This window comes from Rhizobium sp. RU36D, assembly GCF_900176345.1.
Lineage (GTDB): Bacteria > Pseudomonadota > Alphaproteobacteria > Rhizobiales > Rhizobiaceae > Allorhizobium.
Window position 1 is genome coordinate 170144 of sequence record NZ_FWXU01000002.1, and the last position, 112845, is coordinate 282988.

The window sequence follows — 112845 nt, forward strand, 5'->3', positions numbered from 1 at the left end:
TCGGCTGGTGCTGAACGCCCTGGTGAAGCTCCTGGCGCCGATCCCGAAGATTGCGCTTTATCCGGTGCTGATCCTGATCCTCGGCTTCGGGCATGGCTCGAAGATCGCACTGGTCGCGGCCGAAGCGGCATTTCCGATCTACCTCGCGGCCTATCAGGGCATGCAGAATGTCGATCGCAAGCTGATCTGGGCGGCGCGCGCCGCGGGCGCTTCCAATGCCCACGCCCTGTTCTTCGTCACCATGCCAGCCGCGCTGCCCTCGATCCTGACGGGCTGCCGCGTGGCGATGATCATCTCCTGCATCGTCGTGTTTCTTTCCGAGATGATCTCCTCGACCGAGGGGCTCGGCTATGTGTTGATCAATGCGGCCCGCAATTTCAAGGTGATCGACATGTTCGTGCCGATCATCCTCATCTCCGCCCTCGGCCTGACGCTGGGCGCCATTTTCAATGTCATCAAGAAAAAGCTGCTCGTCGGCTTTCCCGATTGAAATAAAAGGACAAATTCCATGAAGATTGCAGTTCTCGGCGGCGGAAACGGCTCGCTTGCGGCAGCGGCGGATTTCACCCTTGGCGGCCATGATGTGACGCTCTGGCGGCGGGACAAGGCTGTTGTCGAGCAGCACCGGTCGCTCGGAAACCGCATTGCCGTGCGCGACGCCAAGGGCAGGCATGAGGCGGTGCTGTCGCGCGTCACCACCGACATCGCCGAAGCGGTGGCAGATGCGCAATACATCATCGCGCCGCTGCCGGCGACGACGCATGAAGACCTGGCAAAGACGCTGGCACCGCATCTGCGGCCCGGCCACGTGGTTCACCTGCCGCCGGGCACGCTGGGCACGCTGATCTTCGCCCGTGCAGCAAAGGCTGCGGGAACGGTGGACGGTGTGGCCTTCGCCGAATCCGGCACGCTGCCCTGGCTCGTGCGCAAGCACGGCTTTGCCGAGATCGTCATCAGCGGCCGCACGACCCGCCTGCCGACGGGCGTCTTCCCGCTGACGCTGGCCGACCACGCTTTCGAGGTCATCCGCCAGGCTTTCCCCGGCGCCATAGAGCCATGCGGCGACGCCCTGTCGGGTGCGTTGATGAATGCCGGCCCAGTCATTCATCCGCCGTTGATCGTCATGAATGCGGGACCGCTCGAGCATTTCGAAGCCTGGGACATCCACAATGAGGGCACCCAGCCCTCGATCCGCAAGGTCACCGATGCGCTTGATGGAGAGCGCATGCGCATACGTGAGGCGCTCGGCTATGGCGCTCCGCATTTCCCGCTGGCGGATCACTATGCCAAGGAAGGCGACGAATGGATGTATGGCCGCGGCTCCCATGACAAGTTGACGGATTCCGGTGACTGGCGCGAGAAGATCATCCTCACCGAACATCGCTACATGCTGGAGGATGTCGGCCTCGGTCTGTCGCTGATGACCTCGGCGGCCGCCCTTGCCGGGGTTGAGGCGCCGCTGGCCGCCGGCTTCCTGGCGGTCGGCTCCGTGATCGTCGGCACGGACTTCGCTCGGGAGGGACGCCCGCTTGCCAAGGTCGGGCTTGAAGGCATGTCGCGGGCTGACGTGCAGGACTTCCTCATCGAAGGCTACACGAAATGAGCGGCGGCGAGACGGGTAAGACCCCGCTGGAGCGGATCGCCGTGCTCGGCGCCGGCCGCATGGGCCGCGGCATCGCCACGGTTTTCGCCTATGCCGGGCATGAGGTCGATGTCATCGATTTCAAGGAGCGGCCTCAGGCCGATTTCGACACCCTGGCGGGCAAGGCGACGCAGGAAGTTCGGGAAACCCTGTTGCTGCTAGGCGAACTCGGCCTGTTTGCCGGTGCCGAGATCGCCGATCGCCTGGCGTCACGGGTTCGCGTGCTGTCGCGTGCCGATGCGGCGGAGGCGCTGGCCAAGGCCGATGTGATCTTCGAAGGGTTTCCCGAGGTCCTCGACGTCAAGCGCCAGGCGCTTGCGGAGGCCTCCGAACTCGCGTCCAAGGATGCGATCATCGCCTCTACGACATCCACCATCCTGGTGGACGATCTCTCGCCGGCTGTTGTTGGCCCCGAGCGGTTTCTCAACGCGCATTGGCTCAATCCGGCCTTCATCGTGCCGCTGGTGGAGCTTTCTCCGGGAAAGGCGACGTCTGCCGCGACCATCGAGCGGCTGAAGGGTCTTCTGGAAAGCATCGGCAAGATCCCGATCGTCTGCTCGGCCCGGCCCGGCTTCATCGTGCCGCGCATCCAGGCGATTGCCATGAATGAAGCGGCAAGGCTGGTGGAAGAAGGCGTGGCCTCGGTCGAGGATATCGAAAAGGCGGTGAAATACGGCTTCGGTTTCCGTTTCTCGGTGCTGGGCGTCCTGGAATTCATCGATTGGGGCGGCGGCGACATTCTCTATCACGCCAGCAACTATCTGGCCGAGGCTCTGGAAGACGAGCGCTATCGGGCACCCGATATCATTACTGAGAATATGAAGACCGGCCGGATCGGCATCACCACGGGCCAGGGCTTCCTGGATTATGCCGGTATGGACGTACCGGCCTATCGCCGGGCCCGGCTGGCCGTTTTCGTCGAGCGGTTGAAAGACCTCGATCTCGGCCGCCCGCCGGTGGTCTGATCTGATGCCCTATGCCGGTCGGCCGCGGATATGCTGTGGCCGGCCGGCTCGGCACGGCAGATTCAACCGATATTGCGTGGGAAGCATTTACCCAAATCGTCGAGATCGGCATGATCTTCGTCGTCAAGGCCAATCACACTCTTGCTTCTTGCGGCATCTTGCCCCATTTTAGACATTACTTCGCAGTGCAGGGGATTACATGCTTGCGGAGATAGAACCAAGTGCCGGGCCCCTCTGGCGAGAGTATCAGCGGCGCTCTCGTGATGTCGGCACTACCCGCAAATAAGCCGGCGGACATTTTAACATGACTATCGATATCTTGCGCCTGTCGCATGCAGCCTGCATGCGGCCTTTCTCCATTGATCGCGTGACCTCCAGGACTGCGGAGGTGCGCCCATGAGCCAGCCCCAAAGCCACACCTCGACCCTTGGCTATTTCAAGTGGTCGTTCATCGTCACGGCAGTCGGTCTCCTGCTCGGGCTTCTGCTCGGCTGGCAGACGACGGGCACCATCGGCGGCATGGCCAGCGTCTTCTTCATCTGCCTTGTCCTGGCGGTGCTGGAAATCTCGTTGTCCTTCGACAATGCCATCGTCAACGCCAACAAGCTGAAGGAAATGACCCCCGTCTGGCAGCAACGCTTCCTGACCTGGGGCATCCTGATCGCCGTCTTCGGCATGCGTATCGTCTTCCCGCTCCTGATCGTCGTCATCGCCGCCCAGATCGGCCCGATCGACGCCATCGTGCTGGCAGCGGCACGCCCGGAGGAATATGCCCGCATCATGCATGAGGCGCATCTGCCGATTGCTTCGTTCGGCGGCGCCTTCCTGATGATGGTCGGCCTGAAATTCTTCTTCGACCAGGAGAAGGATATTCACTGGGTCCATGCCCTGGAAAGCCGAATCGCAAGCGTTGCCTCGATCAAGGGCGTGGAAATCGCCTTCGTTCTGCTGGTGATCCTGCTGTTCGAACAGTTGCTTCCGCCGGAAGACGCAGTCACCTTCGTCTACTGCGCGATCTATGGCCTCCTGACCTTCCTGGTCGTGGAAGTCATCGGCGGTCTCCTGGATGCCTCGCAGCAGACCATGAGTGCGGCGGCAAAGGGCGGCCTGGGCGCGTTTCTCTACCTCGAAGTGCTTGATGCCTCCTTCTCCTTCGATGGCGTCATCGGTGCCTTCGCGCTGACGCAGAACCTGTTCATCATCGCCATCGGCCTTGGCATCGGTGCCATGTATGTGCGTTCGATGACGATCATGCTGGTGGAAAAGGGTACGCTGGCGGAATACCGCTACCTGGAACACGGAGCGTTTTACGCCATCCTGATCCTGTCCGTGGTCATGTTCTGCCAGACGATGGTGCATGTCCCCGAGGTCATCACCGGCCTTGGCGGCGCGACGCTGATCGGTATTTCGCTGTGGTCCTCCATCCGGCATAACCGGAAGGAACTGGCCCATGCCGCTGAGAAGGATCACGACGAGGTCGTTCCCGTTTCCGGCTAAGCGATATCTCCGGTAAGACATGGAAGCCGCGCGCCCGGCGGGGGTGCGCGGCTTCTTTATTGCTCAAGCCGCTGCAGCTTAGCGGCCCAGCGCCACCGCGTGCTTGATCTCCTTGAGATCAGGACCGCGCACAATCCGGTAACGGGCTTCCACCAGATTGTAGATGCCGAAGGCCGCGAGCCCGGCAGCAATCACGATATAGATCACGGAGCCGAACGGCAGCTGTCGCAGCCATTGCAGCGCATCCGACATGCTGCCGGCCTGGTCCGGATCGACCGTCAAGCCGGCATAGGCGAAGAGAATGCCCGTGACCGCAAAGACGACGCCGCGCGCCACGAGGCCGTAGATGCAGATCCAGGTAAGAGCCTTCTTGTCCTGAGGGATGCGCAGATATTTCTCAAACTTGCGCATCACTCCCTTGGCGGCGGTGACCACGCCCCCGACGATGAAGCCGAGGCCAGCTGCGATGGCGAGATAGGCGCCAAAGGGCTGCGACATGATCCACTGCGCCAAGCCTTTTTCGCCGGATTCTTCGCCGCCCGAGCCAGACCCGAGGCCGAAGGCATGGCCCAAAGCATAGAGCGCAAGACCGATATAGGTGACGGCACTGCCCAGCAGAGCGGCCCGGATGACCTTTGCCTTGGTATCCGAACCATGGCCATCGCTATCGGCGATGGACTGCGCCAGCCTCCAGGCCACGAAGCCGAGAAGGCCGATGCCGATCAGGCCGACCCAGATGCGGCCGAATGGCTGCTGCAACAGCGTTGTGAGGGCGGATTTGCTATCGGCCTCGCCGCCGGCCACGCTGGAAAACAGTGCAAGGCCTGCGATGAGGAGGAAAACCACCCCGCGCGCGACATAGCCAGACTTGGCGAGCATTTCAAAGCGGAGTTGATGTGACATGACTGCTCCAGAAGGAATTCGATGCCACAGGAACGCACAAGTCGGGCGATGGTTGTCATCACCGGTTGCCTTTTACGATTATTGCCTTCCCGGCGCTTAGGCTTTGTCAGGGGCGAACATGCGCATCATCACGTCGGAACGGCGGATGAGATGCTGGAACAGCGCCCCGCCGATATGGGCAGCGATGAGGCCGAGCAGGCCCGCCTGCAGATATTCATGCGCCACGGCAGCGAGCCGGATGCCGAAGAACCAGGCCATGATACCGGAGGCGGGAAGCGCCAGGAGCATCACATAGATCAGCCCATGCACGGCCTCGGAGATGAGTTTCATGATACGGGGTTCATCCGCCGGTGGTTCCGGCGCGCCGCGGGTGACGCGCAGATAAATCCGGGTCAGCGCCATCAGCAGGACCAGCACGCCGCCGACGATATGCATGGTGACCAGGATCGGGTTCGCTGACCCCTCCGCCGTCTGCGCGTTGCCGGCATTCCAGGCCGCCTCGATGGCGTTGTGCGCGAGAAACTGGAACGCGACGAGAACCACGACTGCCCAGTGCAGGCCGACCTGAACCCGGGAATAGCCCTTCACCTTATCCTGCATCCTTACCCCCGCCATCGTAAAAGCAATCCAAACCCTTAAAAACGCGTCACACGGCAAAAGGTTCCGAAAATAAATTATTTGTTTTTCGCTGGTGAAGGCATGTAAATCGGTATTCCTACCATCAAAATCCAGCCCTAATTGATATCTTCGGGCGCGACAATAACGTCTAAATCAGGGGGCGGTCATATTATATTGGAATAAGTTCTGCGATATGGCCCGCCTCACCTTTCAGTCACGGCTGAGAGCGTTCTTTGTTGCTGTCTGTCTTTGTCCCGTTCTCGCATCCTGCTCCGGCATACAATCCGCGCTGGACCCAGCCGGCGAAGAGGCGGAAAGCGTGGCGACCCTGTTCTGGGTGATGACAGCAGGCGGCTTTGTCATCTGGGCCTTCGTCGTGGCGATCTCACAATATGCTGCCCGGTGGAAGCGCGGGACCATTTCCGAAAAGGCCGCGGGCCAGGTGATCCTGTGGGGCGGCGCCGTGTTTCCGGTCGTCGTGCTGACCGCGCTGCTCGCCTATGCACTGTGGCTGATGCCGTTCCTGAGACCTTTCGCCGATACCGGACAGGCCAGTACGCGGGTCGAGGTGGTTGGCCATCAATTCTGGTGGCAGGTGATCTATCACCGCGCCGATGGCAGCAGGATCGTGTCCGCCAACGAGATCCGCATGCCGGTCGGCGAGCGGGTCGAGTTTTCATTGGCCAGCGCCGACATGATCCATTCCTTCTGGATCCCGGCCCTTGGCGGCAAGATGGACCTCATTCCCGGGCGCACCAATCGTCTGTCGCTCTTGGCCAATAAGCCGGGCACCTACAGGGGCCAATGCGCCGAGTTCTGCGGCACCTCCCATGCGCTGATGGCCTTTCCTGCCGTCGCCATGGAGCCGGCGGAATTCGAGGACTGGCTCGACCGGCGGCGCGCGCCGGCACCGTCGGATGTGGCAAGCGCGGGGCAGGCGATCTTCATGCGCGAGAAATGCGGCGACTGTCACAGCATATCGGGCACTGAAGCCCAAGGCGCCAAGGGGCCGGACCTGACCCATGTCGGATCCCGCCTGACCCTCGGCGCTGGCCGGCTGGAAAACAACGAAACCAACATGGCACGCTTCATCGCCAATCCCGTGTCGATCAAACCAGGCAGCCATATGCCGGGCTATCCCGGGCTGTCGGAGGAGGATCTGTCCGCGGTGGCCAAGTGGCTGAAAGGATTGCAATGAGCGTTGAAGAGTTGCACGTCGAGGACAAGACGGCGGAGGAAAAGCAGCTTCGGACGGTTTGGGAAAACCCATCGGGCTGGCGCTACTGGACCTCCGTGAACAACACCGAAGTCGGCCTCTGGTATGGCTCGACCGCCTTTGCCTTCATGCTGTTTGCCGGCCTGCTGGGCTTGCTGGTGCGGGCGCAACTCGCCGTGCCGGAAAACGACCTGCTGTCGGCCGAATTCTACAACCAGGTCTATACGCTGCACGGCACGGTCATGATGTTCCTGTTTGCCGTGCCGATCTTCGAGGCGGTGGCGATCTTCCTCCTGCCGTCGATGCTCGGCGCGCGCGAACTGCCGTTTCCGCGGCTCGGCGCCTTCGGCTTCTGGAGCTTCCTGATCGGCGGCGTGTTCGTCTGCGGCTCGATCTTCTTCAATGCCGCGCCCAATGCCGGCTGGTTCATGTATCCGCCGCTCGCCACCAGCGAACAGGCGGGCATCGGCGCCGATATCTGGCTGCTGGGCCTCTCCTTCATCGAGGTCGCCTCGCTGGCGGCCGCCGTCGAACTGATCGTCGGCATCATGAAGTGCCGGGCGCCGGGTATGCGCGTCAACATCATGCCGCTATTTGCCTGGTACCTGCTGATCGTTGCCGGCATGATCCTGTTTGCCTTTCCGCCGCTGATCGCCGGCGACCTGCTGTTTGAAATGCAGCGCATGTTCGACTGGCCGTTCTTCGATCCGGCAAGGGGTGGCGACCCGCTTTTGTGGCAGCACCTGTTCTGGATCTTCGGCCATCCCGAGGTCTACATCATCTTCCTGCCGGCGATTGCGCTGCTCGCGATGATCATCCCGACCTTCGCCCGCCGCCCGATCGTCGGCTATTCCTGGATTGTGCTCGCCGCCGTCGGCACCGGCTTCCTGTCCTTCGGGCTGTGGGTGCACCACATGTTCGCAACAGGCCTGCCGCAGATTTCGCTCGCCTTCTTTTCGGCAGCCTCCGAGGCGGTCGCAATCCCCACCGGCGTGCAGATCTTCGTCTTCGTCGCCACTATGCTGGCGGGCCGGGTGATCTTTTCCATCCCCATGCTGTTTGCCATGGGCGGCATCGCCATCTTCGTCATGGGTGGGCTGACCGGGGTCATGGTGGCGCTGGTGCCGTTCGACTGGCAGGCGCATGACACCTATTTCATCGTCGCGCATCTGCATTACGTACTGATCGGCGGCATGCTGTTTCCGGTCTTTGCCGGCCTCTACTATTATTACCCGCTGATCGACGGCAAACACATGTCGGAGAAGGTCGGCCGCTTCGCCTTCTGGATGATGTTCGTCGGCTTCAACGTCACCTTTTTCCCCATGCATCTGGCCGGCCTGCGCGGCATGCCGCAGCGGGTCTATACCTATCCCGGCGATCTCGGCTGGGACTGGCTGAACCTCATGTCGACCATGGGCGCCGTGATCCTCGGCATCGGCATGTTTGCCGTGGTCGTCGACGTCACCCTGCATCGCCGCCGCCAACCGCGGGGCGAGGTGAACCCGTGGAAGGCCGGCACGCTGGAATGGATCAGCGAGCCCGAGGAGAAATGGGGCATTCGCTCCATTCCCCGCATCACCAGCCGCTATCCGCTCTGGGACCAGAAGGGATTGGCCGAGGAGGTGAAGCGCGGCGACTGGTACCTGGCCAGTGCCAGGGAGGGACGACGGGAAACCTTGGTGACCTCGGTACTCGATGCTGAGCCCGAACAGGTGCTGCGCGTTGGCGGTACGTCCTACATCACAATCATCAGCGCCATAACGCTTGGCACGGTGTTCGTGGCGCTGACCTTCAAGTGGTGGATCGTCTCGCTCGTCTCCGGTGTCGCCTTCGTCTGCGCCATTCTCTACTGGCTGTGGACCGGCACGGGGCATATTCCGGAAAAGGAAGAGAAGGATGTCGGCCGGGGTCTGAGCCTGCCGCTCTACGCATCCGGCGTCAAATCCGTGGGTTGGTGGGCCATGTTCATCACCATGGTGGGCGATGGCACGGCCTTCGGCAGCCTGGTCTTCGGCTATTTCTTCTTCTGGACCATCCATCAGGACTTCACCGGTGGCCTCAGCGGACCCGGCGTGTTCTGGCCGATGGTGGCGCTCGGACTGTTTGTCGTGGCCTGGGCGGCGACGGTCGGTGCGCGGGAGGTCAACCGGCGCGGCAGAGTGGGACTGGCACGGGCGCTGATCGTGGTCGGCGCGCTTGTAGCCTCGGCCGGATGTGGTGCCGCGCTTGCAGGACCCTGGACGACGGGCATGGACCCGACGGAACATGTGTACCCCGCCATCGTCTGGGTGCTGGTCATATGGACGGCGGTGCATGGGGTGGTCGGCGTGATCATGCAGCTCTACTGTCTGGCGCGCAGCATGGCCGGCCGCATGACGCCGCGCCATGACATGGAGATCTGCAATGTCGCGCTCTACTGGCATTTCATGCTGGTGACCGCGCTCACCACATTCGGCGTGGTCGGCCTTTTCCCGGAGGCGCTCTGATGTGGCATCTTCTCCCGCGCGAGGTCGAATCCCTCTGGACCCTGTTTACAGCGCCTGTCATCTGGGCGCTGCATTTCCTGTTCTGCTATGTCGGTGCCGCGATCTATTGCGAGAAACCCGGACTGCTCGGCTTCGATTTCGACAACCTGCGGATCGCCATCGGAGTGCTGACAGTCCCCGCGCTGGTCATGATCGTGGTCTCGGCCACGCTCGCCTGGCGGCAATGGAATTTCGGGAGCGACGGTCCGCCGCATGACGATCCCAGCCGACGGGACCGGCTGCTGTTTCAGGGCTATGCCACACTTTTGCTGTCGGGCCTTAGCTTCGTGGCGGTGATTTTCACGGCGCTGCCGGCGCTGTTCATCACGGAGTGCATCCGGTGAGCCGCCTGGCGCTGCCGGCAGGCATCCTTTTGCTGGCGGTGGTCTGGCTTGGTCCGCTCCTTGACAGCTGGCGGGCGTCCTTTTCGGCCCATATGGTGGCGCATATGGGGGTGGTCGGCATCGCATCGCCGTTGATCGCCATTGGCCTGTCTGCCCTCTGGACCCCGAAAACGCCCATTCCCATGGCATTGCCGGTGCTCGCCTCGGTGCTGGAACTGATCACGGTCTGGGGCTGGCATGCGCCGGCCATGCGGCGTATCGCTGAGGCTTCGACACTCGCCACCGTGCTGGAACAGGCGACATTCCTGGTGGCGGGCGTGCTATTGTGGTGGTCAAGCCTCGCTCAGCCTTACAACAAGGTTCATGCGGCCATCGGCGCCGGGTCGCTGCTGCTTACCTCGATCCACATGACGCTGCTCGGTGCGCTGCTGTCGCTCAGCCAGAGGCCCCTCTATGGCGAGGGCGAGGTCACCTGTTTCGGCGTTGTGCTCGGCGCGCAGCAGGACCAGCAGCTCGGCGGCATCATCATGCTGCTGGTCGGCGCCATCGTCTATCTCGCCGGGGGAGTCTGGCTCGCAAGGCGACTGGTTGACGACCCTGCAGCGCCGGGCGATGCGCCGGTTACGACGGCTCGATCCTGACGGGGATCGCCTTGGAGGCGGGGGTCTTCGACAGTTCATCGTGGTGGTCGACGGCATTCAGCACATTGGCCTCGGGATAATAGGCGCCGATCGTGCCACGCGGCAGATGATGCGCCCGAACCTTCAGGCCAGGGAGTTCGCGGCGTATGCCGTCCTCGAAATCGCTGACAAGCGTGACCGTCTGGCCCTCGACAAGACCGGCCGCGTGGATGTCCGCCTCACTCATCAGGACCACGTCACGCGTGCCTTCGATGCCGCGAAACCGGTCCGAATAGCCGTAGATCGTCGTGTTGAACTGATCGTTGGACCGCATCGTCACCAGACGATAGCGACCTTCGGCATCGGCAAAGGACAGGGCGTTCAACTGCGATGGCGTGGTGAAGACGGCCTTCTTTTCCGGGGTGTTCCAGACGCGGTCCCGCGCGTCATTGCCGCGATAGAAACCGCCCGGCTGAAACATGCGGGCGTTATAATCCTTGAAGTCGTCGGGATAAGTCTGCTCGATCAGATCGCGGACGAGGCTATAATCCCCGGTCCAATCATCCCAGCGCAGTTTCGGGTTCGGCGCAAGTACCGCCTTGGCGATGCCGGCGACAATCGCCAGTTCGCTCTTCAAATGCGGCGATGCCGGGCTGCGTTTGCCGAGGGAGCCGGAGATATGGGAAAAGCTATCTTCCGTGGTGACAGCCTGAACGCCTGACGCCTGGACATCCTCTTCCAGGCGGGACAGGCAGGGCAGGATATAGGCGTTTCTCCCGGGAAACAGATGGCTTCGGTTGAGCTTGGTCGAGATCATGACCGTCAGGTCCTGGCGCGCCCAGCCGCGCTCCATCTCTCCCTGCTCGGGAACGGCCCGCAACAGATTGCCGCCGAGCGAGATCGTCGCCTTGACGCGATCCTGCATCAGCCCCTTCACGACCTCGACGATCGTCATGCCGTCTTCGCCCGGCGGGTCGAAATCGAAGAGCTGCTTGAGCTTGTCCAGCGGAACAAGCTCGGCCTTTTCCGCTATACCCACGGTGCGTTGACCCTGGACATTGGAATGGCCCCGGACGGGACAGCAGCCTGCACCCTCGCGGCCAATATTACCGCGCAACAGCAGCAGGTTCACCAGCATGCCGATGTTCAGCGCCCCCTGCGCATGCTGGGTCAGCCCCATGCCATAGACGCCGATCACGCGCTCCGACGTGACATAGATATCGCCGGCGCGGCGGATGGCAGGCTCGGACAGACCGCTTTCCCGTTCGATCTCGCTCCATGGCGTTGACCGGACGAGATCGATGAACCGCTCGAAGCCTGTCGTGTGGTGGGCGATGAAGTCGATATCGAGCACGCGTTTGTCACCGCGAGCGATTGCCGCATCGTCGGCCTCGATGACGACCTTGCAGAGACCCAGAATGGCGGCGATATCGCCACCGGCTTGCACCTGGAGATATTCATCCGAAATCGTCGTCTCATGGCCGGTCAGCATGTCCACGGGGTTCTGCGGGTTGACGAAGGCGACGAGACCCTGCTCAATAACGGGATTGAAGGTGACGATGCGAGCGCCACGCTTCTTGGCCTCCTGCAGGGGATGGAGAAAACGCGGACTGTTGGAGCCCGGGTTCTGGCCGAAGAAGAAAAAGGCGTCGGCCTTTTCGAGATCGTCCCAGATGATGGTGCCGACCGGGGAGCCGATGACCTTGTTGAGGCCGACGGAGGTCGTCTCGTGGCACATGTTGGAGCTTTGCGGCAGGTTGTTGTTGCCATAAGCCCGCGCCATGAGGGCATAGAGATAGGAGGCCTCCAGCCCGGCATGGCCTGATGCATAGAAGACCACGCTTTCCTTCGGCAGTGGTTTCAGCACCTGCCCGATCTGCGCAAAGGCCTCGTCCCAGGTGACCTCGACATAGCGGTCGGTGCCGGCGTCATAACGCAGCGGATGGGTGAGGCGTCCTGTCTGCTCCAGGTCGTAATCCTTCCACGAGCGCAGCTCGCTCACCGTATGGTCCCGCCAGAAATCCGGCGTGCAGCGGGCGCTGGTGAGGTCGGACAGGGTTGCCTTGGCGCCATTCTCGCAGAATTCGAACGGGTGATAATTGGCCGGCTTTGGCCACGCGCAGGAAACGCACATCACGCCGCCGGGCTTGTTCTGCCGCGACAGGGTCTGCAAAACGGAGGCGGGCGGAAGCGTGTCGCCATAGATGCGCGCGATCGATTTGAGCGACCCCCACCCGCCAGCCGGTCCTTCGGATTCGGGGTTTCGAATCGTGTCTGCCATGGGTCACGCTCTCTCTGGCGGGCGGAGGGAGAGACCAGCGCTGGCGCCGGCATTTCCGTCGGCTTCCGCTATGTTGCAGGGATGCCGATCCAAGCAGGGACAGGCAATGCACGGAAAAAGAGAAAATACCGGGCGCCCGCCATGGTTCCATGGCAGGCGTGGAATGCGATGGTTCAGACTGATGGCTGCGACGCATTCTTTCCGGAAACGGCGGGCGAGGCTTCGTACCAGCCCTTGGAGCGGTTGACGATCCAGACGACCGACAGCATGACCGGCACCTCGATCAGCACGCCGACCACGGTGGCCAGAGCAGCGCCAGACTGGAAGCCGAACAGGCTGATGGCGGCGGCAACCGCCAATTCGAAGAAATTGCTGGCCCCGATCAGCGCCGATGGGCCGGCGACGCAGTGGCGCTCTCCGGCCATCCGGTTGAGGAGATAGGCGAGGCCGGAATTGAAATAGACCTGGATCAGGATCGGCACCGCCAGGAGGCCGATGATCGTCGGCTGGGCGATGATCTGTTCGCCCTGGAAGCCGAACAGCAGGACCAGCGTCGCCAGCAGGGCCACCAGGGAAAGCGGCTGCAGCTTTTCGAGGAGGTGGTCGAGCCGCCCAGTCGTTCCATCCGCAGTCAGGCTGTTGCGCAGAAGCTGGGCAATGATGACCGGCACGACGATATAAAGCCCGACCGAAATCGCCAGCGTATCCCACGGCACCGTGATGGCGGAGAGGCCCAGCAGCAGGCCGACGATCGGCGCGAAGGCGACGATCATGATCGCGTCGTTCAACGCCACCTGCGACAATGTGAACAGCGGCTCGCCCCGCGTCAGGTTCGACCAGACGAAGACCATGGCGGTGCAGGGTGCCGCCGCGAGGATGATGAGGCCGGCGATATAGGAATCGATCTGGTCGGCCGGCAGGTATGGCCGGAACAGCCAGCCGATGAACAGCCAGCCGAGCAGCGCCATCGAGAACGGCTTGACCGCCCAGTTGATGAACAGGGTCACCCCGATGCCGCGCCAATAGCTGCTGACCTGGGCCAGCGAGCGGAAGTCGATCTTCACCAGCATGGGAATGATCATCAGCCAGATCAGCACCGCAACCGGAATATTCACCTTGGCGATTTCAGCCGAACCGATCACCTGGAACAGCCCCGGCATGAGATGGCCAAGCGTGATTCCGACGAGAATGCACAGCACGACCCAGATGGTCAGATAGCGTTCGAAGGTGGACATCAGGCTGACTTTCCCTGGAGGTTGGTGGTGCCTTCCATGGTGCCGATCTGCCGCAGCCGGGTTTCGAGCGCGATGCGGTCGATCGATTCGAGCGGCAGGCTCAGAAAGGCCGTGATGCGGTTTTTGAGATAGCGCGCGGCCTGGGCAAAGGCGCGCTGGATCTCAGCCTCGGTGCCCGTCGCGGCTGCCGGATCCTCGACACCCCAATGGGCCGTCATCGGATGGCCGATCCAGACTGGGCAGGCCTCTCCGGCGGCGCTGTCGCAGACGGTGAAGATGAAGTCCATCTGCGGAGCGCCGGGCTCGGCGAAGACATCCCAGCTCTTGGAGGAAAAGCCGGTCGAGGGATAACCCAGCGCCTGCAATTCCTTCAGCGCATAGGGGTTCACCTCGCCTTTGGGCTGGCTGCCGGCGGAATAGGCGTTGAAGCGGCCGTGACCTTCCTTGGCCAGGATCGATTCGGCGAGGATGGAACGTGCGGAATTGCCCGTGCACAGAAAGAGCACGTTGTAGGTCTTGTCGGTCATCGGTTTGGTCCGTGCTTAGAGGGTGCTCTGTTTCAGCGTCATGCGCAGCTTGTTTCGGGGGTACAGCAAGGGGTGAGTTCGGCAATGAGAGGCGCGCACAGTTCCGGCGAGCCGCCGCAGCAATCCTTCAGCAGAAACAGCGTCATGTCGCGCAGCTGCTCGATCTCGGCGCGATACATGATCCTCCGGCTCTGGCGTTGCGAAGAGACCAGACCCGCTCGCGACAGGATGTTCAGATGCGCCGACAGCGTGTTCTGCGGCACGACAAGCGCCCGCGCGATATCGCCGGCCGGCAATCCCTCCGGCGCATGCCGCACAAGCAGGCGAAACGTTTCAAGACGGGTCGGCTGGGCCAGGGCAGCCAATGCGAGAATTGCTTTTTCTTGTTCCATATATCCAGATTATTGGAAATATCGAATAAGTCAAGACGATCAAGGCGAGGCGATCTGCTTAAACCTTAAAGGCTGCAATAAATGCCCTGAGCGCTGGCGGCGATTGGCGCCGCCCGGGATGATACAGATAAAAGCCCGGAAAGGGCGGGCACCAATCGTCAAGCACCTGCACCAGCCGCCCCGCACGAATGTCCTCAACCGCGTCTTGGTCCATCAGGTAGCCGAGACCCACGCCTGCCCGAACGGCGGCGGCGGCAAGCTCGCCGTCATTGACCACGAACGGCCCGCGCGGCCGCACCGTGACTTCCCGTCCGTCTTTTTCAAACTCCCATGGAAGCAGGCCTCCCGAGGTGGTCAGCCGATAGGCGATACAGGCATGGGCATGGAGATCCCAAGGCGTTTCAGGTTTCGGATAGCGCTCGAAATAGGAAGGTGTGCCCACGATCACGGACTTCAGATCCGGCCCGAGCCGCACAGCCGTCATATCTTTCTCGACCGTTTCTCCAAGACGGATTCCGGCGTCGTATCCCGCCGCGACGATATCGGTCAGGCTGTCATCGATGTTCACCTCGACGTGGATCTGAGGATGAGACAGCAGAAATGCCGGAAGTTTGGGAAGAAGCACCCGGTGGGCCGCATAGGCTGACGTGGTGATGCGCAGCCTGCCGGAGGGATCCGCGCGCCATTCTGCCAGGGCGTCCAGACCCTGTCTTATCTCCGCGAGCGCGGGGTCGAGGGATTTGAGAAGCCGCTGCCCCGCCTCGGTCGGGGCCACACTGCGGGTGGTGCGGGCAAGGAGCCTGATGCCGAGACGCGCTTCGAGCGCCTTCATCGCATGGCTGAGCGCAGACGGAGAAATGCCGATGATCGCGGCGGCCCGCGTAAAGCTCCGCTCCCGTGCCACAGTGGCGAAGGCAACGAGATCATTGAGTTCCGTGCGATCCATTGTTGCACTGTGCTCACAAGCTCATGCTGCGTGCAAGGCCTAATCCCACGTGAACCGCTCCGCTACATGCATTCGGGATATCAACAACAGGAGCGGATTCCATCATGGACCTCACCAGCTACAGAACCCTTGGAAACTCGGGATTGATTGTCAGCCCCCTTGCCCTGGGCACCATGACCTTCGGCGCGGGACGCTGGGGCACGAGCCGGGAAGTCTCCCGCGGCCTGTTCGACGCCTATGTCTCGGCAGGGGGCAATTTCATCGATACGGCCGACATCTATTCCGGCGGCGCCAGCGAGGAGATGCTTGGCGAATTCGTGTCGGAAAGCGGAAGCCGGGATCGTCTGGTTATCGCCACGAAAAGCGGCTTCTCCCGTGGGGGATCGACCCCGCTATGGGCCGGTAACGGGGCAAAGAACATTCGCCTTGGCATCGAGGGGTCGCTGAAGCGCATGCGCACCGACTACATCGATATGTACTGGATCCATGTGTGGGATAGGACCACCCCCTGCGAGGAGGTTCTCCAGACGCTGGCCGAGGCCGTGCGGTCGGGCAAGATCCTCCATTATGGCTTTTCAAACACCCCCGCCTGGTATGTCTCAAGGATCGCGACCCTGGCGGAGGCTCACGGCCTGCCGCGCCCCATCGGCCTGCAATATGCCTATTCGCTGATCGAGCGCGGCGTGGAACTTGACCTGCTGCCGGCTGGACGAGAACTGGGGCTGGGCCTGGTACCCTGGAGCCCGCTGGCGGCCGGCCTTCTGACAGGGAAATACGGTCGCGAAAAGATCGCCGACGCGAACCGGGCAGCCGCGATGCCGGACGCAGCCAGCGAGACACGCGACAACGGCAGCGACGGCCGCCTGAACGGCGACAACCCCTTTGGCGGCATGCTGTTTACCGAGCGCAACTTCGATATTGTCGATGTGCTGAAGTCGGTGGCTTCGGATATTGGGCGAACGCCGGCGGAGGTCGCGCTCGCCTGGGTCGCCAACCGGCCGGGCGTGTCCTCCGTGCTGATCGGCGCCAGCCGGGTCGAGCAGTTGCAACACAATATCGGCTCCCTAGACATCACCTTGGATGACGATCAGCGTCGCAAGTTGGAGGAGGCCACGGCCCTGCCTGCTATCAACCCCTATTTCATCTTCCAGCTGCCGATGGAAATTCTCTTCGGGACCGATGTGCGGCGCTGGAGCCGAGGCTGAGCAGCGCTGCTACACGGCTGGAAGCGAGAATTCCGCCAGCAGCGGAAGGTGATCCGAGGCGACACGGGCAAGCGGGGTCATGACCGGTGCAAGCTCCAGGAGCTCAATTCCCTCGGTGTGAAAGACATGGTCGAGACGCAGCAGCGGGAAACCAGACGGAAACGTCGCCCGCATGCGACGCACATCGCCGGTGCGAAGCCGTGAGGCAAGCTTTCGGAACGCCTGGGAGCGTGGCACTGCGTTGAAATCGCCTGTCACGATGGTCGGCACCCCTTTGCAAGCGTCACTGTCCAGCCAATCCGGTCCGAGCAATTCGTCGGCCTGCAGCAGCCTTTCGCGGCGACGCAGGCCGAAATGGGTGTTAAAGATATTTACCTCCCGTCCTGCCACCGTAACCCTGACCCAGATTGCGCCGCGCGTTTCTCCGATAGAGGGCAGCGCCTGCGACCTGACCGTCACGGAGGGCAGAGCCGTCAGGATGGCGTCACCATATTGTTCGTCTTCCACATGCAGGGCCGGATGGAAATGCGAGGTCATCCGGACTTCGGCAGCAATGGCCTCCGCCTGATCCACAAGACCGGTGCGCAATCGCCCGACATCAAGTTCCTGCAGGGCGATGATGTCGGCATTGCAGCTCGCAATCACCTTTGCAATCCGGGCGACATCAAGCCGCCGGTCGCGACCGATGCAGCTATGGACATTATAGGTGAGCAGCCGCAATCGATGCGGGGCTGGGGCGATGGAAGGCTGGTCTGTCATGGGGTGGGGAACCCTTCGCCCGCAGTTTCGTTCCATGGTCTCAACAGAGCTGCGAGACCAGATGTACAAGCGCCTATTCCTGAAACTCATCGCCATCCTGGCAGTCGGTGTAGCAGCATACCTGCTTTACAACACGCTGAAGGAATATACCTGGGACGAAATCTACACCGCGTTGCGATCGATCCCCTTTTCCCATTTGGCGCTCGGTCTTGGTTTCGCGGCCGGGTCGTATCTCTGCCTATCCTGCTTCGACGCCTTGGCGGTGCGCTATGTCGGCAAGCCGCTGCGCTTCCACCAGACCCTGCTGGCCTCCTTCGTCAGCCTGTCGATCGGCCACAATGTCGGCGTTGCGGCGCTGAGCAGCGGCGCGGTGCGCTATCGCTATTATTCGCGCTGGGGCTTGTCTGCTGCGGATGTCGCTCTCGTTATCGTCTTTTGCGGGGTGACCGTCGCGCTTGGCCTGATGACGGTCGGCGCCGGCGCGCTGATGCTGCGTCCGCAGGATGCGGCAGAGCTGACGGGATTGAGCCGCGAGGCGATCTTCGGCTTTGCAGCCATAGCCGCGATCTTGCCGCTCGTCTACCTGCTCTGCGCTGCCTTCATCCGGCAGCCTTTGAAGGCATTCAACCGTGAGTTCCGGCTGCCGAAACTGCCGATCGCCGCAGCGCAGCTTGTTGTCGGCACGCTGAATTTCGCCTGCGTGGCAGCAAGCCTGCACCAGATGCTTTCGGCCTTTGCGGAAGCGAGTTACCTGAAGGTCGCGGCCGTCTCGATCATCGCCAATATCGCGGCCATCATCAGCCATGTGCCTGGCGGCATCGGCGTGCTGGAGGCGACCGTCGTGCATATCCTGCCCGGCGCGGAGTCAGTGGCCGCCGTGATTGCCTTCCGGGTGATCTATTATTTTATCCCGCTCGCCATCGGGCTGGTGATGTTGGCGATCAGCGAGATCGCCATCAAGCCCGGTGACGAGACCGCTACTTTAGGCGAACAGCCCCAGCACACGTGAGGCCGCGCGGCGCATGCCGACCCCCAGCACGGACAGGGGTCGAATAGGCTTGCGGGGATCGACAATGGCGGTCCCCGGAATGGCATCGACGGGACCGCGCGCCACGTCGATGTCGAAATGCCGAAGACCGCGCGCACCCTTGTTGAGCTCATTCAGCGTGCCCTGCAGCGAGCCTGTCCTGAGATAGCTTTCGCGAACTTCCTCTGGGCTGCAGGCCATATGCTCCGCCAAAAGCCGGTGCCGCAATTGCGCGATGGCGTCGCTGTCAGCGGGATTGGCCGCTTCAAGCGCAATATCGGCTTCCGAATCCAGGCCTTCGGAACGGTTGTTGAGGTTGGACGAGCCGAGCCGCACGAAACGATCATCGATCATCAGCAGTTTCGAGTGAACCAGGATTTCCTGTTCCTGACCGTCCTCATCGGGAACCACCGCATACATGACCCAGAGCTTGTCGCCGATATCGGCCTGCTTGAGGCGGCGGATCAGCCGGTCCCGGTTATGCCCCATCATCACCTTTTCCACGAAGCCGTGGGAGATGCGGGTCACGACGATGACGATCTCCGGGCAATCCGGTCGCGCCAGCCGCGCCGCGAGTGTATCGGCGATGCGGAAGGACGCGAGATACTGCGCCTCGATATAGATATGCCGGCTGGCATTGCGGATCGCGTCATGGGCGAGATGAATGGATTGCCGCCGCCGTGTGGGCGTCGATGCCTGGGGATCGGTGAGCGAAAGGGCCACGTCGCAGTCCGACACGTCCACCGCCAGACCTGCGGGCCAGAGGGATGCCTCGGCCATAGCAGGGGGAACATCCTGGCGGGTCGCCCGCTTCCAGCGGCGCCGGGCGATGTCGCCGATGGCAGCCGCTGCCGGGCCACTCACGGCGGCCTGAATGTCGTGGACGGGTTCATAAGGCTTGCCGTCGGGGCTCACGCGCAGCGGATTGTCGGGTGCGTGGCGGCTGTCGTCCCAGCGGCGCGCGGTCAGGTCAATGCCGCCGATGAACGCAAGCGCATTGTCGATGCAGACGATCTTCTGGTGGTGGGAGGCGGAGAAGGGATGGCGGCCGTCGAATTCCACCTGAACACGCGGATGGGCCATCCACCCTTTGCGCCGAAACAGCTTTAGCGACTTGCCGGAATAGACCGGTCCCATGGCCCAGACGAGGACTCGGATCACCAGATCCGGATTGGCGTCAAGGCATTCGCTCAGCACGTCCTGCAAGCGGTGGGGGTTGTCGCGGTCCGGTGTGAGCGCGATCTCCGGATCGAAATCCCAGCCGATGATCCAGATTTCCTTGCGGGCAAGCCGGAACGCATCGACCAGCCGTGCGTAGTAGCTGGCGCCGTCGATGAGGAAGGACAGGTTTTCGGCCCTGCTGACGCATCGTGCGTTCCAGCCAGACCTGATGATGGATTCCGCCATATGGATAGCCCCGATTGCTATGGGTACAGTGAGAGTTAGCTCTCAATTCCCATGCCCGGAAAAGGTTCCATGGCGGGCATCGCATATGTCTTGGCAGTGTAATCCAGCCGCCGTGATCTGGTCTTGGCGGCTGGATGAGATGGTGGCTGAAGGTCAAGCGGCGAGCTTGGCGCCGTTTGCCGGCAACTCGACCTCGATCTCCAGGATCGAGACGTTGTCGGTGTGATCGATGGTGACCTGGATCTTGTCACCGTCGATTTCGACATGCCGGGCAATGACCGCAAGAATTTCTTCGCGGAGCACGGTCACGAGATCTGCGCCAAGATAGGCGCGCTCATGCGCCAAGAGTACCTGTAGCCTTTCCCGGGCCATCGGCGCCGATTGCTGCCGGCGGAACATGGAAAACAGGCTCATGCAGCCCTCCGCGCGAAGATCTTGTCGAGAAGGCCGCGCTTTTCGCCGGGCACGATGATCGGCAGGGTCTCACCTTCGAGACGGCGCGCCGCCTCGAAATAGGCCATGGCTGGCGCACTGCGGGCATCGGCCAGCGTGACCGGAGCACCGATATTGGAGGCGCGAAGCACATCCATGCTTTCGGGAATGATGCCGATCAGCGGGATGGACAGGATTTCCAGCACGTCCTCGACCTTCAGCATGTCGCCGCGCTGGGCGCGGGCCGCGTCGTAGCGGGTCAGAAGCAGGTGTTTTTCCATGCGCTCGCCGCGTTCGGCCTTCAGCGTCTTGGAATCGAGCAGGCCGATGATGCGGTCGGAATCGCGGACGGAGGAGACTTCCGGATTGGTGATCACGACGGCCGTGTCGGCATGGCGCATGGCGAGTGTCGCGCCGCGTTCGATGCCTGCGGGGCTGTCGCAGATGATCCAGTCGAAATAGCGCTTCAGCTCGGTGATGACCTGTTCGACGCCTTCGGCGGTCAGGTTGTCCTTGTCGCGGGTCTGGGAGGCCGGCAGCAGGAACAGGCTTTCCAGCCGCTTGTCGCGGATCAGCGCCTGCGGCAGCTTGGCATCGCCCTGGATGACGTTGACGATGTCATAGACCACGCGGCGTTCGGCGCCCATGACCAGGTCGAGATTGCGCAGGCCAACATCGAAATCCACGACGACGACCTTCTTGCCCTTGCTGGCAAGCGCTGCACCCAAGGCGGCGGTCGAGGTGGTCTTGCCAACTCCGCCCTTGCCTGACGTTACGACTATAACCTTGCCCATCTTCTATCTCTCCTTCGGCCCCGCCCGCTATGGGCATTCACATCATTTTCTCTGCGACGATCGCATCGTTTTCCAACCGGACCTGCACGGGCTTGCCACGCAGGGACTGGTCGAGATCTTCCGTGACGGCGTAGACGCCGTCGATTGCAATGAGCTCCGCCTCGAATTTGCGGCAGAATATCCGTGCCTCGGCATTGCCGACGCAGCCCGCAAGTGCGCGTCCGCGCAAGGCGCCGTAGATATGGACCGAGCCGCCGGCGACCACTTCCGCGCCCGACGACACCGAGCCGATGACGGTGACATCGCCCTGCGTGTAGACGATCGACTGGCCTGAGCGGACTGTTTCGCGCACGATCAGCGAAGGGGCTGCGGCGCGCTGTTCGGTGACGACGACAGGCGTCATCGTCTCGGCCGCCGGAGAGGCCTCTTCATCCGTCTGCGGCACGTCGTAATCGGCGGCCGGGCGGCCACCCTTCAGATGCGGCGGCATGCCCGGTTCGACCAGCGAAGGGCGTCCGCCCTCTATGCCCATGACACTGACGTTTCGCGCAGAAAGCTCTGCGATCAAGGATTTCAGCTGCGGACGGTCGATCTCGATCTCGGAAACGTCCAGAACAACGGGACGACCGAGGAAGAAACCGGCAGAGCGCGACGCAAGGCTATCCAGGCGCTGCAGCCAACTGTCGATTGGCATGTCAGGCGACAGCACGACCGCCATGAATGAGCGGCCCTTCAGACGAATGGAGCGGGAATCGGTTAGCACTTTGGTCATCTGCGTAAACAAATCGTTGATCCATGGGTACTGCTGATTTGGTTAACAAAAGGTTAACGCCGCCAGCACGCGGTTAACGCCGAGCCGCGGATTTTGAGGTCTTTCACCAAGTCCTTGAGGTGCCGGAACCATAAGGACGGGCCGGAGTTTTGGCTCAAGGCTGACATGTGGAGGCGGATTTGGCGGGGCATACATTCTGGAGAGGGCATCTCAAGCTATCGCTGGTCACGGCGGCGGTGACGCTGTCGCCGGCGCGCACCCAGTCGAATAAGGTGAGCTTCAATATCCTGAACAAAAACACGGGAAACCGGGTGGAAAGCCGCTACATAGACAGCGTGACCCATCGGCCCGTTTCCGACAAGAACCAGGTGCGCGGCTTTCCCACGGGGGATGATGAGCATGTCCTGCTGGAAGACGAGGAGCTTGAATCCGTCGCGCTGGAAAGCACCCGCACGATCGATATCGAGCAGTTCGTGCCGCGCAATTCGATCAGCTGGATCTGGTATGACAACCCGCATTTCCTCCTGCCCTCCGACAAGGTCGGCGTGGAGGCCTATTGCGTGATCCGCGAGGCGATGAAGCAGAAAGACATGGTGGGCATTGCCCGTCTGGTCCTGTACCGCCGCGAGCATGCCGTTCTGCTGGAGCCGACGGAAAAAGGCATCGTGCTCTGGACGTTGCGCTACGGCGACGAGGTGCGCGAGCCGGAAGAGACGCTGGATTACAAAGCCAAGGCCGACAAGAAGGCCCAGGCGGCGCTCAACAAGGCCATCGAAAAGCAGATGATCGCCTGGAAGCCGGCGCTGGTGGAGGATGCGGTTCAGAAGAAGGTGAAATCGCTGATCAAAACCAAGCAGAAGAGCGAGGCGAAGCCGGCGAAAAAGAAACCGGCCGCGAAGAAATCAGGCGCCAAGATTATCAATATCATGGACGCCTTGAAGAAAAGCATTGCCGACGAGCAGCGCAAAAGCTGACCGAGGCTAAACCCCTATCTCTTGGGCAGCGGTGCCTGTTTGGCAAAGAAGTCCTTCCACGGATCTTCACGCGGCGTGGACAGCCGCGCCTGGATGTTGTTGATGGTGAAATGATCAGGCCCGATGTCCTCTGACAGTTCGGACCAGGTCAGCGGCACCGAGATCGCCGCACCGGGCCGGGCGCGCGGGGAATAGGCGACGACGGCGGTGTTGCCCCGACCATTGCGCAGATAGTCGATGAAGATGCGACCCTTGCGCTTCGCCTTGGTCGCCACGGCGAGATAGAGATCGGGCTCGTCGCGCGACATCGTGTCGGCCAGCTTTTTCGCATAGGCCTTCACCTCAGGCCATTTCGCCTTCGGTTTCAGCGGGATGACCACATGCAAGCCCTTGCCGCCTGAGGTTTTCACGAAAGCCGAGAGACCATCGGCCTCGATGCGTCGTTTAAGTTCGAGGGCCCCCTCGATGACGGCGCTCCAGGGGACATCGTCGCCTGGATCGAGGTCCATGGTGATCATGTCCGGCATCTCCCAGGCCTTGGTAGTCGTGCCCCAGGGGTGAATTTCCAGCGCCGCCGACTGCACCAGCGCCATCAAGCCATCGAAATCCAGGATGCGAAGCAGCGGATCTCCGCCCTTGTCCTTGGGGTCTTTGATCTGATCGATATGCTTGCTCATGCCGCGCCAGGCGTGTTTCTGGAAGAAGCGCTGCTGGCGCGTTATGCCATCGGGGCAGCGCAGCAGGGCGAGCGGCCGATCCACGACAAAGGGCGCCATGAGATGCCAGACCTGCGCGTAATAATCGGCAAGCCCTGTTTTGGTGACACCCTCCTCCGGCCAGTAGACGCGATCCGGATGGGTGAATTTGACGCTGCTCTTCGGAACCGGTGCGGCCGTCTTGTCGCTTTCCTGCACCACTTCGGTCGACGCCTTGTCTTCGCGCAGGCCGCGAAAGGCAGCGTGCCGCAGATTGCCGTCGCCGGACCAGGCGCGGAACTCCACTTCCGCCACCAGTTCGGGCTTCACATAGACGACATCGCGCCGTGCATTGGCAGTCAGCTTGCCGTCGAAGGGGCTCTCGTCATTGGCCAAGGCTGCCAGCTTTTCATACAGCATCTCGGCGGTTGCCTGCGAGAAGCCGGTGCCGACGCGGCCGACATGGCGCAGCTTGCCCTTTTCATAAACGCCGAGCGCCAGCGATCCGATGGCCTGGTCCGTGACCGAGGAGGGCACATAGCCGCCGATGACAAATTCCTGCCGTTCGGAGCACTTGGACTTCACCCAGTTTCCCTTGCGGCCCGAGACATAGCGGCTGTCGCGATCCTTGGAGATGACACCCTCCAGGCTCAGCCGGCAGGCATGGGTGAGCACGAGGCCGCCGCTTTCATCGAAGTGGTGGCTGTAGCGCAGCACCGGATCATCTCTCGGGATAAGGCCTTCCAGCAGGGTCTTGCGCTCGATGAGCGGCACGTTGCGCAGGTCGTGGTCGTCAAGATGCAGGAGATCGAAGGCATAAAAGACGAAGCGGTCGCTTCTGCCTTCGCTCAAGTCCTGCTGCAGGGCGGAGAAATCCGAGGCGCCGTTTTCCTTCTCCACCACGATCTCGCCGTCGATCAAGGCGGCCTTCAGGTTCATGCAGGCTAGGGCCTCGGTCACCGCGCTGCCAAACCTGTCGGTCCAATCCAGCCCGCTGCGCGTCAACAGCTTGACCGATTTGCTTTCGATACGCGCCTGCAGGCGGTAGCCGTCGAACTTGATCTCGTGCAGCCATTTGCCACCCGAGGGCGGCTTGGCCTTCAAGGTGGCGAGCGCCGGCTCGACGAATTCAGGCAGGGCTGCCTTGCGGGCGCCTTTCGGCAAGTCGTCCGTCGCGGTGGCTTTGGTCTCAGCCTTCTTGCGGGAAACGCGCACCGGGCCATGCTTGGCTGAATCCTGCTTCGAGCCGCGAGAGTGCCAGATCAGGTCGGGATTGGCCTTCACTTCTTTCAGCGTGCGACCCGTTTTCACCGAGAGCGGCATGTCTTTCAGAATATCGCCGTCGCTGCGGGCTTCCTCGTCATCACCCTTGATCAGCAGCCAGTTCTCGCGCTTTTCCTCCGGCTTGCCGCGCATGCGCACCAGATGCCAGCGTCCCCTCAGTTTCTCGCCTTCCAGCTCGAATTCGAGATGGCCCTTCTTGTAGGCCTTCTTGATATCGTGGAGAGGCTTCCATGTTCCCCGATCCCACAGGATGACCGTGCCGCCGCCGTACTCACCCTTGGGTATGATGCCTTCGAAATCGCCATAGGAGATCGGATGGTCCTCGACATGCACGGCAAGACGCTTTTCGTTCGGGTCGAGGCTCGGCCCACGGGTCACGGCCCAGCTCTTGAGCACGCCATCCATTTCAAGGCGAAAGTCGTAATGCAGGCGCGTCGCGTCATGCTCCTGGATCACGAAGAGGTTCTGGCCGGTGGCCTCTGCCTTGGCTGCGGCCTCGCCCTTGGGCTCGGGCGTGCGGTCGAAGCGACGTTTGGTGTTGTAGACCTGAAGCCCCATGGCTCAACTCGCCTTCTTCTTGCGCGGAAACGACTTGGCCTTGCGCTTGGCACTCTTCTGTTTGGCGCTGAGCCGCAGGGCCTCCTTGAGATCGATGACATTGTCGGTCTTTTCGGGCACTCGTCTCTTGATTTCGCGGCCCTCCATCTTGGCCTTCACCAGCTCGGCCAGCGCATCCTCGTAGCGGTCGCTATAGTCAGTGGGATCGAACTTGCCGGATCGCATCTCGATGATGTGGCCGGCCAGTTCCAGCATTTCCTCGTCGAACTTGATATCGGGAATGCCCTTGAACGCGGCTTTCTCCGAGCGAACCTCGTAGTCGAAATGCAGCGTGGTTGCGGTCAGGATGCCGTTATCGGCGCGAATGAGCAGGATCCGGTTCTTGCGGAAGAGGATGGCATTGGCGAGCGCTGCCACCTTGTTGCGCTCCAGGCTGCGGGCGAAGAGGGTCAGCGTTTCTTCATCCACGGCATCCGCCGGCGAGAGGTGATAGACCCGGTCGAGATAGAGATGGTCTATATCCTTGCAGGGCAGGAAGCCCTTGATGTGAAAGATCTTGTCGCTCTCCGGCATCAGCGCCGCCAGCTCCTCCGGCCCCACCATCACGTAATCACCGTCGCTCAAGCGATAGCCTTTGACCTGCTCGTCGCGATCGACGGGTTCTTCGGTTTCGCTGTCGATGAACTGGCGCTGGACCCGGTTGCCGGTCTTGCGGTTGATGATGTGAAAGGAAATGCCCTCTGTCGTGTTGAGGGCGGAATAGAGCGCGATGCCGCAGCTCAACCCGTCGAATTTCAGATGGCCTTTCCAACTCGCCCTACGCGCCATGATCGTCTACTCGCTGGTTTACGCATCCGTCCGGTTTTCATCATCTGCCAGGAAGGCTTCGATCGAGGCGATATCGCTGTCGGTGACCACCGGAACGGGATCGGCGGCCATTGCCTCCAGCACCTCCATGGAGACGGACCCGTTGCGGATCGCTGCCTCCAGCGCCTCGCGCGTCTGCCGCTCCGCCTTCAGTTCGGCATAAAGCGCCAGGATCAGGCGGTCGCGATCGTCAGGCGCCTTGCGTTTGCGGATCGTGGAGAGCGATGTTGTCATGACTCCCATAATTCGGCTGCCGCAGGGAAGTTCCGCTCGGAGCTGGGGCGCCGATCACGTCTGCCAATCAGGACTGAGACTAGACCGCAGGCTTGATCCGCAGGGCGCGCAGGGCATTGAGGATGACAGCCACGTCGATCAATTCCTGCAGCAGTGCGCCCTGGACCGGCGTCAGGTAGCCGAAGGCAGCGACGATCATCCCGAGTATCGACAGGCCGATGCCGACCACGACGCTTTGCAGCGCGATGCCGCGGGCGCGCTGGGCCACTTCCATGCCCGGAAGAAGCCGATTGAGGTGATCGACCAGGATAACCACGTCGGCGGCCTCCGCCGATGCCGCGGCACCACGCGCACCCATGGCGACCCCGATATCGGCCGCGGCAAGCGCCGGTGCGTCATTGACGCCGTCGCCCACCATCATGACAGGCCCATGCTTGCGCTCCGTCAGAACCAGCAGAACCTTCTGGTCCGGCGTCAGATCCGCGCGGACCGCGTCCAGACCCAGGCCGTCAGTCACCTTCTCCGCCACCGCGCGCCGGTCTCCCGTGGCCATCACGATCCGCGAGATGCCCAGCCGTCTGAGGTTGGCGATCATTTGCGGGGTGCCTTCGCGCAAGGCGTCCGCCATCACGATATCGCCGGCCAAGACACCATCGACCGCAACAGACACCAGGACCGAGCCCAGGGCATGGGTGGAGACATCTTTCGCGGGCGCGCCGACCATGCGCCTGACGAAGTCCTTGCCGCCGACCACCACATGGCGTCCGTCCACCGTGCCGGACAGGCCGTCTCCCGCCGTTTCGATCACGTCACCGGGAACCGGTAGGGAGGTTCCGCGGGTATGGGCGGCCGCCACGATCGCCTGGGCCATGGGATGTTTCGATGCCTGCTCGAGGGCTGCGGCGAAATACAGGATTTCCTCTTCCGAAAGAACACCTACGCGCTCAATCTCCACGATCTGCGGTCGTCCGTCCGTCAGCGTGCCGGTCTTGTCGAGCACCAGCGTGTGGATCTGTGCCAGCGCCTCCAGCGGTTTCGCGCCCTTGATCAGCACCCCGAAATGGGCAGCACGGGATATGCCAGCCACGAGCGCCACAGGCACGGCAAGGATCAGGGGGCAGGGGGTGGCGACGACGAGGACTGCGACCGCGCGGATGGGATCGCCCGTGAACCACCAGGCGGCAACGGCCAGCGCCACTGTCACCACCAGGAACAGCAGCGAGTAGCGATCCGCAAGCCTGGTCATCGGCGCCTTGGAGGCCTGGGCCGCCTCCACCAGCCTGACGATGCCGGCATAGGTGCTGTCTGCGGCGCGGCGGTGGACATGCAGGTCGAAGGCGTCGCCGGAATTGGACGATCCGCTCAGCACATCCTCGCCACGGGCAAGACGAACCGGCATGGATTCGCCCGTCAGCGCCGACTTGTCGAGAAGCGCGTGATCGCTTGCCAACACGCCATCGACAGGTGCGACATCCCCCTGCCGGATGAGCAGCAGGTCTCCCGGCAGGATATCGTCAAGGGCGACCTCTTCCAGCGTGCCATCCCGATGGCGCGTCGCCGTGCGCGGCACGCGGGCCAGGAGCGCGCTCATTTCGCGGCGCGCCCGCCCCTCGGCAAAGTTTTCCAGAAAAGTGCCGCCGGAATACATCAGCGCCACGACTGCCGCGGCCAGCGTCTCGCCGAAAACCAGGGCCGCCGACATGGACAAGGCGGCGACGATATCAAGGCCGAATTCGCCGCGCCACAGACTGCGCAGGATCTCCCAGAGCAATGCCAGCAGTACCGGTATGACACCGGCGATCCAGACGATCTCGGCCCAGCCGGACGGACCAGCGAAGCGCAAGGCGAGGCCAAGGCCAAGTCCGGCAGCGGCAATGGCGAGCATTGCCGACTTCCATCGGTCCGCCAGTATCAGGTCCATGATGCGTCTTTCCCCTCACGCGGCATCCCTTTCGATGCCGCGCAGACGCTAGAACCAACGATCGCCCGTTGCAAGCACGCCTAAAGGTGTGGGCTCAGCCTTGCCTGCGCTCCCAATACCAGGCGACATACATCCGCCGCCGGTCATGGCCGCGCTCCTTCAGGACGCCGCGCAGCAACCGCACGTCGTCCTTCTCGCAGGCCACCCAGACGAAGGTTTCCGCATCGATGGAGGCAATTGCCGCCTTTGCCGCATCGGATAACATGCCTGTGGCACTCGCAGGATAGGATTTGCGATGCAGCCAGGACACATCGAGCGTGCCGGCCGATGGCAGCGGCTGTTCCTCGGCCTCGTCCTCCACCTCGATAATGGCCCGCATCCGTGTACCCTCAGGCACTTCGGCAGCAATGCGGGCGATGGCGGGCAGGGCGCTTTCGTCACCCACCAGCAGCATATCCTGCGCCACTGGCAGATCGCCGCCGCCGGGACCCAGCAGCGCCAGCCTATCGCCCGGCATGGCATCGCGGGCAAAGTCGGCACCGGGCGTCAGAACACCAGGGGCAGGGTGCTGGAAGAAATCCACCCACAATTCGCGGCGCTCCACATCGACCTTGCGGATGGTGTAGACGCGCACGAGAAGCGCGTCCTCGCCCTCCGGCCAATCGACGCGCCCGTCATCGCGCAGGCCGGGCCAGATGGGTGTGCGCCCCTTCGGCGGCACCAGCAGGCGCACATGCATGTCGCCGCCGATGAAGGGCGAGACATCGGCGCAGGAGAATTTCACCCGGCGCATATGCGGTGTTACGTCTTCGGCCGAGACGACCTCCACGTGGTGGATGTTGGAGAGCGGCGTGCGCGGCGGCGGCTCGGACCAGGAGAGTTCGAACGGGTCTTCGCCGGCGAAGTAGAACAGATGCTCCGCGATCATGTTGCGGCTCATCTGCAGCGCGTCTTCGCTGGGGCAGGCGAGATCGATCAGCAGGCGGCCGTCGCGAAGTCGAATATCGGCGGTCACCGTCTCGCTTTTCAGCATCACAGCATCGTCGCTGCGCAGCACCTCGGAGTGCTCGATGAAATGCTCGCCGATCTCATGGAGCATGCCCACAGCATCGGTGGGCAGGGCGATGCCGGAAAGCCTGTAGGTCTGGATTGCGTTCATGGCTGGTCTCCATCGATGCCGCTTGCCGGGGTGTCTGTTGATGTCATTCGATGCCGGCCGATCGGCAGCATGATCGGGCGGCCGGAGGTCGGGTCGGTGATAACGCGGCTTTCGAGGCCGAACACCTGCCGGACATTGTCTTCCGTCAGCACCTCTTCCGGCGTGCCGCGCGCATGCAGCCGCCCTGCCGCCATGGCGATCAGGCTATCCGCATAGCGTGCCGCGAGGTTGAGGTCGTGCAGCACCATCACGATGGTGGTCCCGCGCTGGCGATTGAGGTCGGTCAGCAGGTCGAGCACCTCGACCTGATGGCTAATGTCGAGGAAGGTGGTGGGCTCGTCCAGCAGCAGGATGTCGGTCTGCTGCGCCAGCGCCATGGCGATCCAGGCGCGCTGCCGCTGGCCGCCGGAGAGTTCGTCCATCGGCCGTTCCGCGAGCTCCACCGTCCGTGTCGCGATAAGGGCCGCGGCCACGGCTTCGTCGTCCCGCGCGGTCCAGCGGGAAAACATGCCCTGATGCGGATGGCGCCCACGGCTGACGAGATCGGCCACGGTGATGCCGTCAGGCGCGATCGGCGATTGCGGCAGCAGCCCCAGCGTGCGCGCCAGTTCCCGCGGCGGCGTCTTGTGGATCGACTTTCCGTCAAGCAGTACCCGGCCATGGCGCGGAAAGAGTAGCCGGGACAGGGTGCGCAACAGAGTGGACTTGCCGCAGGCATTGGCACCGACGATAACGGTGATCTTGCCCGGATCGATGGCGAGGTCGAGGCCTTCCAGGATCACGCTGTCGCTATATCCAGCCGAAAGATCCTGGGCGGTGAGCGTATGAGCCGTCATAGCGAGCCTCCGTTCCGGTTGACGCGCACGATGAGATAGATGAGGTAGGGAGCACCGAGCGCGCCGGTCACCACACCGACCGGATAGCGGCCGGGCAACAGGAATTGCCCGGCATAGTCCCCGACCAGCACCAGCACGGCCCCCACCAGCGCCGCGGGGATCAGCAGCGAACCACTATTGCCGATGATGCGCGCGGCGATCGGACCCGAGAGAAAGGCGACGAAGGCGATCGGGCCTGCCACCGCCGTGGCACAGGCGATCATGCCGACGGCCGCGACAATGACGGTGACGCGCGTTGCGGCGACCCGCACACCGAGTGCGGCCGCGGTGTCATCGCCCAGTCTCAAGGCGTCGAGGTCACGCATGCGCGACAGCAGCAGCCCGCCAAACACGATCAGCGCCAGGAGAAGCGGCAGGGCCTGGTCGAGGCGGGCTCCATTGACGCTGCCGGTCAGCCAGCGCATGGCCTCCTGCAGGCTCCAGGCCGGCGCGGTGGAAAGGATATAGGCGATCACGCTTTCCAGCATGGCCGAGACGCCGATGCCGACGAGAATGAGCCGGGTGCCCGCCACGCCGTTGCGAAACGACAGGCCATAGACCAGGAGTGCGACGCCAAGACCGGCGACCACGGCGAAGACCGAAACGACAGGACCGTTCATCGACAGCACGACGATGGCAAAGACGGCGGCGGCGCTGGCGCCGGAGCTGATGCCGATGATGTCGGGGCTCGCCAGTGGATTGCGCAGCATGATCTGGAAGGCGACACCGCCGAGCCCGAAGCTGGCGCCCGCCAGGATGGACAGCACCGCGCGCGGCAGCCGCAATTGCCCGACCGTGAAGCCGGCGCCGGGGACGTTTTCCCCGAGCAGCACCCTGACCACATCCGCCGGCGGCGTGAAGGATTGGCCAAGCGAAAGCGTCAGCGCAAAAACCGCCAGCAGGACAGCAAGCAGGATCGCGATGACCAGCCCATGCCGGCGCGTGCGACGCTGGCGATTGCGGGTGATGGACTGGATGACGGGCGCAAGCATGGTTACAACTCCCGCACCCGCTGGCGGCGGACGATCCAAATGAAGAAGGGAGCGCCGACAAGTGCCGTGACGATGCCGACATCCAGCTCGTTAGGTCGTGCGATGATACGGCCGAGAATATCGCCGGCCAGCAGAAGGCAGGCGCCGCCAAGTGCGGAAAACGGCAGCAGCCAGCGGTGGTCCACACCAACAAGCAGACGGCAGAGATGCGGCACCACGAGCCCCAGGAAGCCGATCGGGCCACAGATGGCCGTGGTCGCGCCGCAGAGCAGGATCGCCCCGAAAGACGCGACCGCGCGGGCGATCGCCACGCGTTCACCGAGGCCGGCCGCCAGATCATCCCCCAGCGCCAGCGAATTCAGCTTCCGCCCGGACAAAAGGCTGATCGCGAAGCCCAAAGCCAGAAACGGCAGAACGTCTGAGATCCGGTCGAAGGTTGCGCCGCCGACGCCGCCGATCTGCCAGGAGCGGATGCCGCCGGCAATATCGGCGCGCGGCAGGACCACGGCAATGACCAGGGAGGAAAAGGCAACCGATGTCGCAGCTCCCGCCAGCGCCAGTTTCAGCGGCGTTGCGCCACCCCGCCCGAGCGAGCCGATGCCATAGACGAACACGGCTGCCAGGCCCGCCCCGAAAATCGCGCAGAGGATATAGGCCTGGGAGGATGCCAGCCCGAACCAGGCGATGCCGATGACGACAGCGAGCGACGCGCCCATGTTGACGCCCAGAATGCCGGGATCGGCGAGGGGATTGCGGGTCACGCCCTGCATGATGGCGCCCGACAGGCCCAGGGCGGCCCCGGCCAGCATGGCCAGGACGGTCCGGGGTATGCGCACCGAAACCGCGGCCGCACCGATGCTGTCCGCTTGGCCCTGCAGCGCTGCCGCAATCTCCGACCAGGCCACATCGCGGGTGCCCACGGCGATCGACAGAAAGCACAACAGCAACAGCAGTGCCGCAACTGCCGCCAGCCACAGGAAGCGCACGCCGTTCGAGCGACTCACAGGGATCGCCGGGCTGCGTTCCTCGGTGCCTTCTAGCGTCATTTGGACTTTCCGGCTGCCGCGGCCAGCAAGTCGACATAGTCCTTGAGGATCCAGGAGATCGACAGCGGCGTGGGATTGGCCGCGGTGCCCAGCGGGTTACGGCCGAGCATGATGATGGCATTGTTGGTGACGGCGGGCATGCGCGACAGCAGCGGATCGGCCTTGACCGCATCGAGCAGCGGCTGGCTGCCATAGGTCACGACGATGTCGACATCATCGAAGGCATCGACACGCTCGGCGCTGACACCTGCTGCAAACTGCCCCGGCTTGCTCGCTTCCACCACGCTCTTGGGCGACTTCAGCCCGAGATCGGCAAAGAAGCGGACCCGTGTATCATTGGCGGTGTAGAAATTGACGACGCTCAGGTTGGTCGTGTCGAGATGGGTGACGAACATAGCCGACTTGCCGTGAAGCTCGGGATGCGCGGCGACCACGCCCGCTATCTCGCCCTCGATCCGCTTGATCAGCGCATCGCCCTCGGCAGCCATGCCGAGACCGGCGCTGTTGAGCCTGATGGTGTCGCGCCAATCGGTGGACCAGGGGCCATCGGGATAGGCGACGACCGGCGCGATCTGGCTCAGCGTGTCGTAATCCGCCTGGCTCAGGCCCGAATAAGACGCCAGGATCACATCAGGCTCGGTCGCGGCAACGGCTTCGAAGTCTATGCCGTCGCCCTCGTCGAACAAAACGGGCGGTTCGGCGCCCAATTCCTTGAGTTTCGCGGCCACCCAGGGCAGCAGGCCGTCGCCATCGTCATCGCCGAAATTGGCGCGGGCGAAGCCGACCGGCACGATGCCAAGCGCCAGCGGCACCTCGTGATTGGCCCAGGCCACGGTGACGACCCGCTCCGGCTTGCGCTCGATGGTGGTCGTGCCCAGCGCATGCTTGATGACCACGGGATAGACGGTGGTTTCATCGGCCCTGACATCGCCAAAGGCGAGGGCGGCGAGGCAAAAAGCTGACATCTGCACCAGATGGCGGAAGAACCGGCTCATTGCGCACTCTCTTATTCCGTTAAACTTGTCTCTCCAGTTCCAGTTTCAAAAAGCGGCGTCAAGCCTGATGCCGGATACCACTGTGTCGGCCCGGTAACTTTCCGGGGTTTCCTACAAAAAAGGGGAAAATTACAATACCGGACACTTTCGCTCAAGTTACTACACGGCTAGGGGTGACATGGGCCATCGACACGGCAAAACGGGACGTCCGGCTTGATCAGGCGGGATAACGGACCGGGTTTGCAGTCGACGATCATCTCCCCGCGAGCTTTTCAATGTGCGGCGATGTCCAGCCGTCCGCCAGTCCTGGCGATAACAACCTGTGGAACCAGAGCATGAATAATCGAGCAAAACGCGGTCAAGAAGGTCATAGCCGGAACCTCAGCCTCAAGGCGGTGCTGTTGGGATGCACGGCCCTTGCCGCGCTGACGCCGACGTCCTTGCTGGCGCAGCAGGCTGATGCCAACACGACGACGCTGGAAACCATCACCGTCGAGGGCACAGGTTCGGCCGATGACGACTCCCGGTCGATCGTGGCCCGCAAGACCTCGGGCGGCGGCAAGATCGCGACCGACCTCATCAACACCCCGGCCTCCGTTTCCGTCATCACGGCAAAGGAGATGCAACAGCGCGGCGTTGAAACGGTCGAGCAGGCCCTGCAATACACCGCCGGTGCAAGTGCCGACTTCTACGGTTCGGACGACCGCTTCGATTTTTACAAGCTGCGCGGTTTCGATGCCTATGCCTATCGTGACGGCCTGGCCATTGGCCGGCCTTTCGGCGGCGTTCGCGAGGAATCTTATGCCTTCGAGCGCATCGAGGTGCTCAAGGGCGGCAACTCCACGGCCTATGGCGTGTCCGATCCGGGTGGCGCGGTGAACTATTTGACCAAGCGGCCGAAGAGCGAGAAATTCGGCGAGGTCTATGCAACGGGTGGCTCCTTCAGCCGCGCCGAAACCGGCTTCGACTTCGGCGACAACATCACCGAGGACGATACGCTGTCCTACCGCCTCACCGGCAAGGTCAAGGATGCCAAGGCCGAGTATGATTTCTCCCGCGACGACGAGAAATTCATCATGGGCGGCCTGACCTGGCGGCCGAGCGATGCGACCACGCTGACCGTGGTTTACGACCATCTCAATCGTCGCGGTGTTCCCGGCGGCGGCGGCCATCCGGTTGGCAGCAATTTCGATCGCAACCGCTTCTTCGGCGAGCCCGACTATAATTACCGCGACACGGATCGCGATACCGTCAGCGTGATGTTCGACCACGACTTCGGCACCGGCCTGAAGGTCAGCTCGAATGCGCGCTACTCGAACACCAAGAGCGATTTTGGCTATGCCTATATTGCTCGCACACCCACGAACGGCTCCACCATCGCCGGCCGTGACTATTTCGGCAACGATTCGAGCGGCGAGCATTTCGTCATCGATTCCCGCGCGCAATATGATGCGAGCTTCGGCAATGTCGACAGCTCCACCCTCGTCGGCGTGCTCTACAGCAGCCAGGATTCCTCGACCGATTCCTTCTATGGTGCGGCGCCGGGCATCAACTGGGTAAACCCTGTTTATACCGGCCGGCCGAACTCGGTTCCGCTCTATGCCAGCTCGCGGCAGGAGCAGTTCACCAAGGCGCTTTATGCGCAGCAGGATTTCACCTTCTCGGACAGGCTGATCGCGACCATCGGCTTGCGCAATGACTGGATCGACACCACGCTGCGCAACAACCTGACGAACCGGACGACCTCCAGCGACATCAGCGCTTTCACCACCCGCTATGGCCTCACCTACAAGATCACTGAGGAACTGGCTGCCTATGCCAGCTATTCCGAATCGGTGGTGCCGGCCTCGTCGCTTACGGTCGAGCCGGAAGAGGGCGAACAGTATGAAATCGGCGTGAAGTACCAGCCGCTGGACTTCCCCGCCCTGTTCAGCGCCGCCATCTATGATCTCACGAAGAAGAACATCACCCGCACCAATCCCACCACGCTTCGTCCGGAGACCATCGGCGAGGTCCGCGTGCGCGGTCTTGATCTCGAAGCCAAGGCTGAGTTGACGAACAATGTCAGCCTGACGGCGGCCTATTCCTATCTCGACGCCGAAATCGTCCGCAATGGCACTGCTGGCAACGAGGGCAAGCGTCCGAGTCTGGTTCCTGAGCATGTGGCCTCGCTCTGGGTCAACTACATGCTGGCAGGCGAGGGTGCCCGCGGTGACATGAACTTCGGGCTCGGCGGTCGCTATACCGGTTCGTACTACTTCGACGACGCCAATACCAAGGCGACGGAAAGCGCCGTGGTGTTCGACGCCGCCTTCAGCTATGCGATCCAGGAAAACACGACCTTCTCGGTCAATGTCAGTAATATCTTCGATGAGAAGCACGTCGCCTATGGCGGCTTTGGCGCTGACTTCTACAATCCCGGCCGCGCCATCTCGGCAACCCTGCGCCGCACCTGGTAACATCAGGCTGCCCGCCTCTGCCTGGGGACGGGCACCTTGCGCAAATCTCTAGGATACCGCGCTCGTCGCGGCATCCCAGCCTAAATCAAAGCACCTGCTGCATGCGGCGCCAGGCGGCGGGGGTGTGGCCGGAGACCTGGCGGAAAGCCTTGGTGAGATGGGCCTGGTCGGAAAAGCCGAGCTTGGCTGCGATATCGGCGACGCTCAAATCGCCTTCCAGCAGCAGCTTTTGCGCCCGCTCTATGCGGCTCGCCAATTGCCATTGCAACGGCGTCTTGCCGGTTGTCTGCTTGAAGACGTTGGCGAACCAGCTTTCCGACAAGCCGACGGTCGCGGCCATGTCCGCCACCGTCAGGCGGCAATCGCCGCGGGAGTTCATCAGCGCCACGAGCTTGTTCATCTGGCCCTGCGTCAGGCGCCCGCTGTTCTGCTCGCTGCCCGGTTCGGGGATGTCGAGCAGGCCAGTGACGATGCTGCCGACCAGGCTCTCCGCATAAATGGCATGTTTCGATGGGGCCGAGACCTCTCCGGCCAGCAGCCCCGCCAGCATGCCGATCGCGTCCACATCCTGAAGCTCGACCGGGCGGCGCAGGGCCGATTGCGCCGCTGACGACCCTACCGAAGGTGAGAGGAAGCGCAGCACACGATCCTTGTGCAGATGCAGGTCTAGATGGGAAAACTTGTGGGGAGCGCTGAAATTCGTCCACATCGGCATGCCGGCCGGCACATAGACGGCACGGGTCATGGGACGGGAGTGAAGCTCGAAGCCGCTTTCCCGGTTGGACATGCGGATATGGGAAGACACGTCGTTGAAGAAGATCACGATGCGGGGATCGGGAGACAGGTAGTAGCCCCGGGCTCCGGATTGCCCCTCCGCATCCCAATAGACGCTCACCATGCCATCCAAGCCGCGCCACCGCATCGGTGCGGTGGTCCGGATTCCCTCGGTGTAGCAGGTCATTGAGTGACGATAGGTCATTGCCTCGAAGTCATCCGCTCCTGAGTGAATGGCCGGCCATGATATGGGCCAGCGGCCAAACGATTCTCGCAGCCCTTGTTTCTGTGTTACGCCAGCGGGTCAGTGCGATAAACATGATTAAATCTATCATGTTTTCTAAAACCGACAAGCGCCTTGCATTTGCCGCACTTGGTTTTTGACTGGCAAGACAAATCAGGCGGGGCAAGGGTCGCTTCCGTGCCGCATGTGGCCAAACTGCCACTGAAACCGGAGGCAAGCGAAATTTGCCGGCCCGGTGTACAGCGGCAAACGGGCCATGTAGACGCAGATGCGATGTTGGCGCAGGCCGCTGGCAGATTGGGAGGATGCCTTAATGATGGAAAAGGATGCCGCTAACCCGCCACAGGAGCCTCTACGGGTGTCGGCGGAGCCGTTGGAGACCTTCTGCCTCGCGGCGCTCGACGCCACCGGCGCCGATGAGGCGACCTGTCGGGCCGCCACCGACGCGATGATGCACGGCTCGCGCCACGGCGTCGACAGTCATGGCGTGCGGCTGCTCGATCATTATGTCAGGGCGCTGGAGGGCGGCCGGCTGAACAAGCGGCCGGTGATCCGGGTGGCGCAGGCCTTCGGCGCCATCAAGACGCTCGATGCCGACCATGCCCATGGCGCGCTGGCCGCCTATGAGGGCATGCGGCAGGCGATAGAGCTTGCTGCTCAGTTCGGGATCGCGGCGGTCGCGATCCGCAACTCCTCCCATTTCGGCCCGGCCGGAGCCTTTGCCATGGAGGCCGCGAAAGCAGGATACATTGGTCTCGCCTTCTGCAATTCCGACAGTTTCGTCCGGCTGCATGGCGGCGCATCGCGATTCCATGGCACCAATCCGATCGCCTGCGCCGTGCCGGTGGCGGGCAGCCGGCCTTGGCTACTCGACATGGCCACCAGCGCCATTCCCTATAACCGGGTGCAACTCTACAAGAGCCTCGGACGGCCGCTGCCGGAAGGCACGGCCTCGGATGTCCAAGGCAATGACGTCACCGATCCCGGCATTGCCGACATGCTGGCGCCGCTGGGGGCTGCCTTCGGCTTCAAGGGGGCAGCACTTGCCGGCATGGCCGAGATCTTCAGCGCGGTCCTCTCCGGTGCCAAGCTCTCGCCCGAACTGGCGCCGATGGGCGGGCCGGACTTTGCGACACCCCGCAATGTCGGCGCCTTCGTCATGGCCATTAAGCCGGATGCATTCCTGAGCGAGGAAGAGTTCCACGATGGCATGACCCGCTATCTCCAAGCGCTGAGAGGATCACCGGCGCGCGCAGGCGAACGGGTTATGGCGCCGGGAGACCGGGAATGGGCGGAGGCGGAAGCCCGCGAACGGTATGGAATTCCCATCGATCCGACCACAGAAGCCGCCTTCCGCACGATTGCGGAGCGGTTTGGCATCGCGCTGCCTTTCGCCTGACGGGCCATAGCACCTCTTGAAAAGCGGCAAACGGCAGCCCCTTGCAAGGACGGGCCATGCCGCTATCCTTGGCACTGGAGAAGAGGAGAGCACCCGCTGCAACCTGTGCGTCGCAGTATCATGATGCTGGTCGTGGCCGTGGTCGTTTCGTCGGCCGCGGTGGTGTTCTATGGCACGTCGCTTCTCAGCAGCAGCTTCATGGCGGAAGCCTCGCTGCAGGCAAGCAGCACGCTGCGCCTGGCCGTCGCGGCGCTCGATGGTCATCTCAAGCGCTACGAGCCACTGCCCAGCCTGATCGCGGATCACGAGAACATCGAGGAACTGCTGGCCAAACCCGATGATCCGGCGCTTCGCCAGGCCGCCAATCAATATCTCAAGGCGATCAACAGCCTGCTGGATTCCTCCGACATCTACGTCATCGACATGGCGGGCGACACGATTGCCGCGAGCAATTTCGACGGCCCGGCGAGCTTCATCGGGCAGAATTTCAGCTATCGGCCCTACTTTCAGGAGGCGGCGCAGGGCCGTCCGGCGCGCTTCTATGCGCTCGGCACCACCTCGGCAAAGCGCGGCTACTACTTTTCCGCGCCCGTGGAGGTCGGCGGCTCGATCCTCGGGGTGATCGTCTTCAAGGTCGATATCGATGTCATCGAAGCCACGTGGCGGGGCGGCGAATACAAGATCTTCGTGTCCGATCCGGAAGGCATCATCTTCATGAGCGGCAATCCGGACTGGCTCTACAAGAGCCTTCTGCCGCTGACGGAGGAGCGCCTGGCCCGGACCACGGCCTCCCGCCGCTATTCGGATGCGCGGCTGGAAGAGCTCTCCGTCAAGCGCCGCGCCGTCGATGGTTATCAGTTGATGGACGTGGCCGCGGCCAAGGGCGGGCGCGAATACCTGGTGCTTTCGGAATATGTCGAAGCAGCGGACTGGACCGTCAACGTGCTGATGGACACCACGTCGGTTCATGCCCAGGCGCGCACCACCGTTGTCGCCATCGTGCTGTCGCTCTGCCTTGCCGGCCTAGTGCTTGCCGTGCTGCTGCAACGCAAGGCCCGGCGCGATCAGTGGCTGGCGATGGAAATCGAAACCAAGGCCGAGCTGGAACGGCGTGTCGAGGAACGGACGGCGGATCTCGCACGCGTCAACTCGCAGCTGCGCCAGACCCAGGCGGACCTCATCCAGGCCGGCAAGCTCGCCGGGCTCGGCCAGATGTCGGCAGCCCTCTCCCATGAATTCAACCAGCCGCTGGCCGCAGTGAAGAACTATGCCGATAGCGCCACGCTTCTGATCGAGCGCGGACGCGCGCCCGAGGCCAGGGACAATCTGACCCGCATTTCCAACCTCATCGACCGCATGGCCTCGCTCAGCCGCCATCTCCGCAACTTCGCGCGCAAGCCGAATGAAAAGCTGGGGCCGGTGGTGGTGGCCGACGTCATCAACGACACGCTGGAAATCGTGGCTGCGCGCCTTGCCGCGGCGGACGCGGTCCTCAACATTGATCTCGGCGACGTGCCGCCGATCGTGAATGCCGGATCGGTGCGATTGCAGCAGGTGCTGGTCAACATCATCACCAATGCCGCCGATGCGGTGGAGGGATTGAGCAACCGCGACATCTCGCTTTCGGTTCGCACCGCAGGGTCGCGGGCCATCATCGAGGTCAGGGATGCTGGGCCGGGCGTTCCACCCGCCATTGCCGAGCGCATCTTCGATCCGTTCTTCACCACCAAGGGCGTGGGCAAGGGGCTGGGCCTGGGGCTCTCGATTTCCTACAACATCGTCAAGGATTTCGGGGGCGACCTCACCGTCACCAACCACCCCGAGGGGGGCGCGGTGTTCCGCATCGAGCTTGCCCTTGCCGAGGCGCTATCGGAGGCGGCGGAGTGAGCGCGCCTGTTGTGCTGCTGATCGACGACGAGGCGGAACTGCGGCGTTCTACGGCGCAGGCGCTGGAACTCGTCGATCTCCCGGTGGAGTCCTTCGCTTCGGCAGAGGATGCCCTGACCCGCGTCGGTTTCGGCTTTCACGGCGTCGTCGTCACCGATATCCGCATGCGCGGCATGGATGGCATGACCCTGATGCAGCGGGTGCGCGATATCGATCACGAGATCCCCGTCATTCTCGTAACCGGACATGGCGACGTGCAGCTGGCCGTGAAGGCTATGCGCGAAGGCGCCTATGATTTCCTCGAAAAGCCGTTTGCCCTGCAGACGCTGGCAGGCGTGATCCGGCGCGCACTCGACCGGCGCGGCCTGGTGCTGGAGAACCGCAGGCTGAGGGCCGTTGCGGGAAAACGGGATGACGTGGAGGCGCGGCTGCCGGGCCGCACGCCTGTGATGGTCGACCTGCGCTACCGGCTGCGCACCATCGGCGCCTCGGATGCCGATACGCTGATCATCGGCGCGACGGGGGCGGGCAAGGAAGTGGTGGCGCGCGCGCTGCACGACATCAGCAGCCGCGCCGAGCGGCCCTATCTCGCCATCAATTGCGCCGCGCTGCCGGAGCAGCTGTTCGAAAGCGAGTTGTTCGGCCATGAGGCGGGCGCCTTTCCCGGGGCCATTCGGCCCCGCCATGGCAAGCTTGAGCATGGTCGCGGCGGCACCATCCTGCTCGATGAAATCGGCTCCATGCCGCTGGACCTGCAGGCGAAGTTCCTGCGGGTGCTGCAGGAGCGGACGATCACCCGCCTCGGCTCAAACGAAACCGTGACGCTCGATGTCCGCTTCATCGCCACCAGCAAGGTGGACCTGGAAGAGGAGGTCAATGCCGGGCGCTTCCGCGCCGATCTGCTCTATCGGCTCAATGTGGTGACGCTGCACGTGCCCTCGCTCGCTCAGCGCCGGGCGGATATTCCGCTGCTGTTCCTGCATCTGGTTCGCGAGGCGGCGGCGCGCTATGGACGCGACGATGTCGAAGTGCCGCCGGAGATCATTTCGGCTTTGGCCGAGCGGGAGTGGCCGGGCAATGTCCGGGAGTTGCGCAATGCCGCCGACCGGTTCGTGCTCGGTCTCGACATGCGGACCGGCGAGGGCGCCCCGGCCGATGAGCCCGACAGCCTGCGGCTGGCCGACCGGGTTTCCGCCTATGAACGGCGCATCATTGCCGGTGCGATCGCTGCTCATGGTGGCGCTCTCCGGCCCGTCTACGAGCAGCTCGGCATCTCCCGCAAGACGCTCTACGAGAAGATGCAGAAATACGGCCTCGACAAGAAGCACGCCCTGACCGACCTCGATGAATGAGCGGATCCGGCCAAATGGGTGGATTTCCACCCAGCAAGACGGGCCATTGGGAAGAAATCCACCCATGGTGCGCCGCAAACAGACGGAATACTTGTAAATCAGCATTGTTTCACATTGTGTGGCCCGCGTTTGCAGCGACTATTCCGCCAGCAGGTCCGGTTCCTGAGGATGAACCCGGACGTGTTTTGACCTGATGGGAGGAATTCATGTCGCTTTTCAAAACCATGCTCGCCACCACCGCCATGGCAACCGCGCTGATCGCCGGCGCTGCCCATGCCGAATATCCCGAGCGCAACATCACCATGGTCGTGCCCTTCGCGGCTGGCGGCCCGACCGACACGGTGGCTCGCCTTGTCGCTGAATCCATGTCCAAGGATCTCGGCCAGCAGATCATCGTCGAAAACGTCGGCGGCGCCGGCGGCACGCTCGGTGCCGGACGCGTGGCAAGCGCGGAGGCCGATGGCTATACCATCCTGCTGCATCACATCGGCATGGCCACCAGCGCCACGCTTTATCGCAAGCTGGCTTATGACACGCTGAACGCCTTCGAATATGTCGGCCTCGTCACCGAAGTGCCGATGACCATCGTGGCACGCAAGGACCTTGAGCCGACCGACCTCAAGGGCCTGATCGACTACGTCAAGGCCAACAAGGACAAGGTGACCGTTGCCAATGCCGGCATCGGCGCTGCCTCCCACCTTTGCGGCATGCTGTTCATGAGCGCAATCGAGACGCCGCTGGTCACCGTTCCCTACAAGGGCACCGGTCCTGCCATGACCGACCTCCTGGGCGGCCAGGTCGACATCATGTGCGACCAGACGACCAACACCACGAAGCAGATCCAGGGCGGCACGATCAAGGCCTATGCGGTGACCTCGCCGAAGCGCCTCGACATCTTCCCCGACCTGCCGACCGCCGTCGAAGGTGGCCTCTCCGGCTTCGAAGTTGGCATCTGGCACGGCGTCTATGCGCCGAAGGGCACGCCGTCGGAAGCGGTGGAGAAGCTCTCGGCCTCGCTGAAAAAGGCTCTGGCCGACCAGAATGTCGCAGCCCGCTTCGCCGAACTCGGCACCGCGCCGTCGCCCGAGGCTGACGCCACCCCGGCGGCGCTCAAGGCCAAGCTCGAAAGCGAGATTGCACGCTGGAAGCCGGTCATCGAAGCTGCCGGCCAATACGCCGACTAAGCCAATCTGAGACGCCCATGCAGAGCTTCCCCGGCCAATTCGCCGGGGAGGTTTTTTGTGCCGGCCAGCGGCCGCCATTCTGCCCGCGATCAGGCGCAGCACGCGGCAAGCCGGGCTCACTCCCAGGGGACAAAAAATGGCATCCTTCAGCATAGACAGAACTAACGCGCTCTGCGGCGGCGCGTTCATCGGATTAGGGCTGTTCTTCACGGTCCAGTCGCTGTCGCTCGATCTTGGAACCGCATTGCGCATGGGGCCGGGCTATTTCCCGCTCGTCCTGTCCGTCATTCTCATCCTGCTCGGCCTTGTGATCCTCGGGCAGGCCTTCCGGGAGCAGGGAGAACCGATCGGACGGCTGGCCTGGCGCGGCATGCTGTTCATTCTCCCGGCACCGGTGCTGTTCGGCCTCACCGTGCGTGGCCTGGGTTTTGTCCCGGCGCTGTTCCTGGCCTCCTTCATCGCCTCATTTGCCTCGCAGCGCATGCGTCCACTGGGCGCCGTGGCGCTGGCGGCGGCGATCACGGTGTTCTCGGTTCTGGTGTTCAGCTACGCGCTGGGCCTGCCGTTCGAGCGCTTTGGCCCCTGGACCCGTTTCTGAGGATCGACGATGGAACTCTTCAGCAATCTCGCATTGGGATTTTCCACCGCAGGTTCGATCGAGAACCTGTTCTTCTGCCTGATCGGCGTGCTGCTCGGCACCCTGATCGGCGTATTGCCCGGCATCGGCGCCACGGCGACGATCGCCATGCTCCTGCCGATCACCTTCCAGCTCGAGCCGGTCTCCTCGCTCATCATGCTGGCCGGCATCTATTACGGCGCCCAGTATGGCGGTTCCACCACCGCCATCCTGATCAACATGCCCGGCGAATCCTCCTCGGCGGTGACCGCCATCGATGGCTACCAGATGGCCCGCAACGGTCGCGCCGGCGCCGCCCTTGCGATCGCCGCGCTCGGATCGTTCTTCGCCGGCACGGTCTCGACCTTCCTCGTCGCCATCTTCGCGCCGCCACTTACCGCAATCGCGCTGGAATTCGGCGCGGCGGAGTATTTCTCGCTGATGGTCGTGGGCTTGGTATCGTCGATTGCGCTCGCCCATGGCTCGATCGTCAAGGCGCTGGCCATGGTGGCGCTCGGCCTGCTGCTCGGCCTCGTCGGCACGGACATCTATACCGGAACCCCGCGCTTCACGCTTGGCATCCGCGAATATGCCGATGGGTTGAACTTCGTGGCGCTGGCGGTCGGCGTGTTCGGCATTGCCGAAATCCTGCGCAACCTGGAAGGCGAGATCAGCCGCTCCGTGCTGATCAAGAAGGTCTCTGGCCTGATGCCGACCCGCGACGACTTCCGCCAGATGGTCGGGCCGGTCCTGCGCGGCACGGGTATCGGGTCTGCGCTTGGCATCCTGCCCGGCGGCGGCGCGATCCTGGCCGCCTTCGCCTCCTACACCGTGGAAAAGAAGCTCTCCAAAAATCCGGAGCAGTTCGGCCACGGCGCCATCGCCGGCGTTGCCGGTCCCGAATCCGCCAACAATGCCGGCGCCCAGACCTCGTTCATTCCGCTGCTGACACTCGGCATCCCGGCAAACCCCGTCATGGCGCTGATGGTCGGCGCAATGATCATCCAGGGCATCGTTCCGGGTCCCAATGTCGCGACCGAGCAGCCGGCGCTGTTCTGGGGCATTATCGCCTCCATGTGGATCGGCAACCTGATGCTGGTGGTGCTGAACCTGCCGCTAATCGGCATGTGGGTGAAGCTGCTGACGGTGCCGTATTACGTGCTGTTCCCGACGATCATGGCCTTCTGCTCGATCGGCGTCTACAGCGTCAACAGCAATGTCTACGACCTCTACGCCGTCGCCTTCTTCGGCCTGGTCGGCTACATCCTGGTCAAGCTGCGCTGCGAGCCAGCCCCGCTGCTGCTCGGCTTCGTGCTGGGGCCGCTGCTGGAGGAAAACCTGCGCCGGGCGATGATCCTGTCGCGAGGAGACCCGACCACCTTCCTGACCCGGCCGATCAGCGCCACGCTGCTTCTGATCGCGCTTGCCGTCCTGATCGTGGTGTTCCTGCCCAACGTCAAGGCAAAGCGCGAGGCGGTCTTCCAGGAAGAGGATTGATCGACCTGCCATCCGATACCGCTGCGCCATCCCATGGCGCAGCGGATTTAATCAATACGCGCGACAAAAGGTCTCGACCTGCTTGGGCTGCATGGCTGGCCTGTTTTTCCCGCGCTTGTACTTGGAGGGTGTCGCGCACATCTTAAGCTCGTAGAACAAAGAAAGCGAGCAAGACGATGTCCACCCTCCGCAAGTCCGCCAGCCTGGGCTTTTTCGGCCGAGCCTTTGCTGTAATGAGCGCCGCCACCGCAGCCGCCGCAGCCGTTGAAGGCCATCGCCGTCCGCGCGATCGCGACCTCAAGACCCTCGGCATCGACCCCACGGAATTCCCCCGCTACTAACGGTTCGAAAGATCGGCCATCCCCAGTCCATCAACAACTGGCTGAGGTGGTGCGCCAAGCTCTCGCGGCAGGCCCGTCATCCATGCCATAACGGATGACCCAAGCCGAAAGCGATTCCATGCCGATACACAAGCACCGCACCGACCCACTGTTCGACACGCCGGTCGGCAATCCCCTTGAGATCCTGAAGTCTGTCTACGGCTACCCAGCCTTTCGCGGGCGGCAGGCGGAGGTGGTCGATCAAGTCGTGCGTGGCGGCGATGCGGTGGTGCTGTTTCCCACGGGTGCGGGCAAATCCCTGTGCTTCCAGATCCCGGCGCTGTGCCGCGAAGGTGTCGGCGTCGTGGTTTCGCCGCTGATCGCGCTGATGCGCGACCAGGTGGAGGCCTTGAAGCAGCTCGGCGTGCGCGCCGCCGCGCTCAATTCCTCGCTATCGAGGGAAGATTATGTCGAGGTGCGGCGTGCCATATCAAACGGCGCGCTCGATCTTTTATATGTCACGCCGGAACGCATCGTGACCCCCTCCTTCAAGGAGATCATCGGGCAGGCGCGGATCGCGCTGTTTGCCATCGATGAGGCGCATTGCGTCTCCCAATGGGGCCATGATTTCCGCCCCGAATACCGCGAGCTCGGCCAGCTTGCCGAGCAGTTTCCCGGTGTTCCCCGGATTGCGCTTACCGCAACGGCCGACCCGCATACGCGCGAAGACATCATTGACCGGCTTCAGCTGCGCTCCGCCAAGGTCTACACCACCTCCTTCGACCGTCCCAATATCGCCTATGAAATCGTCGAGCGGGACCAGCCGCGCCAGCAATTGCTGCGCTTTCTCTCGCGTCACAAAGGCTCCAGCGGCATCGTCTACTGCCTGTCCCGCGCCAAGGTGGAGGATACGGCCGAGTGGCTGGAGGGGCAGGGTGTGCGGGCACTTCCCTACCATGCCGGCATGGATCGGGCAGTCCGCGATGCCAACCAGGATGCCTTCCTCAGGGAAGAAGACCTTTGCCTGGTGGCGACGGTCGCCTTCGGCATGGGCATCGACAAGCCAAACGTCCGCTATGTCGCCCATCTCGACCTGCCGGGATCGGTGGAAGCCTATTATCAGGAGACCGGGCGTGCAGGCCGCGACGGCCTGCCCTCTGAGGTCTGGATGGCCTATGGCATGGCGGATGTCATCCAGCGCGGCCGGATGATCGACGAGGGCAATTCCAGCGATGACGTCAAGCGGGTCGAGCGCGCCAAGCTCAACGCCCTGCTCGCCATCTGCGAAACGCCGGGCTGCCGCCGTCAGGCGATCCTCGCGCATTTCGGCGAAGCCCATCAAGGCGGCTGCGGCAATTGCGATACCTGCCTGAAACCCGTCGAAACCTGGGATGGAACCGACGCTGCCATCAAGGCGCTGGCGGCGATCTATCGGACGGGCGAACGCTTTGCCACCGGCCATCTGGTCGACGTGCTGCTCGGGAACGTCAACGACAAGACCACCCGTTTCGGCCATACGGACATGCCGGTCTTTGGCGCCGGGAAGGATATCTCGTCCAAGACCTGGCAATCGGTCTATCGGCAATTGCTGGCGGCTGGCCTGGTCAGCGTCGATCACGGCGCTTTCGGCGCGCTCAAGCTGCAGCCGGAGGCGCGCGCGGTGTTCAAGCGCGAGCGGGAAATCCGGTTCCGCAAGGACAGGCCGACCTCGGCCAAGGCCTCGCGCGGCGCGTCAGCGAGTTCGGCCAATGCCAGGGCGGCCTTGCGGGATTCCGATGCCGTGCTGTTCGAAGCGCTGAGGGTGGTTCGAACCACGATCGCCCGGGAGCTTTCCATTCCGCCCTATATGGTCTTCCCCGATACCACGCTCGCAGCATTCGCGCGGGAGCGTCCCACCGACCATGACGAGATGCTGGATATCACGGGCGTCGGCCAATCCAAGCTCGACCGATACGGCGACGCCTTCCTGGAGGTGATCCTGGCGCATCTGGATTGATGCCTGTTATGTCAGCCCATCGATCCCAGTGCGGCAATGATTTGTTGATCCAGCGCCGGCCTCACGGGTCCATGCGCCGCCTCGAAGCGGCTTGCGGCGCGCAACGTATCGATATCCGCGCGCGGCGGGCCGATGATCTGGATGCCGCAGGGCAGGCCCGTTGCTGAAACGCCTGCCGGCATGGCGGCCACCGGCAGACCCGCCATGGTCGGTCCGATCACCACTTCCATCCAGCGATGATAGGTATCCATGCTACGTCCGCCCACCACCTTCGGCCAGGAAAGCCCGGCATCGAATGGCAGCACCTGGGCAGAGGGAAGCACGAGGAAATCGTAGCGCTCGAACAGCCCCAGCATATAGCGATACCAGTCGCTGCGGGTCAGCGAGGCGGCGTAGATGTCGCTCGCCATCAGCGGCGCGCCGTTTTCCACTTCCCAGATCGCTTCCGGCTTCATCCGGGCGCGGCGGCTCTCGTCGGCATAGTCCGCCCGCTGGCCACCGGCCACGAGGAAATGGCGCAGCACCCGCCAGGCCCGCCACAGCGCATCCATGTCAAATCCGGACGGCACGGTTTCGACGGCAAGACCCATGGTCTCGAAGGTGGTCAAGGATTTTGCGCAGATCTCGATTACCTCGGGATCGAAGGGCAGGTAGCCGTTGTAGTCGCCAAGCCAGCCGATCCGACCCTTGGCAAAGACGGGCTTGTCGGAGGCCATGGCCATATCGCCTGCGGGTAGCGACAGGGGGCAGCGCGGATCATATCCCGCCTGGACCTGCAATAGCGCATGCACATCGGCCACCGTACGACCCATGGGCCCGGCGACAGAGAGTTGGCCGAGGAAAAGTTCTTGGCCGGGATCCGGCACACGGCCGAAGCTCGGGCGGAAGCCGACAACGCCGTTGAAGCTTGCGGGATTGCGCAGTGACCCCATCATGTCGCTGCCGTCGGCAATCGGCAGCATATGGGTCGCGAGTGCCGCCGCCGCCCCGCCACTTGATCCGCCCGCCGACCGGCTAAGGTCATGGGGGTTGCGGGTCACGCCGAAGACGCTGTTATAGGTGTGCGAGCCCAGCCCCATCTCAGGCGTGTTGGTCTTGCCGATGAAGATGGCGCCCGCCGCACGCAGGCGGGCAACATGGATGTCGTCCTCCTCTGCGACCACGCCGGCATAATTCGGCGAGCCCTGGGAGGTAGGCAGGCCCTTGGCATTCGACAGGTCCTTGATTGCCATGGGCATGCCATGCAGCCAGCCGCGCGAGTGTCCCTGGTCAAGCTCCTGATCGGCGGTCCGCGCCGCCGCCACCAATTCCTCGGTCTCCCGGCGGCTGACGATCGCGTTCACGAGCGGATTGATCCGGTCGATCCGCTCGATAAAACCCGCCATGACTGCCTCGCAGGAAACCTCGCGCCGGTGGATGGCCTGGGAAAGATCGAGGGCGGAAAGGCTGGTGATGTCGTGCATGATATCGCCTGAGAGAGGGAGATCGAATCTGTGGCGGACATCTTAGAGCATGTCGCGCAAAAGTGTGCCGCGGTTTTGCGATTACGACATGCTCAAAAACAAAGGACTAAAGCGAGGAAAGCGAATCTGAAAGATCGCGACGCGCTTTAGCCATTTGCCTGCCCGCGTCGATCTCTCTCCCTGGCGTTTAGCGTTCGGCCCGATCCATCGTATCCAGCCGGAAGACGGCGTCGGCGATGCCCGTCTTGCGGTCGAGGTCGAAGGTCTCGCTATCCTCCGGCAGCAGGATGGCCCAATCGGATATACCGAGATCCGTGAGCTGGTACGGCGTGCCGTGACCATATTCCAGGTGGCCGCGACCGATGATCCCGACCACGAGCGTCTCCGGATCCGCCGCCAGCACATCGGCGATCCCGCAGGCAAAGGCCCGGTCCCAGGTCTGCTGCGCTCGCACGAAGCGGTCGAATTCCGGATCCTCGGGCGATGACGCCTTGCGGTCAGGCCTTCCGCCGCCGGTCAGCTCGAAGAGATACCGGCGATGGGCCGGCGAGGCGGGCTTGGCCGGGGTTACCCCGTCGCGGTCTTCTACTGGAATGGCGTCCCAGCCGAGCTTGCCGACCTCCGTGACCAGGGGTCGCCGGCAATTGAGCGCCTTCATCGGCAGCTTGAACTGCCGGCAATAGTGGAAGATCGGCAAATAGAGTTCAGGCTGGAAACCCCAGACCGTCTTCCATTCGGATTGCTCAAGGAATTCAGCGCTGTCGATAGCGCCGGCAACCCAGGCATCGAGTGCCGGCTGCACCCGGCGTGGAAACATCTCGAAACCGACGATGATCTTACCTCGGTTGGCATGAAGCGCCGCAATCACATGCAGCTGCCAGCGGTGGATGTCGAAACGGTCATGGGTTTCGCCCAGGAGCACGGCGCGCTTGCCGGCCATCTCCCGCATCAGGTCGGCATGATCGCGTTCCGTGCCACGGGACCCGTCGAGCCAGGTCCCGGGTCTGTGATGGATTTCCGCCATGGTTTACTCCGCGGCCGCAGCCGTGGTCAGCGTGGCGGCTTCTCCGTGCAAGGTCAGCCCTACAGGCGTTCCATCCTGGCCGAGTGCCATCAGTTCCAGTCCTTGAGCAGCTTCAGTGGTTCCCCACGCACTGACCGTACCGCCGAGCAGATGCAGGTGGAAGTCATCGGTCATGATATTGATGAAGCCCATGCCGGGGCTGACTTTCGGCACGACACCCGTCCAGCGCTGGCTGAAGCCGGGCTCGTCATAGGCAATGGTGATCGGCCCACCCGCTGCCAAGGCCGCCTGGAGCGGCGCAAAGCCGGGATCGGCCGGATCGACCTCGGGCCGCTGCGGCCTGCTATTGTCGCGCGGATTGGGGTCGTCGAGGCGGGGCACATCTTGAAGAGCATCGGCAAAGGGCGGCAGGCCCTCGAAGCCGACGACGGCAAACAGCGTGCTGCCATCGGCCCGGCGGAAATCCAGTCGCGGATAGACCTGCGTCTGCATGATGCTGGAGCGATCCAGCACGATATCGACAATCAGCGAGGGATCGATGCGGCTGTCGTGGTTCTGGCCGCTACAGATCATCAGGTCGCCCTCGGCGGATACCGTTTCCACCTTGCCGATGCGTTCATGGGTGGCGCCATTGCCCTTGCCGATGATCATCAGCTTGCCCATGGCGGGCAAGCGCCGGATGATGTCGCGGGCATCCGCCTGCAGGAACTGGCGGGTGATCGGGGTGTCTTCGCTCATGATGGTTCTCCTTGAGATGCGATAAACAATGGGTCAGGCGGTCGCTGCCAGCGGCAGGTCCGGGCTGTCGAGATCCAGGATCTGCTGCGCTGTCGCAGCCCCCGGCAGGCGATGGGCGATGAGGAGCAGGGTGGTTTGCGGCAGCCGCTCGCGGATCAGCGCGAGCAATGCCGCTTCCGCCTGCTGGTCGAGCGCGCTGGTTGCCTCATCGAGAATCGCAAACCGGGGCCGGTGCAGCAGAAGCCGCGCCAGCGTCAGGCGCTGCAGTTCGCCGCCGGACAGGCCCGTGACGGCCTGATCGCCATGGCCCGGAAGGGTTTCGGTGTGGTGGCCAAGCCCGACGTCGCGCAGCGTGGCCTTCACCCGTTCGGCACCGAAATCTGCGACCTCGGAGGGATAGGCGGCGGCTTCCACCACCGAGCCTGTCGGCAGATATGGCTTCTGTGGCAGGTACATCGTGCCGTCCAGGGGCAGGGACACTTGGCCGTCCCCATGACGCCACAAGCCGGCAATTGCCTTGACCAGGGTGGTCTTGCCGATGCCCGAGGGGCCGCGAAGCCAGAGCATTTCGCCTTGATGCAGTGCCGTCTCCGGCAGTGCCACGAGCGGGCGGCCATCCGGGGTGCTGACCGCCAAAGGACCGAGCACGATGCCGGTCTTGGCCGGCATTCTGGCGATTGCGGGTGGATGGTCGCCGTTCTGTTCGGCAGCCTGCATGAAATGATCGAGACGCGAGGCGGTGGCGACGAGTTCAGCGAGATCCCGATAGGAAAAGATGAACCAGGACAGCGTCGTGACGACATTGGAGAAGGCCATGCTGAGCTGCATCAGGCCGCCAAAGGCCACGTGACCGGCGAGATAGCCGGGCAGGGCCACGAACAACGGTATGCGCAACACGGAATGGCGGAAGGGGAAGGTGAAGCTGCCCAGCACCAGTTCGGCCCGGATCACCCGGCGCCAATTGTTGGCCACGGCGTCGAAGCGATTGCGGAAGACCCGGGTTTCGGCGGCTTCGCCGTTGGACAGCGCCACCTCGTCAAAGGCCGTTCGCCAGCGCGCCATGCTGTAGCGGAAGCTCGCCTCGCGATGCTGCTGTTCGGCCAGCAGACCCTTGAGCGGTCGTCCCAGGACATGGGTGATGACACTGCTGATCGCCACATAGAGGAAGGCCGCCCAGACCATGTAGCGGGGAATTTCGATGTCCAGGCCGATTGGCGCGAGCGACAGCGCGAAATTCGACAGGCCCCAGAGGATCGCCAGATAGGAAAACAGCCCGACGATCTCACCGATCAAATCAAGCGCTTCGCCCAGCAGGCCCTTGGCAAACAGGCGACAGTCCTCGGCAATGCGCTGGTCGGGATTGTCGATGGCGTTTGTGGGGTCATTGGCCAGATGCCAAAAGGCCTTGTTGCGCGTCCAGAGCTCGATCGCCTTGTCGGTCAGCGCGCGGCGCCAGCGGATTTCCAGCACCTTGCGCAGATATTCGTAAGACAGGCCGCGCACGGAATTGAGCCCGACGATCAGCGCGAAGATGCCGATCTGCCTGAAGACTTCAGGACCGTTGACCTTTTCGACGGCCGAGTAGAACTCGCCGGTCCATTTCACAAGGCGGACGGTCGAGTAGACACTGCCGAGATTGAGCGCAATCGCCACGCAAAAGAGCAGCAGGCTGAGCTTGCCGCCCGGCATGCTGACGCAAATTCTGATCAACCGTTTGAACTGTCCGGCAATCCTGAGCATGGCCTATCCCATCGATGTTGTGGCATGCCGGACCGCCTGCGGCCCGGCATGCCTGGGGTTGGATCAGAACTTGACGGTGGCGCCGACCTTGAAGACGCGGCCGGGGCCGGTCTGCAGCTCAAGCGGATTGACATTGGCGACGGCAGTGGAGCTCGCCACCTTGTCGAAGCCCGTGAGGGTGTTCGGGAAATATCGGGTGTTGAAGATGTTCTCGACGCCGAAGGTGATCTCGAAATTCTCGCGCGGCGTCCACTTGGCATAGGCGTCGAACAGGGCGTAGCTATCAGGCAGATAGTAAGAGGCGCTGCTGGCTTCCGTGCGTCCTGCGGCAAGCGTGCTGAACAGCTCGAATTGCAGGCCGTAATCGGGCATTTCATGCTTGATGCCGAGGATTGCCGTGAACGGTACCGCGCCATCGAAGGCGGTTTCAGCGGAACTTGCGGTGACCTGCTGGCGGCCCTTGCTCCAGCTGACATTGGCGGACAAGGTGGTGTAATCGACCACCTCGTATTCGCCGCTGAACTCGATACCCCACAACTCAACATTCTCGACATTGTTGGAGGTATAAGCCGGAATCAGCGCACCGGCACTGTTGCGCACCGTGGTGAGCTGCAGGCTGCGGATGAAGTCCTTGTAGTCGGCATAGAAGCCGCCCAGGCTGAAGAAGCCCCGGTCAAATTCGCCGCGCAGGCCGAATTCATAGCTCTGCACCGATTCCGGACGCAGACTGGCATTGGGAACGATCGAGGTGCCGGTGAAGGCATCGTTGCTCGACTGGAAGAGCTGGGCCGAGGTCGGCATCTTGAAGCCTTCGCCATAGGAGGCGTAGACCGAATAGGTGTCGTTCAGATCGTAGACGGCGCCGAGTGCCTTCAACACTTCCGTATGCTCCTGCTTTGCAGGGCGGAAACCGGGAAGGCCGGGATAGGTGGAATCGCCAGTTGGATCGATCGCATAATGGGCGACGCGGACGCCGGGCGTCAGCGTCAGGCGACCATCCAGCATCTTGATCTCGTCCTGCAGATAGACGTCGGCGCGTTCGGTTGTCACACGCGGGAAGCTGAAGCCCTGGTTCACCGCCACCGTCGTCGCATTGGTACGCGAATCGAAGGTTGTGTTCGTGCCCGTGTAGTCACCCTTGGTGCGGTCGCCGTCAAAGCCGTAGGTCAGCTTGTGCTGGGTGTTGCCGAGATCGAAACTCGATTGCAGCTGGATGTCGCCTTCCAGGAAGGTTTCGCTGTAGTCGCGATACTGGTTCACCAGCTGGTAGCGGTTGGAATAGACGCGGCGCTGGTCGCTGTTGGTCACGCGCTCCTGCGGCGAGTAGGAGACGCGCCACTTGACGCTGTCGAGCCAGGGCTGATCCACCAGCCATTCATGTTCCAGCGCCACGCGCTTGCGGCTCATTTCGAGGTCGCGCGCATAGTCGGTGCTGTTATAGGCCGTCGTGGTCGCCACGCCGGTGGTCGAGGCGCTCATGTCATAGAGCTGGAGGATGCTGGTGTCGCGGCCGAACAGCTCGCCCGTCAGCTTGACGGTATGCTGGGCATCCGGTGTCCAGACCATCTTGAACAAGGCGTTGTCGACATCCGTGTCGGCTGGGAAAAGCTCGCCGCAATTGAAGTTGAGGCGGCTGCAGCCCCAGATGCCGCCATCGCCACGGGCGTTGCTCAGCTTGGCTTCGTGGCTGTAGGTATGGCTGTAGCTGCCCAGCACCTCCAGGTCGCCGAAGTCATACGCCGCCGTCACCTGCTTGCGCCAGCTGTTGTCGAAGCTGTCGAAACCGGTCTTCATCTCCAGCGCCCAGGGCTTGTTGGCATCCGTCAGCAGGTCGGACGGATCGCGGGTGCGGAACATGACGGAGCCGCCGAGCGCATCCGCACCCCACAGGACGGAGCTTGGTCCGCGGACGATTTCCACCGCCTTGAAATTGCTCATGTCGAAGAAGTCGCGGCTGCCGTCCGTGATGCCTTCCTGGACGCGGGCGCCATCAACAGTCATCAGAACGCGATTGCCGCCCATGCCGCGGATGGAGAAGCTGTTCAATTGGCCCCAGGGATTGGTGATGGAGGTTGGACGGCTCACCGAAACCCCGGGTTCGCGCCGCACGAGGTCCTGAATGTCTCTGACGTTGTAGTCGTCGAGCTGCTGCCGGTCGATCACCGAGATGTTCTGCGGAACATCGAGCACCTTCTTCGCATCACGCGTCGAAAGCACAACGATTTCCTCCAGTTCGGTATCTGCGGTCTGCTGTGTCGCCTTCTGCCCCCAGGCGCTGCCGGACACGGACAAGGCTGCAATGGCAACGCTGGTGGCAAGGATATGGGCGCGACGAGACAACGGCGCGCGCGGCGCCGCTAACATGCTGGACTTCATGGAAAACCCCCGAAAAATGCAACTGCATATGATCTACAAAAGATGACTTTTTGATTCAAGTTCAAAGATGATAAAAAGAGTCATATTTTAACATTTGATTTTGCCAGGCTGTGCAAAGCCATTCGCGCCGTGAATCGGTTGGGGTCTATCGATTCAAATTAGTCGTTGGACGGCGTACCGCTCAGCGGCGAGACTCGCTGATATGTCGGACATCCCTGATCCACCCGTCTACCTCCAACGCATCGATCCGCGCCGCAACATGGCGCGGTTCTACAGCATCGCGGTACAGCCAACGCTGTTTGGCGAAATGTCGCTCATTCGCAATTGGGGACGCATCGGCACGTCAGGCCGGTCGATGGTGCAAACCTTCGACCGGCCTGACGCGCTGGAACAGGCGCGCGACGATATCGAGCGGGCAAAGCGGCGCCGCGGTTATGCCGAAACGTGAGCGCGGCGCTTGAGCCACTCTTCCAGCCGTTGCAGGACCACGAAGAGCGAGGGAACAAAGACAACGGTCAGGCAGGTCGAGCCGATCATGCCGGTCAGAACGGCGATGCCGATCGATTTCTGCGCGCTGGCGCCGGCCCCGGTCTGCAGCACCAGCGGCACGACGCCGAGAATGAAGGCGATCGAGGTCATGAGAATGGGGCGCAGTCGGGTGATCGCGGCCTTGATCGCTGCATCCACGATCTCGTAATTCTCATGCGCCCTAAGATGCCGGGCCGTCTCCACGATCAGGATCGCATTCTTCGCCGATAGCGCGATCAGCAGCACCAGACCGATCTGGGTATAGAGGTTGACGGCGGCATTGGCGGCCAGCAACGTCGCGGCCGTGCCGATGAGCGCAAGCGGCACCGTGGCGATGACCCCGATCGGCGCCCACCAGCTTTCGTATTGGCCGGCCAGAACGAAATAGACGAGCAGCAGGCTCAAGCCGTAGACCAGGTAGATCTGGCCGCCGAGTTCGCGCTCCTGGTAGGAAACCGCCGTCCATTCCCGCCCGTAATTGTGGGGCAGCAAGGCCTTGGCAAATCCGTCGAGTGCATCAAGCGCCTGCCCGGTGGAGTAGCCCTGGGCCTGGGAGCCGATGATCTGGGCGGATGGATAGAGATTATAGAGGCTGATCAGTGCCGGACCGGTCACGGCCTTGATGTCGGCAATCGATCCGAGCGGCACCATCTGGCCGGACGCGCTACGCAGCCGGATCTGTTCGAGGTCGGCCACCTCAACGCGCCGCGAGGCATCCGCCTGCACATAGACCTGGAAGACACGGCCGAACAGATTGATCTGCCCCGCATAGGACGAACCGATATACTGGCTGACGGTGTCATAGGCGCCACCGACATCGACCTCCGCACGCTGGGCCTTGCTGCGGTCGATGGAGATGGCAAATTGCGGGGCGTCGGCGCGGAAGGGGCTGAAGGCTTCACGGAATGTCGGATCCGCAACGGCGGCTTGCGCAATGCCGGCGGCCGCCTCTTCCAGCGCCGCGTAGTCGAAGGCGCCGTCGCGGGCCTGGATCTGCATGGCGAAACCGGCGGCATTGCCGATGCCCTGGATCGGCGGGGGCGGCAGCACGAGCGCCTGTCCGTCGGGCAGGTTTGACGTCAGCTCCCGCATCGACGTGTAGAGCGACAAGAGGTCGTCGCCCTCCTGGCGCAGGCTCCAGTCCTTGAGGATGACATAGAGCACGCCGGCATTGGAAAGGCTGGCATTGTTGTTGAGCGCGGAGATGCCGCTGATCGCGACCGAGGTTTCCACGGCATCGAGTTTTTCCAAGCGTTGCCGAACGTCTTCGATCGCACGGCGGGTCCGCTCCAGCGAAGCGCCCTCCGGCAATTGCACGGAGACCAAGAAATAGCCCTGGTCCTCGACCGGCAGGAAGGCGGTCGGCACCCGCGCCAGCAGGGCGACCGAAAGTCCCACCAGCAGCAAGGCCACGACTGAAATCATGATGCTGAAGCGCGTCATCACCTTGACCAGCGCGCCATAGACCCGCTCCACCGCGTCATAACCGGCGTTGAAACCGCGATAGAAGATGTTCTTGCGCTTCGGCGCATGGGGCTTCAGCCACAGGGCGCATTGGGTCGGCTTCAGAGTCACGGCATTCACCGCGCTGATCAGGGCCGTGGCGGCAATCACGAGGGAGAACTGCCGGTACATTTCGCCGCTGAGGCCCGGCAGGAAGGAGGCTGGCAGAAACACGGCGAGCAGCACGAGCGTGATGCCGATGATCGGGCCCATCAACTCGTCCATGGCAAGCGCCGCGGCCTCCCTGGGCGACTTGCCCTCTTCCAGATGCCGCGCGGCTGCCTCCACCACCACGATGGCATCGTCCACGACGATGCCGATGGCGAGGATGATGGCGAATAGCGTGGAGAGATTGACCGAGAAGCCGAAGAGCGCCAGCGCGCCAAAGGCGCCGATAATGGTGACCGGCACCGTGGTCGCCGGCACCAGCGTCGCGCGCCAGTCCTGCAGGAAAACCAGAATGACGATGAGCACCAGGAACGCGGCTTCCACCAGCGTGTGATAGACATCGTCGATCGCGGCCTCGACGAACAGCGTCGTATCAAAGGGCACGGAATGGCGCAGGCCTTCCGGGAAATCGGCCGACATCACATCCAGCTTGGCCTTGACCGCCTCGATCACCTCGAGCGCATTGGCCTCCGGCAGGAGGAAGAGCGCCAGGCCGGCCGAGGGCTTGCCGTCGAGGCTGAAATCCTGGCTGTATTGCTGGGCGCCGAGCTCCACCCGGGCGACGTCGCGCAGGCGCACGATATCGCCATTGTCATTGGTCCTGAGGATGATGTCCTCGAAGGCGGCGACATCGGCGAGCTTGGAATCGAGCTTCAGCGTATATTGGAAATCACGCCCTTCCGGCACCGGCGGCAGGCCGAGCTGGCCGGCGGATGAGGTCCGGCTCTGCTGGCGGATGGCATTGTTGACATCCGAGGGCACGAGGCCACGCGCCGCCATCAGTTCCGGATCCATCCAGATGCGCACCGCATAGCTGCCGGCGCCGAAGACGGAGACGCTGCCGACGCCCGGGATACGCGAGATCTGGTCGACCAGGTTGATGGTCGCGTAATTGGTCATGAACAGGCTGTCATGATCCGGGTTGTCTGAGGTGAGAGCAGCAATTGCCAGGATCGCCGTGGAGCGCTTGGCGGTCTGCACCCCTTGCGCCTGCACGGCATCGGGTAGCGAGGGGGTGGCGCTTGCCACGCGGTTCTGAACCAGGATCTGCGCTTCGTCCGGGTCCGTGCCGATGGCGAAGGTCACGGTCAGAGCATAGGTGCCGTCGCTGGTGGAGGTCGACTGCATGTAAAGCATGCCCTCGACGCCGTTGACCTTCTGCTCGATCGGCAGCGCCACGTCTTGCACGATGGTCTCGGCATTGGCGCCGGGATAGCGCGCCGTGACCTGCACCGAGGGCGGCACGACATTGGGATATTGTGCCACGGGCAGGCCGACCAGCGCCACCAGACCGAGTATGACGGTCAGGATCGCGATGACATTCGCAAGCACCGGCCGATCGATAAAGAACCTGGCCATAGCCGGCCTCTCCGTTTTCTTGTGTTCAGGGTTGACCGAGCGTGGCGACGATCTCGACGGCTTCGCCGGCGCGCAGGCCGCTGCCGCCCTTCACGATCACCCGGTCGCCTTCTTTCAGGCCGTCGACGATCTCGCGGCGCCCATCGTCGGTCTTCTCACCGAGCGCGACCCTGACGGTCGCGACCTTGCCCTCGGCATCCACGAGCTGAAGGGTGCGGCCCGACTGGGAATTGCCGATCGCTGCCTCCGGCACCGTCAGCGCCTTGCGTGTGACGATCGGCACCCGGACCCGGGCAAACATGCCGGGCGACAGCAGGCGGTTCGGATTGGAGACGATGCCGCGAAGGGTGATCGTTCCGGTCGCGCTGTCGATATCGGGGGCGATGTAGTCCAGCTGGCCGACATAGGGATAGGTTACGTCGCCTTGCAGTCCGGCTTCGACGCGGATCGCTCCCAGGCTTTTCAGGTCGATATTGCGCTCGGCCATCGCGCGACGGATGGCGATCACCTGCCGCTCACTAGCGGAAAACACCACATGGAGCGGATCGGGCTCGACCAGCGAGGCGAGTTTTGGTGCCGAGGCGGCATTGATGAAGGCGCCGACATCGGCCGTTCGTGCAGCCAGGATGCCATCGAACGGCGCCTTCACTTCGGTGTAGCTGAGGTTGAGCTCTGCACTGCGGACCTTGGTTTCGGCCGCGGCAACCTGGGCCTCCGCCGCCAGCTTTTGGGCCGCAGCTGACTCGTTTGCGCTCTGCGATACGACCCGCTGGGCCGAAAGGCCTTCCTGCCGGATCGCATTGGAGGTCGCCTGCTGCAGATTGGCCTGCTGCTGGCGCAACTCCGCTTCTGCCGCCGCCAGGCTGATGCGATAGGGCTCGGGCTCGATCACGAAGACGACGTCACCGGCCCGCACGGTATCACCGTCCTTGAAGTTGACCTTTTCCAGCGTGCCGGACACGCGGGCAACCAGGTCGATCTGGTTGACCGCGCGGAAGCTCCCCGTGGTTTCCAGATGCCGGGTCACCTCGGCAAGAACAGGAGCCTCGACCATGACCTTCCGCTTCTGGGCCTCAGCAAAGGCGTGACCGCCCCAGCCGACCAGCAGAGCTGCGGCCACGAGGGGCAACAGTGGATGTTTCATGGATCGGATCCTTCCCTTGTGGATGTCGTCTCAGACCGTCTCGCTGAATCGCGCCTATTTCAGCGCCTGCAGCTCGGCCGGAGTCAGCATGCCGTTCTTGTCCTTGTCGATCTTGCCGAAAGCCATGCTGTAGCGACCGGCCTGCTTGACCTTGACGGCGACCTGCTTGCCGGAAGCGGCGATCGCATCGATGAACACCTTGAACTCAGCCTGATCGAGCATGGTGTCGGCGTTCTTGTCGGCGGTCATGAAGGCCTGCTGTTGCGCCTGTGCCGTCGAGGCGACGGAAAGTCCTGCCAGCACGGCCAGGACGGGGGCGATAGACTTGAAGTTTGCCATTTTAGATCTCCTTCTGATGTCGAGATATCCGCCATGTCTGTCCCCGGAGCGGGGTGGCTACTGACGGGCGGAAGCTGTCAGCAAGCCATTGTCCAGCCGGGGCACCGCCAGCATCAGCGATTCCAGGCCAGTCACGAGAGAAGTGTCCGTCCGCTCGGCGGACAGCGATTGGCCAATGCTGGCGATCGTCGTTGCGTCGCCAAAGGCCTTGTTGTGGTTCTTGCCGATCCCGCCCTTCACGCCCGAGATGTCATGGGCCTCGACGCCCAGCGCGCGGAACTGCGCGATGTCGGTGGTTTCGCCGGTGCGGATCTTGCCGCCGAACAGCTTGCGCGAGATCTGCAGCGCACGGTCATCGGAAGAGACGTAAACCTTGAGCCGTCCGCGCAGCGCGCCGAGCTGGCTGATCTGCGTCCGGAAGACGTCGAAATCGACATCGGGGGCGGCCAGCACAACCGTGCCGATCCGGTCGAGGATCGCAGCGTCCTTCGAGATGGCGATCTGGCGCAGCGTTTCCATGGTAAGCCAGCCGCCCATGGAATGGGCAAAGATGTCGATGCCGCCGATATTGGGCTCCGCCGCCAGCGCGTTCAACAGCTGCTGCATCGCGTCACGGCTGTAATTGGCGGAATCCTTGTCATAGCCGTAGCCGGCGGTGACGCCTCTGGACGGCCAGCTGAAAAGCACCGGCAGGCCCTGGAAACGCGTGTCATCGACGATCTGGGCGAAGCGCACGACGGATTCGTCGAACTGGGTGTTGTAGCCATGGGTGAAGACCAGCGCGCGCGGCTTCGGCTTGCCGAACGCGACCGGTGCGGCGGCTACCTGCGCCTTGAATTCCGGATAGGTAATCTCCTCAGCCTTCACCAGCGTGATGTCCTTGGCCGGATCGGGCTTCGACCGGTTGACCGGCAGGGTTCCGGGAATACGCCCGGGGGGCATGGACATGGCGAGGTTGACGAAATGCACCTGGGTGTCGCGATCGCCGCCGAAGAGGAAGCCCTTGCCCTTTTGCGGGTCGGGCTTGCGGGTGGTCACGGCAAGAATGGTCCGCGTCTGTTGCGGAGCGATGTCGGCTGCGACCGGCGTGAGCAGACCCGTGGTCGAGGTCTGGCAGCCGGCGAGGACCGATGCCAGCAGGCATAGCGCCAGCACGTTGGCCAACCGTCCCGCACCTTTGCCTGCCGCCGCTGCCGTGTCTCGGACCGCAAGGCCCGTCTTGCTGAACATGCTCGTGACCCACCATACCCCACGCGGCCGGGCATCCGCCGCCGCTTGTCTGGCCGGCACCATCGTCCAAGGGTTGCGGTGAAGCCATCCCATGTTCATGGGGTCTGAACCTCCGCGACCGTGCCGCTCACAGGGTTTGCCGTCGCGCGCACCTCCGCGAGAGACACGCGAACGCCATCGGCTGCGAGATCGAAGCCGGAGGCTTCGAGCACCTCAAGAAGCAGGGCGCGGATCAGCGGGACCGCGGTCACGGCGGAGGCGCGGGCCAGGTTGAAGCTCAGCACCAATTCCCCGGCCTGCGCTTCGGCCGAAACCGGGGTGATGGCGATCTTTCCGATGATGGCCGCCTGGAGACTGGTTTCGCTGCGCAGCGTCGATGCCGCCAGCCGCAACAAGCGCGCCTGTCGCAGGGCATCCGGCTGCTCTTGCAGGCTGAGGCTGACACGGGCGAGCACCAGGCCACGGCTGCGGCTCGCCACCGTCTCGATCTGGCCGTAGGGGATCGTATGTAGCCGATCATCGGTGCTGCGCAGCCTGAGACTGCGGATCTGGATCTGCTCCACCCGGCCATGGGTGCCGTCGATCTCGATCTCCTCGCCCAGCCGGAAGGCATCGTCCAGCATCCAGAAGATGCCCGAGATCACGTCCTTGACCAGTGCCTGGGATCCAAGGCTGACCGCCAGGCCGAGAATACCCGCTCCGGCCATGATCGGCGTGGTATCGACGCCCAGAACCGACAAGGCGACCAGCGAAAACACCGAACCGATCAGGCCCAGCATGGCAACGCGGATAATCGGCAGCACTGTCGTCACACGTGCGCGACGCAGCTCCTCGTCTTCGAGCGAGGTCAGGCTCTCCTTCGGCATCATGCTGGATTCGACCCAGGCATGGGTCACGGCAGCAAGCACGGATGCGAATAGCAGCACCAGCAGCGCGAAATTGATCTGCCGCGAATATTGCGGCCAGTCCTGTTGCGGAATGACCGCGAGCGTGCCGACCAGCCAGTATTCGACGATCAGCCGCAGGATGACGGCTGCCGCCAAGGCATCGATCACCACCCGCACCACGAACAGCCGCCGCATCATGCTGGGCTTGCGCGACAGCTGGATCGAGAGCGCGATCGACCGGTCGAAGGCGAGCGCCAGCATCAGGGCGATCGTGGTGCCTTTGATGCCCTGGTAGAGGTCGAACTGCTGCATCAGCCAGCCCCAGATCCATAGCGCTGAGACCATCACGACCATCCAGACCGCAACCGTGTGGAGAAGCGGCGTCAAGCCGAGGCGGCGCAGCATGTGCAGCAGGCGAAGCACCGCCACCATCATCGCCAGGGCGCCGAGCATGGCCAGCAGCTTCACGGCATCCGGCGACATGCCGACACGCTCGGCCGCTGCCAGAAGGCAGGCCATCAGATGCCCCGCGGCCAGGATCACCGCGCCGCGCCGCAGCCCCTTCTCTGCGCCGATTTCATCCAGCGGCAAGAGCCGCAATTGCGGGATGCGTGGTCGCAGCACGATGCCGAGAAAGGTGATGGCCGAGAGCCAGTAGATCACGGCCAGGAGAAATTCCCGGGCAAATCCGTCGCCCAGGGGATCCATGCTGAGAAACCGGACGGATATCGCCCGCCCCACCGCGATCGCCGCCAGCAGTGGCACCAGGCTCCAGCCGGTCAGCTTCAAGACGGCGAGGAACGGCACCCGTTCGCTTGCCGCGGCCTCCCGCCGCCGCTTGAGCCCATAGCTCAGGAGCAGGAAGACCAGGATCACCAATCCACCAACCCCCAAGCTCAAGCCAAGAACCTGCGGTGCAGACGCCATTGAGGCGGTGCCCGCCCGCAGCAGCTCCTGATCAAGCTGCGGCAGCGCCGCAACCGTATCCAGCAGCTCCGTCTCGAGGCGATCGACCACCTGCTCGGCACTGACGATCCAGTCGCCGACATTGACCACCGGTTCGGCAGGCGTCGGAGAGGGGTTTGTCGCAGCCGCTTGACCGTCCATCGTGTCTGTCCCTTCTCCATTCAGCTGGAGAAAACCGGGCTCGGCGGGAGAAGCGGCCCGCGAGCTTCAACTAGAGCCGGATGGCGACCGAGAACCGCCATGCACTTTTCGGCATCATGCTCTGACAGCAGCCATTACGGGTGCGGGCCGGGCCTCGCCACCCCATGTTCATGGCGTGGTGGCGCACCCGGAATCGGTCATGCTGTGTTCAAGCCGATGCTTGGTCGGCGCCTCACGAAAATCTGGAGAAATCGCCATGATCCGCCGCCGAATTGGTCTCAAGGCCGTATTGGCCCTCAGCTATCTCGCCGCGCTGGCAGCGCCCATCCTGACCGCCGCACCCGCCGAGGCTGTCGTCTACTGCAAGGCAGTCGGCGTGCCGAAGGGCTGCATCGTGCGGCCGCCGACTGTGGTTGTCGTCTATTGCACGGCACCCGGTGTTCCGGTCGGTTGCGTCGCTCGTCCCGCCGCTCGCAAGGCCGTGTACTGCACTGCCCCGGGCGTGCCTGTCGGTTGCGTTGGCAGGCCGGGCGTGGGCGTCGGTGCGCCCGGTGTCGGTGTGACGCGCGCACCGGGTGTTGGTGCCCCGGGCGTGGGTGCCGCACCGGCCAATCGTGGCGGCCCGGTCAACCGCGTCGGTGTTCGCTGAACTCTTCTAGCCATCGATGTGGCTCCCGCGCGGAGCCGCAGACGAGATCCTGTCAGCCGGGATTGACCTTCCGGCCCCACCGATCTGCCTGTCCCCGCCGGTCGGTCCGGGCGGTTGCTGATACCCAACTCTCCACGGGTTTCAGACCGCCTGGGCCGATTCGGGAAAGTCGCGCGGCAGCAGCAGCGACACGGTCGTGCCATTGGCATCGCTGTCTATGGACAGGGTGACATCGCAAAGGGCGGCACGCTTCTTCATGTTCAGCAAGCCCCTGCCCGGTCGTGATCCTGTCGGGATTGTCTCGCCGACCGAAAAGCCACGGCCATTGTCGCGAACCGACACCTTTCCCCTGGGATTTTTATCCTCGCCCATCACAGTCTCGATTGTGATCGCGACGGTCGATGCTCCGGAATGCTTGATGGCATTGGTCACCGCCTCGTCCAGAAGCCTGACGACCTGGATGACATGGCGTGGACGCAAGCCGGGATATACCGGCAGCCCGCCCGGCGCCTTCACGCTCCAGGCCAGCGTCATGTCATGGGCGCGCAACTGGCCCGATATGCGTTCGCGCCAGGAGCCGAGCGCCAGCATCAGATCGCCGTCGATCTCTTCCATCGCGTCGATGACGAGGCGAAGGTCGCGCAAGGCAGCGCGCGCCGCATCGCCGATGGTGTTGGTCGTGTCCCCCGGTTGTTCGGCCAGCGCGACGATGCTGACAAGCTGGCCGCCGAGCCCGTCATGCAGGTCGCGCATCAGGCGGGTGCGCTCCGATGCCAGGGCGGCGGCCTTGGCGCGCTCTTCCTCACGGGCAAAGCTCTTCCTCAGCTTCGATTCCGCTTCCGAAACCTGCTTGACCAGTCGGTCTGCGAAACTGTCGGCGTCATTCAGCGCCTGCACGAAACGCCATGTCAGCCAGACCCCGATGACAAGCACGACGAAGGAATAGCCGAACCAGCCGATGAACAGGCGCTCGCCGGGAATAACCCGCAGGCTTGTCAGAATGTCGTTCAGCGCACAGCCCAGCATCACGGAGAAGACAGGGCCGAGCACCAGCGCTTTCCGGTTGCCCTCCAGCGCCGCCTTGCCAAGGATCAGGCATGCCACGGCTGCGCATAGACCAATGGTCGGCGGCCCCAGGGGCAGGTAGATCGCCCGCAGCACCTCCTGCTGTCCCACGAGACCGGCCAGTGCAATGATGACGCCGGGCACGAAGGTCAGGAGAAGCCATGGGGATGGCTTCCTGCCGATAAAGCGAAAAATGAAATGCAGCACCAGCGGGGCCTGGGTCACCACGGCCGCCCCAACCAGCCCCAGCGTCTGGGGCGGAGCCGGCATGGAAACGAAATATTGAGCAAAGCCGATCAGCATGGCGAGTGAAAGCAGCCCATAGCTTTGATCATGCCGGCGGCTAAGCCATATCAGCCCGAGGATCGCCCCAAGCGTGGCCTGTCCTGCGACCAGAACGAGAGGCAGCGTTTCAAACAGGATGGTTCGTTGATCGTGGGCAGGCCTCAAGACCTCGTCGGGTCCGGCATAGATTTTGTCGATATAGCCGCTCACCGGACCCCAGGTGAAAAGGCGAATTGTGAGTTCATTCGGCCCCTCATGAAACAGCTTCTCCGGGATCGTCGCCATCGCGGAGCTGTTTCGATCCGGCCTGCGGCTCATCACATTGCGACGTGTATCGTGGATCAGCGTCCCATTGACCTCCAGCAAGACGGCTGTGGTGAAACGCGGCACGAAAATGCCCCAGGGCACATTGTTTTGCGAGCTTGGCCGCTCAAGGGAGACGCGATAGACCACCGAAGCGATGGGTTCGGGCGAGAAGGGTCGGAAATCCGGCAAGGTGATGGGTTGGAAGTTTCCCGCCTGGTCCTTAATCTCGACGCCCTTCAGCGCGTAGACATCAGGCGGCAACGGCGCCCCGATCTGCCGCGCGAAGATGCAGAACACGATGATCAAAGGTTGCAGGGCCATGTATAGCAGGAACCAGCCGAGCCTGCCCCGCAGCCGAGCCATCCCCCATTCCATGTTGAGCGGCACCTTTCGTCTTAGAGCTTGATCAAGCCCTGCTGCAACGCTTCAAACACCGCCTCCCCGCGCGTGTTCACCTCAAGCTTGCGATAGATGTTCTTGATATAGCCCGGCACCGTCTGGCGGGAAATACCCAGATAATCAGCTATATCCCCATAGCTGAAACCCTTGGCGATGCCCCAGAGGATATCGATTTCGCGGGCGGTCAGCTTGGCGGTGTTGAGGTCCGTGCGGGTGGCGGGATCCTTGACCCCCTGAGTGCGCTTGACGATGAAGCGGGCAATCGAGGCCGAGATGGGTGAATGGCCGCGCATCAGGTCGCGCACCGTATCGGCAATATCGGCCAGCAGGGCATCCTTCAGCAGATAGCCATTGGCCCCGAGCAGGATGGCGGAGATCACGCTTTCCTCGTCACCCAGGATCGAGATGACCATGATCTCGGTGGATTGCCCGCGCTGCCGGACCTCGCGGATCAGGTCCATGCCGTGGCCGTCAGGCAGTTGCAGGTCGGTCAACAGCACATCGGGATAGCCGCGGGCCAGGAGTTGGCGCGCTTCCGCAAGGGTGCCGGCCTGGAAAACGGAAAATGCCGTGGGGTCGGACAGTCCATCGGCGATACGCTGTCGCGTGGGCGCATCATCCTCGACGATGACGACGGATATCGGTCCGGCTTTCTCCGTTTGGGCTTCCAAGTCAGCACTCGCTTTCAGGCCTCGGCATGGCCAACGGGATTATTGCGCAATTCCTAATGTCGCAACAGCCATGATCATGGGGGTGCGACGGGCTGCAAATCATGCGCGAGGGCTGTCACGCCATGGCCCTGCCCCTTAAAATTCACTCGTCAAACAGGAGGCTGCCATAGTCTGTGGCGCCATGCAGCACATGCAGGATCACCACCCTGTCTTCCTCGACCCGATAGAAGATCACGTAATTGCCATGGACGCGGCGACGCACGCCGTGCTGCTCGTAGCGCGGCACCAGCGCAAACCGCTTGGGGTTATCAGTGAGCCCCTCGCATTTCACCCGCAATTCGCGGATGACTGTGAGCGCTCTCAGCGGATTGTCCGCAGCGATGTAGTCGGCGATCCGTTCAAGATCGCCTTCCGCCTCGCGGGTAAACTCCAGCATCATGCCGAAGTCTCGTCCCGCTCGCTCATCCCGCGATACTTTGCCTCAAGCCGGTCAAACACGTCGCTTGCCGGTCGTGTCCGTCCAGCATCCGCATCAGCAACGCCCCGCTTGATCGAGGCGTCGAGGGCTGCAAGCTTGGCTTCGCGATCCTGGATCAAGCGCACGCCTTCCCTCAGCACTTCGCTCTTCGAGCCATAGCGGCCGGTCTCCACGAGCTGCTGGATATAGCTCTCAAGCTGTTTTCCCAGATCGGCGCTGATCATCGCGGTTCTCCATCGATCGTCACGATGAGCATGATGCCATTCTTATCAACTATTATCAACCGCAAGCGAAGGCGACGAGCGACGAGCCGCGGGGGTCGTGCCCTTCACCTGGCCCCTTGGCCCAACCGACCCTATCGTTCGATCATCACCCCATCGCTCTCCCCGTCAACGAAGGTCATGGGCCAGAGCTGCCGCCGGGTCGTGTCCGGATAATGGTCGGCAAAGGCGGGCATGGTGGAGAGCAGGGTTTCCGCCAGCGCGACGCCAAGGTCGCGCAGGGAATGGCGAAAGCAGGTAAGTTGCGGTGACAGGAACTGGGCCTGGGGGCTGAACTGGCCGATCACGGCAATGTCTTTGCCGGGCTTCATGCCAGCCTCTTCCAGCCCGTGATAGAAGCCCACCACCGTCGCCTCGTTGACCAGCACGCAGGCTGTCGGCCGGTCCGCGCGCGACAACAGTTCCCGCGCTAGCTGATAGCCACCGCTCTCGTTGGGCAGGGTGCGGAAGACATTGCGCGGTTCAAGCGTCAATCCGTGCCGCGCCAGCGCTTCGCGGCAACTGTCTTCGAAGACATAGCCGAGATTGATCTCGCCGGGCGGGCGGCTGATGGCGATGTTCCTGTGGCCGCGGGCGACGAGACGGTCGATCGAGGCATGGGCAATGCCCTCGAAATCCAGGTCGAACGAGGGCTGGCCGACATCCGTCAGGCTTCGACCCAGGGTGATGAAGGGGATGTCGGCCCGATGCAGGATCTCGAAGCGGTGATCGCGCCGGCGGGTGGCCGACAGGATGATGCCATCGGCAAATCCGCGGGCCACGTTGCGGCGCAGATAGTCGTCGGGATCTTCCTCGGAGGAGCAGAGCAGCACCACGAGATCGAGCTTGTGGCGGGCAAGCACCGTCTGCACCCCGTCGAAGACGCGCATGAAGAAGGTGCCGCCCTGCCCCGTCACGTCATGGCCCGTCTCCATCATGAAACCGATGATGCCGGTCGCGCCCTTGCGCAGCGACCGTCCCGCCTGGTTGGCGACATAGCCATAAGCCTCCGCCGCCTTCAACACGCGTTGGCGCGTCTCCTCGTTGACATCGTGTTTGCCATTGAGCGCCCGGGAGACCGTCCCGATCGACAGGCCGAGATGGTCTGCCAGCTTGCGTATGCCCTTCATGCGAATTCCTCTGCGGCGGCTCGCGTCCGATAACGTTTACGAAAATCTATTGACACAAGACAGCACCTGTTCCTAGTATCGTAAACGTTTACGGTAACGGTGTGGAAAGGGGAGTTTCCAGCCTTGCCGATGGGAGGAGACATTGTCATTGAAAGCCGTGATATGCGGATGCGGAGCCATGTCCAAAGGCTGGCTGCGGGCGCTGCAGTCTGACCCGCACCTTGCCGGAGCCATCAGTATCGTCGGCCTGGTCGACGTCAATCCGGACGCAGCCACCGCTCTGGCTGCGGAGTTCGGACTTGAACACGCCGTGGTGGGGACGGATCTGGCAGAGGTCCTGCAGCAGACGTCAGCGGACATCCTGTTCGACATCGTGATCCCCGGGGCGCGCAGCAATGTTGTCGAGACGGGCTTGCGTCACGGTTGCCATGTCTTGTCCGAGAAGCCGCTGGCCGCATCCATGGACGACGCGCGCGCCATGGTCGCGCTTGCCGCCGACGTGAACCGCATCCATGCCGTCGTCCAGAACCGGCGCTTCATTTCCGGCGTGCGCCGGCTTCGTCGCGCTGTCAAAGAGAAGCTGATCGGCGACCTCACCGCGCTGCACAGCGATTTCTTCCTCGGGCCGCATTTCGGCGGCTTCCGGGAGGCGATGGACAATGTCCTGCTGCTCGACATGGCGATCCACACGCTGGATGCCGCCCGCTTCGTCTCGGGCCGGACCCCCTTGTCCGTCTATTGCGTCGAAACCAATCCCGCCGGCTCGTGGTATGCCCATGGCGCATCGGCCACTGCGATTTTCCAACTGTCCGGCGGCGCCGTCTATAGCTACCGCGGATCCTGGTGCGCCGAGGGTCGCCCGACCAGCTGGGAAAGCGCCTGGCGCCTCGTCGGCACCAAGGGCATGCTGACATGGGACGGCAATGATGGCTTCGAGGCGACGGTCGCAGGCGATGAGGCCGGACTGTTGCGCGGCTATCGGTCCGTCGAGGTCCCCATGCCTGATGATGACGGCCAGACCCAGGGCCACCGCAGCGTCATTGCCGATTTTCTTGCGGCCATAGCATCGGGACGCCAGCCCGAAACCGCCAGTTCCGACAACATCAAGAGCCTGGCCATGGTGTTCGGCGCCATCGAAAGCGCGCGCACCGGCCTGCCCGTCCGGCTTTCCCAGGAAGGATCGTAATCCCGTGAGCAACCCCGCAAAGTCCATTCGCATCGGTACCATGATCAGCGCCAGCGGCGGCCAGGCCGCCCAGCGCATCGCCCAGCTTGCCGATATGGGGTTCGAGAGTTTCGAGCCCTTCTTCTGGCAGACCACCAACGGCCAGGACCTTGCCGATCTCGGTAAGCGCTGCCGCGAGGCGATCGGCGACCGCGACATCACCATCTCGACGCTCGGCATGTTCGGCAATCCGCTCGAGGGGCAGGAGCTCGATCTGGCCACGCTTGAAGGCTGGCAGCAGTGCATCGACAACGCCCACCATTTTGGCGCTTCCTGCGTCGCGGGTTTCACCGGCCGTGTCCGCGGCAAGCCGCTGACCGACAGCCTGCCGCGCTACCGCGAGGTCTGGAGCGAGCTTTCCAGGCGGGCTGCCGACAAGGGCGTCAGGATCGCCTTCGAAAACTGCGCCATGGACGGCAACTGGCAAACCGGGGACTGGAATATCGCCCACAATCCCGACGCCTGGGAGCTGATCTTCAACGAGACGCCGGACGAGCATATCGGGCTGGAATGGGAGCCGTGCCATCAGATGGTCTATCTGATAGACCCCTTGCCGCAGATCCGCAAATGGGCACGCAAGATCTTCCACGTGCATGGCAAGGACGCGACCATCCGCTGGGATGTCATCCGCGAGCACGGGATCTTCGGCAAGGAGAAGTTCGTCTTCATGCGCACGCCGGGCTTCGGCGACACCAACTGGACCGATGTGATCTCCGAGCTGCGGCTGGCCGGCTGGTCAGGATCGATCGACATCGAGGGCTGGCATGATCCCGTCTATCGCGATGCGCTTGAGATGACCGGCCAGGTCCATGCCCTGAATTACTTGAAGAATTGCCGGGGCGGCGACTTCGTTCCAGATCCGCAATGAAAGCCCCGCAATGAGACTGTCGTGAACCTGCCCGACGGCTTGGAGGAAGCCTGAGGGGTCCCGTTGAAACAAAAGGAGGAGAGCATGTCTATTCGCAAATCCCTGCTGGCGGGCGCCGTCGCGCTTGCCACGATATCCGCCCTGGCGCCTGAAGTCATGGCGGCCGACGAGGTGACCATCACCGTTTGGAGCCTCGACAAGCCGGAGCAGCCGGCCTGGAATCTGGCCCGCGAATTCGACGAGAAGGAGCCGGGCATCAAGGTGGAATACCGCCTGATTCAGTTTGACGACGTGGTCAGCGAGGCCATGCGCGCCTTCTCGACCGGCCAGGCGCCCGACATCATCGCCATCGACAATCCCGAGCATGCCCTGTTTGCCTCGCGCGGCGCCTTCCTCGACCTGACGGACCTGATTGCCAAGTCCAGTGTGATCAAGAAGGAGAACTATTTCCCCGGACCGCTGAATTCCGTCACCTGGGACGGCAAGCTGTTCGGCGTGCCGAAGGCCACCAACACCATCGCGCTCTACTATAATGCCGACATGTTCAAGGCCAAGGGCCTCGATCCGGACAAGCCGCCGCAGACATGGGCCGAATTGGTCGACGCCGCCCGCAAGCTGAACGATCCCGCCAAGAACGTCTATGGCCTGGCCTTCTCCGCCAAGGCCAATGAGGAAGGTACCTTCCAGTTCCTGCCCTGGGCCCAGATGGGTGGCGGCAGCTACGAGAAGATCAATTCCGAAGGGGCCGTGAAGGCACTGGAGACCTGGAAGACGGTCATGGACGAGAAGCTGGCGTCTCCCGACAGCTTGACGCGCGGCCAGTGGGATTCGACCGGCACGTTCAATTCCGGCAATGCCGCCATGGCGATATCAGGCCCGTGGGAACTCAACCGCATGTCGGAAGAGGCCAAGTTCGACTGGCGCGTAGCGCTTCTACCCGTGCCGGATGCCGGGGCCGAGCGGTCCTCGGCCATGGGCGATTTCAACTGGGCGATCTTCTCCTCCTCCAAGCATCCCGAGGAAGCGTTCAAGGCGCTGGAATATTTCGCATCCCAGGATGACAAGATGTTTGCGAAATACGGCCAGCTCCCGGCTCGTTCCGACATCACGCTGCCGGCCACCGGCAACGAGAAGAAGGATGCCGCGCTGAAGGTGTTCCAGGAACAGCTGAAATATGCCAAGGCGCGCGGCCCGCATCCGCAATGGCCGAAGATCTCCAAGGCAATCCAGGATGCGATCCAGGCATCCCTGACCGGACAGATGTCGCCCAAGGACGCACTGGACCAGGCTGCCGAGAAGATCAGCGCGATCCTCGGCTGACCAGTGTCTGGCTGATGGCATGGCGGCATGAGCTGCCTGCCCCCAAGAAACCTCCCGCAGGACCATCTCGCCGGCCCGTTCATCGGAACCGGCGGGGTGGTCCGAGCGGGGTCGAGCCTGCCGCCGGGAGATCGTGATGCAGAGACTTCTATCCAGCCTCACCGACGGGCGGGGCTTCGACATCGGGCTTGTCGCAGTGCCGCTCAGCTTCCTGTTCCTCATGGCCGGCCTGCCGCTGATCTACAATGTACTGATGAGCTTCCAGGAAGTGGACATGTTTTCGCTCGGCAGCCTGATCCGGCCCTTTGTCGGCTGGCGCAACTATGTCGACCTGTTTTCGCAGCGCGAGACCTGGCCGATCCTGGCCAATACGGCCATCTTCGTCGTCGCCTCCATATCGGGCCAGTTTGTGATTGGTTTCGGCCTGGCGCTGTTCTTCTGGGTCGGCTTTCCCGGCGCCACCTGGCTGCGCGGCCTGTTCCTGGTCTCCTGGGTCATGCCCGGCCTGGTGGTTGGCGCCATCTGGAACTGGATCCTCTCGGGCGATTTCGGCGTGTTGAACTTCCTGCTGCGCGAGAGCGGGCTGATATCCGGCAACATATTCTGGCGATCGGACCCGAATTATTCCCTCTGGGCCGTGATCATCGCCAATATCTGGCTCGGCACCTCCTTCAACATGATCCTGCTGTCGGTCGGGCTTTCGTCCATTCCGAAGGACCTCTACGAGGCAGCCGAACTGGACGGCGCCAATGCCTGGCAGCGGTTCTACACCATAACCCTGCCGATGATGCGCTCGACCATCGGCGCCGTCGTTTCGCTCGGCCTGATCTTTACCCTGCAGCAATTCGACCTCTTCGCCGCGATCACCTCGGGCGGCCCGAACAACTCCTCCAACGTGGCGCAGTATTGGGCCTGGGACCTGTCATTCAAGCAATATGACTTTGCCCGCGGCGCCACGATCTCGGTCATCATGATCGTCTTCGTGATGTTTGCCTCGGTGCTCTATGTCCGCTCCACGCGCCAGGAGGTCAGGGGATGAGCGAGCAAAATCGCAACCGGATCATGCTGGCGGTCGCTCTGATCCTTGCCGCCGTCTATCTGTTTCCGCTCTACTGGATGTATATCACGACCGTGAAAAGCGGTTCGGCGATGTTTGCCACGCCGCCGAGCTTCTGGCCTGATGATCCGCAATGGAGTTCCTATCCTTATGTGTGGGAAAGCCGCAACCTGGCGCGCTATCTCTGGAATTCCCTTGTCATTGCCACAGGTGCCGTCAGCCTGATCGCCGTGCTCGGCACCGGTTGCGCCTATGTGCTGGCGCGCTATCGCAATGGCTGGGTCGATGTCGGCCTGTTCCTGATCCTGATGCTGCAGGTGCTGCCGGCGTCCCTGATGATCACGCCGATCTTCGTCGGCTATTCGCAGATCGGCATGCTGGACTATCCGCGGCTTGCGGTCATCATTGCGATTGCCGCCAAGAGCATGCCCTTTTTCGTCGTGCTGGTCCGGGCCACCTTCATGAGCGTGCCGATGGAGCTGGAAGAGGCCGCCCTGGTGGATGGCAATTCGCGCGTCGGAGCATTCTTCCATATCGTCCTGCCGCTGGCCCGCAATGGCATCCTCGTTTCGGCCATCCTGATCTTCATGCAGGCCTTTGGCGAGTTCGTCTATTCCAAGTCAATCATCCAGGCGGTCGAGTACCAGCCGGCCAGCGTCGGGCTCAATTCCTTCATGGGACCCAACACCAATGAATGGAACAACATCATGACCTTCGCGACGATCTATGTGACCCCGATCCTCGCGGTCTTCGTTCTCTTGCAGCGCCGGATCGTCTCCGGCCTTACATCTGGAGCCCTGAAGTGATCCATCAGATCGAACTCAACGGCGTCAACAAGTTCTACGGTGCCTATCACGCGCTGCGCAACATCGACCTGCAGATCAGGCGCGGCGCCTTCGTGGCGCTGGTCGGCCCATCGGGCTGCGGCAAGTCCACGTTGTTGCGCTCGCTGGCAGGGCTTGAGCGCATTTCGACCGGCGAGTTGCTTATCGCCGGGGAGCGGATGAACGACGTGCCGCCGCGCAAGCGGGACCTCGCCATGGTCTTCCAGTCCTACGCGCTTTATCCGCATATGACGGTGGAGGAGAACCTCACCTATTCGCTCAGGGTCCGGGGCGTGAATAAGGCGGAGGCCAGGAAGGCCGCTGCCGAGGTGGCCGCCACGACGGGCCTGAGCGAGCTTCTCCATCGTTACCCCCGCGAACTGTCGGGCGGCCAGCGGCAGCGCGTGGCGATGAGCCGGGCGATCATTCGTCATCCCAAGGCCTTCCTGTTCGATGAGCCGCTGTCCAATCTCGACGCTTCCCTGCGTGTTCATATGCGCAAGGAAATCCGTGCCCTGCACGACAAGCTGGGCGCCACCTCGGTCTACGTCACCCATGACCAGATCGAGGCGATGACCATGGCTGACCACGTCGTGGTCATGCGCCAGGGCGTCATCGAACAGCAAGGCGCACCGCTCGACCTCTATGACCGTCCGGTCAACAAATTCGTGGCGGGTTTCATCGGTTCGCCCGCGATGAACTTCATACCCGCCGAGGTCGATGCCGATGGCAGAAGCCTGACGCTCGCGCTGGAAACGCCGCAGCGCATCGCCCTGTCGATCGCGCGGCCGCCGGGAGAAAAGCTCATCGCCGGCCTGCGCCCCGAACATCTCGAGATCGTGCCATCAGGAGAGGGCCAGTTGCAGCTTCGGGTCGGGGTGGTGGAGATGACCGGAACCAACAGCTATGTTGCCAGCGACGGCAGCCCGGAGATCATGATCCTTCAGTCCGGCCGGACCATAGCCAAGCGCGGCGACGTGCTGTCGGTGGCATTTTCCGAAAACCACCTCAACCTGTTCTCCGCCGAGACGGGAATGCGGATCTGACGATCACCGCCGTGGCCGGGCATGGGCATCAATTGCCCCAGACCACCGCCTCCTCATGCCGCTTGATCAGGTGCTTCAGGCTGTCGAAGCTGGATTGCACGAAGGACGAGAACTGGTCGACCGCCGGCGAGCGCGGTGCGTCGATGCGGCGGAGGATGGCGAGCGCCCGCTCCGGATGCGGAATGTTGATCGGCAGCGCCGTGATGGTCTTTTCCTTGCGCTGCGCGAAGACCACGCTATGAGGCATCACCGTCAGTGCGTCTGCGGCCTTGAGATAATTCACCACGCTTGCGAGCGATCCGCCGGAATAGCGGATGCGGATTTCCGTGGCGCCGAAGGAAAGCAGCAAGGCCCGGAGATCCGCCAGCAGCGGGCTGCCGGGCGGTGGCGCCACCCAGGGAAATTCCAGCAGATGGGCGGGCTGCGGCCGCCGCTTGAGCAAGAGCGGGTGCGTCACTCGGCAGGCAATCACGCTGCGGCCCGGCAGGATCTGCTGGAAGGCCAGGCCCGACCCCTCGTCCAGGATATCGATCGGGCAGATCGCCAGATCGATCTGGTCTGCCTTCAGGGCGGCGCGCAGGTCGCCGAAATAGCCATAGGACTGGTCGATCCGGACATCGGGATGCGAGGCCTGGAAATCGGCGCAGATGCCGGCAATCAGCCCATCCATGAACAGCGGCGAACCGCCGACACGCACGACGCCGCTCTTGCCGATGCGGAAGCTTTCCACGAGATCGGAGGCCTTGCGCGAGGCCGCCAGCATGGCCAGCCCATGTTCGGCAAGGGCCGCGCCAAGCGGTGTCGGCTGCAGCGGACGGCGCCCGCGCAAGAACAGTGGCTCGCCGACCCGCTTCTCCAGCATGGAGAGCGTGCGCGACACCGCCGGCTGCGCAAGCCCCAGCAGGGCGGCACCCTCGGTCACGCCGCCGGTCTTCACCACGGCTGCCAGTTGGATCAAGTGTCGTTCGTCGAGCTTCATAACGATCCGTTATACTGATCCGAAAAGAAATCATCAATCGTCACCTCAACACCTGCTAGCTTTCTTCATGTCCTGGGATGCGGATTTGGGAGGAGATGCATGTTGCGGGGAGCCGATGCGCCTGTTTTCAGCGAGGCCACGTCCGCCGAGGCGTTCGCTGCGCGCTTTTCGCAGCACGACCCCGCCACCGCACGGCTGATTTCTGCCGTCGTTTGCCATCTGCACGATCTCATCAAGGAATTTCGTCCGAACCAGGAGCAGTGGCGAAAGGTCATCGAATTCCTGACCGAAGTCGGCCACGCCTCCGACGAGCGCCGACAGGAATGGGTGTTGTTGTCGGACCTGACAGGGGCGTCCGCTCTTGTCGAGGAGATCAATTCCCGCCGCCCGGCCGGTGCGACGCCCAACACGATCCGCGGACCCTTCTTCCGGGCCGACACGCCGGAACGCCCGCTCGGCGCGTCGATTTCGCTGGATGGCATGGGCGAGCCGCTCATAGTCGAAGGCCGCGTCGAGGATTTGGATGGACAGCCCGTGGCCGGTGCTGAGATCATCACCTGGCAGGCCAATGCCCAGGGTTACTATGAGAACCAGCAGCCAGACCTGCAGCCGGAATTCAATCTGCGGGGCCTGTTCCGCGCCGATCAGAATGGGTCATTTCACTACCGCTCCGTCCGTCCGGCCGGGTACAGCGTGCCCCATGACGGACCTGTCGGACGGCTGTTGTCGGAGGCGGGTTATCCCCTGCATCGCCCGGCCCACCTGCATTTTGTCGTGCGTGCGCCGGGTTTCGAGACGATCACCACGCATATCTACGACGCCGGCGATCCGAGGCTTGGCGAGGACGCCCTGTTCGGTGTCCGGCCGGAACTGGTGCGACCTTTCGAGCCGGATGCAGACGTTGCGGGCGGCGCTCGGGTCGCGGTCCGGTTTGTCATGGTCCGTGCACGGCCGGGGAGAAACAAATGAAGCGCTTCATCTATACCGGCAATCCCTCGCGGATCATCTTCGGCTCGGGCCGTAGCGCCGAGGTTGGCGCAGCCGTCGAAGCGCTCGGCTGCCGCAGGGCACTGGTGCTCTCAACGCCGCATCAGAAGGCGGAGGCACAGGCCCTGTCCCAGCGTCTCGGCTCCCTCTCCGTCGGCGTCTTCGCCGGCGCCGTCATGCACACGCCCGTCGATGTCACAGAAGCGGCGCTGAAGGTCGTCAATGACACGGAAGCCGACTGTGTCGTTTCGCTCGGCGGCGGATCGACCACCGGCCTTGGCAAGGCGATTGCCTATCGCACCGATCTGCCGCAGGTGGTGATCCCCACGACCTATGCCGGCTCCGAGGTCACGCCGATCCTCGGCCAGACCGAAGGCGGTCGCAAGACCACGGTGCGCAACGCCAGCATCCTGCCGGAAGTGGTCATCTACGATCCGGATCTCACCCTCGGTCTTCCGGTCGGCATGAGCGTCACAAGTGGCCTGAATGCCATGGCCCATGCGGTGGAAGGACTTTATGCGCAAGATCGAAACCCGGTCTCGACGCTGATGGCGCTCGATGGTTTGCGTGCCTTCCGGGACAGCCTGCCGGTGCTCATCAACAACCCGCGACAGGCGGAGGCTCGTGCGGAAGCGCTCTATGGCGCCTGGCTCTGCGGCACCGTGCTTGGTACCGTCGGCATGGCGCTGCACCACAAGATCTGCCACACGCTGGGCGGCTCCTTCGACACGCCCCATGCCGAAACCCACGCGGTCATGCTGCCGCACACGTCCGCCTTCAACGCCGAGGCCGCGCGGACCGAACTTTCAGCGGCAGCCGACCTCTTCGGCGGCTCGATCGGCGGCGGTCTCTGGGATTTCGCCAAGTCGATCGGCGCGCCGCTATCGCTGAAAGATTTCGGTCTGACCGAAGCCGATCTCGACCGTGCCGCCGAGATCGCCACCGAAAACCCCTATTGGAACCCGCGCCCGATCGACCGCAAGTCGATCCGCACGCTTCTGCAACAGGCCTGGGAGGGCGTCAGGCCCGACTGATCGAAATGACATCGCGCGCGAGGCGCGCTCTTTGGGAGGAGAGACGATGATGGGAGGAAACATGTTTACCAGACGCAAATTTCTGCAGACGACAGCAGCCGGCGGCGCCGTGCTGGCAACCTCGGGCCTTGCGGCCCCGGCTATCGCGCAGCAGGCCACCGTGAAGCTCGGCTATGTCAGCCCGCAGACCGGGCCGCTCGCCGCCTTCGGTGAGGCCGACAAGTTCGTGATCGACAGCTTCCTGGCCACGACCAAGAAGATGGGGCTGAACTACGAGGTCGTGGTCAAGGACAGCCAGTCCAATCCGAACCGGGCGGCCGAAGTCGCCAAGGAACTGATCGTCGATGACGAGATCAACCTGATGCTCGTCTCCTCGACGCCGGAAACCACCAATCCGGTCTCCACCACCTGCGAAGCCGAGCAGATCCCCTGCCTGTCCACCGTTGCGCCCTGGCAGCCCTGGTTCATCGGCCAGCAGGGCAATCCGGGTGACCCCGCAAGCTGGAAGCCGTTCAACTATGCCTATCACTTCTTCTGGGGTCTTGAGGACATCATTGCCGTCTTCACCGGCATGTGGGGCCAGATCGAGACCAACAAGAAGGTCGGCGGCCTGTTCCCGAATGATGGCGACGGCAATGCCTGGGGCGACAAGGTCGTCGGCTTCCCGCCGGTCCTCGAAAAGCTCGGCTATGGCCTGACCGATACCGGCCGCTACCAGAACCTGACGGACGATTTCTCGGCCCAGATCAACGCCTTCAAGCAGGCCGAAACAGAGATCCTGACCGGCGTGATGATCCCGCCCGACCTCACCACCTTCTGGAACCAGGCCAAGCAGCAGGGCCTCAAACCCAAGATCGCCTCGATCGGCAAGGCGCTGCTTTTCCCGCAGACGGTGGAAGCCCTTGGTGATGCCGGCCACAACCTCTCGACCGAAGTCTGGTGGACGCCTTCCCACCCCTTCAAGTCCTCGCTGACCGGTGAAACCGCCGCCGATGTGGCCGCCGCCTTCACCACAGCGACCGGTCGCCCCTGGACCCAGCCGATCGGCTTTGCCCATGCGCTGTTCGAACTTGCAGTCGATGTCATGAAGCGGGCGGAAGACGTGACGGATGGCGATGCGGTGGCCAAGGCCATCGGCGAAACCAAGCTGGACACGCTGGTCGGCCCGATCGCCTGGAACAACGCCAACCTGCCACCCTTCGCCCAGAAGAACGTCGCCAAGACCCCGCTCGTCGGCGGCCAGTGGCGCCTGAAATCCGGTGGCGGTTACGACCTCGTCGTGGTCGAGAACGGTCAGGCGACGAACATCCCGCTCGGCGGCAAGATGGAAGCGTTTGGGTGATTGCAGCAGACTGATTTTGGTCTGTCGTGGATACCCCCCTCTGGTCTGCCGACCATCTCCCCCTCAAGGGGGAGATCCGCAGGCGGCAAGTCCTCGCCCGCCATCTTCCGTGAGTGGGGACGAGGCGCCGGCTCCAAGTGATCTCCCCCCTTGAGGGGGAGATGCCTGGCAAGGCAGAGGGGGGTACCCCGCATCAGCTCATCAGAGTGTGAAGGGACTGAACAATGCCGATCCTGGAATTGAATGGAGTGTCGAAATCCTTCGGGGCCCTTGTGGTCGCCGAAAATATCGGCTTTTCCGTCGAACCCGGCGAGGCGCTGGGCGTCATCGGCCCGAACGGCGCCGGCAAGTCGACACTGTTCAACCTGATCACCGGCAACCTCCCCGTCGCCCGGGGGACAATCCATTTCGATGGCCGCGACGTCACCAACGTGCCGCCGATGCAGCGCTGTTTTGCCGGCATGGGCCGCACCTTCCAGATCCCCCAGCCCTTCGAGCGGCTGACGGTCTATGAAAACCTGCTCGTCGCCGGCGCCTTCGGCAGCGAAAGCAGCGAGGCCGAGGTATCCGAGTTCTGCGCCGAAATCCTGGTCGAGACCGGCCTGATCGCCAAGGCCAACCGCCCTGCCGGCAGCCTCACCCTGCTGGAGCGCAAGCGGCTGGAACTCGCCCGCGCATTGGCCACGAAGCCGAAGCTTCTGCTTTTGGACGAGATCGCCGGGGGGCTCACGGAGGGCGAATGCCGGCAACTGGTCGCCACGATCAAGCGCGTGCATCAGCGCGGCATGGCGATCATCTGGATCGAGCATGTGCTGCATGCCTTGAACGCGGTCGCCGAAAAGATTCTCGTCCTGAATTTTGGGCGGGTCATCGGCCATGGTGATCCGCAGACCATCATGAATTCGCGCGAAGTGCGCGAAATCTATCTGGGCATGGAGGTCTGAGCCATGAGCCTCATCGAAACGAAGAACCTCACCGCCTTCTATGGCGATTTCCAGGCCCTGTTCGGCGTCGATCTCGTGCTTAATCCCGGCGAGACCATCGCCGTCATTGGTGCAAACGGCGCGGGCAAATCGACGCTGATGCGCTCGATAGCAGGCGTGTTGCGCAACCAAGCCGATGCGATCCGCCACAAGGGTGAAGCGATCGGCGCGCTGGCTGCCCCCGATGTCATGGCCCGCGGCATTGCGCTGGTGCCGGAAGGCCGCCGGCTGTTCCCCTCGCTCACGGTCGAGGAGAACCTGCTTGTCGGTCGCCATGGCCGAAAGGTTGATGGACCCTGGTCGCTGGAAACGATCTACGAACTGTTCCCGATCCTGAAGGAGCGGCGCCGCAATCCCTCGACGGCGCTTTCAGGCGGCCAGCAGCAGATGGTCGCGATCGGCCGGGCGCTGATGTCCAACCCGGAAGTGTTGCTCTGCGACGAACTGAGCCTCGGCCTCGCCCCTGTGGTCATCAAGGACATCTACGCCGCCTTCCCGCGCATCCGCGAAACAGGCGCGGCCATCGTCATCGTCGAGCAGGACATCGCCCAAGCGCTGAAGGTCGCGGACCGAGTCTATTGCATGATGGAAGGCCGGGTCACACTCGAAGGGCGCCCGGCAGAGCTCGACCGCGCCGATATCCACGCGGCCTATTTCGGAGCGGAAACCCATGAACTGGCTTGATACCATTCTCCAGGGCGTGTTGCTCGGCGGGCTCTATGCCCTCTTCGCGGCGGGCCTGTCGCTCGTCTTCGGCATCATGCGGCTCGTCAATCTCGCCCATGGCGACCTGATCGTCTTTGCCGGTTTCCTGATCCTGCTGCTCGTCTCGACGCTCGGGCTCAATCCATTCCTGGCGGCCCTGATCGCCGGCCCGCTGATGTTCGGGGTGGGTTACCTGCTCCAATATCACCTGCTGAACCGGACTCTGGGTAAGGATATCCTGCCGCCGCTGCTTGTCACTTTCGGGCTGTCGATCGTCATCCAGAACGGGCTGCTCGAAGCCTTCACCGCCGACAGCCAGCGTATCCCTGCAGGCGCGCTGGAACAGGCGTCGCTCTCGCTCGGCGGTATCAATGCGGGCGTCATGCCGCTGCTCACTTTTGGCTCGGCGATCCTGGTGATCGTCGGCCTGAACCAGTTGATCTACCGGACGGCGCTTGGCCGCGCCTTCCGCGCAACCTCAGACGACGTGGTAACGGCAGGGCTGATGGGCATCCGACCAAACCAGATCTTCGCCATCGCCACCGGCCTTGCCATGGTGATCGTCACCATCGCCGCCCTCTATCTCGGCACCCGCGCCAATTTCGACCCGACATCAGGGCCGGCGCGGCTGATCTATGCCTTCGAAGCGGTGATTATCGGCGGCCTCGGCTCGCTCTGGGGCACGCTTGCCGGCGGCATCATCTTGGGTGTCGCCCAGACGCTCGGAGCCGCCATCAACCCGGAATGGCAGATCCTCTCGGGCCATATCGCCTTTCTGCTGGTCCTGCTGTTCCGTCCGCGGGGTCTCTTCCCACGCGCTGTCGATTGAGGTGACGATGTCCGCCAATCCAGAAGCCCTGTCTGATGTCATGCGCCCCACCTCTTCCTGGCGGGTCGAAACGCGCACGCGCCTGTCCTCGCTGTTTTCCATCGCAGCCGTGCTCTTCGTGTTGCTCCTTGCAGCAGCCCCCTTCGTCGTCTCGCGCGGCGTCGTGCAGGATCTGTTCTTCATCCTCACCATGCTGGCACTCGCCCAAAGCTGGAACCTGCTGGCGGGTTATGCAGGGCTGATCTCTGTCGGCCAGCAGCTTTTCGTCGGCTGCGGCGCCTATGCGCTGTTCGGCTTCGTCATCCTACTCGGTGTCGATCCCATTCTCGCCATCCCGCTCGCCGGCCTCTTCGCGGTCCTCGTTTCCATCCCGACAGCCTTCTTCGCCTTCCGCCTCTACGGCCCCTATTTCGCCATAGGCACCTGGGTCATCGCCGAGGTCGGACGCTTGCTATTTGCTCAGTGGAAGGCCCTCGGCGGCGGCACCGGCACCTCGCTGCCACGTGAGGCAACGCGCGAGATGTTCGGCGTGGCCCTGCTCGAAGACCGGTTCGGCATGCGGGCTGCCGCCGCGGCCGACGCTGTCGCCTTCTGGCTGGCACTGGTCGTGCTCGTCCTGACCATATGGTTCGTCTACCGGCTGTTGCGCTCCAAACAGGGCCTGGGCCTCGCTGCCGTGCGCGACAATGAGGTGGCTGCCCGGACGCTCGGCGTCGATGCCCGCCGGCTGAAGCTCGTGATCTACCTTTCGACAGCCTTCATCACCGGCGTCGTCGGAGCATTGATTTATCTACAGAAGGCCCGCATCTCCCCCGATGCCGCCTTCTCGCTCACCGACTGGACGGCCTATGTGCTGTTCATCGTCATCATCGGCGGCATCGGCACCATCGAGGGGCCGATCCTCGGCGTCATCATCTTCTTCCTGATGCAGAATGCGCTGTCGAGCTACGGGTCCTGGTACCTGCTGCTGCTCGGCGCCCTTGCCATCATCACAATGCTGTTTGCACCACGCGGGATCTGGGGCCTGATCACCGACCGCACCGGCATCGAACTCTTTCCGGTCCGCCGCACCTTGAGGGGCGGATCGCTTGAACAAACGACAAAGGGAGGGCCACATGGCTGACATCACCACCGACGTTCTAATCATCGGCACCGGGCCGGCCGGCTCGGCAACCGCGGCATTGCTCGCAAGCTACGGGCTCGAGCCCATGGTCATCAACCGCTACCGCTGGCTCGCCAACACACCGCGCGCCCACATCACCAACCAGCGCACGATGGAAGTTCTGCGCGACCTCGGCCGCGATGTGGAGGACGAGGCCTATATGTTCGCGACCGAACAGGACCTGATGGGCCAGAACGTCTTCTGCACGGCAGTCGCCGGCGAAGAAATCGGCCGCATGCAGAGCTGGGGCAACCATCCGCTGTCGCGCGCCGAACATCTCCTGTCCTCGCCCGGCCGGATGAATGACCTGCCGCAGACCTATATGGAGCCGCTCCTTTTCAAAACCGCCTGTTCGCGCGGGGCGCAGGCGCGCATGTCGACGGAATATGTGAGCCATGTGCAGGATGCCGAGGGCGTCACCACAACCTGCCGTGACCGGTTGACGGGCAAGGACATCACAATCCGCTCGAAATTCCTGGTCGGCGCCGATGGCGGCAATTCCAAGGTCGCAGAACATGCGGGCCTCTCCTTCGAGGGCAAGATGGGCGTCGCGGGCTCGATGAACATCCTCTTCGAATGCGACCTGTCGCGCTATGTCGCCCACCGCCCCTCGGTGCTCTACTGGGTGTTGCAGCCGGGGGCCGATGTCGGCGGCATCGGCATGGGCCTCGTCCGCATGGTCCGCCCGTGGAACGAGTGGCTGATCGTCTGGGGCTATGACATCAACCAGCCGGCACCCGCCGTCGACGATGCCTTCGCGACCAAGGTCGTGCGCGATCTCGTGGGCGTCCAGGACCTGCAGCCGAAGATAAAGTCGGTCTCCACCTGGACCGTCAACAACATGTACGCGACCACGATGTCGAATGACCGCGTCTTCTGCATGGGCGACGCCACCCACCGCCATCCGCCGTCGAACGGGTTGGGATCCAACACCTCGATCCAGGATGCCTTCAACCTCGCCTGGAAGCTTGCAGCCGTCATCCGTGGACAGGCCGGCATGGGCCTGCTCGATAGCTATCAGGCCGAACGCGCGCCGGTCGCCAAGCAGATCGTCACCCGCGCCAACAAGTCGATCGAGGAATTCGGCCCGATCTTTAAGGCGCTCGGCCTGCTCGATTCCGTCGACCCAGTGAAGATGCAGGAAAACATGGATGCGCGCTGCAACGACACATCCGATGCGGAAAAACAGCGCGAGGCGATCCGCCAAGCAATTGCCGCCAAGGTCTACGAATTCGACGCCCATGGCGTTGAGATGAACCAGCGCTACAAGTCCGGCGCTGTCGTGACCGATGGCCAGCCGGAACCGGCCTTCGAGAAAGACGCCGAACTGCATCACCAGCCGACGAGCTGGCCCGGCGCCCGCCTGCCGCATGTCTGGCTCTATGGGCCGGAAGGCGAAAAAGTCTCGAGCCTCGATTTGACCGGCCACGGCGTCTTCACTGTTCTCACCGGCATCGGCGGCGATGGCTGGGTGGCAGCCGCAAAGTCCCTGTCGAAGGAATTCGGTCTGCCGATCGCGGTTCATAAGATCGGCCCCCGCCAGACCTGGCAAGACTTCTCCGGCGATTGGGCCCGCGCCCGCGAGATCCGCGATTCCGGTGCACTGCTCGTCCGTCCGGACCATCACGTCGCCTGGCGCGCGGAAGCCGCCGTCAAGGACCCCGAAGGCGAGCTGCGGCGCGTCCTGAAAACCATTCTGGACCGGTGAGGAACAATCATGGACGCGCATGAAAAGGGCTATTTCACCGAGGAGACCTCCGTCGAGGTCGTGACGGGTCGCAACGCCAATGCCAAGGACGAGCGGCTGAAGCAGGTGATGGAGGTCATCACCCGGAAGCTGCACGAGGCGGTCAAGGAACTGGAGCCGACGCAAGACGAATGGATGGAGGCGGTCCTCTTCCTCACCCGCACCGGCCAGATGTGCAACGAATGGCGCCAGGAATTCATTCTGCTCTCAGACGTTCTCGGCGTGTCGATGCTGGTCGATGCGGTCAACAACCGCAAACCCACGGGCGCTTCGGAAAGCACGGTTCTTGGCCCCTTCCACGTGGCCGATGCTCCCGAATTGCCGATGGGCGCCAATATCTGCCTGGACTCCAAGGGCGAGGACATGGTGATCGAAGGCCGCATCCTCGATACCCAGGGCAAGCCGATCGAGGGTGCCGTGATCGACGTCTGGCAGGCCAATGACGAAGGCTTCTACGACGTGCAGCAAAAGGGCATCCAGCCCGACTTCAACCTGCGCGGTGTCTTCCGCACGGGGCCGGACGGACACTACTGGTTCCGCGCCGTGAAGCCGAAATTCTATCCGATCCCCGATGACGGCCCGGTCGGGCAACTGCTCGGCAAGCTGGGCCGCCATCCCTATCGTCCGGCCCATCTGCACTACATCATCAAGGCCGAAGGCTACGAGACCCTCGTCACCCATATCTTCGATCCTGATGATCAGTATATCCATTCCGATGCCGTGTTCGGCGTCAAGGAAAGCCTGCTCGCCAAGTTCGAGCGGAGCAAGGATGCAAAACGGGCGGCGGATTATGGTTTCACCGAGGAGTTCTGGCAGGTGAAGCACGACTTCGTTCTCGTGGGCAAAGGCTAAGAAAAAATAAGTACCGACATGACTGAGCGGCACGGCAGATCAATTCGCCGTGAAAGTCGCTCAACTCCTCCGTAACTCGCTTATCTGTGCGATCCAGGTAAAATATCCTGCGTAAGCACATTCATATATCCAAACTAGCACGCCTTCGCGTGTCGGATGGATATACGGGCGATATGATCAACGGAGGAGATCATCATGTCTGATGTCAGTGGTGTCGGTCCGCCACACAGCGCGATGCAGGGCGGTGATACGGTGATCCGTGTCGCGCCCTATTCGGCCCGCTCGCGTCTCCTGCACTGGATCGTCGCGGTGCTGGTGCTCGCCACATGGCCCCTGGGCTTCTTCATCCAGTTCACCAAGAACGAGGTGATGCTCGATTTCTATCTGATCCATGAAAGCCTCGGCTTTCTGGTCCTGTGGCTGATGTTGCTGCGCGTCGGCAACCGGCTGGTGTCCCGGCCGCCGCAATCCGATGCCCCGGCCTTCGAGCGCATGGCTGCGACCACCGTTCACGGACTGATGTACGCCCTTCTGATCGTCATGCCCATCAGCGGCTTCCTCGCCACCAATGCCCACGGTTTTCCGCTAGTTTGGTTCGGCCTCCTGCCGATCTGGAGCCCACTCGGCAAGGCGCCTGATATCGCCTGGACCCTTTCTGCCATCCACACATGGAGCGCATGGACCCTTTTGGTTCTGTTTGCGTTACATATCGGCGCCGTTCTGCTGCATCACGTGATCCGGCGCGACAACACCCTCTATCGAATTCTCTAGGGCGCCCATGCATAGCATCGACATGACAGAGGCAAGCTGGAACCGATTGCTCGCGCTTCGGCAGGGCATCGCCTTGTTCCAGCCCCAGAATGCCGCCTATCGCCTGTATGCGCCGATCGCCGGTGCCCGCGGACGCTTCGTCTTGGCCCAGGTCGGGCAATCGCTGGATGGCCGGGTGGCAACGCCGGCCGGTGACGCGCGCGATATTTCGGGGCCCGATGGTCTGGCCCATCTTCATCGCTGCAGGGCGCTGGTGGATGCGGTCATCGTCGGCGTTGGAACCGTCAAGGCAGACGATCCCAAGCTGTCCGTGCGCATGGTCCGTGGCCCGGCGCCGGTGCGCGTGGTGATCGATTGTCACAGCACGCTTACTGGTGATGAAGGCCTGTTCCACGATGGCGGCGCGCCCGTGATCGTGTTCCGCAGCGCGACAGCCCCGAGCCGCCGCCTGCCGCGCGCTGAGGTCATCACCTTGCCGCACACGCCTAGCGGGCTCGACCCGCAAGACATTCTCGACGCGCTGGCACGACGCAACCTCATGCGGATCCTGGTGGAAGGTGGCGCCCGCACCATTGCACGTTTCATCGATGCCGGCTTGGTCGACAGGCTGCATGTGACGATCTCGCCGCTGATCATCGGATCCGGCCCGGCCGGCATTGCCCTGCCGCCGATCGAGCGGCTTTCCGCAGCCCACCGGCCAAAGACGGATATCTACAGCCTGGGCAGCGACATCCTTTTTGACTGTCACTTCGGCGAGGAAAAAGTCTCAGTCCGGGAGAGCGAGCAGGTCCTTGTGGCCCACCCGGCATGAGCTTCCCGGCGCGCTAATCGCGGCAAGGCGAAACTGCAGCCATTCATCCACGGTGTCGGTCGGTAAGCCCGACATTTCAACAATGGGCGTGCGCAGGCCATTCAGCAATTCCTGTTGGAGATCGGCGGATGCCGCGTCCAGCAGCCAGGGACTGTCTTCGATGTGAACGGCATAACCCTGTTGCGACAATACCTGGGCTAGGCAGTCGGTCGCATCGGGTCCAAGCGCCACGCCAAATCCCTTGTCCGTCCGCTGGTGATCGTTGAAATAACCAACCATTTTCTGGTCCAGGGGATGGGTGACGGACCAGTCCATGATCCCGTCATAGTTCAGAGCTGCATAAAGGCCGCTGCCGGCGGTCGCCAGCCGTTGCGCGAAGGCTGCGCAGAAGGGTTCCGAGCAGAGGTCAAACAGCGCTGATGCCGTCACGATGCTGACGCCGTCAAGTGGAAGCCCGTCGATGTCGTTGAGATCGTGCTGCCTTACCGTCACGCCGCGGTCGGGGCCGATGCGACGCATGGCCTCCTGCAGCAGCAGGCCATCGTTGTCCAGCAGCAGCCAAGCGGCCTCCGCCGGCATGTCGGCCTCCAGGCTTCTCCAGGTCGAGCCCGTGCCACAGCCGATATCCATCAGCTTTGGCGAGGCCGTGCTTTGCAGATGCCGCACCAGCCTGTCGACAAGGGCTTTGTGGCGCGCGGCGCGATCGGCCGGCTCGCGCAGCGCCAGCCAGTCCTTGTCGAATCCACTCATTGGACGGTCCTCAACAGGTTTGCAAAGATCTCGGTCGTGTCGTTCCAGCTCGGCAGCCTGGCCCCGGCGGCCAGGGCCGCCTTCGCCTTTTTGTGCCTGAGAACAGGGTCGGACAGAAGGCGTTCCAGGGCCGCGGCGAACGCCTCGACATCATCGACCGGAACGAGAAAGCCCGCCTCTTCCGGCACCACATCGGGAATGGCGCCGGCTTGGCAGGCCACAATCGGCAGCCCCTGGGATAGCGCTTCGGCAAAGACCATGCCGTAGCCCTCGTAGCGGCTGGCCAGTGCGAAGATGTCGGCCCGCGCCAGTTCCGCCCTCACATCGTCAGTCTCGCCAGCAAGCGTGATGCGTCCGGAAAGGCCGCTGCTGTCAAGCTGATGCTGCAGGCTCGCTGCGGTTTGCGGGCTCAGAGTTCGGCTGCCGATGATCGTCGCACGCCATGGCAGGTGCTCCACACGCTTCAGCGCCGCGATCAGCACGTCATGGGCTTTCCTCGGGGTCAGCGTGCCAATCGACAGGATATGCGGCGGATCGCCATTGCCTGGTGATATGGCGGCCCTTTCGGTTCCGGGAACGGCCACCGTCATCCGCTGGGGCTCCACGCCGTAAGTCGCCTCCAGCTCCCGCGCGGTCATGGGCGATGTGACGATCACATGCCGGGCAAAAGACAGGGCCTTCACCTCGCTGCGGCGCAGGCGCTCCTGCTCCGCGGAATCTATACCGGTCTCCAGCGCCAGGGGGTGGTGCACCAGGGCCACGAGGTTGAAACGGTGGGCGTGACGCTCCGCCCAGCCGTCCAGCACACCGAAGGCCAGGCCATCGATCACCAGCAGAGTGCCGTCGGCCAAGGCCGAAAGCCGTCGCTCCGCCTCGTCCAGCACATCCGCGGTGGGCACGGGAAAACCCTCGCCAAGGGACAGCAGAGTGATGGACCAGCCGCCTGCCCGCAATCCCTCGATCACCCGGCGGTCATAGGCGTAACCACCGGTTTTCAGTTCGAGATTTCCCGGATAGGCAAAGACGAGGCTTTGGCTCAAAGATCGGCCTCGTACCAGCCGCGCGCCGCATGGGATTCGTGCAATGTCACCTTGATCCGGCAGATGCGGTGGCTTCCCGGCCCCAGCCGCTTGTCGGCAACGGCGCGCGCCAGTTCGTCGAAGATATGCTTGGCGATCACCTCTGTCGTGGAGACCTTGCCGGCGAAAATCGGCAACTCATCGAGATTCTGGTAGTTGAGGGGCTTCAGGACCTCGCCCAGAACAGTGGTAGCCGCGCCGATATCCACCGCCAGCCCGTCCTCATCCACATCCCGGGTAAAGAAGGCGGCATCGACCACGAAGGTTGCGCCATGCATGCCCTGCGCGGGGCCGAAAACGGGGCGGGGTAGGCTGTGGGCGATCATGATGTGATCACGGACTTCGACTGCAAACATCAGGGTCTCACTTTTTTTCGCTGGTGTAACGGATACGGTGGCAGAGCGTGTCTGGATTGGCCAGAACGGCGGGATAATCGGTTTCGAGGGTGGAAAAATCGGTTTCGCCTGAAATCAGGGCGTCAAGGCAATCGTCCCGCAGCAGGTCAAGCGCCTTGGCGAGGCGCCGGCCATAGCTCCAGCGGGCGCGCCGGTCCGGAGGCACGGAACCGACCTGGGAACTCGCGATCGTCAGCCGGCGGGCATGGAAGGCGCCGCCGAGCGGCAGGCTCACCGGCCGGTCTCCATGCCAACTGGCTTCGATGATGCGCGCTTCCTGGCCCGCGACCTCGATGGCGCGGCTCAGCGCCTCGCCGGAACCAGAGGCATTGATCAGCACATCGAACTCTCCTGATACCTCGGCGTCGGTGGAGAAGCCGATGCACAATCTGTCCGCGAGGCTGCGACGCGCGGAATTGCGATCGACAAGATGCACCTCCGTGCCGATGATGCGCGAGGCGATATAGGCGACCAGCGCCCCGACGACACCGGCGCCAAATACGGCGACCCTGTCGCCCGGCTGGACCCCGGCGTCCCATACGATATTCAGTGCCGTCTCCATGTTGGGCGCCAGCACGGCCCGCTCGACCGGCACGCCATGGGGAATGGCCACCAGCGAGGCCGCGTCGACGACGAAGAGATCCTGGTGCGGATGCAGGCAAAACACGGAGGTGCCGACCAGCTCCTCAGGTCCGGCCTCGACCCACCCCGCGGCGGCATAGCCATATTTCACGGGGAAGGGAAAGCCGCCGCCCATATGGGGGCCGCGCATGCGTTCGAATTCGCTTACCGGCACGCGGCCGGCGAAGACGAGGTTTTCCGTGCCGCGGCTCACCCCGCTGAACAGCATGCGCACCAGCGCCTGATCCGCAAGCGGGGCGGCCAGCGCCTCTTCCCTGATTTCGCAGCGCTGAGCGGCCGCAATCCAGAGTGACCGACTGCGGAAGCCTACCGAACTTTCTTCCATCGCCGATCTCTCCATTATTCCACTGCTTGTGACTGTGTTACCGGATAGCGAAAAAAGGTTCACCGCCTCTTCCGGCGAGACGTCAAATAGGGCGCCGGTCATCGCGCGCAATTGTCATCTGAACTTTTCCGGCGACGAGAGCCACATATGCGTCAGGTGACAAATCTGTGAACAGCCCCTGAATTTTCTGCAGTGATCCGAATCTGACCTATCTACGTAGGGGCAATGATGAAAAATTTTGGAGAGTACCAAATGTCAGACAGCTACGGTTTTGAATTTATCTCTTCTGAAGTGAAGGTCGAGCGCGCGGTCGCAGAACTGCGCTTTGGCCGACCGGTTGTGCTGAACGGTGGTGGCAAGCGGCTTGCCGTGATGTCGCTCGATTGTGTTGCCCCGACCGTCTACGACCAGTTTGCCGCCGCCACCGAAGGCCGGCATGCGCTGTTGCTGACATCCCATCGCGCCGACAGGCTGATCCCCGGAACCGCTACGGATATCTCTGTGCCGCTGGCCGGCATTTCCTTCGACCAGGCGTCGCAGCTGGCTTACGGCTTGGGCGCTTCCGCGCCGACAAGCTGGCGTGCCGCCACGCCGTTGATGACGGAGTCGGCGGAGCTTGCGCGCCTTGCTCTGCTGTTGCCCGCCATGGTCTGCGCCGATATCGATGGGATTGACCATCGTTTTGCCGGCTGCTGCTCGCTCAATCACTCAGACCTTCCCGCATCCGGCCGCGCACGCCAGCATTTCGACATGGTGGTGCGCACCCGCGTGCCTTTGCGTGATCTCGGCGATTCCCAGTTCGTCGTCTTCCGCGGCGGCCTCGCCCAGAAGGACCAGGTGGCCATCATCGTCGGCAAGCCGGATTTCAATGCGCCCGTCCCGATCCGCATTCACTCTTCATGCATCACAGGCGATCTCTGCGGCTCGCTCAAATGCGATTGTGGCGACCAGTTGCGCAATGGGCTGCATTCACTGAAGGCCATGGGCGGCGGCGTGCTCCTGTATCTCGACCAGGAAGGACGCGGCACCGGTATCGGCGCCAAGATGCGCGCCTATGGCTTCCAGCATCTTGGGCTTGACACCATCGACGCCGATGCCGAGCTCGGCTTCGGCAGTGATCATCGCCGCTATGAAGCCGCACTCGCCATGCTGCGCTTGCTTGAGATCAAGAAGGTCGTCATCTTTACCAACAACCCGACGAAGATCGCGGCCCTGGTCGAAGGCGGCGTTGAAGTCCATCGCCGTGTCGCCGTCACCGGCGAGGTCACGGTCGAAAACGAGGGCTACCTGCGCACCAAGCGCGCGCGGGCCGGCCATATGCTCGATATCGAAACACTGATCGCTGCGGAGTAACAAGGCATGGCGTCGGCTGGGAAACCGTCTGCATCGCGTTCGGCTGCCCTTGGCGCGCCGCCGCCATCCCTCAAAAGCAGCGCTCTGACGGTCATGGGATCGATCTTCCTGCTGTCCGTGCCCACCTACACCTGGGCTGCCTCCCATCTGTCTTTGGGGATGAGCGCGATTGCTGCGGCAGCCGCGTTGCTGCTGGTGATATTCGGGCTGGTCGTCGCCGGCCTGAGGCATCACCGCTTCGAACGCTTTGGTTTTGCCAATAGCGTGACGGCGGTGCGTGCGGCGCTTGTCAGCATGGTTGCGGCGACTGTGTTTTTTGCAGAGATGCCTCATGACGCCATGCTCTGGGCGTTGATGGCGATCGTGTTGATCGCCTTGGCGCTCGACGGCGTGGATGGCTATCTCGCCCGCCGCTACCAGCAGGAATCGGAACTCGGCGCGCGTTTCGACATGGAAGTCGATGCGCTGCTGATCTTCTGCCTGGCCGCCGCCGCCTTGCTGCTCGACAAGGCCGGCCCGTGGGTGCTGCTCATCGGCGCGATGCGTTACCTCTTCGTGTTGGCGCAATACCCGCTGCCGCAGCTCAATGGCGCGCTGCCGCCGTCCTTCCGGCGCAAGGCGATCTGCGTCGTGCAGGTCTCGGTGCTGTGCCTGATCCTGGTGCCCGGCATTGCGCCGCCGGTGTCATCATGGCTTGCGGCCATGGCTTTGGGCCTGCTCACCTATTCCTTTGCCGTGGACAGCCTGTTTCTGCTGCGTCGCCAAGACCGTGGCGAGTGATGGAAATCGTGCTTTGGGCTGGGCTTCAGCTCGTCCTACCTGCTCCGCGGACAATCGACAAAACCAGCACCACGACGCCGGGAAGGGCAGCCCCGACGAGGGAAAGAAGACCATAGAGCAGGCTCGCTGCCAGACCTTCCGCGCCGGTGAAGCCGAACAGTGGCCAGAGGGCCGCCGCCGCCGCTTCGCGCGTGCCCCAGCCACCGATGCCGATCGGGATCAGCATGGTGAGCAGGCAGAGCGGGATGATCGTGACAGCCGCGATTGGCGGCAAGGGCGCGCCGATGGCGTCGGAGGCGATGACGAAGGTCAGCACATAGGTGCCCACCACGAGGGAACTCAGCCCAAGCTGGATCACGGCTGCGCCCCTTTCCCAGAAGACCGCGGCAAGATCAGGTGCAAATCGGCCGAAACGCCTCCAGAGCGGTTTAGCGAAGAGGGCGAGCCCGACGGCGAGAGCGCCCACCAGCGTCGCGACGGTCCAGAACAGCTCAGCGGCCGCCAATGGCAGTTGCTCTGGCAAGAGCGTGACCCAGGCGACAAGGCCGCAACAGGTCAGCAGGAAAAACGCCAGCTGGCCCGAAAGCCGCTCCAGCGCCACCGCCGTGGCAGCCCGCTTCCATCCGCCGGCTTCCTCCTGCTGCACCCGATAGACCCGCGCCGCATCGCCGATAATGCCGCCCGGCAGGGTCTGGTTGAGCACGGTGCCGAGGTAATATTCCCGGATCGCCAGCCACACCGGAATCGAATGACCGAGCCGCTGGGCGGTGAAACGCCAGCGCAGGGCCGACAGCACCACCTGCAGCTGGACGAGCGCAAAAGCCGCCAGCACATGGCCGGGCGGCACCTTTTGCAGCGCGCGCCACACGCCGGCCGGATCGACAGCAAGCAGAACGCCGGCGATCAGCATCACGCCCGCCGCTATGGAAAACACCTTCAGCTTGCTAATGAGGGGCTCCTGTGGGCTCGATCGTTGACCATCTCAAGTCAGTTTATTGGCTAGCTCCGGCGGGGGAAAGCACATGCAATCAGACAATTCCCATAGCCAGTTTTATCGCCAGGCCGCGCCCGTGACAGGACGCAAGGCGATATGCGCCACCCTGTTGTTCGTGGCAATCGGTTTCCTCGCCTGCGCCATGCCGGATTATCCCGAGGGCTTTTACCCCCAGGCCTTCGCCCGCCTTCCCCTTGAGGTGCCGCTGGTGGCGCTTACCCTGCTCTGGCTACCCTCGCGCCTTGCCCTGATGGTGGCGGCCGTCGCGACCTTGGCCGTGTTTCTGCTGCTGTTCCTGAAGCTCGCGGATGTTGGCGTGATCTCCGCATTCCAGCGCCGCTTCAACCCCTATCTCGACATCAAGATGATGTATGACGGCTGGAACGTGCTCTCGGGCAGCGTCGGCAAGGTGGGCGCCGCCGCCGTCATCGGGCTTGTATCCGGTCTGATCGCCATGGTGCTGTCGCTCTTCTGCTGGGCCGCCCTGCAGCTCAATCGCTTCGGCGCGCAGGCCCGAAGGATAGCGCTGGCGGGATTTGCTTTGCTCATGGGCGTCGGTGTCGTCCTTTGGGCCGCCGGTCCGCGCGCCGGCGCCGCCGACATTGCCGAGATGCGCGTGGCAACCTATCTGCAGGATCGCCTGTCCCTGGTGTCCCAATCCATCAGCGATATCAGGGCTTTCGAGGCACAGCTCGGTGGAAGCGCCGGCGCCATCCAGACCGCGCGTTTCGACCGCGTCGCCGGTCGCGATGTCATCGTCATCTTCTTCGAATCCTATGGGCGAAGCGCCGTGGAGGACCCGCGCTATGCCGATATGATTAAGCCGCGACTTGAAAACGTCCAACAGAAGTTGCAGGCGGCGGGTTTTGCCACGGCAAGCGGCTGGACCCGCTCGCCGACAGTGGGCGGCCTGAGCTGGTTGGCGCATGGCACGCTGATGTCCGGTCTCTGGGTCGATAACCAGGCGCGCTACGACCTGCTGATGTCGAGCCGTTGGCCGAGCCTAAACCGGGCATTCGGGGCTGCCGGCTGGCAGACGGTGGCCATCATGCCCGCCATCACCATGGATTGGCCGGAGGCGGCCTATTACGGCTATGACACCATACTTGCCGCCAAGGATATGGGCTATCGCGGCAAGCCGTTCAATTGGATAACGATGCCCGACCAATACACGCTCTCGGCGTTCGAGCGCCTGGCGCGCCAACCGGCGCGGGCTGCGGGAAAGCCTGTGATGGCGGAGATCGCGCTGATCTCCAGTCATGCGCCCTGGACGCCGGTGCCAAAGCTCATCGATTGGGCAAGCGTCGGCGATGGCATCGTTTTCAACAGCCAGGCCGAATCGGGAGATGCGCCCGCTGTCGTCTGGGCCGATCCCGATCGCGTGCGTCGTCAGTATATCGAGACGATCGACTACACCCTGCAAACCCTGGGCGATTACATCGCGCGCTTCGGCGAAGATGCCGTCTTTGTCGTGCTCGGAGACCACCAGCCGGCATCGATTGTCACGGGACCGGACGCTTCGAGGGCGGTGCCGGTCCACATTATCAGCCGGGATGCGACACTGGTCGAAAGCTTCCGCGTCGATGGTTTTACTGCGGGAATGACCCCCGACAACGCCACGCCAGAAGGCTCGATGGACCGCCTGCGCGATATCCTGATCCAGCGTTTCACCGGGGATTGACCGTCATATCCCGTCAGGCCTGCCAGCCGCTACGTCGCGGCATGCGAAACGGCAGCATCAGCCGCACCAGCGGGTTGGCAAGCCGACGGCAATCCAGCGTTTCATGCACCATGGTCAGCGCTTGGCCCGACACGACGGTATCGACCAGGGAGCGCGTGTAGAAGGGCGTATCTTCCAGCGGCTGGATCAGGCGCGGCTTGTGCTGCGGATCGCAGGCAATGCCGCTTTTAACACCCCAGAAGGCGCCCGGGAGTGCCTGGCGCTCCGGCATGGAGAACTCGGTAAGCTCCCCCTTGCCGGACGTGCGCAAGGCGAGACGGCGGCGCTCGCCTGTTTGCATCACCGCATCATAGAGGATGACCGTCGCATCGTCCCGCTCGCCGCTGCCGCGAGCCCAGTCCCAAGAGACAAAGTCCTGCTCGATCGGACGATCACCGTAATTCATGTCGTGATAGGCCGGCCCATGCCAGCCTCCTCCCGGCAGTGCGTCTGAAGTGATGACGGCGGAGGCTGTCGGTATGCGCGGTGACCAGCAGTGGTGGCCCGCCCGATCCAGCGGACACAGATCCTCGCAGGTGGCTTTCGGCGTGATCTCGATTGCGCCTGCAAATGCCTTGGGCCAGAGCCGCTGACCGGGCCAGGGAAGCGCCGTTTCGTCAAAGCGGATCAAGAGCTTGCCGTCCCGCAGCTCCATGCTGCTGCGGCCAATGGTCAGACTGTCGGTCGTTCGGGAAAGGCTCGCCTCTCCGCGCTCGGTCATCGCCCAGACATTGCCGTCCGGTGTGTAGAGCGCGACATTGAACGCCACATGATGCTCTGGTCGCCGGCGGCCGGACCAATGGTAATAGGGCGAGAAGACCGAACCCAAAAAGGCGATCACCGTGAAGGCGAAACGTCCGCAGTCGCTGACCGCATCCGCATACCACCAGTGATAGCCCCCCGGCGGGACCGGCCGTGCAAAGCCATGTCCGCCATCAGCCGCTCGGCGGCGATCTTGCCCGAAAGCGCCGCCATCGGCACGCCGGGCCCCGGATGCACGCTCCCGCCCGCCAGGTAGAGTCCCCCCAACGGCCCCCTCGCCGCTGGCCGGCTGAACGATGCCATCCATCCATGCGAGGCCATGCCGTATAGCGCGCCCCCCGTTCCCGGATAGAGCTTCGCGAACCGATCCGGCGTCGTGATCGCCGTTGTCTGGCGGTCCAGATCCAGCCTCAGTCCGTTCCTGCGCAGCCGGCGTTCCATCGAAGACAGGCATCGGTCGACCTCGCTTTTCGAATAGCCATGGCTGTCGCCATTGGCCGGCATGTTCATGAGGCAATAGATCCGCTCGGCAGCCCCGCTCCCGACGGCCGATGATCCATCCCGCTGCGCTGGCCGGTCCTGGGCGCAGACATAGACGGTCGGATCGTCAGGCGGCAGGCTCCGGCCAAAGACAGCATCGAACTCCTCGCCGTAATTCTCCGAGAAGAATACCGTGTGATGGCTGAGCGGCACGCCTGTGGGCGACGCCACCCCGCAAGCGACGAGCGCCGAAAGCGATCGCTGTTGGCCGCCGCGCGGCGAAGGGGCATCGCCCAACAGGTGGGACAAGGCGGCGACATCGCCGTTATAGATCACGTTCTGTGCCGGAATATGCCGCTCGCGATCGGTCGTCACGCCGCGCACCGCCTTGCCGGAGCCGTCTTTGTCGATCGACGCCACCTTCTCGTCGAAGTGAAACTCGACGCCGAAATCCCGGGCGATATCCGCCATGCGCCGGGCGAGCGCATGCATGCCGCCCTTCACTGTCCAGACACCCGCCTGCTCTACATGGGCCACCAGCATCAGGGTGGCAGGCGCCAGATAAGGTGAGGAGCCGCAATAGGTAGCATAGCGGCCGAACAACTGGATCAGGCGTCGATCGCTGAAATAGCTCTCCAAGGTTGGCCATAGAGCCGAAAAAGGCTTGAGCGCCAGGAGCGCGTTTGGCCGGTGCAGGCCGATGCGGGCCGAGAGCGATATCGGGTTGGGACGCGAAGCATCGATGAAGCTGCGCTCCAGCAGCTGGTAGACGCGGGCGCTGTCCTCGGCAAAGCGCTGGAAGCCCGCCGCCTCCCGCGCACCGGCAAAGTCCGCCACGGCGCGGCGACTTTCCGCCACATCGGCGAACAGGTCCAGTTGCTGGCCGCCCTGCCAGTAGTGGCGGCCGATCACATCGCATTTGTCGAGGCCGATCTCGTCAGCGAGCGATGTGCCACAGCGCGACAGGAGGTCATCAAAGACCCATTTCATCGTCAGGACAGTCGGGCCGGCGTCAAGCAGGCGGCCGCCGGAAGAGACCTGGCGCAGTTTTCCGCCCGGCTCCTGCGCCGCTTCGATCACCGTGACGCCGAAGCCGGCGGCCGCAAGCGTGATGGCGGCGGAAAGCCCGCCCATGCCGGCACCGATGATCGCCACCGTTTCCTTCATGCCGCTCGCTCCCTGCCGCGTTGACTTTCGATGATCTTGTGTCAATTTAAATTGACATTCATTTTCGTCAACCAAAATTGACATAACTGGGAGGATGGCCAGATGGATATCTCGGAGCGCATCGAAGCCGGAATGCAGCTGACCCTGCGGTTTGCAACCGCCAATGGCTGCCCACCCCTCCTCGCCCAGGGCATGCGCCATGCCGTCTTTCCCGGCGGGGCGCGCATCAGGCCCAGGCTGTGCCTCGCCGTTGCGACCGCCTGTGGCGACCACGACCCGCAGGCCGCAACCGCCGCGGCTACGGCGATCGAACTTCTGCATTGCGCCTCTCTTGTGCATGACGACATGCCCTGTTTCGACAATGCCGCGACTCGACGCGGCCAGGCTTCGGTGCACCAGGCCTTTGGCGAGGAGATCGCACTTCTGGTCGGCGACGGCCTGATCGTTGCGGCCTTCGAGACGGTGGCCCGCGAGACGCTGCATGCGCCAAGGCTGACAGCGCCGCTGATCGCCACCATCGCCAAGGCCGTCGGCTCGCCTTACGGCCTTGTTGCCGGCCAGGCCTGGGAAAGCGAGCCGGAGATCAATATCGACCAGTATCACCGCGCCAAGACCGCCTCGCTGTTTGCCGGCGCCGTTTCTACCGGCGCCTTGTCCTCGGGCGGCAATCCGCAGGACTGGCTGGTCCTGGCCGATGCCCTCGGCTCCGCCTACCAGGTCGCGGACGACCTCTATGATGCCATCGGCAAATCCGGAAGCATGGGCAAGCCCGCCGGCCAGGACACGCGCAACGGCAAGCCAAATATCGTGCTCTCCCTCGGCATCGAAGGCGCGCTCAAGCATCTGAAAATGTTGGTGAATACCGCGGCCGATAGCGTACCGGATTGCGCCGGCCAGGACGCTTTTCGCGCCATGATCCGCAACGAGGCGACGCGCCTCATGCCGAAGAACCTCGCCGAAACCGTAGCGGCATAGGCCGGCACCATGGCAAGCCGCGCCACCAGCAGCGATCAGCCAATGAAGCCGCTGCATCAAACGGCGGATCACGCGAGCCACCCCTTGCGCATTCGTTTGCGGTTGTGGCGCAATCGCCTGCTGGCCTCGCCCGGTTTCCGCAATGCCATTGCCCGCACGCCGCTGCTGCGCGCCATTGCCAACCGCAAGGCAAACGATCTGTTTCGCCTGACCGGCGGCTTCATCTTTTCGCAGGTGTTGCTGGCCGGCGTGAGGCTTGGTCTCTACGAGACGCTGGCTCCGGGGCCGCTGTCGTCGGGCCAGCTCGCCGCTCGGCTCGGCCTGGACGAGGGCCGGATGAAGATCCTGCTCAGGGCAAATGCCGATCTCGGCCTGCTGATGGAAGCATCGCCTGACCTCTGGCTGCTGGATGATGCCGGCGTCATCCTGGCAAGCGATCGTGGCCTGGCCGGAATGATCCGCCATCATGAGATGCTCTATCGTGACCTCACGGATCCGGACCAGATGTTGCGGACGCGCGAGACGGATACGGAGCTGCGCCGCTACTGGTCCTATGTGCGCGAGGCGCGTCCCGATTCGCTTGGGGCTGATGAGGTGGCGGATTATTCCGTGCTGATGCGAGAAAGCCAGGCGATGATGGCGTCCTGTATCCTCGCCAGCCATGACTTCGCCCGCGTGCGTGTGCTGCTCGATGTCGGCGGCGGCGAAGGCGCCTTTCTTGCCGCGGCTGCGGCCGCCCATCCGTCCCTTGAGATCAGGCTGTTCGACCTTCCAGCGGTCACTGATCGGGCGCGAGATCATCTGGATAGCCTCGGCTTTGGTCAGCGGACGCAGGTTCATGGCGGGGATTTCACCCGCGACCGCATTCCCGACGATGCCGATTGCGTCACCCTTGTCCGGGTCCTGTGTGACCACGACGATGCACGCGTTGCCGCAATCCTTGCCAATCTCCACCGGTCTTTGCGGCCGGGAACACGGCTCATCGTCGCGGAGGCCATGAACGGACGCGCCGAAGGCGCACGTTTGGCCTCTGCCTATTTCGGCATCTATTTCCTCGCCATGGGCTCCGGCCGCTGCCGCAGCGATGCCGAGATCGCCGCTCTTCTGTGGGCTGCCGGCTTTGCCGGGGTCAAGACCGTTGCAACCCCCAATCCCCTGATTGCAACCCTCGTCACGGCTGTGCGCTGAAGCAGGTTCGCGATCATCGCGTGAAAGTGTAAATAAGAGTTGACACATTATAATGTCAATTTAATATGACACATAAGGGGATCGGGTGCTGGGAGGCGCTGAGATGCAGGCAGACGCCGTCATATTCGACAGGCCAGGAAAGGTTGCCGTCAGGCGCCTTTCGCTCAACGCCGCCGGCGAGAGTGACGTGGTCGTCGAAACGACAGTCAGCGGCATTTCCACAGGCACCGAGAAGATGCTGTTCAGCGGCACAATGCCCGCCTTTCCGGGCATGGGCTATCCGCTGGTCCCCGGATACGAATCGATCGGACGCGTCGTTGCGGCCGGTCCTGCCTCGGGCAGACAGCCGGGCGAGATTGTGTTTGTGCCCGGTGCCAATTGCTTCGAGGGCGCCGCCGGACTTTTCGGTGCCACGGCCTCGCGGCTTGTGGTGCCGGGTGCCAGGGTCTTCGCTGTCGGCGGCGCGATGGAAGAGGACGCCGTGTTGCTGGCGCTGGCCGCGACCGCCCTGCATGCCGTGCGCCGTGCCCGTGGGCCTATCGGCCTCGTGGTCGGCCACGGCACCCTGGGCCGGCTGATTGCCCGCACGATTGTCGCGCTCGGCTTTCCGGCGCCGGTTGTCTGGGAAACCGCTGCGGCCCGGCGCGATGGTGCCCTGGGTTACCAGGTGGTGGCGCCGCAGGATGACACCGACGGCCGATACGGCACCGCCATTGATGCCAGCGGCAATGTCGACGTGATCGACCAGGTGATCGCGCGTTTGCAAAGGCCTGGCGAGCTGGTGCTTGCCGGCTTTTATGGAGAACGCATCGGCTGTTCGTTTGCGCCTGCCTTCATGCGCGAGCTGACACTGTCGATCGCCGCGGAATTTCGTCCCGATGACGTCATTGATGTCATCAAACTGGTCGAGGCGGGCAGCCTGTCGCTGAAGGGGCTGGTCAGCCATCGCGCCTCGCCGGCCGATGCCCAGTCCGCCTACCAGACTGCCTTTCAAGACCTGAACTGCCTAAAAATGATCATCGACTGGAGGAATGCCGCATGAGCCTCGATCTTGCGCAAGACAGCCTTGAGCGCCTGCAGGACAACCTCCGCGAGGAGGCCGCCATAGAGCCGGATGCGCCGGCCACCAGCAAGGTCACCAAGGAAACGCAGATCATCGCGATCTATGGCAAGGGCGGGATCGGCAAGAGCTTCACGCTCGCCAACCTTTCCTACATGCTGGCCCAACTGGGCAAGAAGGTCCTGCTGATCGGCTGCGACCCCAAGAGCGACACCACGTCGCTTCTGTTCGGTGGCCGCGCCTGCCCCACCATCATCCAGACGGCCTCGCGCCGCAAGGAAGCCGGCCAGGAGATCTCGATCTCCGACGTCTGCTTCAAGCGTGACGGCGTCTTCGCCATGGAACTGGGCGGGCCGGAAGTCGGCCGCGGCTGCGGCGGGCGTGGCATCATCCACGGGTTTGAAACCCTGGAAAAGCTTGGCTTTCACGAATGGGACTTCGACTACGTCCTGCTCGACTTCCTCGGCGACGTGGTCTGCGGCGGCTTTGGCCTGCCGATCGCCCGCGACATGTGCCAGAAGGTCGTCGTCGTCGGCTCCAACGACCTGCAGTCGCTCTATGTGGCCAACAATGTCTGCTCGGCGGTAAAATATTTCCGCAATCTCGGCGGCAATGTCGGCGTGGCCGGCCTTGTCATCAACAAGGATGACGGCACGGGCGAGGCCCAGGCCTTCGCGGAAGCCGTCGGCATCCCGGTGCTGGCCTCGATCCCGCAGGATGACGATATCCGCCGCAAGAGCGCCAATTATCAGATCATCGGCACCCATGACTCGCAATGGGGCGCTCTCTTCGAGGCGCTGTCGATCAACCTCGCCGAGGCACCGCCGGTGCTGCCGCGCCCCCTGGATCAGGATGGCCTGCTCGGCCTCTTCGACGCCAGCGAAACGGGCGCCGATTACAAGCTCCAGCCAGCCCTGCCGGAAGACATGTGCGCCACAGGCGCGCTGAAACGGCCGTCGCTGGAAGTCGTCTACGACAATGTTTGAGAGCAGGGCATAAACATGGATGACCTTCGCAAAGAATACGAGCCAGAAGACACCGGCGGGTCCGCCCCCGCCGGCACCGATGCCGCATTCTTCGCGGACGCAATGGCAGCCGATGCCTCCGCCGGCGTCGGCTGCCATGGCGGCGCCGAATTGTCCAAGGCTGCAGCGCGTGCCGCCGGCCAGGGCGAATTGATGGACCGGTTCGAGGCAGACTATCCCAAGGGACCCCACGACCAGCCGCAATCCATGTGTCCCGCATTCGGCTCCTTGCGCGTCGGCTTGCGCATGCGCCGGGTCGGAACCATCCTGTCGGGCTCCGCCTGCTGCGTCTATGGGCTCACCTTCACCTCGCATTTCTACGGCGCCAAGCGTTCGGTCGGCTATGTGCCGTTCAGCTCGGAAACGCTGGTCACCGGCAAGCTCTATGAAGACATTGTCGAGGCCGTGCATCAGATGGCCGATCCGGAAAAATACGACGCCATTGTTGTCACCAATCTCTGCGTGCCGACGGCATCAGGCGTTCCGCTGCAGATGCTGCCGCGCGAGATCGATGGCGTGCGCATCGTCGGCATCGACGTGCCGGGCTTCGGCGTGCCGACCCATGCCGAGGCAAAGGACGTCCTGTCCGCCGCGATGCTGTCCTATGCCCGCCAGGAGGCCGAGGCCGGCCCGGTTCAGCGGCCCCGCGCGGGGCTGAAGGACAAGCCGACCGTCACCCTGGTCGGCGAAATGTTCCCCGTCGATCCCGTCGTCATCGGTGGCATGCTGGAGCCGATGGGTCTTGCCGTCGGACCAACCATTCCGGTGCGTGAGTGGCGCGATCTCTATGCCGCACTCGATTGCGCCACGGTGGCCGCGATCCACCCGTTCTACACCGCAACTTTCCGCGAATTCAAAGCCGCCGGCCGCAGCATCGTCGGCTCCGCGCCGATCGGCCTTGATGGCACCGATGCCTGGCTTCAGGCGATCGGTCGCAATTGCAACGTCCCACAGGCCTTGATCGATGGGAGCCGCAACGCCATGCGCGGAGCAATCTCGGCGGGACTGGCGGCCAACCGCATCAATGGGCGGATCACGCTGTCGGGCTATGAAGGCTCAGAGCTCCTTGTCGGGCGGCTGCTCGTCGAGCTGGGTGCCGATCTGCGCTATGTCGGCACCGCCTGTCCCAGGACGCCCTACAACAGCGATGACGCCGAATGGCTCGCCGCCCATGGCGTGATCGTCCGCTTCCGCGCCTCGCTGGAGCAGGATATCGCCGCATTCCAAGAGTTTCGTCCGGACTTGGCCATCGGCACGACCCCGGTGGTGCAAAAGGCCAAGGAAGCCGCCACTCCGGCACTCTATTTCACCAACCTGATTTCGGCCCGTCCGCTGATGGGGCCGGCTGGCCCCGGCTCCCTGCCCTCGGTCATCAATGCCGCCATCGCCAACAAGGATCGTTTCCTGGCGATGAACGCCTTTTTCGAGGGCGTGGGTAGCGGCGATACCGCCGGCATCTGGCAGGACGTACCGGCAGATCGCAGCGCGTACCGCAAGAAATATGCCGCCAAGGTCAAGCAATCGCGCAACGCCGTCGACAATGGGGAGAGTATCGGATGCTGATCCTCGACCACGACCGGGCTGGCGGCTATTGGGGCAGTGTCTATGCCTTCACCGCCATCAAGGGCTTGCAGGTGATCATCGACGGCCCCGTGGGTTGCGAAAATCTGCCGGTGACCTCGGTCCTGCACTATACCGACGCCCTGCCGCCCCATGAATTGCCCATCGTCGTCTCCGGCCTGTCGGAAGACGAGCTCGGCCAGCACGGCACCGAAGGCGCCATGAAGCGGGCGCGGCTTGCGCTGGATCCGGATTTGCCGGCCGTGGTCGTCACGGGCTCGATCGCCGAAATGATCGGCGGCGGCGTGACGCCCGAGGGCTCCAATATCGTCCGGTTCCTGCCGCGCACCATCGACGAAGACCAATGGCAGAGCGCCGATCGCGCGCTGAAGTGGCTCTGGACCGAATTCGGCCCCAAGGGCGGCAAGGTGCCTGCGCCGCGCCGCCGGCCAGAGGGTGCTAAGCCCCGGGTCAATATCATCGGACCGATCTACGGCACCTACAACATGCCGTCCGATCTGGCCGAGATCAGGCGCCTCGTGGAAGGCATCGGCGCGGAGATCAACATGGTCTTTCCGCTCGGCAGCCATCTGGAGGATGTCCGCAAGCTCGCTGATGCCGACGTCAACATCTGCCTTTACCGGGAATTTGGCCGGCTTCTGTGCGAGGCGCTGGACCGCCCCTATCTGCAGGCGCCGATCGGCATCCATTCGACGACCGCCTTCCTGCGGTCTCTGGGAGAATTGCTGGGGCTGAACCCCGAGCCTTTCATCACGCGGGAAAAACACACCACGTTGAAACCGCTCTGGGATCTCTGGCGCTCGGTCACCCAGGATTTCTTCGCGACGGCAAGCTTTGCGGTCGTTGCCAACGAGACCTATACGCGCGGCCTGCGCAATTTCCTCGAGGAGGAGATGGGGCTGCCCTGCACCTTCGCCGTACCGCGCAAGCCGGGAGCCAAGACCGACAACCAGGCAGTACAGGACCTCGTCGCTGGCAAGCCGCCGATGATCATGTTCGGCTCGTTCAACGAGCGCATGTACATGGCCGAGCGCGGGCAGCGCGGCAAGTTCATCCAGCTGTCCTATCCCGGCGCCATTGTGCGTCGCCATACCGGCACGCCGGTCATGGGCTATTCCGGGGCTGGCTGGCTGATCCAGGAGGTCTGCAACGCCCTCTTCGACATGCTGTTCGAGATCCTGCCAAAGGCGGGAGAGCTCGATGCCATCGAGCCCACCACGACACGCCGCAGCGGGGAATTGCCCTGGGCGGCCGATGCGCAGGCTCAGATCGAACGGCGCATCAGCGAAGAACCCGTGCTTGTCCGCATCTCGGCTGCCAAGCGTCTGCGCGACGCCGCCGAGCGGGAGGCACGGCGCGAGAATGCCGCGGAAGTCACAAGCCGTCATGTCGAGGGCGCAGCCAGGCTGACCGGCGCCTATGCCTGACCAGGAATTCACGACCCGTCGATGGACGGCAAGGAGGTAGAGCATGCATCGCAGCAGCACATACAAGATGGCCACGGACGCTGAGCGGAACCGCAGGTCGGAGCGTGCCCTCATGCGGCAGCTGTTCCTGATCTCCTATCCCTTGTGCCTGATTGCGGCGATCACCCATCGGATCGCCTTGTATTTCGACAGCCACGCAAGCCGGCCGGACCAGTCGGTTTTCGCCGAGGCCCGTTCTGCGGCCTATGCAGCTGTCGGTTACGCGTTCCACGCGTGACATCTGTTTGCCGGTGTTCTCGACACCGACAATGCCCCGGTGGTGCCGTTTTTCGCGGTGTCACCGGAACCCCGCCGCGGGGGCGCCGCGGTGTTCGAGACTAGGAGGTGAGTTTGATGGCTGAAACATCAAATGTTTCACTTTCGGGTCTGACCGAAAGCGAAGCTCGCGAGTTCCACGGACTGTTCATCCAAGGCTTCATGATATTCACGGCGATTGCGATCGTCGCGCATATCCTGGTGTGGATGTGGCGTCCCTGGATCCCGGGGCCAGAAGGTTATGTGTCCCTGGAACACATCAACCAGACGGCTCAAGCGCTTCTGCCGATGTTGGCATAGGGAGAGCGCAACATGTGGAGAATCTGGCTGATGTTCGATCCGCGCAAAGCGCTGGTCGCACTGTCCGTATTCCTGTTCACGCTCGCCATTCTGATCCACTTCATCCTGTTGAGCACGGATCGGTTCAACTGGCTCGAGGGCAAGCCCCTCAAGACCAGCGCAATCGAACAGTCCATCTCATGGGACGCGGGTCAGCGCCTTATCGGCTGAAGCACAAATCGGCAGCGGGCGCGGCCGGTCAAACGGTCCCGCCCGCCGCCAATCTGGAACGACGACATCGCCAACCGGCTGACCACCTCTGGAGGATACGTAAATGGCGCTGCTGAGTTTTGAACGCAAATATCGCGTGCGAGGCGGAACGCTGATCGGCGGCGATCTGTTCGACTTCTGGATCGGGCCGTTCTATGTCGGCTTCTTCGGGGTGACCACGGCCTTTTTCGCCACCCTGGGCACGGCCCTGATCCTCTATGGCGCGGCCATCGGCCCGACCTGGAATATCTGGCAGATCTCGATCGCGCCGCCGGACCTTTCCTATGGCCTGGCGCTCGCGCCGCTGAAGGAAGGCGGGCTTTGGCAGCTGATCACGGTCTGTGCGCTCGGGGCCTTCATCTCCTGGGCGCTGAGAGAGGTCGAAATTTGCCGCAAGCTCGGCATCGGCTATCACGTGCCCTTTGCCTTTTCCTTCGCCATCTTTGCCTATGCCACGCTGGTCGTCTTCCGGCCGCTGTTGCTGGGCGCCTGGGGCAACGGCTTTCCCTACGGAATTTTCAGCCACCTCGACTGGGTGTCGAACGTGGGCTACCAATATCTGCATTTCCATTACAATCCGGCCCACATGATCGCCGTGTCGTTCTTCTTCACGACGACGATGGCGCTTGCGCTGCATGGCGGCCTCATCCTGTCCGCAGCCAATCCCGGCGCCTCGATCGACGAGCCCGGCAAGCAGGCCGAGGTCAAGACGCCGGAATATGAAGATACCTTCTTCCGCGACATCATCGGTTATTCGATCGGCACGCTCGGCATCCATCGGCTGGGCCTGATACTGGCACTCAATGCCGGCTTCTGGAGCGCCGTCTGCATCGTGATCAGCGGGCCCTTCTGGAACCAAGGCTGGCCGCAGTGGTGGAACTGGTGGCTCGAGCTGCCGATCTGGCGCTGAGGGGGGCCGGACCATGGCACAATATCAAAACATCATCACGCCGATCCAGGTCACCGGACCGCTGGAACACGGAATGCCGCTGCCGCGGGGCGACAGCCCGCGAACCGGTCAACCATTCTACGTGCGCCTGTTCGGCATCATCGGCAATGCGCAGATCGGACCGATCTATTTGGGCTGGCTTGGCACGTTGTCCATCGTGTTCGGCTTCATCGCCTTCGAAATCATCGGTCTCAACATGCTGGCCTCGGTGGGCTGGGATCCGATCCAGTTCGTCCGGCAATTGTTCTGGCTGGGTCTGGAGCCGCCACCGGCGAAATACGGGCTGAAGATCCTGCCACCCCTTGCCGAAGGCGGCTGGTGGCTGATGGCAGGCTTCTTCCTGACCCTGTCTGTACTTCTGTGGTGGGTCCGGGTCTACCGGCGCGCCCGCCAGCTGGAACTGGGAACCCATGTGGCCTGGGCCTTTGCCTCGTCGATCTGGCTGTTCCTGGTGCTCGGCTTCATCCGCCCGCTGCTGATGGGCAATTTCTCCGAAGCCGTGCCATTTGGCATCTTCCCGCATCTGGATTGGACGGCTGCATTGTCCATCCGCTACGGCAATCTTTACTACAATCCGTTCCACTGCCTTTCGATTGTCTTCCTTTATGGCTCGGTCCTGCTGTTTGCCATGCACGGCGCGACGATCCTGGCCGTTGGCAAATATGGCGGCGAGCGCGAGCTGGAACAGATCACCGATCGCGGCACGGCATCCGAACGCGCGGCCCTGTTCTGGCGCTGGACCATGGGCTTCAACGCGACCATGGAATCCGTTCACCGCTGGGCCTGGTGGTTTGCCATCCTCACCCCGCTCACCGGCGGCATCGGCATCCTTCTGACCGGAACGGTTGTCGATAACTGGTACCTGTGGGGTGTCAATCACGGTCTCGTATCACCGCTGCCGACCTTGTGGCCCGGCGTGGTCGATCCGGCGGCGCAATAGGGAGAAGGACGATGAAACTCTGGATTCCATTCGCCGCATCAGCCGGCGCGCTGCTGACCATCGCCAGCTTCGTCGGTGCCGGTTGGGATGCCCCGCCGGTTGCCAGCCAGCAGATCGGCTATCGTGGCACCGGCATGAACCATCACAGCGACCTCGAAAAGCAGGTGGCGCTGCAGGCAGCCAACGTTGTGCCGCCCGCCCCCTGGGAGCCCGATCCGACGGGCGACAAGGCCAGCGCGCTTTATCAGAACGTCCAGGTGCTCGGGGATCTCTCCGATGACCAGTTCAACCAGTTCATGGCCTCGATCACCGAATGGGTCGCTCCGGAAGCCGGTTGTAACTATTGCCACAATCCCGAGAATATGGCCTCCGACGAGATCTACCAGAAGGTGGTCGCTCGTCGCATGATCCAGATGACCCAGGCCATCAATGTCGATTGGCAGGCCCATGTCGGCCAGGTCGGCGCCACCTGCTACACCTGTCACCGTGGCCAGGCGATCCCGGCAAACTACTGGTACGAGGATCTCGAACCCAAGCCGGCCGGCAACATGACCCAGAACCGCCAGGGCCAGAATGTCGTCGCTGCCTTTGCCGGTGGGTCGTCGCTGCCGCAGAATGCCTTGAAGGATTACCTGCTGGGCGACAAGCCGATCCGCGTCCACTCGACCACGGCTCTGCCGACCGGCACGAACCTGGCAGGCACCAAGGAGACGGAAGCCACCTGGTCGCTGATGATGCATATGTCGGAATCGCTGGGGGTCAACTGCGTCACCTGCCACAATTCCCGCGCCTTCAATGACTGGGACCAGAGCCCGCCCCAGCGCGTCACCGCCTGGCACGGCATCCGCATGGCGCGCGATCTCAATGCCAACTACATGGTCGGCCTGACACCCGTCTTTCCGGATCACCGCAAGGGACCTGAAGGCGATGTGTTCAAGGTGGGCTGCGCGACCTGCCATGCAGGCGTGCAAAAACCGCTCTACGGCGTCTCGATGCTGAAGGAATACATGGACTCCCTCGGCAAGAAGGGCCCCACCACCGTACCGGACTTCAGCACCTATCAGCCCGGGACGACCCAGATCATGGCGCCGGCCCCGCAAAGCAGCCATGTGCCCGCCTTGACCCACGACCAGCAGGCAGCATCCGCCATGCTGCCCTTCAAGATCGAACCGTCGAGCAACTGAGACGGCCTCCCAAGGCAGGCCGCAAGAGGAAGGGGAGCTTTCGGGGCTCCCCTTCTTTTATTGTCTGCAGTGTGGAAACTGGGTGTGGCAGTGGCGGATGAGTGTCAGGCCGCGTGCCTGAAGGTCAGGCCGGGGAAGCGCTGCAGATAGATCCGCAGCCAGGGCGTGAAATCCTGGGGGCTGGCGATAAGATCCAGCCTCAATTGTTGCAGCGAAACCCAGCGCACCGCATCGACTTCGCTGGGCGCCGGGCGGATATCGAGCGATCGGCTGTCCACCTCGGCACTGAACAGCGTGACGCGTTCATGCTCGCGCAATCCGGAACCGACATCGGCGGCATATTCCACCGTCTGGTGGCGCGTCAGCGGCACGGTGAAGCCGAGCTCCTCCTGCAATCGGCGCTCTGCGCAGATCTCCAGGCTCTCGTTCCAATGCGGATGCGTGCAGCAGGTATTGGCCCATTGGCCGGAGCAGTGATACTTGGTCGATGCCCGCTTCTGGATCAGCAGCCGATCGCCATCGAAGATGAAGACCGATACGGCGAGATGCAGAACGCCATCGACATGGGCCTGCATCTTGTCGATGGAGTAGAGCGAGCCGTCGGCCGCGATGGCCGGAATCTGGATACCCGCTGTCATGATCGCTCCGCTATCGTCTTTGCGTGTCTAGACGTCCCATGTGGCCCTTGGCAAGCCGTTATGCAACGGCGCGCGCCAGGGCGCATTTCGACCATAGCGACGAAAGCGCATCGGCCAGGTGATGGATATCGCCTTCGCTATGCAGCGGGGTCGGCGTGATGCGTAGCCGCTCGGTGCCCACGGCGACCGTCGGATAGTTGATCGGCTGCACATAGATGCCGAAGTCGTGGAGCAACACGTCCGAGATCCATTTGCACTTCGAGGCATTGCCTACCATCACGGGCACGATGTGGCTCGGATTGTGCATATGGGGGATGCCCCGTTGATCCAGCGCCTTGCGCACCTTGGCCACCGTGGACTGGTGCAGGTGCCGTTCGAAGCTGCTTTCCTTGAGATGACGGATCGAGGCGGTGGCGCCGGCCGCCAGTGCCGGCGGAATCGCGGTCGTGAAGATGAAGCCCGATGCGAAGGACCGGACGAAATCGATCAGAACAGAGGGACCGGTGATATAGCCGCCCATGACGCCAAAGGCCTTGCCCAGCGTGCCCTCGATAACGGTAATGCGGTCCATCAGGCCTTCGCGCTCCGCCACGCCGCCACCGCGCGGCCCATACATGCCGACACCGTGGACTTCATCGAGATAGGTCATGGCGCCGAACTGGTCGGCCACGTCGCAGATCTCGCGGATCGGCGAGATATCGCCGTCCATCGAATAGACGCTTTCGAAGGCCACGAGCTTCGGCGCTGCCGGATCGTCGGCCGCCATCAACTCCCTCAAGTGCTTGTAGTCGTTGTGGCGGAATTGCCGCTTGATGCAGCGGGAGTGGCGAATGCCCTCGATCATGGAGGCGTGGTTCAGCGTGTCGGAATAGCAGATGATGCCCGGGATCTTCCCGAGCAGCGTGCCGAGCGCTGCCCAGTTCGAGACATAGCCCGAGGTGAAGATCAGGGCGCCCTCCTTGCCGTGCAGATCGGCCAGTTCGCGCTCCAGCAGCACATGGTAGTGGTTGGTGCCCGAGATATTGCGGGTGCCGCCGGCGCCTGCCCCGCATTTGCGCACAACTTCAATCATTCTTTCCGTGACGATGGGGTTCTGGCCCATGCCGAGATAGTCGTTGGAGCACCATACGGTGACATCGCGGATCTCCCCATCCGCGTGATGGAAGGCAGCCTTCGGAAAGGCCTGACAGTGGCGCTGCAGCTCGGCAAACACGCGATAATTGCCGGCCTTGTGCAGCCCTGCGAGTGCATCTTCCATGTGCTGGAGCATATCCATCAGTCTTTCCTCTTCCCGATCGTATCGTGTGCGACGGCTCCCCATGACGCCCTGGGCGTTGCGGGTAGCGCTCCTTGAATGGCCGTGACGCGGTCCGATGGACGGCGTTGTGCCGGTTTACGCTTGTCCTTGCGCGCCATCGCCCAGCGCCATAGCGCGGTGTCGGAGACGGGAAGGACAAGAATGAGATGTTCGATGATGGCGAGCGCCATGAAGGTGGCGAGCAGCGTATGCCCGACCACGTCGTGATCCGCGCTCGACCTGGCGGCGCCGATCACGAGGATTGCAAATACGCCCGTGGCTGCGGCAAGCAGGATCGGAAACAGCGGCGTTGTCCGGTCCGTTCGGAAATGCCGCTTCAGATGCGTGATGCCGCTCGGCATGAGCTCGCTGACGGCATGGGGTGCCCCCAGAAAGATCAGCATCTTGGCCGAGATCCGCATGACCCAGAGCAGGCCGAAGGCGGCAAGTCCGTAAAGATTGGCGGCATCCGACAGGGCAAACCACAGCAGCAGGACCGTGATCAGGATCGCAATTTCATGGTCCCGGACGGCCTGCCAGGCGGCCTTGAAACGGGCAAAACCAATAAGCCCGACAGGGCACTGGCTGCGCCGCCCGGTGACCAGCCCCGAAAGAAAGGCTGCCTCGTGCCATGCCCAGATGAGCAGGGCACCGAAAAAGCCCGCATAGGAGCCCAGCACTGTCTGTTGAGCGGCACCATACAGCATCAGGCCGAAACCGCCGGCGCCCACGAGTGTCATGACCGCCATCAGCACCAGGCTGCGGCGGGCGGTATTGGACCGATAGACCAGCGCGAGCACGAGCCCGGTCGAAAGCCACCACACGGAGATGGCGATCAGGACGACGGCGAGCGGGTGCGCGAGCGGCATCAGCGATCTCCCTACCAGACCGGCTGCAGGCGCGAGATGGCGGGGATGGTGTTCGATTTCGTTGGGATGGCATACATCCGCACGAAATTGATAGCCGCAGCGGCGGACCAGAAGCCCTTGGCGACCCGCCCAACAAGGCCGCCACGTTCATTGGCGGCCATCACCTTGCGATTGATACGCTCCATCCGGCGGAAGCCTTCGCGCAGCGCGGGATTGTCGAGGTCCAGAACCAGCGGGAAGCACTGCCTTGATATTTCCGAGGTCAGCCGGAACACCCGCATGTCATAGTCGTCGATGTCGACACCCAGCGCCTTGTGGAACTCGGGCCGCATATGGTCGCGGACATACATCGTGGCAAAGACTGCCAGCAGGAAGAACTTGATCCAGTACTTGTTCAACCCCTCCATCAGCCGCTTGTCGGAGCGGATGATCAGCGAGAAGGCTTCGCCATGGGAGAATTCGTCATTGCACCACTGGCGGAACCACTTGAAGATCGGGTGGAAGCGCTGCTCCGGGTGTTTCTCCAGGTGCCGGAAGATGGTGATGTAGCGGGCATAGCCGATCTTCTCGGAGAGATAGGTGGCATAGTAGATGAACTTGGGCTTGAAAAAGGTGTATTTCTTCGCCTTGGCTAGGAAGCCCATGTTCACTCCGATGCCGAACTCTTTCAGCGCATCATTGATGAAGCCGGCATGGCGGGATTCGTCGCGGCTCATATAGCCGAACAGCTCGCAGATCTCCTGGTTCTTGCCGCGGCGCTTCATCTCCTTGTAGAGCACGCAGCCGGAGAATTCAGACGTCAGCGACGACACCAGGAAGTCGATGAATTCCTCGCGCAGACCGTCGGGAAGCGCGTCGATGTCGATGTCGTCCCAGTCTTCATTGCGCTTGAAGTGCCCGCGGTTGGGGTCGCTCTTCATCTGCGCGATCAGGACGTCCCATTCCGCCCGCACCGGCTCGACATTGATCTTGTCCATCTCGTCGAAATCGGTGGTGTAGAAGCGGGGCGTGAGCATGGTGGAGACCAGCGCGCTGCGGGTCGTATCATTGACGCCTGCCATCCGCTCCTCGACCGTTGGCTCGTGATCGGTCAGATGGCTTGGGGAAACATGGTTGTTCATGACAATGCCCTCTCCGTGAAGCTGAATTCGCACAATTCCATCATGTCCAGGTCGCCGGTGGCGCGCGTCCAGGCGCGCTCCAGGGCGCCGGCCCGGGTGATCGTTGCCTTGCGCCGGAACTGCTGGGTCGAGCCATATGGGATCGAAACCGGCGCGCCGTGAACCAGGACCTCGTCACCAGGATGCACGATGACGCCGTTGTCGAAGCGCAGATGCGCGCCAAGCGCCTCGAAGGTGTTGTTGATCTCTACGGTGCAATCGACCAGTTCACGTCGACGCATCAAAGCGAATACGGGATTCATGGGCGTGGTCCTCCTTTTGGATCAAGCAGTGCGGCAAATGCGGTCGCCTGGTCGCGGCCGAAAGCCTCGAGATAGATGCGTTCCCCGGTTGCCGTGTCAGACAGGCTGACGCGGCCGGTATTCCATTGGATGATGCGGTAGGCCGCGTCTGC

At 63.1% G+C, this 112845-nt stretch carries 105 protein-coding genes (2 of these 105 only partly in view); 54 read left to right on the forward strand and 51 right to left on the reverse strand.

The window, feature by feature from the left end; all coding sequences use genetic code 11:
* The 4 genes from B9A97_RS03745 to B9A97_RS03765 all read left to right on the forward strand — a co-directional run.
* On the forward strand, positions 1 to 490 hold the 3' portion of the coding sequence (locus tag B9A97_RS03745; protein ID WP_084363653.1) for an ABC transporter permease. Its footprint begins 269 nt before the window's first position; only the last 490 of its 759 coding nucleotides appear in the window; its start codon lies off the left edge, out of view; the stop codon is at positions 488 to 490.
* An 18-nt stretch (positions 491 to 508) separates the two neighbouring features.
* Entirely contained in the window at positions 509 to 1603 is a 1095-nt protein-coding gene (locus tag B9A97_RS03750; RefSeq protein WP_084363654.1) for an NAD/NADP-dependent octopine/nopaline dehydrogenase family protein, read from the forward strand.
* Entirely contained in the window at positions 1600 to 2607 is a 1008-nt protein-coding gene (locus tag B9A97_RS03755) for a 3-hydroxybutyryl-CoA dehydrogenase (RefSeq protein WP_084363655.1), read from the forward strand. The genes B9A97_RS03750 and B9A97_RS03755 overlap by 4 nt, the downstream gene beginning before the upstream one ends.
* Before the next feature lie 396 nt (positions 2608 to 3003).
* A complete protein-coding gene (locus B9A97_RS03765; RefSeq protein ID WP_084363657.1) occupies positions 3004 to 4104 on the forward strand; it encodes a DUF475 domain-containing protein in 1101 nt (366 codons plus the stop codon).
* Between the two features lie 78 nt (positions 4105 to 4182).
* Here B9A97_RS03765 and B9A97_RS03770 read toward each other — a convergent pair whose 3' ends face one another.
* Entirely contained in the window at positions 4183 to 5007 is an 825-nt protein-coding gene (locus B9A97_RS03770) for a DUF1206 domain-containing protein (protein ID WP_084363658.1), read from the reverse strand.
* A 96-nt stretch (positions 5008 to 5103) separates the two neighbouring features.
* Positions 5104 to 5607 carry a cytochrome b gene (locus B9A97_RS03775; RefSeq protein WP_179145212.1) on the reverse strand — a complete coding sequence of 168 codons (504 nt, stop codon included), beginning with the start codon at positions 5605 to 5607 and terminating at the stop codon, positions 5104 to 5106.
* 307 nt (positions 5608 to 5914) lie between these two features.
* On the opposite strand from B9A97_RS03775, the gene coxB reads away from it, so the two are divergent.
* Genes coxB through B9A97_RS03795 form a run of 4 tightly spaced genes read left to right on the forward strand, consistent with a single transcriptional unit; the run spans position 5915 to position 10351 of the window.
* Positions 5915 to 6823 (forward strand): cytochrome c oxidase subunit II, encoded by a 909-nt coding sequence (gene coxB, locus B9A97_RS03780; protein ID WP_280164071.1) that lies wholly within the window; start codon positions 5915 to 5917, stop codon positions 6821 to 6823.
* A complete protein-coding gene (gene ctaD / locus B9A97_RS03785; protein WP_084363661.1) occupies positions 6820 to 9327 on the forward strand; it encodes a cytochrome c oxidase subunit I in 2508 nt (835 codons plus the stop codon). Before coxB ends, ctaD begins: the two co-directional genes overlap by 4 nt.
* Positions 9327 to 9710 (forward strand): hypothetical protein, encoded by a 384-nt coding sequence (locus B9A97_RS03790; protein ID WP_084363662.1) that lies wholly within the window; start codon positions 9327 to 9329, stop codon positions 9708 to 9710. The genes ctaD and B9A97_RS03790 overlap by 1 nt, the downstream gene beginning before the upstream one ends.
* Complete coding sequence (locus tag B9A97_RS03795) at positions 9707 to 10351, forward strand: cytochrome c oxidase assembly protein (RefSeq protein ID WP_084363663.1); 645 nt, start codon at positions 9707 to 9709, stop codon at positions 10349 to 10351. The genes B9A97_RS03790 and B9A97_RS03795 overlap by 4 nt, the downstream gene beginning before the upstream one ends.
* On the opposite strand, the gene B9A97_RS03800 is transcribed toward B9A97_RS03795, so the two are convergent.
* From B9A97_RS03800 to B9A97_RS03820, 5 genes are all read right to left on the reverse strand, one after another.
* A complete protein-coding gene (locus B9A97_RS03800; RefSeq protein ID WP_084363664.1) occupies positions 10332 to 12611 on the reverse strand; it encodes an FdhF/YdeP family oxidoreductase in 2280 nt (759 codons plus the stop codon). The genes B9A97_RS03795 and B9A97_RS03800 overlap by 20 nt on opposite strands.
* 173 nt (positions 12612 to 12784) lie before the next feature.
* Positions 12785 to 13846 carry an ACR3 family arsenite efflux transporter gene (gene arsB, locus B9A97_RS03805; protein WP_084363665.1) on the reverse strand — a complete coding sequence of 354 codons (1062 nt, stop codon included), beginning with the start codon at positions 13844 to 13846 and terminating at the stop codon, positions 12785 to 12787.
* The gene (locus tag B9A97_RS03810; protein ID WP_084363666.1) at positions 13846 to 14373 is read right to left on the reverse strand and encodes an arsenate reductase ArsC; all 528 of its coding nucleotides are present in this window, start codon (positions 14371 to 14373) and stop codon (positions 13846 to 13848) included. The genes arsB and B9A97_RS03810 overlap by 1 nt, the downstream gene beginning before the upstream one ends.
* A gap of 38 nt (positions 14374 to 14411) precedes the next feature.
* Entirely contained in the window at positions 14412 to 14765 is a 354-nt protein-coding gene (locus B9A97_RS03815; RefSeq protein WP_084363667.1) for an ArsR/SmtB family transcription factor, read from the reverse strand.
* A 58-nt stretch (positions 14766 to 14823) separates the two neighbouring features.
* Positions 14824 to 15711 carry a LysR family transcriptional regulator gene (locus B9A97_RS03820; protein ID WP_084363668.1) on the reverse strand — a complete coding sequence of 296 codons (888 nt, stop codon included), beginning with the start codon at positions 15709 to 15711 and terminating at the stop codon, positions 14824 to 14826.
* A gap of 104 nt (positions 15712 to 15815) precedes the next feature.
* Between B9A97_RS03820 and B9A97_RS03825 the strand changes: the two genes are divergently transcribed.
* A complete protein-coding gene (locus B9A97_RS03825) occupies positions 15816 to 16916 on the forward strand; it encodes an aldo/keto reductase (protein ID WP_084363669.1) in 1101 nt (366 codons plus the stop codon).
* Between the two features lie 9 nt (positions 16917 to 16925).
* Here B9A97_RS03825 and B9A97_RS03830 read toward each other — a convergent pair whose 3' ends face one another.
* The gene (locus B9A97_RS03830; protein ID WP_084363670.1) at positions 16926 to 17675 is read right to left on the reverse strand and encodes an endonuclease/exonuclease/phosphatase family protein; all 750 of its coding nucleotides are present in this window, start codon (positions 17673 to 17675) and stop codon (positions 16926 to 16928) included.
* 61 nt (positions 17676 to 17736) lie between these two features.
* Here B9A97_RS03830 and B9A97_RS03835 point away from each other — a divergent pair, with 61 nt between their 5' ends.
* Positions 17737 to 18684, forward strand: coding sequence for a lysylphosphatidylglycerol synthase domain-containing protein (locus tag B9A97_RS03835; protein ID WP_084363671.1), 948 nt, complete (start codon positions 17737 to 17739; stop codon positions 18682 to 18684).
* Here the strand turns inward: B9A97_RS03835 and B9A97_RS03840 are convergent.
* The 4 genes from B9A97_RS03840 to minC form a co-directional block, all read right to left on the reverse strand.
* Positions 18658 to 20109 (reverse strand): phospholipase D-like domain-containing protein, encoded by a 1452-nt coding sequence (locus tag B9A97_RS03840; protein WP_084363672.1) that lies wholly within the window; start codon positions 20107 to 20109, stop codon positions 18658 to 18660. The genes B9A97_RS03835 and B9A97_RS03840 overlap by 27 nt on opposite strands.
* Positions 20110 to 20262: 153 nt before the next feature.
* Entirely contained in the window at positions 20263 to 20523 is a 261-nt protein-coding gene (gene minE / locus B9A97_RS03845; protein WP_084363673.1) for a cell division topological specificity factor MinE, read from the reverse strand.
* On the reverse strand, positions 20520 to 21335 hold the full coding sequence (minD, locus tag B9A97_RS03850) for a septum site-determining protein MinD (RefSeq protein WP_084363674.1): 816 nt from the start codon (positions 21333 to 21335) through the stop codon (positions 20520 to 20522). Before minD ends, minE begins: the two co-directional genes overlap by 4 nt.
* A 37-nt stretch (positions 21336 to 21372) precedes the next feature.
* Entirely contained in the window at positions 21373 to 22107 is a 735-nt protein-coding gene (minC, locus tag B9A97_RS03855; protein ID WP_084363675.1) for a septum site-determining protein MinC, read from the reverse strand.
* Positions 22108 to 22286: 179 nt separating this feature from the next.
* Between minC and B9A97_RS03860 the strand changes: the two genes are divergently transcribed.
* On the forward strand, positions 22287 to 23081 hold the full coding sequence (locus B9A97_RS03860) for a non-homologous end joining protein Ku (RefSeq protein ID WP_084363676.1): 795 nt from the start codon (positions 22287 to 22289) through the stop codon (positions 23079 to 23081).
* Between the two features lie 14 nt (positions 23082 to 23095).
* Here the strand turns inward: B9A97_RS03860 and ligD are convergent, their stop codons facing one another.
* The 9 genes from ligD to B9A97_RS03905 all read right to left on the reverse strand — a co-directional run bounded on the left by ligD (position 23096) and on the right by B9A97_RS03905 (position 33707).
* Positions 23096 to 25618, reverse strand: coding sequence for a DNA ligase D (gene ligD / locus B9A97_RS03865; RefSeq protein WP_084363677.1), 2523 nt, complete (start codon positions 25616 to 25618; stop codon positions 23096 to 23098).
* A gap of 3 nt (positions 25619 to 25621) precedes the next feature.
* Entirely contained in the window at positions 25622 to 26446 is an 825-nt protein-coding gene (locus tag B9A97_RS03870; RefSeq protein ID WP_084363678.1) for a non-homologous end joining protein Ku, read from the reverse strand.
* Positions 26447 to 26464: 18 nt separating this feature from the next.
* Positions 26465 to 26719 carry a hypothetical protein gene (locus B9A97_RS03875; protein WP_084363679.1) on the reverse strand — a complete coding sequence of 85 codons (255 nt, stop codon included), beginning with the start codon at positions 26717 to 26719 and terminating at the stop codon, positions 26465 to 26467.
* Positions 26720 to 26798: 79 nt separating this feature from the next.
* The gene (locus B9A97_RS03880) at positions 26799 to 28640 is read right to left on the reverse strand and encodes a heavy metal translocating P-type ATPase (RefSeq protein ID WP_084363680.1); all 1842 of its coding nucleotides are present in this window, start codon (positions 28638 to 28640) and stop codon (positions 26799 to 26801) included.
* Positions 28641 to 28734: 94 nt separating this feature from the next.
* On the reverse strand, positions 28735 to 29799 hold the full coding sequence (locus B9A97_RS03885; protein ID WP_084363681.1) for a DUF2218 domain-containing protein: 1065 nt from the start codon (positions 29797 to 29799) through the stop codon (positions 28735 to 28737).
* Positions 29796 to 30635, reverse strand: coding sequence for an ABC transporter ATP-binding protein (locus tag B9A97_RS03890; RefSeq protein ID WP_084363682.1), 840 nt, complete (start codon positions 30633 to 30635; stop codon positions 29796 to 29798). Before B9A97_RS03890 ends, B9A97_RS03885 begins: the two co-directional genes overlap by 4 nt.
* Positions 30632 to 31666: a FecCD family ABC transporter permease gene (locus tag B9A97_RS03895; RefSeq protein WP_084363683.1), complete on the reverse strand. Its 1035-nt coding sequence runs from the start codon at positions 31664 to 31666 to the stop codon at positions 30632 to 30634. The genes B9A97_RS03890 and B9A97_RS03895 overlap by 4 nt, the downstream gene beginning before the upstream one ends.
* Positions 31667 to 31668: 2 nt before the next feature.
* Complete coding sequence (locus B9A97_RS03900; RefSeq protein WP_084363684.1) at positions 31669 to 32712, reverse strand: FecCD family ABC transporter permease; 1044 nt, start codon at positions 32710 to 32712, stop codon at positions 31669 to 31671.
* On the reverse strand, positions 32709 to 33707 hold the full coding sequence (locus B9A97_RS03905) for an iron-siderophore ABC transporter substrate-binding protein (protein ID WP_084363685.1): 999 nt from the start codon (positions 33705 to 33707) through the stop codon (positions 32709 to 32711). Before B9A97_RS03905 ends, B9A97_RS03900 begins: the two co-directional genes overlap by 4 nt.
* Positions 33708 to 34042: 335 nt before the next feature.
* Between B9A97_RS03905 and B9A97_RS03910 the strand changes: the two genes are divergently transcribed.
* Positions 34043 to 36166: a TonB-dependent siderophore receptor gene (locus B9A97_RS03910; RefSeq protein ID WP_084363686.1), complete on the forward strand. Its 2124-nt coding sequence runs from the start codon at positions 34043 to 34045 to the stop codon at positions 36164 to 36166.
* An 85-nt stretch (positions 36167 to 36251) separates the two neighbouring features.
* On the opposite strand, the gene B9A97_RS03915 is transcribed toward B9A97_RS03910, so the two are convergent.
* Positions 36252 to 37145, reverse strand: a complete 894-nt coding sequence (locus tag B9A97_RS03915; RefSeq protein WP_143530316.1) for a helix-turn-helix domain-containing protein — start codon at positions 37143 to 37145, stop codon at positions 36252 to 36254.
* Positions 37146 to 37497: 352 nt separating this feature from the next.
* On the opposite strand from B9A97_RS03915, the gene B9A97_RS03920 reads away from it, so the two are divergent.
* From B9A97_RS03920 to recQ, 8 genes are all read left to right on the forward strand, one after another.
* The gene (locus B9A97_RS03920; protein ID WP_244564121.1) at positions 37498 to 38583 is read left to right on the forward strand and encodes an Ldh family oxidoreductase; all 1086 of its coding nucleotides are present in this window, start codon (positions 37498 to 37500) and stop codon (positions 38581 to 38583) included.
* A 120-nt stretch (positions 38584 to 38703) separates the two neighbouring features.
* A complete protein-coding gene (locus B9A97_RS03925; RefSeq protein WP_280164069.1) occupies positions 38704 to 40470 on the forward strand; it encodes a sensor histidine kinase in 1767 nt (588 codons plus the stop codon).
* Positions 40467 to 41822, forward strand: coding sequence for a sigma-54-dependent transcriptional regulator (locus B9A97_RS03930; protein WP_084363688.1), 1356 nt, complete (start codon positions 40467 to 40469; stop codon positions 41820 to 41822). Before B9A97_RS03925 ends, B9A97_RS03930 begins: the two co-directional genes overlap by 4 nt.
* Before the next feature lie 224 nt (positions 41823 to 42046).
* Positions 42047 to 43006 (forward strand): tripartite tricarboxylate transporter substrate-binding protein, encoded by a 960-nt coding sequence (locus tag B9A97_RS03935; protein ID WP_143530325.1) that lies wholly within the window; start codon positions 42047 to 42049, stop codon positions 43004 to 43006.
* 136 nt (positions 43007 to 43142) lie between these two features.
* On the forward strand, positions 43143 to 43604 hold the full coding sequence (locus tag B9A97_RS03940) for a tripartite tricarboxylate transporter TctB family protein (RefSeq protein WP_084363690.1): 462 nt from the start codon (positions 43143 to 43145) through the stop codon (positions 43602 to 43604).
* Between the two features lie 9 nt (positions 43605 to 43613).
* A complete protein-coding gene (locus B9A97_RS03945; RefSeq protein ID WP_084363691.1) occupies positions 43614 to 45119 on the forward strand; it encodes a tripartite tricarboxylate transporter permease in 1506 nt (501 codons plus the stop codon).
* Between the two features lie 176 nt (positions 45120 to 45295).
* Positions 45296 to 45460: a hypothetical protein gene (locus B9A97_RS29700; RefSeq protein ID WP_179145213.1), complete on the forward strand. Its 165-nt coding sequence runs from the start codon at positions 45296 to 45298 to the stop codon at positions 45458 to 45460.
* A gap of 118 nt (positions 45461 to 45578) precedes the next feature.
* Positions 45579 to 47435 (forward strand): DNA helicase RecQ, encoded by a 1857-nt coding sequence (gene recQ, locus B9A97_RS03950; protein WP_084363834.1) that lies wholly within the window; start codon positions 45579 to 45581, stop codon positions 47433 to 47435.
* Between the two features lie 11 nt (positions 47436 to 47446).
* On the opposite strand, the gene B9A97_RS03955 is transcribed toward recQ, so the two are convergent.
* From B9A97_RS03955 to B9A97_RS03975, 5 genes are all read right to left on the reverse strand, one after another.
* Positions 47447 to 48898, reverse strand: a complete 1452-nt coding sequence (locus B9A97_RS03955) for an amidase (protein ID WP_084363692.1) — start codon at positions 48896 to 48898, stop codon at positions 47447 to 47449.
* 187 nt (positions 48899 to 49085) lie between these two features.
* Positions 49086 to 49922, reverse strand: a complete 837-nt coding sequence (locus B9A97_RS03960; RefSeq protein ID WP_084363693.1) for a ChaN family lipoprotein — start codon at positions 49920 to 49922, stop codon at positions 49086 to 49088.
* A 3-nt stretch (positions 49923 to 49925) separates the two neighbouring features.
* Positions 49926 to 50660 carry a ChuX/HutX family heme-like substrate-binding protein gene (locus tag B9A97_RS03965; protein WP_084363694.1) on the reverse strand — a complete coding sequence of 245 codons (735 nt, stop codon included), beginning with the start codon at positions 50658 to 50660 and terminating at the stop codon, positions 49926 to 49928.
* A 33-nt stretch (positions 50661 to 50693) separates the two neighbouring features.
* Entirely contained in the window at positions 50694 to 52400 is a 1707-nt protein-coding gene (locus B9A97_RS03970) for an ABC transporter ATP-binding protein/permease (protein WP_084363695.1), read from the reverse strand.
* A 63-nt stretch (positions 52401 to 52463) separates the two neighbouring features.
* Positions 52464 to 54776, reverse strand: coding sequence for a TonB-dependent hemoglobin/transferrin/lactoferrin family receptor (locus B9A97_RS03975; RefSeq protein ID WP_084363696.1), 2313 nt, complete (start codon positions 54774 to 54776; stop codon positions 52464 to 52466).
* A 202-nt stretch (positions 54777 to 54978) separates the two neighbouring features.
* On the opposite strand from B9A97_RS03975, the gene B9A97_RS03980 reads away from it, so the two are divergent.
* Positions 54979 to 55224 carry a WGR domain-containing protein gene (locus tag B9A97_RS03980; RefSeq protein WP_084363697.1) on the forward strand — a complete coding sequence of 82 codons (246 nt, stop codon included), beginning with the start codon at positions 54979 to 54981 and terminating at the stop codon, positions 55222 to 55224.
* Here B9A97_RS03980 and B9A97_RS03985 read toward each other — a convergent pair.
* From B9A97_RS03985 to B9A97_RS04005, 5 genes are all read right to left on the reverse strand, one after another.
* Positions 55209 to 58334 carry an efflux RND transporter permease subunit gene (locus B9A97_RS03985; protein ID WP_084363698.1) on the reverse strand — a complete coding sequence of 1042 codons (3126 nt, stop codon included), beginning with the start codon at positions 58332 to 58334 and terminating at the stop codon, positions 55209 to 55211. The two genes, B9A97_RS03980 and B9A97_RS03985, sit on opposite strands and share 16 nt — an antisense overlap.
* Before the next feature lie 25 nt (positions 58335 to 58359).
* Entirely contained in the window at positions 58360 to 59478 is a 1119-nt protein-coding gene (locus tag B9A97_RS03990; RefSeq protein ID WP_084363699.1) for an efflux RND transporter periplasmic adaptor subunit, read from the reverse strand.
* Positions 59479 to 59532: 54 nt separating this feature from the next.
* Positions 59533 to 59817, reverse strand: a complete 285-nt coding sequence (locus B9A97_RS03995) for an EF-hand domain-containing protein (protein WP_084363700.1) — start codon at positions 59815 to 59817, stop codon at positions 59533 to 59535.
* A 57-nt stretch (positions 59818 to 59874) separates the two neighbouring features.
* Entirely contained in the window at positions 59875 to 61047 is a 1173-nt protein-coding gene (locus tag B9A97_RS04000; protein ID WP_179145214.1) for an alpha/beta hydrolase, read from the reverse strand.
* Between the two features lie 95 nt (positions 61048 to 61142).
* Entirely contained in the window at positions 61143 to 63041 is a 1899-nt protein-coding gene (locus tag B9A97_RS04005; protein ID WP_084363702.1) for a mechanosensitive ion channel family protein, read from the reverse strand.
* A 259-nt stretch (positions 63042 to 63300) separates the two neighbouring features.
* Here B9A97_RS04005 and B9A97_RS04010 point away from each other — a divergent pair, with 259 nt between their 5' ends.
* Complete coding sequence (locus tag B9A97_RS04010; RefSeq protein WP_210189679.1) at positions 63301 to 63690, forward strand: hypothetical protein; 390 nt, start codon at positions 63301 to 63303, stop codon at positions 63688 to 63690.
* Between the two features lie 141 nt (positions 63691 to 63831).
* On the opposite strand, the gene B9A97_RS04015 is transcribed toward B9A97_RS04010, so the two are convergent.
* The 5 genes from B9A97_RS04015 to B9A97_RS04035 form a co-directional block, all read right to left on the reverse strand.
* Positions 63832 to 65709, reverse strand: a complete 1878-nt coding sequence (locus B9A97_RS04015; RefSeq protein ID WP_143530318.1) for a sensor histidine kinase — start codon at positions 65707 to 65709, stop codon at positions 63832 to 63834.
* 32 nt (positions 65710 to 65741) lie between these two features.
* Positions 65742 to 66416, reverse strand: a complete 675-nt coding sequence (locus B9A97_RS04020; RefSeq protein ID WP_084363705.1) for a response regulator — start codon at positions 66414 to 66416, stop codon at positions 65742 to 65744.
* A gap of 142 nt (positions 66417 to 66558) precedes the next feature.
* Positions 66559 to 66855 (reverse strand): type II toxin-antitoxin system RelE/ParE family toxin, encoded by a 297-nt coding sequence (locus B9A97_RS04025; RefSeq protein WP_084363706.1) that lies wholly within the window; start codon positions 66853 to 66855, stop codon positions 66559 to 66561.
* Positions 66852 to 67118, reverse strand: coding sequence for a type II toxin-antitoxin system ParD family antitoxin (locus tag B9A97_RS04030; protein ID WP_084363707.1), 267 nt, complete (start codon positions 67116 to 67118; stop codon positions 66852 to 66854). The genes B9A97_RS04025 and B9A97_RS04030 overlap by 4 nt, the downstream gene beginning before the upstream one ends.
* Before the next feature lie 131 nt (positions 67119 to 67249).
* Positions 67250 to 68284 (reverse strand): LacI family DNA-binding transcriptional regulator, encoded by a 1035-nt coding sequence (locus B9A97_RS04035; RefSeq protein WP_084363708.1) that lies wholly within the window; start codon positions 68282 to 68284, stop codon positions 67250 to 67252.
* Positions 68285 to 68426: 142 nt separating this feature from the next.
* On the opposite strand from B9A97_RS04035, the gene B9A97_RS04040 reads away from it, so the two are divergent.
* The 6 genes from B9A97_RS04040 to ugpC all read left to right on the forward strand — a co-directional run bounded on the left by B9A97_RS04040 (position 68427) and on the right by ugpC (position 74624).
* A complete protein-coding gene (locus B9A97_RS04040) occupies positions 68427 to 69470 on the forward strand; it encodes a Gfo/Idh/MocA family protein (RefSeq protein ID WP_084363709.1) in 1044 nt (347 codons plus the stop codon).
* Positions 69471 to 69474: 4 nt separating this feature from the next.
* Positions 69475 to 70377, forward strand: a complete 903-nt coding sequence (locus tag B9A97_RS04045; RefSeq protein WP_084363710.1) for a sugar phosphate isomerase/epimerase family protein — start codon at positions 69475 to 69477, stop codon at positions 70375 to 70377.
* Between the two features lie 84 nt (positions 70378 to 70461).
* On the forward strand, positions 70462 to 71697 hold the full coding sequence (locus B9A97_RS04050) for an ABC transporter substrate-binding protein (RefSeq protein ID WP_084363711.1): 1236 nt from the start codon (positions 70462 to 70464) through the stop codon (positions 71695 to 71697).
* A 136-nt stretch (positions 71698 to 71833) separates the two neighbouring features.
* Positions 71834 to 72736: a carbohydrate ABC transporter permease gene (locus tag B9A97_RS04055; protein WP_084363712.1), complete on the forward strand. Its 903-nt coding sequence runs from the start codon at positions 71834 to 71836 to the stop codon at positions 72734 to 72736.
* Positions 72733 to 73560: a carbohydrate ABC transporter permease gene (locus tag B9A97_RS04060; protein WP_084363713.1), complete on the forward strand. Its 828-nt coding sequence runs from the start codon at positions 72733 to 72735 to the stop codon at positions 73558 to 73560. Before B9A97_RS04055 ends, B9A97_RS04060 begins: the two co-directional genes overlap by 4 nt.
* Entirely contained in the window at positions 73557 to 74624 is a 1068-nt protein-coding gene (gene ugpC, locus B9A97_RS04065; protein ID WP_143530319.1) for an ABC transporter ATP-binding protein, read from the forward strand. Before B9A97_RS04060 ends, ugpC begins: the two co-directional genes overlap by 4 nt.
* A 28-nt stretch (positions 74625 to 74652) precedes the next feature.
* Here the strand turns inward: ugpC and B9A97_RS04070 are convergent, their stop codons facing one another.
* Positions 74653 to 75603 (reverse strand): LysR family transcriptional regulator, encoded by a 951-nt coding sequence (locus B9A97_RS04070; RefSeq protein WP_084363714.1) that lies wholly within the window; start codon positions 75601 to 75603, stop codon positions 74653 to 74655.
* 99 nt (positions 75604 to 75702) lie between these two features.
* On the opposite strand from B9A97_RS04070, the gene B9A97_RS04075 reads away from it, so the two are divergent.
* The 11 genes from B9A97_RS04075 (at position 75703) to B9A97_RS04125 (ending at position 86826) form a co-directional block, all read left to right on the forward strand.
* Positions 75703 to 76572, forward strand: a complete 870-nt coding sequence (locus tag B9A97_RS04075; protein WP_084363715.1) for a dioxygenase family protein — start codon at positions 75703 to 75705, stop codon at positions 76570 to 76572.
* Positions 76569 to 77624 carry a maleylacetate reductase gene (locus B9A97_RS04080; RefSeq protein ID WP_084363716.1) on the forward strand — a complete coding sequence of 352 codons (1056 nt, stop codon included), beginning with the start codon at positions 76569 to 76571 and terminating at the stop codon, positions 77622 to 77624. The genes B9A97_RS04075 and B9A97_RS04080 overlap by 4 nt, the downstream gene beginning before the upstream one ends.
* A gap of 61 nt (positions 77625 to 77685) precedes the next feature.
* Positions 77686 to 78966, forward strand: coding sequence for an ABC transporter substrate-binding protein (locus B9A97_RS04085; RefSeq protein ID WP_084363838.1), 1281 nt, complete (start codon positions 77686 to 77688; stop codon positions 78964 to 78966).
* Positions 78967 to 79190: 224 nt separating this feature from the next.
* Complete coding sequence (locus tag B9A97_RS04090; RefSeq protein WP_084363717.1) at positions 79191 to 79910, forward strand: ABC transporter ATP-binding protein; 720 nt, start codon at positions 79191 to 79193, stop codon at positions 79908 to 79910.
* Positions 79911 to 79913: 3 nt separating this feature from the next.
* Positions 79914 to 80633, forward strand: coding sequence for an ABC transporter ATP-binding protein (locus tag B9A97_RS04095; protein WP_084363718.1), 720 nt, complete (start codon positions 79914 to 79916; stop codon positions 80631 to 80633).
* Positions 80620 to 81483 (forward strand): branched-chain amino acid ABC transporter permease, encoded by an 864-nt coding sequence (locus B9A97_RS04100; RefSeq protein WP_084363719.1) that lies wholly within the window; start codon positions 80620 to 80622, stop codon positions 81481 to 81483. Before B9A97_RS04095 ends, B9A97_RS04100 begins: the two co-directional genes overlap by 14 nt.
* 7 nt (positions 81484 to 81490) lie before the next feature.
* Positions 81491 to 82606 (forward strand): branched-chain amino acid ABC transporter permease, encoded by a 1116-nt coding sequence (locus tag B9A97_RS04105; protein ID WP_084363720.1) that lies wholly within the window; start codon positions 81491 to 81493, stop codon positions 82604 to 82606.
* The gene (locus B9A97_RS04110) at positions 82599 to 84353 is read left to right on the forward strand and encodes an FAD-dependent oxidoreductase (RefSeq protein WP_084363721.1); all 1755 of its coding nucleotides are present in this window, start codon (positions 82599 to 82601) and stop codon (positions 84351 to 84353) included. The genes B9A97_RS04105 and B9A97_RS04110 overlap by 8 nt, the downstream gene beginning before the upstream one ends.
* Before the next feature lie 9 nt (positions 84354 to 84362).
* Entirely contained in the window at positions 84363 to 85244 is an 882-nt protein-coding gene (locus B9A97_RS04115; RefSeq protein WP_084363722.1) for an intradiol ring-cleavage dioxygenase, read from the forward strand.
* Between the two features lie 234 nt (positions 85245 to 85478).
* Positions 85479 to 86015, forward strand: coding sequence for a cytochrome b (locus B9A97_RS04120; protein WP_084363840.1), 537 nt, complete (start codon positions 85479 to 85481; stop codon positions 86013 to 86015).
* Between the two features lie 7 nt (positions 86016 to 86022).
* On the forward strand, positions 86023 to 86826 hold the full coding sequence (locus tag B9A97_RS04125; protein WP_084363723.1) for a RibD family protein: 804 nt from the start codon (positions 86023 to 86025) through the stop codon (positions 86824 to 86826).
* On the opposite strand, the gene B9A97_RS04130 is transcribed toward B9A97_RS04125, so the two are convergent.
* The 4 genes from B9A97_RS04130 to B9A97_RS04145 are packed head-to-tail and all read right to left on the reverse strand — an operon-like array spanning position 86782 to position 90017.
* Complete coding sequence (locus B9A97_RS04130) at positions 86782 to 87576, reverse strand: methyltransferase domain-containing protein (RefSeq protein ID WP_084363724.1); 795 nt, start codon at positions 87574 to 87576, stop codon at positions 86782 to 86784. The two genes, B9A97_RS04125 and B9A97_RS04130, sit on opposite strands and share 45 nt — an antisense overlap.
* A complete protein-coding gene (locus B9A97_RS04135) occupies positions 87573 to 88616 on the reverse strand; it encodes a glycosyltransferase family 4 protein (protein WP_084363725.1) in 1044 nt (347 codons plus the stop codon). The genes B9A97_RS04130 and B9A97_RS04135 overlap by 4 nt, the downstream gene beginning before the upstream one ends.
* Positions 88613 to 89011, reverse strand: a complete 399-nt coding sequence (locus B9A97_RS04140) for a 6-pyruvoyl trahydropterin synthase family protein (protein ID WP_084363726.1) — start codon at positions 89009 to 89011, stop codon at positions 88613 to 88615. Before B9A97_RS04140 ends, B9A97_RS04135 begins: the two co-directional genes overlap by 4 nt.
* A gap of 7 nt (positions 89012 to 89018) precedes the next feature.
* On the reverse strand, positions 89019 to 90017 hold the full coding sequence (locus tag B9A97_RS04145) for a zinc-dependent alcohol dehydrogenase (protein ID WP_244564122.1): 999 nt from the start codon (positions 90015 to 90017) through the stop codon (positions 89019 to 89021).
* Positions 90018 to 90269: 252 nt separating this feature from the next.
* Here B9A97_RS04145 and ribA point away from each other — a divergent pair, with 252 nt between their 5' ends.
* The gene (gene ribA / locus B9A97_RS04150) at positions 90270 to 91370 is read left to right on the forward strand and encodes a GTP cyclohydrolase II RibA (RefSeq protein WP_143530320.1); all 1101 of its coding nucleotides are present in this window, start codon (positions 90270 to 90272) and stop codon (positions 91368 to 91370) included.
* 6 nt (positions 91371 to 91376) lie between these two features.
* On the forward strand, positions 91377 to 92150 hold the full coding sequence (locus B9A97_RS04155) for a CDP-alcohol phosphatidyltransferase family protein (RefSeq protein WP_084363729.1): 774 nt from the start codon (positions 91377 to 91379) through the stop codon (positions 92148 to 92150).
* A gap of 25 nt (positions 92151 to 92175) precedes the next feature.
* Here B9A97_RS04155 and B9A97_RS04160 read toward each other — a convergent pair whose 3' ends face one another.
* Positions 92176 to 93084, reverse strand: coding sequence for a lysylphosphatidylglycerol synthase transmembrane domain-containing protein (locus B9A97_RS04160; protein WP_244564123.1), 909 nt, complete (start codon positions 93082 to 93084; stop codon positions 92176 to 92178).
* A gap of 88 nt (positions 93085 to 93172) precedes the next feature.
* On the opposite strand from B9A97_RS04160, the gene B9A97_RS04165 reads away from it, so the two are divergent.
* Positions 93173 to 94825 carry an LTA synthase family protein gene (locus B9A97_RS04165; RefSeq protein WP_084363731.1) on the forward strand — a complete coding sequence of 551 codons (1653 nt, stop codon included), beginning with the start codon at positions 93173 to 93175 and terminating at the stop codon, positions 94823 to 94825.
* A 13-nt stretch (positions 94826 to 94838) separates the two neighbouring features.
* Here B9A97_RS04165 and B9A97_RS04170 read toward each other — a convergent pair whose 3' ends face one another.
* Together B9A97_RS04170 and crtD are read right to left on the reverse strand one after the other, a co-directional pair.
* Complete coding sequence (locus B9A97_RS04170) at positions 94839 to 95633, reverse strand: carotenoid 1,2-hydratase (RefSeq protein WP_244564124.1); 795 nt, start codon at positions 95631 to 95633, stop codon at positions 94839 to 94841.
* Positions 95634 to 95701: 68 nt separating this feature from the next.
* Positions 95702 to 97273 (reverse strand): 1-hydroxycarotenoid 3,4-desaturase CrtD, encoded by a 1572-nt coding sequence (gene crtD, locus B9A97_RS04175; protein ID WP_084363733.1) that lies wholly within the window; start codon positions 97271 to 97273, stop codon positions 95702 to 95704.
* A gap of 102 nt (positions 97274 to 97375) precedes the next feature.
* Between crtD and B9A97_RS04180 the strand changes: the two genes are divergently transcribed.
* The 12 genes from B9A97_RS04180 (at position 97376) to pufC (ending at position 108466) form a co-directional block, all read left to right on the forward strand.
* On the forward strand, positions 97376 to 98248 hold the full coding sequence (locus B9A97_RS04180; protein ID WP_084363734.1) for a polyprenyl synthetase family protein: 873 nt from the start codon (positions 97376 to 97378) through the stop codon (positions 98246 to 98248).
* Positions 98249 to 98257: 9 nt separating this feature from the next.
* Entirely contained in the window at positions 98258 to 99436 is a 1179-nt protein-coding gene (locus B9A97_RS04185; RefSeq protein ID WP_210189675.1) for a methyltransferase, read from the forward strand.
* A 103-nt stretch (positions 99437 to 99539) separates the two neighbouring features.
* Positions 99540 to 100478, forward strand: coding sequence for a chlorophyll synthesis pathway protein BchC (gene bchC, locus B9A97_RS04190; RefSeq protein ID WP_084363736.1), 939 nt, complete (start codon positions 99540 to 99542; stop codon positions 100476 to 100478).
* Positions 100475 to 101482 carry a chlorophyllide a reductase iron protein subunit X gene (locus tag B9A97_RS04195; RefSeq protein WP_084363737.1) on the forward strand — a complete coding sequence of 336 codons (1008 nt, stop codon included), beginning with the start codon at positions 100475 to 100477 and terminating at the stop codon, positions 101480 to 101482. The genes bchC and B9A97_RS04195 overlap by 4 nt, the downstream gene beginning before the upstream one ends.
* A 102-nt stretch (positions 101483 to 101584) precedes the next feature.
* On the forward strand, positions 101585 to 103084 hold the full coding sequence (bchY, locus tag B9A97_RS04200; RefSeq protein WP_244564127.1) for a chlorophyllide a reductase subunit Y: 1500 nt from the start codon (positions 101585 to 101587) through the stop codon (positions 103082 to 103084).
* The gene (gene bchZ, locus B9A97_RS04205; protein WP_084363739.1) at positions 103078 to 104529 is read left to right on the forward strand and encodes a chlorophyllide a reductase subunit Z; all 1452 of its coding nucleotides are present in this window, start codon (positions 103078 to 103080) and stop codon (positions 104527 to 104529) included. The genes bchY and bchZ overlap by 7 nt, the downstream gene beginning before the upstream one ends.
* A gap of 43 nt (positions 104530 to 104572) precedes the next feature.
* Positions 104573 to 104806, forward strand: a complete 234-nt coding sequence (locus B9A97_RS04210) for a hypothetical protein (protein WP_084363740.1) — start codon at positions 104573 to 104575, stop codon at positions 104804 to 104806.
* Between the two features lie 116 nt (positions 104807 to 104922).
* Positions 104923 to 105144, forward strand: a complete 222-nt coding sequence (gene pufB, locus B9A97_RS04215) for a light-harvesting antenna LH1, beta subunit (protein WP_084363741.1) — start codon at positions 104923 to 104925, stop codon at positions 105142 to 105144.
* 12 nt (positions 105145 to 105156) lie between these two features.
* Positions 105157 to 105354 (forward strand): light-harvesting antenna LH1, alpha subunit, encoded by a 198-nt coding sequence (gene pufA / locus B9A97_RS04220; protein ID WP_084363742.1) that lies wholly within the window; start codon positions 105157 to 105159, stop codon positions 105352 to 105354.
* Between the two features lie 103 nt (positions 105355 to 105457).
* Positions 105458 to 106303: a photosynthetic reaction center subunit L gene (gene pufL, locus B9A97_RS04225; protein ID WP_084363743.1), complete on the forward strand. Its 846-nt coding sequence runs from the start codon at positions 105458 to 105460 to the stop codon at positions 106301 to 106303.
* 13 nt (positions 106304 to 106316) lie between these two features.
* On the forward strand, positions 106317 to 107282 hold the full coding sequence (gene pufM, locus B9A97_RS04230; protein WP_084363744.1) for a photosynthetic reaction center subunit M: 966 nt from the start codon (positions 106317 to 106319) through the stop codon (positions 107280 to 107282).
* A gap of 11 nt (positions 107283 to 107293) precedes the next feature.
* A complete protein-coding gene (gene pufC / locus B9A97_RS04235) occupies positions 107294 to 108466 on the forward strand; it encodes a photosynthetic reaction center cytochrome PufC (RefSeq protein WP_084363745.1) in 1173 nt (390 codons plus the stop codon).
* Positions 108467 to 108570: 104 nt separating this feature from the next.
* Here the strand turns inward: pufC and idi are convergent, their stop codons facing one another.
* The 6 genes in view from idi to puhC are tightly spaced (at most 58 nt apart) and all read right to left on the reverse strand, a layout consistent with a single transcriptional unit that may run on beyond the window.
* Positions 108571 to 109104 (reverse strand): isopentenyl-diphosphate delta-isomerase, encoded by a 534-nt coding sequence (idi, locus tag B9A97_RS04240; RefSeq protein WP_084363746.1) that lies wholly within the window; start codon positions 109102 to 109104, stop codon positions 108571 to 108573.
* Positions 109105 to 109162: 58 nt separating this feature from the next.
* On the reverse strand, positions 109163 to 110380 hold the full coding sequence (gene hemA, locus B9A97_RS04245) for a 5-aminolevulinate synthase (RefSeq protein ID WP_084363747.1): 1218 nt from the start codon (positions 110378 to 110380) through the stop codon (positions 109163 to 109165).
* Positions 110380 to 111270, reverse strand: a complete 891-nt coding sequence (gene puhE / locus B9A97_RS04250; RefSeq protein WP_084363748.1) for a putative photosynthetic complex assembly protein PuhE — start codon at positions 111268 to 111270, stop codon at positions 110380 to 110382. The genes hemA and puhE overlap by 1 nt, the downstream gene beginning before the upstream one ends.
* Positions 111271 to 111281: 11 nt before the next feature.
* Positions 111282 to 112331, reverse strand: coding sequence for a magnesium-protoporphyrin IX monomethyl ester (oxidative) cyclase (gene acsF, locus B9A97_RS04255; RefSeq protein WP_084363841.1), 1050 nt, complete (start codon positions 112329 to 112331; stop codon positions 111282 to 111284).
* A gap of 56 nt (positions 112332 to 112387) precedes the next feature.
* Positions 112388 to 112693: a hypothetical protein gene (locus B9A97_RS04260; protein ID WP_084363749.1), complete on the reverse strand. Its 306-nt coding sequence runs from the start codon at positions 112691 to 112693 to the stop codon at positions 112388 to 112390.
* Positions 112690 to 112845 carry the end of a photosynthetic complex assembly protein PuhC gene (gene puhC / locus B9A97_RS04265; protein ID WP_084363750.1) on the reverse strand. It continues 336 nt past the right edge of the window, so only the last 156 of its 492 coding nucleotides appear in the window; its start codon lies beyond the right edge, outside the window; it ends in the stop codon at positions 112690 to 112692. Before puhC ends, B9A97_RS04260 begins: the two co-directional genes overlap by 4 nt.

What these genes read in the sequence shown, in the direction of transcription:
- B9A97_RS04095 (WP_084363718.1), top strand. Translation starts at nt 79,914, where the DNA reads ATGAGCCTCATCGAAACGAAGAACCTCACCGCCTTCTATGGCGATTTC.
- B9A97_RS04180 (WP_084363734.1), top strand. Translation starts at nt 97,376, where the DNA reads ATGGATATCTCGGAGCGCATCGAAGCCGGAATGCAGCTGACCCTGCGG.
- B9A97_RS03835 (WP_084363671.1), top strand. Translation starts at nt 17,737, where the DNA reads ATGTACAAGCGCCTATTCCTGAAACTCATCGCCATCCTGGCAGTCGGT.
- B9A97_RS04105 (WP_084363720.1), top strand. Translation starts at nt 81,491, where the DNA reads ATGTCCGCCAATCCAGAAGCCCTGTCTGATGTCATGCGCCCCACCTCT.
- B9A97_RS03770 (WP_084363658.1), bottom strand. Translation starts at nt 5,007, where the DNA reads ATGTCACATCAACTCCGCTTTGAAATGCTCGCCAAGTCTGGCTATGTC.
- puhE (WP_084363748.1), bottom strand. Translation starts at nt 111,270, where the DNA reads ATGCCGCTCGCGCACCCGCTCGCCGTCGTCCTGATCGCCATCTCCGTG.
- B9A97_RS04140 (WP_084363726.1), bottom strand. Translation starts at nt 89,011, where the DNA reads ATGTTTGCAGTCGAAGTCCGTGATCACATCATGATCGCCCACAGCCTA.
- B9A97_RS03815 (WP_084363667.1), bottom strand. Translation starts at nt 14,765, where the DNA reads ATGGAACAAGAAAAAGCAATTCTCGCATTGGCTGCCCTGGCCCAGCCG.
- B9A97_RS03925 (WP_280164069.1), top strand. Translation starts at nt 38,704, where the DNA reads ATGATGCTGGTCGTGGCCGTGGTCGTTTCGTCGGCCGCGGTGGTGTTC.
- B9A97_RS04050 (WP_084363711.1), top strand. Translation starts at nt 70,462, where the DNA reads ATGTCTATTCGCAAATCCCTGCTGGCGGGCGCCGTCGCGCTTGCCACG.
- B9A97_RS04000 (WP_179145214.1), bottom strand. Translation starts at nt 61,047, where the DNA reads ATGTTCAGCAAGACGGGCCTTGCGGTCCGAGACACGGCAGCGGCGGCA.
- B9A97_RS04015 (WP_143530318.1), bottom strand. Translation starts at nt 65,709, where the DNA reads ATGGCTCGGCTGCGGGGCAGGCTCGGCTGGTTCCTGCTATACATGGCC.
- B9A97_RS04185 (WP_210189675.1), top strand. Translation starts at nt 98,258, where the DNA reads ATGGCAAGCCGCGCCACCAGCAGCGATCAGCCAATGAAGCCGCTGCAT.
- B9A97_RS03830 (WP_084363670.1), bottom strand. Translation starts at nt 17,675, where the DNA reads ATGACAGACCAGCCTTCCATCGCCCCAGCCCCGCATCGATTGCGGCTG.
- bchZ (WP_084363739.1), top strand. Translation starts at nt 103,078, where the DNA reads ATGCTGATCCTCGACCACGACCGGGCTGGCGGCTATTGGGGCAGTGTC.
- hemA (WP_084363747.1), bottom strand. Translation starts at nt 110,380, where the DNA reads ATGGATATGCTCCAGCACATGGAAGATGCACTCGCAGGGCTGCACAAG.
- B9A97_RS04130 (WP_084363724.1), bottom strand. Translation starts at nt 87,576, where the DNA reads ATGAGTGGATTCGACAAGGACTGGCTGGCGCTGCGCGAGCCGGCCGAT.
- ctaD (WP_084363661.1), top strand. Translation starts at nt 6,820, where the DNA reads ATGAGCGTTGAAGAGTTGCACGTCGAGGACAAGACGGCGGAGGAAAAG.
- B9A97_RS04085 (WP_084363838.1), top strand. Translation starts at nt 77,686, where the DNA reads ATGTTTACCAGACGCAAATTTCTGCAGACGACAGCAGCCGGCGGCGCC.
- pufB (WP_084363741.1), top strand. Translation starts at nt 104,923, where the DNA reads ATGGCTGAAACATCAAATGTTTCACTTTCGGGTCTGACCGAAAGCGAA.
- B9A97_RS03960 (WP_084363693.1), bottom strand. Translation starts at nt 49,922, where the DNA reads ATGGCGGAAATCCATCACAGACCCGGGACCTGGCTCGACGGGTCCCGT.
- pufA (WP_084363742.1), top strand. Translation starts at nt 105,157, where the DNA reads ATGTGGAGAATCTGGCTGATGTTCGATCCGCGCAAAGCGCTGGTCGCA.
- B9A97_RS03910 (WP_084363686.1), top strand. Translation starts at nt 34,043, where the DNA reads ATGAATAATCGAGCAAAACGCGGTCAAGAAGGTCATAGCCGGAACCTC.
- B9A97_RS03825 (WP_084363669.1), top strand. Translation starts at nt 15,816, where the DNA reads ATGGACCTCACCAGCTACAGAACCCTTGGAAACTCGGGATTGATTGTC.
- B9A97_RS03840 (WP_084363672.1), bottom strand. Translation starts at nt 20,109, where the DNA reads ATGGCGGAATCCATCATCAGGTCTGGCTGGAACGCACGATGCGTCAGC.
- B9A97_RS03995 (WP_084363700.1), bottom strand. Translation starts at nt 59,817, where the DNA reads ATGGCAAACTTCAAGTCTATCGCCCCCGTCCTGGCCGTGCTGGCAGGA.
- B9A97_RS03885 (WP_084363681.1), bottom strand. Translation starts at nt 29,799, where the DNA reads ATGAACGCAATCCAGACCTACAGGCTTTCCGGCATCGCCCTGCCCACC.
- B9A97_RS03945 (WP_084363691.1), top strand. Translation starts at nt 43,614, where the DNA reads ATGGAACTCTTCAGCAATCTCGCATTGGGATTTTCCACCGCAGGTTCG.
- minE (WP_084363673.1), bottom strand. Translation starts at nt 20,523, where the DNA reads ATGAGCCTGTTTTCCATGTTCCGCCGGCAGCAATCGGCGCCGATGGCC.
- minD (WP_084363674.1), bottom strand. Translation starts at nt 21,335, where the DNA reads ATGGGCAAGGTTATAGTCGTAACGTCAGGCAAGGGCGGAGTTGGCAAG.
- B9A97_RS03980 (WP_084363697.1), top strand. Translation starts at nt 54,979, where the DNA reads ATGTCGGACATCCCTGATCCACCCGTCTACCTCCAACGCATCGATCCG.
- B9A97_RS03900 (WP_084363684.1), bottom strand. Translation starts at nt 32,712, where the DNA reads ATGACGCTAGAAGGCACCGAGGAACGCAGCCCGGCGATCCCTGTGAGT.
- B9A97_RS04055 (WP_084363712.1), top strand. Translation starts at nt 71,834, where the DNA reads ATGCAGAGACTTCTATCCAGCCTCACCGACGGGCGGGGCTTCGACATC.
- B9A97_RS03870 (WP_084363678.1), bottom strand. Translation starts at nt 26,446, where the DNA reads ATGGCGCGTAGGGCGAGTTGGAAAGGCCATCTGAAATTCGACGGGTTG.
- B9A97_RS03895 (WP_084363683.1), bottom strand. Translation starts at nt 31,666, where the DNA reads ATGCTTGCGCCCGTCATCCAGTCCATCACCCGCAATCGCCAGCGTCGC.
- B9A97_RS04165 (WP_084363731.1), top strand. Translation starts at nt 93,173, where the DNA reads ATGCAATCAGACAATTCCCATAGCCAGTTTTATCGCCAGGCCGCGCCC.
- B9A97_RS04070 (WP_084363714.1), bottom strand. Translation starts at nt 75,603, where the DNA reads ATGAAGCTCGACGAACGACACTTGATCCAACTGGCAGCCGTGGTGAAG.
- recQ (WP_084363834.1), top strand. Translation starts at nt 45,579, where the DNA reads ATGCCGATACACAAGCACCGCACCGACCCACTGTTCGACACGCCGGTC.
- B9A97_RS03775 (WP_179145212.1), bottom strand. Translation starts at nt 5,607, where the DNA reads ATGCAGGATAAGGTGAAGGGCTATTCCCGGGTTCAGGTCGGCCTGCAC.
- acsF (WP_084363841.1), bottom strand. Translation starts at nt 112,331, where the DNA reads ATGGCAGGCGTCAATGATACGACCCGCAGCGCGCTGGTCTCCACCATG.
- arsB (WP_084363665.1), bottom strand. Translation starts at nt 13,846, where the DNA reads ATGTCCACCTTCGAACGCTATCTGACCATCTGGGTCGTGCTGTGCATT.
- bchC (WP_084363736.1), top strand. Translation starts at nt 99,540, where the DNA reads ATGCAGGCAGACGCCGTCATATTCGACAGGCCAGGAAAGGTTGCCGTC.
- B9A97_RS04080 (WP_084363716.1), top strand. Translation starts at nt 76,569, where the DNA reads ATGAAGCGCTTCATCTATACCGGCAATCCCTCGCGGATCATCTTCGGC.
- B9A97_RS03810 (WP_084363666.1), bottom strand. Translation starts at nt 14,373, where the DNA reads ATGACCGACAAGACCTACAACGTGCTCTTTCTGTGCACGGGCAATTCC.
- B9A97_RS04060 (WP_084363713.1), top strand. Translation starts at nt 72,733, where the DNA reads ATGAGCGAGCAAAATCGCAACCGGATCATGCTGGCGGTCGCTCTGATC.
- idi (WP_084363746.1), bottom strand. Translation starts at nt 109,104, where the DNA reads ATGACAGCGGGTATCCAGATTCCGGCCATCGCGGCCGACGGCTCGCTC.
- B9A97_RS29700 (WP_179145213.1), top strand. Translation starts at nt 45,296, where the DNA reads ATGTCCACCCTCCGCAAGTCCGCCAGCCTGGGCTTTTTCGGCCGAGCC.
- B9A97_RS04125 (WP_084363723.1), top strand. Translation starts at nt 86,023, where the DNA reads ATGCATAGCATCGACATGACAGAGGCAAGCTGGAACCGATTGCTCGCG.
- B9A97_RS04035 (WP_084363708.1), bottom strand. Translation starts at nt 68,284, where the DNA reads ATGAAGGGCATACGCAAGCTGGCAGACCATCTCGGCCTGTCGATCGGG.
- B9A97_RS04090 (WP_084363717.1), top strand. Translation starts at nt 79,191, where the DNA reads ATGCCGATCCTGGAATTGAATGGAGTGTCGAAATCCTTCGGGGCCCTT.
- B9A97_RS04210 (WP_084363740.1), top strand. Translation starts at nt 104,573, where the DNA reads ATGCATCGCAGCAGCACATACAAGATGGCCACGGACGCTGAGCGGAAC.
- B9A97_RS04115 (WP_084363722.1), top strand. Translation starts at nt 84,363, where the DNA reads ATGGACGCGCATGAAAAGGGCTATTTCACCGAGGAGACCTCCGTCGAG.
- B9A97_RS03970 (WP_084363695.1), bottom strand. Translation starts at nt 52,400, where the DNA reads ATGCTCAGGATTGCCGGACAGTTCAAACGGTTGATCAGAATTTGCGTC.
- B9A97_RS03875 (WP_084363679.1), bottom strand. Translation starts at nt 26,719, where the DNA reads ATGACAACATCGCTCTCCACGATCCGCAAACGCAAGGCGCCTGACGAT.
- B9A97_RS03800 (WP_084363664.1), bottom strand. Translation starts at nt 12,611, where the DNA reads ATGGCAGACACGATTCGAAACCCCGAATCCGAAGGACCGGCTGGCGGG.
- B9A97_RS03880 (WP_084363680.1), bottom strand. Translation starts at nt 28,640, where the DNA reads ATGGACCTGATACTGGCGGACCGATGGAAGTCGGCAATGCTCGCCATT.
- ribA (WP_143530320.1), top strand. Translation starts at nt 90,270, where the DNA reads ATGTCAGACAGCTACGGTTTTGAATTTATCTCTTCTGAAGTGAAGGTC.
- B9A97_RS04005 (WP_084363702.1), bottom strand. Translation starts at nt 63,041, where the DNA reads ATGGACGGTCAAGCGGCTGCGACAAACCCCTCTCCGACGCCTGCCGAA.
- bchY (WP_244564127.1), top strand. Translation starts at nt 101,585, where the DNA reads ATGGCAGCCGATGCCTCCGCCGGCGTCGGCTGCCATGGCGGCGCCGAA.
- B9A97_RS03820 (WP_084363668.1), bottom strand. Translation starts at nt 15,711, where the DNA reads ATGGATCGCACGGAACTCAATGATCTCGTTGCCTTCGCCACTGTGGCA.
- B9A97_RS03965 (WP_084363694.1), bottom strand. Translation starts at nt 50,660, where the DNA reads ATGAGCGAAGACACCCCGATCACCCGCCAGTTCCTGCAGGCGGATGCC.
- B9A97_RS04145 (WP_244564122.1), bottom strand. Translation starts at nt 90,017, where the DNA reads ATGGAAGAAAGTTCGGTAGGCTTCCGCAGTCGGTCACTCTGGATTGCG.
- B9A97_RS03935 (WP_143530325.1), top strand. Translation starts at nt 42,047, where the DNA reads ATGCTCGCCACCACCGCCATGGCAACCGCGCTGATCGCCGGCGCTGCC.
- B9A97_RS03920 (WP_244564121.1), top strand. Translation starts at nt 37,498, where the DNA reads ATGATGGAAAAGGATGCCGCTAACCCGCCACAGGAGCCTCTACGGGTG.
- B9A97_RS04075 (WP_084363715.1), top strand. Translation starts at nt 75,703, where the DNA reads ATGTTGCGGGGAGCCGATGCGCCTGTTTTCAGCGAGGCCACGTCCGCC.
- B9A97_RS03755 (WP_084363655.1), top strand. Translation starts at nt 1,600, where the DNA reads ATGAGCGGCGGCGAGACGGGTAAGACCCCGCTGGAGCGGATCGCCGTG.
- B9A97_RS03905 (WP_084363685.1), bottom strand. Translation starts at nt 33,707, where the DNA reads ATGAGCCGGTTCTTCCGCCATCTGGTGCAGATGTCAGCTTTTTGCCTC.
- B9A97_RS03985 (WP_084363698.1), bottom strand. Translation starts at nt 58,334, where the DNA reads ATGGCCAGGTTCTTTATCGATCGGCCGGTGCTTGCGAATGTCATCGCG.
- B9A97_RS03915 (WP_143530316.1), bottom strand. Translation starts at nt 37,145, where the DNA reads ATGACCTATCGTCACTCAATGACCTGCTACACCGAGGGAATCCGGACC.
- pufC (WP_084363745.1), top strand. Translation starts at nt 107,294, where the DNA reads ATGAAACTCTGGATTCCATTCGCCGCATCAGCCGGCGCGCTGCTGACC.
- B9A97_RS04030 (WP_084363707.1), bottom strand. Translation starts at nt 67,118, where the DNA reads ATGATCAGCGCCGATCTGGGAAAACAGCTTGAGAGCTATATCCAGCAG.
- crtD (WP_084363733.1), bottom strand. Translation starts at nt 97,273, where the DNA reads ATGAAGGAAACGGTGGCGATCATCGGTGCCGGCATGGGCGGGCTTTCC.
- B9A97_RS03790 (WP_084363662.1), top strand. Translation starts at nt 9,327, where the DNA reads ATGTGGCATCTTCTCCCGCGCGAGGTCGAATCCCTCTGGACCCTGTTT.
- B9A97_RS03990 (WP_084363699.1), bottom strand. Translation starts at nt 59,478, where the DNA reads ATGAAACATCCACTGTTGCCCCTCGTGGCCGCAGCTCTGCTGGTCGGC.
- B9A97_RS03955 (WP_084363692.1), bottom strand. Translation starts at nt 48,898, where the DNA reads ATGCACGACATCACCAGCCTTTCCGCCCTCGATCTTTCCCAGGCCATC.
- B9A97_RS04155 (WP_084363729.1), top strand. Translation starts at nt 91,377, where the DNA reads ATGGCGTCGGCTGGGAAACCGTCTGCATCGCGTTCGGCTGCCCTTGGC.
- B9A97_RS04260 (WP_084363749.1), bottom strand. Translation starts at nt 112,693, where the DNA reads ATGAATCCCGTATTCGCTTTGATGCGTCGACGTGAACTGGTCGATTGC.
- minC (WP_084363675.1), bottom strand. Translation starts at nt 22,107, where the DNA reads ATGACCAAAGTGCTAACCGATTCCCGCTCCATTCGTCTGAAGGGCCGC.
- B9A97_RS03750 (WP_084363654.1), top strand. Translation starts at nt 509, where the DNA reads ATGAAGATTGCAGTTCTCGGCGGCGGAAACGGCTCGCTTGCGGCAGCG.
- B9A97_RS04195 (WP_084363737.1), top strand. Translation starts at nt 100,475, where the DNA reads ATGAGCCTCGATCTTGCGCAAGACAGCCTTGAGCGCCTGCAGGACAAC.
- B9A97_RS03975 (WP_084363696.1), bottom strand. Translation starts at nt 54,776, where the DNA reads ATGAAGTCCAGCATGTTAGCGGCGCCGCGCGCGCCGTTGTCTCGTCGC.
- B9A97_RS03940 (WP_084363690.1), top strand. Translation starts at nt 43,143, where the DNA reads ATGGCATCCTTCAGCATAGACAGAACTAACGCGCTCTGCGGCGGCGCG.
- pufL (WP_084363743.1), top strand. Translation starts at nt 105,458, where the DNA reads ATGGCGCTGCTGAGTTTTGAACGCAAATATCGCGTGCGAGGCGGAACG.
- B9A97_RS04120 (WP_084363840.1), top strand. Translation starts at nt 85,479, where the DNA reads ATGCAGGGCGGTGATACGGTGATCCGTGTCGCGCCCTATTCGGCCCGC.
- pufM (WP_084363744.1), top strand. Translation starts at nt 106,317, where the DNA reads ATGGCACAATATCAAAACATCATCACGCCGATCCAGGTCACCGGACCG.
- B9A97_RS03765 (WP_084363657.1), top strand. Translation starts at nt 3,004, where the DNA reads ATGAGCCAGCCCCAAAGCCACACCTCGACCCTTGGCTATTTCAAGTGG.
- B9A97_RS04100 (WP_084363719.1), top strand. Translation starts at nt 80,620, where the DNA reads ATGAACTGGCTTGATACCATTCTCCAGGGCGTGTTGCTCGGCGGGCTC.
- ligD (WP_084363677.1), bottom strand. Translation starts at nt 25,618, where the DNA reads ATGGGGCTTCAGGTCTACAACACCAAACGTCGCTTCGACCGCACGCCC.
- B9A97_RS04110 (WP_084363721.1), top strand. Translation starts at nt 82,599, where the DNA reads ATGGCTGACATCACCACCGACGTTCTAATCATCGGCACCGGGCCGGCC.
- B9A97_RS03890 (WP_084363682.1), bottom strand. Translation starts at nt 30,635, where the DNA reads ATGACGGCTCATACGCTCACCGCCCAGGATCTTTCGGCTGGATATAGC.
- B9A97_RS04025 (WP_084363706.1), bottom strand. Translation starts at nt 66,855, where the DNA reads ATGATGCTGGAGTTTACCCGCGAGGCGGAAGGCGATCTTGAACGGATC.